The organism is Vibrio thalassae (genome assembly GCF_900089835.1).
GTDB classification, from domain to species: domain Bacteria; phylum Pseudomonadota; class Gammaproteobacteria; order Enterobacterales; family Vibrionaceae; genus Vibrio; species Vibrio thalassae.
The window spans coordinates 1-115,343 of record NZ_OANU01000002.1 but is presented as its reverse complement, the minus strand read 5'-3'; the positions used below and the strand labels follow the sequence as shown (position 1 = coordinate 115,343).

98 protein-coding genes and 1 pseudogene (1 of these 99 running past the window's edge) are annotated in these 115,343 nt (G+C 45.2%); 65 read left to right on the top strand and 34 right to left on the bottom strand.

The annotated features are described in order from the left end of the window. From VTH8203_RS00505 to traN, 8 genes are all read left to right on the top strand, one after another. On the top strand, positions 1-673 hold the 3' portion of the coding sequence (locus tag VTH8203_RS00505) for a nucleotidyl transferase AbiEii/AbiGii toxin family protein (RefSeq protein WP_008844785.1). The gene continues 266 nt to the left of window position 1, outside the view; only the last 673 of its 939 coding nucleotides appear in the window; its start codon lies off the left edge, out of view; the stop codon is at positions 671-673. Positions 674-804: 131 nt separating this feature from the next. Next, positions 805-1,497 (top strand): DsbC family protein, encoded by a 693-nt coding sequence (locus VTH8203_RS00500; RefSeq protein ID WP_001228924.1) that lies wholly within the window; start codon positions 805-807, stop codon positions 1,495-1,497. Further along, on the top strand, positions 1,497-3,896 hold the full coding sequence (gene traC, locus VTH8203_RS00495) for a type IV secretion system protein TraC (RefSeq protein ID WP_096991869.1): 2,400 nt from the start codon (positions 1,497-1,499) through the stop codon (positions 3,894-3,896). Before VTH8203_RS00500 ends, traC begins: the two co-directional genes overlap by 1 nt. Next, positions 3,889-4,236 (top strand): plasmid-related protein, encoded by a 348-nt coding sequence (locus VTH8203_RS00490; protein ID WP_096991868.1) that lies wholly within the window; start codon positions 3,889-3,891, stop codon positions 4,234-4,236. The genes traC and VTH8203_RS00490 overlap by 8 nt, the downstream gene beginning before the upstream one ends. Then, complete coding sequence (locus VTH8203_RS00485) at positions 4,220-4,732, top strand: S26 family signal peptidase (RefSeq protein ID WP_014703130.1); 513 nt, start codon at positions 4,220-4,222, stop codon at positions 4,730-4,732. Before VTH8203_RS00490 ends, VTH8203_RS00485 begins: the two co-directional genes overlap by 17 nt. A 10-nt stretch (positions 4,733-4,742) precedes the next feature. Continuing rightward, positions 4,743-5,867: a TrbC family F-type conjugative pilus assembly protein gene (locus VTH8203_RS00480; RefSeq protein ID WP_014703129.1), complete on the top strand. Its 1,125-nt coding sequence runs from the start codon at positions 4,743-4,745 to the stop codon at positions 5,865-5,867. Continuing rightward, complete coding sequence (locus VTH8203_RS00475; RefSeq protein ID WP_012368375.1) at positions 5,851-6,879, top strand: TraU family protein; 1,029 nt, start codon at positions 5,851-5,853, stop codon at positions 6,877-6,879. Before VTH8203_RS00480 ends, VTH8203_RS00475 begins: the two co-directional genes overlap by 17 nt. Positions 6,880-6,881: 2 nt before the next feature. Continuing rightward, complete coding sequence (gene traN, locus VTH8203_RS00470; RefSeq protein WP_096991867.1) at positions 6,882-10,574, top strand: conjugal transfer protein TraN; 3,693 nt, start codon at positions 6,882-6,884, stop codon at positions 10,572-10,574. A 162-nt stretch (positions 10,575-10,736) separates the two neighbouring features. Here the strand turns inward: traN and VTH8203_RS00465 are convergent, their stop codons facing one another. Further along, a complete protein-coding gene (locus VTH8203_RS00465) occupies positions 10,737-11,264 on the bottom strand; it encodes a hypothetical protein (protein ID WP_007104998.1) in 528 nt (175 codons plus the stop codon). A gap of 9 nt (positions 11,265-11,273) precedes the next feature. Next, a complete protein-coding gene (locus VTH8203_RS00460; RefSeq protein ID WP_096991866.1) occupies positions 11,274-12,047 on the bottom strand; it encodes a hypothetical protein in 774 nt (257 codons plus the stop codon). A gap of 804 nt (positions 12,048-12,851) precedes the next feature. Here VTH8203_RS00460 and VTH8203_RS00455 point away from each other — a divergent pair. The 5 genes from VTH8203_RS00455 (at position 12,852) to VTH8203_RS00435 (ending at position 19,584) form a co-directional block, all read left to right on the top strand. Continuing rightward, on the top strand, positions 12,852-13,817 hold the full coding sequence (locus VTH8203_RS00455; protein ID WP_244181123.1) for a DNA-processing protein DprA: 966 nt from the start codon (positions 12,852-12,854) through the stop codon (positions 13,815-13,817). Continuing rightward, positions 13,814-14,350: an HAD family hydrolase gene (locus tag VTH8203_RS00450; protein ID WP_244181122.1), complete on the top strand. Its 537-nt coding sequence runs from the start codon at positions 13,814-13,816 to the stop codon at positions 14,348-14,350. The genes VTH8203_RS00455 and VTH8203_RS00450 overlap by 4 nt, the downstream gene beginning before the upstream one ends. A gap of 104 nt (positions 14,351-14,454) precedes the next feature. Further along, positions 14,455-14,889, top strand: a complete 435-nt coding sequence (gene tnpA, locus VTH8203_RS00445) for an IS200/IS605 family transposase (RefSeq protein ID WP_096991864.1) — start codon at positions 14,455-14,457, stop codon at positions 14,887-14,889. A 52-nt stretch (positions 14,890-14,941) separates the two neighbouring features. Continuing rightward, positions 14,942-19,099 (top strand): RecQ family ATP-dependent DNA helicase, encoded by a 4,158-nt coding sequence (locus VTH8203_RS00440; protein WP_244181121.1) that lies wholly within the window; start codon positions 14,942-14,944, stop codon positions 19,097-19,099. Then, positions 19,096-19,584, top strand: a complete 489-nt coding sequence (locus tag VTH8203_RS00435) for a hypothetical protein (RefSeq protein WP_096991863.1) — start codon at positions 19,096-19,098, stop codon at positions 19,582-19,584. Before VTH8203_RS00440 ends, VTH8203_RS00435 begins: the two co-directional genes overlap by 4 nt. Before the next feature lie 278 nt (positions 19,585-19,862). Here VTH8203_RS00435 and VTH8203_RS00430 read toward each other — a convergent pair whose 3' ends face one another. Beyond that, positions 19,863-20,540, bottom strand: coding sequence for an endonuclease (locus tag VTH8203_RS00430; protein ID WP_096991862.1), 678 nt, complete (start codon positions 20,538-20,540; stop codon positions 19,863-19,865). 108 nt (positions 20,541-20,648) lie between these two features. Continuing rightward, a complete protein-coding gene (locus VTH8203_RS00425) occupies positions 20,649-21,251 on the bottom strand; it encodes a hypothetical protein (RefSeq protein WP_007104996.1) in 603 nt (200 codons plus the stop codon). A gap of 367 nt (positions 21,252-21,618) precedes the next feature. Between VTH8203_RS00425 and VTH8203_RS00420 the strand changes: the two genes are divergently transcribed. From VTH8203_RS00420 to VTH8203_RS00340, 18 genes are all read left to right on the top strand, one after another. Next, entirely contained in the window at positions 21,619-21,945 is a 327-nt protein-coding gene (locus tag VTH8203_RS00420) for a hypothetical protein (RefSeq protein WP_000455722.1), read from the top strand. Between the two features lie 15 nt (positions 21,946-21,960). Then, complete coding sequence (locus VTH8203_RS00415) at positions 21,961-22,380, top strand: single-stranded DNA-binding protein (protein WP_000795984.1); 420 nt, start codon at positions 21,961-21,963, stop codon at positions 22,378-22,380. 79 nt (positions 22,381-22,459) lie between these two features. Further along, complete coding sequence (bet, locus tag VTH8203_RS00410; RefSeq protein ID WP_000414662.1) at positions 22,460-23,278, top strand: phage recombination protein Bet; 819 nt, start codon at positions 22,460-22,462, stop codon at positions 23,276-23,278. 81 nt (positions 23,279-23,359) lie between these two features. Continuing rightward, on the top strand, positions 23,360-23,503 hold the full coding sequence (locus tag VTH8203_RS24705) for a hypothetical protein (RefSeq protein WP_000167276.1): 144 nt from the start codon (positions 23,360-23,362) through the stop codon (positions 23,501-23,503). Between the two features lie 60 nt (positions 23,504-23,563). Further along, positions 23,564-24,580 (top strand): YqaJ viral recombinase family nuclease, encoded by a 1,017-nt coding sequence (locus VTH8203_RS00405; protein WP_000862954.1) that lies wholly within the window; start codon positions 23,564-23,566, stop codon positions 24,578-24,580. Between the two features lie 209 nt (positions 24,581-24,789). Then, complete coding sequence (locus VTH8203_RS00400) at positions 24,790-25,749, top strand: AAA family ATPase (protein ID WP_096991861.1); 960 nt, start codon at positions 24,790-24,792, stop codon at positions 25,747-25,749. After that, positions 25,749-26,516, top strand: a complete 768-nt coding sequence (locus tag VTH8203_RS00395; protein WP_096991860.1) for a hypothetical protein — start codon at positions 25,749-25,751, stop codon at positions 26,514-26,516. The genes VTH8203_RS00400 and VTH8203_RS00395 overlap by 1 nt, the downstream gene beginning before the upstream one ends. 98 nt (positions 26,517-26,614) lie before the next feature. After that, positions 26,615-27,568: a DUF3150 domain-containing protein gene (locus tag VTH8203_RS00390; protein ID WP_096991859.1), complete on the top strand. Its 954-nt coding sequence runs from the start codon at positions 26,615-26,617 to the stop codon at positions 27,566-27,568. A gap of 61 nt (positions 27,569-27,629) precedes the next feature. Beyond that, entirely contained in the window at positions 27,630-28,070 is a 441-nt protein-coding gene (locus VTH8203_RS00385; RefSeq protein WP_002156789.1) for a hypothetical protein, read from the top strand. 69 nt (positions 28,071-28,139) lie between these two features. After that, positions 28,140-29,795: a VWA domain-containing protein gene (locus VTH8203_RS00380; RefSeq protein WP_096991858.1), complete on the top strand. Its 1,656-nt coding sequence runs from the start codon at positions 28,140-28,142 to the stop codon at positions 29,793-29,795. A 49-nt stretch (positions 29,796-29,844) separates the two neighbouring features. Then, positions 29,845-30,375: a RadC family protein gene (radC, locus tag VTH8203_RS00375; protein ID WP_442478230.1), complete on the top strand. Its 531-nt coding sequence runs from the start codon at positions 29,845-29,847 to the stop codon at positions 30,373-30,375. Beyond that, positions 30,375-30,716: a plasmid-related protein gene (locus VTH8203_RS00370; protein WP_096991857.1), complete on the top strand. Its 342-nt coding sequence runs from the start codon at positions 30,375-30,377 to the stop codon at positions 30,714-30,716. The genes radC and VTH8203_RS00370 overlap by 1 nt, the downstream gene beginning before the upstream one ends. Before the next feature lie 90 nt (positions 30,717-30,806). Further along, the gene (locus VTH8203_RS00365; RefSeq protein ID WP_096991856.1) at positions 30,807-31,874 is read left to right on the top strand and encodes a DUF7146 domain-containing protein; all 1,068 of its coding nucleotides are present in this window, start codon (positions 30,807-30,809) and stop codon (positions 31,872-31,874) included. Between the two features lie 89 nt (positions 31,875-31,963). After that, complete coding sequence (locus tag VTH8203_RS00360) at positions 31,964-32,671, top strand: hypothetical protein (RefSeq protein WP_096991855.1); 708 nt, start codon at positions 31,964-31,966, stop codon at positions 32,669-32,671. Between the two features lie 362 nt (positions 32,672-33,033). Beyond that, a complete protein-coding gene (locus tag VTH8203_RS00355) occupies positions 33,034-34,098 on the top strand; it encodes a hypothetical protein (protein ID WP_096991854.1) in 1,065 nt (354 codons plus the stop codon). Positions 34,099-34,301: 203 nt separating this feature from the next. Continuing rightward, entirely contained in the window at positions 34,302-35,246 is a 945-nt protein-coding gene (locus VTH8203_RS00350) for a thioredoxin family protein (RefSeq protein ID WP_096991853.1), read from the top strand. A gap of 2 nt (positions 35,247-35,248) precedes the next feature. Beyond that, positions 35,249-36,637 carry a conjugal transfer protein TraH gene (locus VTH8203_RS00345; protein ID WP_025610843.1) on the top strand — a complete coding sequence of 463 codons (1,389 nt, stop codon included), beginning with the start codon at positions 35,249-35,251 and terminating at the stop codon, positions 36,635-36,637. A 3-nt stretch (positions 36,638-36,640) separates the two neighbouring features. Then, positions 36,641-40,210, top strand: coding sequence for a conjugal transfer protein TraG N-terminal domain-containing protein (locus VTH8203_RS00340; protein ID WP_096991852.1), 3,570 nt, complete (start codon positions 36,641-36,643; stop codon positions 40,208-40,210). A gap of 32 nt (positions 40,211-40,242) precedes the next feature. Here the strand turns inward: VTH8203_RS00340 and eexR are convergent, their stop codons facing one another. From eexR to VTH8203_RS00305, 7 genes are read right to left on the bottom strand one after another with little or no spacing between them, the layout of a single operon-like run. Next, positions 40,243-40,674, bottom strand: coding sequence for an entry exclusion protein EexR (eexR, locus tag VTH8203_RS00335; protein ID WP_096991851.1), 432 nt, complete (start codon positions 40,672-40,674; stop codon positions 40,243-40,245). Positions 40,675-40,728: 54 nt separating this feature from the next. Continuing rightward, the gene (locus VTH8203_RS00330) at positions 40,729-41,262 is read right to left on the bottom strand and encodes a FlhC family transcriptional regulator (RefSeq protein ID WP_000566753.1); all 534 of its coding nucleotides are present in this window, start codon (positions 41,260-41,262) and stop codon (positions 40,729-40,731) included. After that, positions 41,259-41,558, bottom strand: coding sequence for a flagellar transcriptional regulator FlhD (locus tag VTH8203_RS00325; protein ID WP_000210563.1), 300 nt, complete (start codon positions 41,556-41,558; stop codon positions 41,259-41,261). The genes VTH8203_RS00330 and VTH8203_RS00325 overlap by 4 nt, the downstream gene beginning before the upstream one ends. Further along, complete coding sequence (locus tag VTH8203_RS00320; protein WP_000848909.1) at positions 41,555-42,103, bottom strand: lytic transglycosylase domain-containing protein; 549 nt, start codon at positions 42,101-42,103, stop codon at positions 41,555-41,557. The genes VTH8203_RS00325 and VTH8203_RS00320 overlap by 4 nt, the downstream gene beginning before the upstream one ends. Next, entirely contained in the window at positions 42,090-42,752 is a 663-nt protein-coding gene (locus tag VTH8203_RS00315) for a DUF6475 domain-containing protein (RefSeq protein ID WP_001158521.1), read from the bottom strand. Before VTH8203_RS00315 ends, VTH8203_RS00320 begins: the two co-directional genes overlap by 14 nt. Further along, positions 42,739-43,608, bottom strand: coding sequence for a hypothetical protein (locus VTH8203_RS00310; protein WP_096991850.1), 870 nt, complete (start codon positions 43,606-43,608; stop codon positions 42,739-42,741). Before VTH8203_RS00310 ends, VTH8203_RS00315 begins: the two co-directional genes overlap by 14 nt. Before the next feature lie 55 nt (positions 43,609-43,663). Then, positions 43,664-43,915 (bottom strand): helix-turn-helix domain-containing protein, encoded by a 252-nt coding sequence (locus tag VTH8203_RS00305; protein WP_000451746.1) that lies wholly within the window; start codon positions 43,913-43,915, stop codon positions 43,664-43,666. A gap of 117 nt (positions 43,916-44,032) precedes the next feature. On the opposite strand from VTH8203_RS00305, the gene VTH8203_RS00300 reads away from it, so the two are divergent. After that, entirely contained in the window at positions 44,033-44,680 is a 648-nt protein-coding gene (locus tag VTH8203_RS00300; RefSeq protein WP_015066602.1) for a LexA family protein, read from the top strand. A gap of 256 nt (positions 44,681-44,936) precedes the next feature. Continuing rightward, a complete protein-coding gene (gene prfC, locus VTH8203_RS00295) occupies positions 44,937-46,526 on the top strand; it encodes a peptide chain release factor 3 (RefSeq protein WP_096991849.1) in 1,590 nt (529 codons plus the stop codon). A gap of 73 nt (positions 46,527-46,599) precedes the next feature. On the opposite strand, the gene VTH8203_RS00290 is transcribed toward prfC, so the two are convergent. The 4 genes from VTH8203_RS00290 to VTH8203_RS00275 form a co-directional block, all read right to left on the bottom strand. After that, complete coding sequence (locus tag VTH8203_RS00290; protein ID WP_096991848.1) at positions 46,600-47,565, bottom strand: ABC transporter permease; 966 nt, start codon at positions 47,563-47,565, stop codon at positions 46,600-46,602. Between the two features lie 2 nt (positions 47,566-47,567). Next, positions 47,568-48,698: an ABC transporter permease gene (locus VTH8203_RS00285; protein WP_096991847.1), complete on the bottom strand. Its 1,131-nt coding sequence runs from the start codon at positions 48,696-48,698 to the stop codon at positions 47,568-47,570. Next, the gene (locus VTH8203_RS00280) at positions 48,695-50,275 is read right to left on the bottom strand and encodes an ABC transporter ATP-binding protein (RefSeq protein WP_096991846.1); all 1,581 of its coding nucleotides are present in this window, start codon (positions 50,273-50,275) and stop codon (positions 48,695-48,697) included. The genes VTH8203_RS00285 and VTH8203_RS00280 overlap by 4 nt, the downstream gene beginning before the upstream one ends. A 118-nt stretch (positions 50,276-50,393) precedes the next feature. Further along, positions 50,394-51,389 carry a BMP family lipoprotein gene (locus VTH8203_RS00275; RefSeq protein WP_244181120.1) on the bottom strand — a complete coding sequence of 332 codons (996 nt, stop codon included), beginning with the start codon at positions 51,387-51,389 and terminating at the stop codon, positions 50,394-50,396. Between the two features lie 316 nt (positions 51,390-51,705). On the opposite strand from VTH8203_RS00275, the gene VTH8203_RS24395 reads away from it, so the two are divergent. From VTH8203_RS24395 to deoD, 7 genes are all read left to right on the top strand, one after another. Continuing rightward, positions 51,706-51,828, top strand: coding sequence for a DUF5363 family protein (locus VTH8203_RS24395; RefSeq protein WP_096991845.1), 123 nt, complete (start codon positions 51,706-51,708; stop codon positions 51,826-51,828). Beyond that, the gene (locus VTH8203_RS00265; RefSeq protein ID WP_096991844.1) at positions 51,818-52,597 is read left to right on the top strand and encodes a TatD family hydrolase; all 780 of its coding nucleotides are present in this window, start codon (positions 51,818-51,820) and stop codon (positions 52,595-52,597) included. Before VTH8203_RS24395 ends, VTH8203_RS00265 begins: the two co-directional genes overlap by 11 nt. A gap of 205 nt (positions 52,598-52,802) precedes the next feature. Further along, positions 52,803-54,068 carry a NupC/NupG family nucleoside CNT transporter gene (locus VTH8203_RS00260; RefSeq protein WP_096991843.1) on the top strand — a complete coding sequence of 422 codons (1,266 nt, stop codon included), beginning with the start codon at positions 52,803-52,805 and terminating at the stop codon, positions 54,066-54,068. 449 nt (positions 54,069-54,517) lie between these two features. Further along, on the top strand, positions 54,518-55,294 hold the full coding sequence (deoC, locus tag VTH8203_RS00255) for a deoxyribose-phosphate aldolase (protein ID WP_096991842.1): 777 nt from the start codon (positions 54,518-54,520) through the stop codon (positions 55,292-55,294). An 85-nt stretch (positions 55,295-55,379) separates the two neighbouring features. Continuing rightward, entirely contained in the window at positions 55,380-56,714 is a 1,335-nt protein-coding gene (gene deoA / locus VTH8203_RS00250; protein WP_096991841.1) for a thymidine phosphorylase, read from the top strand. A gap of 15 nt (positions 56,715-56,729) precedes the next feature. After that, complete coding sequence (locus tag VTH8203_RS00245; RefSeq protein ID WP_096991840.1) at positions 56,730-57,950, top strand: phosphopentomutase; 1,221 nt, start codon at positions 56,730-56,732, stop codon at positions 57,948-57,950. 103 nt (positions 57,951-58,053) lie between these two features. Then, positions 58,054-58,773 carry a purine-nucleoside phosphorylase gene (gene deoD, locus VTH8203_RS00240; protein ID WP_096991839.1) on the top strand — a complete coding sequence of 240 codons (720 nt, stop codon included), beginning with the start codon at positions 58,054-58,056 and terminating at the stop codon, positions 58,771-58,773. A gap of 83 nt (positions 58,774-58,856) precedes the next feature. Here the strand turns inward: deoD and VTH8203_RS00235 are convergent, their stop codons facing one another. Beyond that, positions 58,857-59,456 carry a YtjB family periplasmic protein gene (locus VTH8203_RS00235; RefSeq protein WP_096991838.1) on the bottom strand — a complete coding sequence of 200 codons (600 nt, stop codon included), beginning with the start codon at positions 59,454-59,456 and terminating at the stop codon, positions 58,857-58,859. 107 nt (positions 59,457-59,563) lie between these two features. On the opposite strand from VTH8203_RS00235, the gene serB reads away from it, so the two are divergent. After that, positions 59,564-60,532, top strand: coding sequence for a phosphoserine phosphatase (gene serB, locus VTH8203_RS00230; protein WP_096991837.1), 969 nt, complete (start codon positions 59,564-59,566; stop codon positions 60,530-60,532). Positions 60,533-60,571: 39 nt separating this feature from the next. On the opposite strand, the gene VTH8203_RS00225 is transcribed toward serB, so the two are convergent. Further along, the gene (locus VTH8203_RS00225) at positions 60,572-62,917 is read right to left on the bottom strand and encodes a PilZ domain-containing protein (RefSeq protein ID WP_096991836.1); all 2,346 of its coding nucleotides are present in this window, start codon (positions 62,915-62,917) and stop codon (positions 60,572-60,574) included. Between the two features lie 260 nt (positions 62,918-63,177). On the opposite strand from VTH8203_RS00225, the gene radA reads away from it, so the two are divergent. After that, on the top strand, positions 63,178-64,557 hold the full coding sequence (gene radA / locus VTH8203_RS00215) for a DNA repair protein RadA (protein WP_096991834.1): 1,380 nt from the start codon (positions 63,178-63,180) through the stop codon (positions 64,555-64,557). Positions 64,558-64,850: 293 nt separating this feature from the next. Beyond that, positions 64,851-66,932: an elongation factor G gene (fusA, locus tag VTH8203_RS00210; protein ID WP_096991833.1), complete on the top strand. Its 2,082-nt coding sequence runs from the start codon at positions 64,851-64,853 to the stop codon at positions 66,930-66,932. A 155-nt stretch (positions 66,933-67,087) separates the two neighbouring features. On the opposite strand, the gene VTH8203_RS00205 is transcribed toward fusA, so the two are convergent. The 3 genes from VTH8203_RS00205 to chrA all read right to left on the bottom strand — a co-directional run bounded on the left by VTH8203_RS00205 (position 67,088) and on the right by chrA (position 71,440). Then, a complete protein-coding gene (locus tag VTH8203_RS00205) occupies positions 67,088-68,773 on the bottom strand; it encodes an AMP-binding protein (RefSeq protein ID WP_096991832.1) in 1,686 nt (561 codons plus the stop codon). A gap of 204 nt (positions 68,774-68,977) precedes the next feature. After that, positions 68,978-70,090 carry an HD domain-containing phosphohydrolase gene (locus tag VTH8203_RS00200; RefSeq protein WP_158296033.1) on the bottom strand — a complete coding sequence of 371 codons (1,113 nt, stop codon included), beginning with the start codon at positions 70,088-70,090 and terminating at the stop codon, positions 68,978-68,980. Between the two features lie 192 nt (positions 70,091-70,282). Continuing rightward, on the bottom strand, positions 70,283-71,440 hold the full coding sequence (gene chrA / locus VTH8203_RS00195; protein ID WP_096992174.1) for a chromate efflux transporter: 1,158 nt from the start codon (positions 71,438-71,440) through the stop codon (positions 70,283-70,285). Between the two features lie 149 nt (positions 71,441-71,589). On the opposite strand from chrA, the gene VTH8203_RS00190 reads away from it, so the two are divergent. The 6 genes from VTH8203_RS00190 to VTH8203_RS00165 all read left to right on the top strand — a co-directional run bounded on the left by VTH8203_RS00190 (position 71,590) and on the right by VTH8203_RS00165 (position 80,136). After that, positions 71,590-72,534, top strand: a complete 945-nt coding sequence (locus tag VTH8203_RS00190; protein ID WP_096991830.1) for a LysR family transcriptional regulator — start codon at positions 71,590-71,592, stop codon at positions 72,532-72,534. Positions 72,535-72,788: 254 nt separating this feature from the next. Next, a complete protein-coding gene (locus VTH8203_RS00185) occupies positions 72,789-74,048 on the top strand; it encodes an ABC transporter substrate-binding protein (RefSeq protein ID WP_096991829.1) in 1,260 nt (419 codons plus the stop codon). Positions 74,049-74,120: 72 nt separating this feature from the next. Next, on the top strand, positions 74,121-75,038 hold the full coding sequence (locus VTH8203_RS00180) for a carbohydrate ABC transporter permease (protein ID WP_096991828.1): 918 nt from the start codon (positions 74,121-74,123) through the stop codon (positions 75,036-75,038). Continuing rightward, positions 75,038-75,853 (top strand): carbohydrate ABC transporter permease, encoded by an 816-nt coding sequence (locus VTH8203_RS00175; protein ID WP_096991827.1) that lies wholly within the window; start codon positions 75,038-75,040, stop codon positions 75,851-75,853. The genes VTH8203_RS00180 and VTH8203_RS00175 overlap by 1 nt, the downstream gene beginning before the upstream one ends. 13 nt (positions 75,854-75,866) lie before the next feature. Continuing rightward, a complete protein-coding gene (locus VTH8203_RS00170; protein WP_096991826.1) occupies positions 75,867-78,971 on the top strand; it encodes a beta-galactosidase in 3,105 nt (1,034 codons plus the stop codon). 79 nt (positions 78,972-79,050) lie between these two features. Then, positions 79,051-80,136: an ABC transporter ATP-binding protein gene (locus VTH8203_RS00165; RefSeq protein ID WP_096991825.1), complete on the top strand. Its 1,086-nt coding sequence runs from the start codon at positions 79,051-79,053 to the stop codon at positions 80,134-80,136. Positions 80,137-80,190: 54 nt separating this feature from the next. On the opposite strand, the gene VTH8203_RS00160 is transcribed toward VTH8203_RS00165, so the two are convergent. Continuing rightward, entirely contained in the window at positions 80,191-81,534 is a 1,344-nt protein-coding gene (locus VTH8203_RS00160; RefSeq protein WP_096991824.1) for an MATE family efflux transporter, read from the bottom strand. 379 nt (positions 81,535-81,913) lie between these two features. On the opposite strand from VTH8203_RS00160, the pseudogene VTH8203_RS00155 reads away from it, so the two are divergent. From VTH8203_RS00155 to galM, 6 genes and pseudogenes are all read left to right on the top strand, one after another. After that, positions 81,914-82,882: pseudogene (locus VTH8203_RS00155) on the top strand (ATP-binding cassette domain-containing protein); the annotation flags it as partial. Between the two features lie 10 nt (positions 82,883-82,892). Continuing rightward, positions 82,893-83,900, top strand: coding sequence for a galactose/methyl galactoside ABC transporter permease MglC (gene mglC, locus VTH8203_RS00150; protein WP_096991823.1), 1,008 nt, complete (start codon positions 82,893-82,895; stop codon positions 83,898-83,900). A 303-nt stretch (positions 83,901-84,203) separates the two neighbouring features. Then, positions 84,204-85,223 (top strand): UDP-glucose 4-epimerase GalE, encoded by a 1,020-nt coding sequence (gene galE / locus VTH8203_RS00145; RefSeq protein WP_096991822.1) that lies wholly within the window; start codon positions 84,204-84,206, stop codon positions 85,221-85,223. Between the two features lie 52 nt (positions 85,224-85,275). Then, a complete protein-coding gene (gene galT / locus VTH8203_RS00140; RefSeq protein WP_096991821.1) occupies positions 85,276-86,328 on the top strand; it encodes a galactose-1-phosphate uridylyltransferase in 1,053 nt (350 codons plus the stop codon). Positions 86,329-86,405: 77 nt separating this feature from the next. Further along, positions 86,406-87,563 (top strand): galactokinase, encoded by a 1,158-nt coding sequence (gene galK, locus VTH8203_RS00135; protein WP_096991820.1) that lies wholly within the window; start codon positions 86,406-86,408, stop codon positions 87,561-87,563. Next, the gene (gene galM, locus VTH8203_RS00130; protein WP_096991819.1) at positions 87,560-88,633 is read left to right on the top strand and encodes a galactose-1-epimerase; all 1,074 of its coding nucleotides are present in this window, start codon (positions 87,560-87,562) and stop codon (positions 88,631-88,633) included. Before galK ends, galM begins: the two co-directional genes overlap by 4 nt. Before the next feature lie 52 nt (positions 88,634-88,685). On the opposite strand, the gene VTH8203_RS00125 is transcribed toward galM, so the two are convergent. Next, entirely contained in the window at positions 88,686-89,702 is a 1,017-nt protein-coding gene (locus tag VTH8203_RS00125) for a LacI family DNA-binding transcriptional regulator (protein WP_096991818.1), read from the bottom strand. A gap of 218 nt (positions 89,703-89,920) precedes the next feature. Between VTH8203_RS00125 and VTH8203_RS00120 the strand changes: the two genes are divergently transcribed. Next, complete coding sequence (locus tag VTH8203_RS00120; protein WP_006071919.1) at positions 89,921-90,991, top strand: cellulase family glycosylhydrolase; 1,071 nt, start codon at positions 89,921-89,923, stop codon at positions 90,989-90,991. Positions 90,992-91,060: 69 nt separating this feature from the next. Then, positions 91,061-92,446: an MFS transporter gene (locus VTH8203_RS00115; protein WP_096991817.1), complete on the top strand. Its 1,386-nt coding sequence runs from the start codon at positions 91,061-91,063 to the stop codon at positions 92,444-92,446. A 62-nt stretch (positions 92,447-92,508) separates the two neighbouring features. On the opposite strand, the gene VTH8203_RS00110 is transcribed toward VTH8203_RS00115, so the two are convergent. Beyond that, positions 92,509-93,510 carry a substrate-binding domain-containing protein gene (locus VTH8203_RS00110; protein ID WP_096991816.1) on the bottom strand — a complete coding sequence of 334 codons (1,002 nt, stop codon included), beginning with the start codon at positions 93,508-93,510 and terminating at the stop codon, positions 92,509-92,511. 229 nt (positions 93,511-93,739) lie between these two features. Further along, positions 93,740-95,632, bottom strand: coding sequence for a PTS fructose transporter subunit IIABC (locus VTH8203_RS00105; protein ID WP_096991815.1), 1,893 nt, complete (start codon positions 95,630-95,632; stop codon positions 93,740-93,742). Between the two features lie 430 nt (positions 95,633-96,062). Here VTH8203_RS00105 and VTH8203_RS00100 point away from each other — a divergent pair, with 430 nt between their 5' ends. Further along, the gene (locus tag VTH8203_RS00100) at positions 96,063-96,893 is read left to right on the top strand and encodes a helix-turn-helix transcriptional regulator (protein ID WP_006071913.1); all 831 of its coding nucleotides are present in this window, start codon (positions 96,063-96,065) and stop codon (positions 96,891-96,893) included. On the opposite strand, the gene VTH8203_RS00095 is transcribed toward VTH8203_RS00100, so the two are convergent. Further along, positions 96,888-97,682, bottom strand: a complete 795-nt coding sequence (locus VTH8203_RS00095; protein WP_096991814.1) for a PTS sugar transporter subunit IIA — start codon at positions 97,680-97,682, stop codon at positions 96,888-96,890. The genes VTH8203_RS00100 and VTH8203_RS00095 overlap by 6 nt on opposite strands. A 2-nt stretch (positions 97,683-97,684) precedes the next feature. Further along, positions 97,685-97,996, bottom strand: coding sequence for a PTS fructose transporter subunit IIB (locus tag VTH8203_RS00090; protein WP_096991813.1), 312 nt, complete (start codon positions 97,994-97,996; stop codon positions 97,685-97,687). Positions 97,997-98,252: 256 nt separating this feature from the next. Here VTH8203_RS00090 and VTH8203_RS00085 point away from each other — a divergent pair, with 256 nt between their 5' ends. Next, on the top strand, positions 98,253-99,437 hold the full coding sequence (locus tag VTH8203_RS00085; RefSeq protein ID WP_096991812.1) for an NnrS family protein: 1,185 nt from the start codon (positions 98,253-98,255) through the stop codon (positions 99,435-99,437). A 69-nt stretch (positions 99,438-99,506) separates the two neighbouring features. Here the strand turns inward: VTH8203_RS00085 and asnB are convergent, their stop codons facing one another. From asnB to nagA, 4 genes are all read right to left on the bottom strand, one after another. Next, a complete protein-coding gene (gene asnB / locus VTH8203_RS00080; RefSeq protein WP_096991811.1) occupies positions 99,507-101,171 on the bottom strand; it encodes an asparagine synthase B in 1,665 nt (554 codons plus the stop codon). A gap of 227 nt (positions 101,172-101,398) precedes the next feature. After that, positions 101,399-102,979 (bottom strand): cation:proton antiporter domain-containing protein, encoded by a 1,581-nt coding sequence (locus VTH8203_RS00075; protein ID WP_096991810.1) that lies wholly within the window; start codon positions 102,977-102,979, stop codon positions 101,399-101,401. A gap of 101 nt (positions 102,980-103,080) precedes the next feature. Further along, on the bottom strand, positions 103,081-104,295 hold the full coding sequence (gene nagC, locus VTH8203_RS00070; protein WP_096991809.1) for a DNA-binding transcriptional regulator NagC: 1,215 nt from the start codon (positions 104,293-104,295) through the stop codon (positions 103,081-103,083). Positions 104,296-104,297: 2 nt separating this feature from the next. Continuing rightward, complete coding sequence (gene nagA, locus VTH8203_RS00065; RefSeq protein ID WP_096991808.1) at positions 104,298-105,434, bottom strand: N-acetylglucosamine-6-phosphate deacetylase; 1,137 nt, start codon at positions 105,432-105,434, stop codon at positions 104,298-104,300. Positions 105,435-105,900: 466 nt separating this feature from the next. Here nagA and nagE point away from each other — a divergent pair, with 466 nt between their 5' ends. Both nagE and glnS read left to right on the top strand, forming a co-directional pair. Then, positions 105,901-107,469, top strand: coding sequence for an N-acetylglucosamine-specific PTS transporter subunit IIBC (nagE, locus tag VTH8203_RS00060; RefSeq protein ID WP_096991807.1), 1,569 nt, complete (start codon positions 105,901-105,903; stop codon positions 107,467-107,469). Positions 107,470-107,673: 204 nt separating this feature from the next. Then, positions 107,674-109,341: a glutamine--tRNA ligase gene (gene glnS, locus VTH8203_RS00055; protein WP_096991806.1), complete on the top strand. Its 1,668-nt coding sequence runs from the start codon at positions 107,674-107,676 to the stop codon at positions 109,339-109,341. An 88-nt stretch (positions 109,342-109,429) separates the two neighbouring features. Here the strand turns inward: glnS and fcrX are convergent, their stop codons facing one another. Continuing rightward, positions 109,430-109,876, bottom strand: coding sequence for a ferric iron uptake transcriptional regulator FcrX (gene fcrX, locus VTH8203_RS00050; protein WP_096991805.1), 447 nt, complete (start codon positions 109,874-109,876; stop codon positions 109,430-109,432). A gap of 191 nt (positions 109,877-110,067) precedes the next feature. On the opposite strand from fcrX, the gene VTH8203_RS00045 reads away from it, so the two are divergent. Next, positions 110,068-110,577: a DUF4442 domain-containing protein gene (locus VTH8203_RS00045; protein WP_096991804.1), complete on the top strand. Its 510-nt coding sequence runs from the start codon at positions 110,068-110,070 to the stop codon at positions 110,575-110,577. Positions 110,578-110,649: 72 nt separating this feature from the next. Beyond that, entirely contained in the window at positions 110,650-111,057 is a 408-nt protein-coding gene (locus tag VTH8203_RS00040; protein WP_096991803.1) for a hypothetical protein, read from the top strand. A 50-nt stretch (positions 111,058-111,107) separates the two neighbouring features. Here the strand turns inward: VTH8203_RS00040 and fldA are convergent, their stop codons facing one another. The 3 genes from fldA to VTH8203_RS00025 form a co-directional block, all read right to left on the bottom strand. Beyond that, a complete protein-coding gene (fldA, locus tag VTH8203_RS00035) occupies positions 111,108-111,641 on the bottom strand; it encodes a flavodoxin FldA (RefSeq protein ID WP_096991802.1) in 534 nt (177 codons plus the stop codon). Between the two features lie 48 nt (positions 111,642-111,689). Next, the gene (locus VTH8203_RS00030) at positions 111,690-111,911 is read right to left on the bottom strand and encodes a DUF2788 domain-containing protein (RefSeq protein ID WP_096991801.1); all 222 of its coding nucleotides are present in this window, start codon (positions 111,909-111,911) and stop codon (positions 111,690-111,692) included. A 98-nt stretch (positions 111,912-112,009) separates the two neighbouring features. Beyond that, positions 112,010-112,768 carry an alpha/beta fold hydrolase gene (locus VTH8203_RS00025; protein WP_096992173.1) on the bottom strand — a complete coding sequence of 253 codons (759 nt, stop codon included), beginning with the start codon at positions 112,766-112,768 and terminating at the stop codon, positions 112,010-112,012. A 93-nt stretch (positions 112,769-112,861) separates the two neighbouring features. On the opposite strand from VTH8203_RS00025, the gene seqA reads away from it, so the two are divergent. Together seqA and pgm are read left to right on the top strand one after the other, a co-directional pair. Beyond that, complete coding sequence (gene seqA, locus VTH8203_RS00020; protein ID WP_038225436.1) at positions 112,862-113,392, top strand: replication initiation negative regulator SeqA; 531 nt, start codon at positions 112,862-112,864, stop codon at positions 113,390-113,392. A 92-nt stretch (positions 113,393-113,484) separates the two neighbouring features. Continuing rightward, entirely contained in the window at positions 113,485-115,131 is a 1,647-nt protein-coding gene (gene pgm / locus VTH8203_RS00015; protein WP_096991800.1) for a phosphoglucomutase (alpha-D-glucose-1,6-bisphosphate-dependent), read from the top strand. Positions 115,132-115,343: the final 212 nt, after the last annotated feature.

Below are 115,343 nucleotides of genomic sequence, written 5' to 3'. Positions count from 1 at the left end.
TAATAAAGCTGATGAACTGAGAATAGTTGTATCAAGTCCGGTTGCGACGATCAAAATTGAAGTGTCGCCCGTCGCCAGAGGTACATTGCATAGTGCAGAAATAATGGCAGTTCAAGAGTCTGTTGAATACGAGTTTGGTTATGCTGAGATTCAGGTAGTCAGTCTTCCCGATCTGTATGGTGGGAAATTGTGTGCTGCAATGGATCGCCAACATCCTCGCGACTTATTTGATGTGCGTATGTTACTTGGCAGTGAAGGGGTTTCGAGAGAGATTTTAGTGGGTTTTTTAACCTATACATTAAGTCATCCTCGGCCTATTAATGAAGTCATGTCGCCAAACTGGCAGCCGCTGAATGAGAAATTTCAGGCAGAATTTGATGGAATGACTTTTGAAAAAGTTGAATGCGAAGACTTAGCTTCTGTTAGGCCTATGATGTTAACTTCGCTGCAAAAACATTTCACAGAAAGGGATTATGCTTTCCTTATGTCATTCAAAAGAGGGCAACCTGACTGGGCATTGTTTGACTATCCTAATGCAGCAGACTTGCCAGCGATTCGTTGGAAGTTGCAGAACATAAACAAATTGGCAAAGAATCAAGCAAAACATCAAGAGCAATTAGATAAATTGAAGCAAGTGCTTGATGATTGGCTTGTTAACGCAAACGCCGAGTAATTCGTTTATAACAAACCTCAACGAGCTATAAGCCCCCTAGTTAGATTGCGATTTCTTCAATCTATCTAACCGAGTCCACATAGGACAACTGCATAGACTGGAGCCTCGATTTACATTAACGAGGACTCCTCATGCGAAAACTATCTCCAATTATTCTGGCGCTTGCGCTGTCTCCTTTGGTTCAAGCTGAACCTGTATCTGAAGTGTCGCCCGTTGGCAAAATTGACGGCATGGTTTCTTTACCTGTCACGGGTATGAAAGCGGTCGAAAGCAATGGCCGTATTGTTTTCATGTCAGACAGTGGCCGGTTCGTCATTGATGGCACGCTCTATGATGCCTGGTCCAAAAAGCCACTTACCAGCCTTGAAGAAATTCGAGAAGCGGGAAACACTCTGGATTTAAGTCGCCTTGGCTTAAAAATGGATGATTTGAACCCACTGACGCTGGGCGAAGGCAAAAAGAAAGTGGTGGTCTTTGTTGATCCACGATGCCCGCACTGCCATGAGCTTTTGAAACAAGCTTTACCGCTAACCAAAGAATACACCTTCCAAATACTCCCTGTGCCAGTGCTTGGTCCTGATTCAGAGCGTCAGGTTCGCCAGCTTGGCTGTGCGCGTGATAAAAAAGCAGCCACCGATGCATTGCTGAATGGCCGGATTGGTAACCTAGAACAGGATGATGCCTGCAACTTAGAACCAATGCAGCGTACTTTGGTGACGGCTCAAATCCTGGGCATTCAAGGTGTGCCTTTCATTGTCGCCAATGATGGTCGCATCAGCCGAGGCCGTCCTTATGATCTTTCTGCTTGGTTGGAGGGGCGTTAATGAAAGCCTCTCTGTATTCAGGGCAACGCGCTTCAGAGCTATTGCCTGTATTGGCCTATTCCGACGATGAGCAACTGTTTTTCATGGAAGACCAAAGTGTTGGCTTTGGTTTTCTATGTGACCCCTTGCCCGGTGGTGATGAGTCTGTTGCAGACAGGGTTAATGTTCTACTCAACAACGACTGGCCAAAAGACACTTTGCTGCAATTTGGCCTGTACGCCTCGCCTGATATTCAAACCGACCTTCAGCGCATGATGGGCTTACGGCATCGTCAATCCGATCCATTGCTCAGGGCGTCGATACGCAAACGTGCTGACTTCCTCGATGGGGGCACGGTTCAACCGATAGAAGAATCAACCCAGACTCAGGTACGCAACTTTCAACTGATCGTCACCTGCAAATTGCCTTTGGAAAGTCCTATACCGACGGAGCGTGAGTTGAGTCGAGCATCCGCGCTTCGGGCTTCTTTCTCGCAAGCGCTGGCAACGGTTGGTTTTCGCGTCACTGAGATGACTGACCGAAACTGGCTCGCGGCATTAAGTGCGCAGCTTAACTGGGGAAAAGATGCTTCCTGGCGCAATCCATCACCAATCCGCAGTGAGGCAGATAAACCACTTCGAGAGCAAGTGTTGGATTATGACCGAGCTATCAAGGTGGATAGCCAAGGTCTGATGCTGGGTGATTACCGAGTTAAAACCTTATCGTTTAAACGCTTGCCTGAGCGGATCTGGTTTGGTCATGCCGCAAGTTTTGCGGGCGATATGATGACGGGCAGTCGCGGTTTACGCGGCAGCTTTTTGCTGAATGTCACCATTCACTTTCCCTCAGCCGAGGCCATGCGATCTCGTTTAGAGACGAAGCGTCAATGGGCGGTCAATCAGGCCTATGGCCCGATGCTCAAGTTTGTGCCGGTGCTTGCAGCCAAGAAAAAGGGATTTGATGTTCTTTTTGAAGCCTTGCAAGAAGGTGATCGTCCTATTCGGGCAAATATGACCTTAACGCTGTTTTCACCAACAGAAGAAGCGTCGATCAGCTCTGTTTCAAATGCTCGAACCTATTTCAAAGAACTCGGATTTGAGCTGATGGAAGACAAGTACTTCTGTTTGCCCATTTTCCTGAATGCCTTGCCATTTGGTGCTGACCGCCAGGCGATGAACGACTTGTTTCGATTCAAGACCATGGCGACACGGCATATCATCCCTCTGTTGCCTTTGTTTGCGGATTGGAAAGGCACTGGCACGCCGGTGATTAACTTTGTTTCCCGCAATGGCCAGATCATGAGTGTGTCCCTTTATGACTCGGGCAGTAATTACAATTGTTGCATCGCGGCGCAATCGGGATCGGGTAAGTCATTCCTGGTGAACGAAATCATCTCTTCCTACTTATCTGAAGGCGGACAATGCTGGGTGATTGATGTTGGCCGCTCCTATGAAAAGTTGTGTGAAGTTTATGACGGTGAGTTCTTACAGTTCGGGCGAGACAGTGGCATTTGCTTGAATCCGTTTGAAATCGTTGAGGACTATGACGAAGAAGCGGATGTGTTGGTTGGGTTATTGGCAGCAATGGCCGCACCTACGCAGTCATTAACCGATTTTCAGATGGCCAATCTAAAGCGTCAGACCCGTGAACTGTGGGAGAAAAAAGGTCGTGCCATGTTGGTTGATGATGTGGCAGAGGCCTTGAAAAATCACGAAGACCGACGTGTGCAAGACGTGGGGGAGCAGCTCTATCCGTTTACGACACAGGGCGAATATGGCCGTTTCTTTAATGGTCACAACAATATTCGCTTCAAAAACCGTTTCACTGTTTTGGAGTTAGAAGAGCTCAAGGGGCGCAAGCACCTACAACAAGTGGTGTTGCTTCAGCTTATCTACCAAATCCAACAAGAGATGTACTTAGGTGAGCGGGATCGTCGCAAGATTGTGTTCATTGACGAAGCCTGGGATCTGCTGACTCAAGGTGATGTCGGTAAGTTCATCGAGACGGGTTACCGGCGATTTCGAAAATATGGCGGCAGTGCTGTAACGGTAACGCAGTCGGTCAACGATTTGTATGACAGCCCTACAGGTAAAGCTATCGCTGAAAACTCGGCCAATATGTACCTGCTTGGCCAAAAAGCTGAAACCATCAACGCGCTCAAAAAAGAAGGCCGCTTGCCACTAGGTGAAGGCGGTTATGAATACCTGAAAACCGTTCATACCGTCACTGGTGTCTATTCCGAAATTTTCTTTATTACCGAAATGGGCACCGGGATTGGCCGCCTCATCGTCGATCCGTTTCACAAGCTGTTGTACTCGTCCCGTGCAGAAGATGTAAATGCGATTAAGCAGTTAACGCGCAAAGGCCTTTCTGTTGCTGATGCCATCTCCCAGTTGTTGAAGGAGCGAGGCTATGAATAAGTCCACGCTTTGGCCATTTATGGCCTCTATTACTTTGTCTATTGCTGGTAGCGGTTTAATGACCAGCTGGCTCTTAATGAAAACACTCGAACCCATCCACAGCCAGTTGGTGTTAAGTACGCCCATTGCAGTCGTGGATTTTGGGGAGGCGGTGTTGTCACTGGGCCCCAATGCCAGCGAACAAGACATCGAATCCAGGTTGCTTCAGACCAATCAACAAATTGAAAAGCTAAAAGCAGCCGGTTTTATCGTGCTGGATGCCCAAGCGGTGGTGGGTGCTGATGATTCCGTATTTGTGCCAGTAGGCTCAAAGGAGGTATCTCATGCAGATACTCCGTAAAAGAATGCCTTGGCGGCCATATTTCATCCGTTTGACCGTTCTTGCGTTAATCATGGCCATGGTAGGCACCTACGCCATGATGCGCTACCGAATAGGTATTGATACCCAGCAAGAGCGCTGTCTGCCTGATACCACGGTGTATCTGATTGATCTATGGAATAAAGAGCCCGTTAAGGATGGTTTGTATGCCTTCCACTCAAAAGGACTCGCTCCGTTATATAACGACGGTACTCGGATGCTTAAACGCCTAACAGGGATGCCTGGGGATGAAGTCAAGGTGACTCCTGAGCATGTGCTGGTGAACGGTGCTGAAGTCTCTACCGGCATGGCATTAGCCCAGCGTCTTGGTGTGGCGGAATCACAATTTAGCCGCTCATTGACGCTACAAGAAAACGAGTATTGGTTTTCCGGTGAGGCCGAAACGAGTTTCGACTCCCGCTATTGGAATGCCGTTAAGCGCGAGCAGATTGTCGGTCGCGCTTGGCCGCTTTTGTAGGAGGTGGATGATGACAAGACTATGTCTCTTATTCTTGTTGGTTGCTCAATTGTCTTGGGTTCAAGTGTCCTGGGCACAAGAGCCTTTTCCGTTGTCTGACGAGGACAAAAAGATCGTCGAAATGAGCCGCAGCATTTTACAAAGTGCTGTGGATGGCTCATCTGAATTTATTGAGCCTTTTGCACCGGTTGAACAACCTGTGTCGCTCAAACACAGCGATGAATGGTTGATATTTGCGTCGTCCTCATTGGGTGATTCCTCACTGAAGCAGCTATTTAAAGAGGCCAGTGCTACCGGCGCTATTGTGTTGTTTCGGGGAATTCCTGAAGGAAAGACCTTGGGGGCGGCTATCCGTGATTGGCATACGCTGATGGTGGGACTTGATCCTGTTCCTCAGGTTCGAATCGATCCGAAAGCCTTTGTGCACTGGCGGGTGACTAGCGTGCCTGCCATTTTCCGCATAGAAGATGACAAGGTGACTGCAAGTGCACTAGGGGTTTACAGCAAGGACTGGTTGCAGCGTCAAATTGAAACAGGCAATACCGGTTCATTGGGTCAACGCGGTCCTATTCATTCGATTTTAGAACCGGATTTGATGCAAGTGGCGATGCAGCGTTTACAGTCGCTTGACCTGGGCGCGTTAAAGAAAAAAGCCATTGAGCGATTCTGGTCTCGCCAAACTTTCACTGACTTACCCAAAGCCACGCAGTATCGGATAAGAACGGTTGATCCAACCATCGTCATGCAGCGGCCACTATTGGATGCCAATGGCCGAACATTGATCCCAGCAGGAACGCGTATTAACCCGCTAAAAGCCTTGCCGTTTACTCAGCAGCTTGTGGTGTTTAATGCGTCGAACGCTGAAGAAGTGGACGCAGTTGCGCATTGGCTTGAGACGCAAGATAGGACACTGCGCCGCATTACGCTTATCACCACGCAGCTCGACCGTACTCAAGGTTGGAATAGCCTCAATGCGCTCGAAAAGACATTGGATAGTCCGGTTTACCTTCTCAATGCCTCGCTAAAGCAGCGCTTTGATTTGCAAGTCACCCCATCGTTTGTTCAAGCAAAGGGGCTCGCGTTTGAAATAGAAGAAATTCCAGCAAAGGAGCTTGTTCATGAAAAAGCTCAATAATACGTATCGTCTGATGCGGACTCTCGTTGTCATGCTTGTCCTGGGCGCATCTATTCCTGCAAAAGCCGAATTGACTTGCCCAGACGCGGGGTTATTGTCCGGCAAGTTGCTGACGGATGTTTGCTGGTCATGCATTTTTCCTATCCGGGTTGCCGGTCTTCCTCTTGGTTCTGGAAATGTCCCAAGCGGCGCATCAAACAAGTCATTTTGCTTGTGTGAAGACAACTTAGGCGTGCCAAGGCCAGGTATTGTTACCAGCATGTGGGAGCCAGCGCGTCTGATTGAACTGGTCAGAACGCCGGGTTGTTCGCCTTCCCTGGGAGGGATTCGTTTACCGTTAGGTGATAGACGACTGCAAGGTGGTCATGGTGAAGGTGAATACGATACCGGTGATCTTGCTTTCTACCATTACCATTATTACGCCTTTCCGCTTTTGGTCATGCTCGATTTGTTCATGGATGGCAATTGCAATGCCGATGGTTACATGGACTTTGACTTGATGTATTTGTCCGAATTGGACCCAACATGGCTGAACGATGAACTGGCCTTTTTTACTCAGCCTGAAGCTGCTGCCGTTGCCAATCCATTGGCTATTTCGGCTTGTACCGCTGACGCTGCTTCATCAACGCTTGGTAAACCCATCGACCAGTTGTTTTGGTGTGCTGGCAGTTGGGGCCATCTCTATCCCTTATCTGGCCACACCTTAGCCTTTGGCTCATTAGCAGAAAACACCAGCCATTTAGCGGCGCGTGCAATCGCGGCTCAACACAGGCGTGGTCTTGCTAGGCGAACAATGGGGAACAGTGCGCTATGCCGACCTGTTATCGAACCCATGCTGCCGAAATCCCAATACAAGATGAGTATGTTCTTCCCTGTACCGGAAACTGAAAGTGCACATGTCATCGGTGAAAGCACCATGAAATGGGGAGAGTGGCGAACGATCCCCGGTGCCGGTGAAGATGCGCTCTACATTTTGTGGCGCTGGCAAGACTGCTGTAACTCGGGAGGTTAACTATGAAACCAACACTTTTTACCCGAGTTTTAGCGGGTGTTTTATCAATCACTATGGCGTGCTTGCCCTTACATGGTGTGGCCGCTGATGTGCAGCGCCAATCCGGCCTAAGCGGACAACAAGAAGGTAAGCAATTGCTGCAAAACTGGACGATGCCCGCACTCAATGGCAATACATTGTCGGTGCCGAATGGCAGTGGTAATGAGTCCATTAACTTGCAAGAGCTTTTCCCTGGTATGGATCAGGGCTCATTGGATGTCTTAACGGGCGTTTATGGCTCTGATGCCAGCATGAATCAATTGGGGACACAGCGCCAAGAGAGCATGGCATCCGAAAGTGGCGCTACGGGTGAAGCATTTCGTTCGCTACAGCAAATCAAAGACAGGTCTCGGCCAGATATGGTCAATGATCCGCTTTGGGCATTAACTGATGCGGTTCAAACTGACCCCAATCTATTAACCCAAAGCTTCCCCGGCTGTGAGTCTCAAGGTGAAGGCAGCCCAAATTACCAGCAATGTGACAGGCTCAATACAGCGGTTAACAGCTGCACTATTACTCACGATTACACGGCAGGCATTATTGAGCATGTTTCTGGACCGATGAACCTTCGCTCTTGTGGTGAGGGGTGTCTTGAAGTTTGGATTGGACGAATTGGCGACAACTACTGGAGTGGCCGTTGTAAAGTGTTTGAACAGGCCATCACACTCAAAGTCGTGAACCCCGATGCGATTACCTCAGCCGTTCTTGAGTACGCTAAATGGGATGACTACATGCAAGTTTGGCTTGGCGATCAGAAAGTCTGGTCTGGGCCGAACAATAACTTTCCACCAGAAACGGCAGGTCGCTGCGAGCTCAGTACCAGTTGGGAGCGCAATCCAAATACCGATCTCACTGCCAAGCTAAAGGCGGTAGAGCCCGGTTTAGAAGTGCCGATAAAAATTCGCGTATCGGTTACGGGTAGTGGTGAGGGGTATGCACGCATCAAGGTGCGCTTTGATCCAACCAAGGTGGTGATGAATGATAGTTGGTCGCCACAATCCTGTATCGAACAAGCAGCGGATATCCCAGCTAAGTTTTCAGACTACAGCATTCAATGCACGGATCAGCCGTCTTCAACCAACGGATGTACGGTGGTTAATGGTGTTTCAGTTTGTGAATCCTACTTTGCCCCAAGCCCAGTGGCTGGCATATCGCCTTTGTGTCGGCGTGTTCAAGTGAGTGTGGATGATGAAAGCTATAAGGGGATTGAAAATCAGGCCTGCCAAGTGCTTGAAGCGAATCCTTCCTGTGGATTCATGTCGTCAGAATGTGCCGAGACCAATGATAAAGGTGAATGCATTCGCTTTACCGATACCTATGACTGTGGATTGCAAACCAGCGATCCAAAGTGTGTGGTATCCAATCTTATGCCGAGTAGTTTTGAGGCCTGTGAACCTACTCAGACGATCACGCCATTTACTGAAACCAAGCATGTACCCGATTACCAGGTGTGCGAGAAGATCAGCACGCTTACTCAGTGTCAGTTAGAGCGACGTGTATCCGCTGAAACCCATCAACAAAGCTGGTCCATTGAGCGCGCTTGCTTTAGCTCTGAAACGCTCAGCTTTGTTCCACAGCACAGCAGCACTATGCAAACTGGAAACGCGACGCTGAGAGTGTTTGATAATCAAAATACTGAGATAAAAATCACCGAGTTGCCATCCAAGGCAAATGGTTGGAAAACGACACTCTCACTGACGGGCAATAAGGAAACGGTGACTGAGACGAAACCGTCCATTAAGTACCCTGAAATGACCTGTCCAAAAGGAACCTTGGTTGGCTCATTGTGTAAGGTCGTTAATGGGTCGATTATTTCGTGGCATGAACCCCAGGAAATCATTCGTTCCAGATGTGAGTCCGGCTGGAACAAAGTCGATTTCGATACTTGCAGCCGAGAAGTCCAGAAGTGTTTGGTTCCTGCGAAACTGAGTGCTTCCTTGACCTTCTCTGGCAAGTACTTAGAGCAGGACGTTGTTCATCAATCAAGTGATCCGGGCATAGACCAATGCTTGATGCAAACGGATCAGTTCACTGCGGTGCAGTGGCAGTGTTTGGATACGGGCACAAAACGAATCGACGGGTTAACGGTTGGTAGTGGCGAGTTGGCCAATCTTGGAAACCTTTATCCGGCGGTTGTTTCGTCTCCTGCTCATTTAACCAGTCGCGGCAGTTCTGATGGACTGGGGCTCTCATGCTGGAGGGCAAGAGCGACCTACAATGCTTCGACTGCTCATCCAGAGTTTAACATGGGCAGCTCAGATAGCTGGGTAGATGCCAATGGTAATACACAAACCATCGTCAATAACGGACAAAACACGACTACCAATACGTGTGCCGCGCTAGAGCAAAACCCGGCCTGTCAGTATGTCAGAACCGAATGCACTGAAGGCGGGGCTGGTCATGAAGGCTTCTGCTATATCCAAAGTTTGGTGTATGACTGCGGACAAAGCGTTGAAGTGCAAAACGCTCGAATGGAAACTCAATACAACTGTGAGGGCCCAGTTCGCTGTATGGGCACAGATTGTTTAGAGCCAGAGTCAATCAAGCAGGCTAACTTTGCAGAGGCCGCTGCGATGCTCAATGCTGCGCAGTTTATGACCAATGATATGTCATGTACGGGCGCTGATGGCCAAGATAACGTCGAATGTACGGTCTTTAAAGGTAATGCTGGCCAGTGCAAAAAAGCCGTTGGTGGCATAGTGGATTGCTGTGAAAAGCCAAGTGGCGTGTCGTTATCGGACTACATCACGATGATAGTGGCGGTTAACAAGCTTGATACGGCAGTCATGGCCATGAATCCGTCTTCTGCAATCTATGGTTCGTGGAATACGCTTAGGGAACCGATCACGAGTACCTGGAGTGCGGTTAAAGAGCCTTTTGTGTCTGCATGGGACTCTCTCATGGGGGCTGGGCCATCAACGGCTGCTGGCGCGGGAGCGGAGCAAGCTGCGACTGGCTTTATGCAGGTGTTGACCAACAAAACGGCTGAGTGGGTAGGCTCTACCTTTGGTTCGGGGGCGCAATCGGCACTGTTTAGTAACGTTGGTGGCGCGGTTGGAGCCGATGGTGTTGTATCGGGTGGTAACTTTGCGCTGGGAGGCGCTGCGGGCGCGGTTCTGAGTACGGTTATGACGGCCTACATGATTTATTCAGTCACCATGATCCTCATTCAGCTTATCTGGAAATGTGAGCAGAGCGAGTTTGAAATGAACGCCAAGCGGGTATTGAAGAGTTGCCATTACGTGGGCTCTTACTGCAAGTCTAAGTTCTTAGGTGCCTGTGTTGAGAAACGGCAATCATATTGCTGCTTTACTTCGCCGCTTTCACGGATCATTCAAGAACAAGTGCGTCCGCAATTGGGCCTTGGCTGGGGCAGTGCGAAATCTCCCAACTGTGAAGGATTGACCGCGAGTCAGTTAAACCAGGTGGATTGGAGCCAAGTCAATCTGGATGAATGGATAGGTATCTTGTCGATCACGGGCAACTTACCCGAAGTACCGTCACTGGATCTGGAACGACTCACAGGCTCAGGAAGTACGCTAAACGTTGATGGAAACCGTCAAAGTGCCGCAGACAGAGCTATTGAAAGGCTAAACGGAATGGATGCTCAGAAATTACGCCAGGAGGCAACGGAAGAAATTTCGGGGAATAATTGAGCTCGTCCTTATAAAAAAGCTGCGCCAATAATGTTCCATATTGGTTACTTTAATGAGCAAAATGCGCCTTAAGGTAACCATTTTAGCGCTTTGTGGTTGCTATGATTTTTCTTCTAGGATGTTTCAATACTTGATGCGGATATGATTTTTTAAGTGCAAATATCAGCGACTAGAAACCCTAGCAAAATATTTATGTTGAGAAATGATGTTATTCTCACAATGCTCTAGATCTTTGATGTCTAAAACGGAAACTCCTAATGCTGCATCGTTAAGCTTTTTATAAATAAGTGAATCCGTTCGAACCATTCTTGCTAGTTGACTTGACCAGACTGTGCAAAGCTTCTTGTATAGCAAAGGATCACTTTTTGTAAATGTTAATACTAGACCAAGATACCCAAGCCAATCAGGAAATACGCAGTTTTTTGAAATCTTTACTAGGTCGGCAGTTATGCAGATATCAACTATTTTACGCTGTTGTTCTGGAGTAAAAGTATAGGGGAATTGCCCAATTTTAACTGAGTAATTTGTTTTTTGTTTTTTCACCAACCAATTATCTTCAAGAGGGTGTTTACCCCGAGTTAGTTCAACTAGACCAAATCGAAAATGAAGTTGACCACAGGTGGTACAGTTTAAATTCCAGCACCATTTTTCTTGTGAAGCTAGTTCACTCATTGCCTCAAACGCATTCATAAATTTCTCTTAACTTTTTACAATAAAACGAATTTGCTGATCCGTATAAGCTGGATTTAGTAAATTAAATTTTTTTAAGTAAGCTAGAAATTTCTCACCATGGTATTCAGACAATGTTTTAGTCCCTACTGCGTTATTGCCTCCAAACTGACTACAGAAACGGTATGATTGACCATTAATTGAATACTCTTTGACCCAATACCTTTCATGATAATTTTTGGACGCTTCCGTTGAAATCATGATCAATGGGAAAGATATACCAAAGTGTTCTTTGCACCAGTCAATGTTTTTCAATAACTCTAAATGCTCTGCTGTTTGGCTGCAAAAACCGATAATTGCATCAATGTGTTCTTTAATCAATTTTCCAACTCGTAGCTCCACCATATCCACATCCTCTGAATGTTTTAACAATCTAAAAGCTTCACCCTCAGGCTTTTCTGTCGTCAATGTTAATCTAACGATTCCTTTATTTTTCCAGCCTCTCAAGGCTCCAGACCAAATATTGGCTTTAAGGTTAGAATGCTCTCCAAATTGCTGAGCCGACCATTCTTCAGTTGAGACTCGGCCATCAGCATATTGAAAAACCTTCCAAGCTTGCTTTTGATTTATCAAGCATTGCCTAAATTCATCTTCACTTGGAATAAATACCAATTCTGGTTTTCCAGTCACCGTTCTGGATTCATAGAAATCAAGAAGCCTACAGATAACGTTATCCGGTGTCTCAAATCCTATTACGTGTTTACCAAGGCGAAGGTAAGTTTCTTGCGATAGTTCAATTTGCATTGCTGACACTCATAAGTAATGTTGATTACAATTATAGTAATGATCATTACATTTTAAGTCAACTGTAATTACACTTGAGAAGTAACAGAGAGTTTTGGGATACTATCTGAGTTAAAAAAGCCCCTTCGAGAGGGGCTGGTTGAGGGAGCCTAGTTGGCGGGGTTATCTGTTTCCTCTTCAGTGATATCGTCTTCGGTTGAAGGCACCGCGTGTTAAACTTCTGCAGCAACGACACTTTCATAATTTATTGCTAATTTTTCATACCGTGTAGTCACTTCTAGGTACAGGGCGAGCGCATGAGTTGAATTAATGTTAACTTTCACAAATTATTAACTGTGAGATAATTGTTTGAAGGTGTTTTTCTTTTATACCTGTTTGTTTCTTGACCACATAAATCTAGACTTACACAGCTCAACTCTTGGATATTTAACAAGAATGGTGGTTTTGATTTACAAATCATCTACTCATGCGGTTGCCCTGCTTCTAGGTATTTCTTAATTTTCAGGAGGGCATTTTCAACTAAATTGTGTATCGATATAAACACTAATTTATATCGCCATTGCCCCGACTGCTATTTTCTTTCCTTGGTCACAGCTGATACCAAATGCAGATTGTTTCAAAATACTCATTCCGACAATAAGAAACTGCCAGCCTTGATCGAGCTACTAGGTACTATTAGTTCAATTAAAGCACTTTTGCCGTCGGGTATATCTACTTATAGAGATTGGATTTATTGTGTTTTCGGTCGAATACAAGTAAATTTGTGGTCAATGGACTAGAATTTGTCGTGTTTTTGGAGTGGATGTGAACATTGTAGATGCTCTTGTTATCAAGAGGTTAATGCACGTTGGTGATGAAACTGTTCTGTACATCTTAAAATTTTCAGCGTATAGCGGAGTGGCAACACTCGAAGAACTGGCACACCACTCCTCCAATCTAAGAATATCAAACGGTAAATCTCGAGCAACTCTTGAAAGCTTCTTAGATACTGGGAACTTCCAAGCTCTCAGGGACGAAGTACAAGCTGAGATTGATTCGTTCAAGAATAAAGGTGTTGAGATTGTTCTCTTCGGTACGAAAACCTATCCAATTTCGTTATACGGTCTCCCGAAACCTCCACCCTTTCTCTACTGCAAAGGCAATCTGAATCTCTTAGATAATAGGCTGTCATTAGCCGTTGTAGGCACCCGTGAAAACACCCCCAAGGGGGAAACCATAACGATTAAAACTATTCAAAAGTTTGCGACTTATGGCTTCACGATAGTCAGTGGACTTGCACTGGGTATCGATACAATTGCTCATCGCGCGGCATTAGACGCCAAAGCACCAACAATTTCTGTTCTTGTCGATGTGGAGTCTATTTCTCCCGCAAGTAATCGGGAACTCGCTAAGGAAATTTTGGATAGGGGCGGACTTCTAGTTGCAGAGAATGCACCAGGGACCAAAGCAATACCTGCGTTCTTTGCTAAGCGAGACAGGATACAAGCAGGTTTATCTACAGCCGTCTTTGCTATTGAAACTTCGATAAATGGTGGGACGATGCACGCAATAAAATCTGCTATCTCTATGATGCGTCCTGTCTTCGTTCCTGACGCACATAAAGCCAAGTATCCAGATCTTACTATCAAGGCAATTTCTGGAACTCAACAGCTAGTTGACGAAGGAAGAGCGATACCCTACACGAGCGAATCTTATGAAGATATTCGACTTCAATTATTAGATATCGCGAGTTCATTTGGGTCGTTGAAAGAAAACGGTGGCCTGTTGTGATAAAGGTTATCGTCCTCGATCTTGATGACACGCTTATTGATACATCAAGCCTCGAACCACTTCGGTCAGCTGGCCGATGGAGAGACATACCCAGGTACTTTAATGGATGTGACATCTATCAGGACGTTGTCGGCCTTGTTACAACGGCTCGGTCGGTTGGAATCAAGGTTGCTATTTTCTCGAATGCGCCTTCGAACTACGTTCAGGGGCTACTCAAACACTTCAGTATCACTGTTGATTATGTAGTAGCTTACCATGATGTAACGCAACATAAGCCGAGCCCTGAAGGCGTTACTCGTATTCTCGATTACTTCGGTGTTAGCGCCGACGAGTCAATTTATTTAGGAGATAGCAACCTAGATCGAGACGCTGCTTCCAATGCAGGAGTTGAGTTTTTCTCAGTAGATTGGGGTTCAGCCTCGGAGATCGATTCGTCACATAAGGGAGTAATCAATCTCTCCGAGCTTATTGGAAAAAATTCGATGCTGAGCTCAGCAACAACCGAACGTTCTGAGTTAATTGAAACTTGGTAAACCACCGCCTCTGGCGGTGTGACTCGAAAAGGCTCTGCCGTAACAGCGTGCATCGATGGGAAAATGACCTCCTTTATAGAACCGGCAAGTTCAAAGGAGGTCATATGAGAGACTGGCAGAGCCAAGCTCACGTTAAACATTATTGCAAATATCACGTTGTGATTGTTCCAAAATATCGAAAGAAAGCGATTTATGGTTCATTGCGTAGAGATATCGGAAAAATCTTAAGAGAGTTATGTAGACAGCAAGGGGTAGTATTGGTTGAGGGTTATGCGATGAAAGATCACATCCATATGCTCTTGATGATTCCACCAAAGTATAGCGTGGCCAATACTGTTGGCTTTTTGAAAGGAAAATCAGCAATAAGAATTTTCCGCGACTATATGCAGGTAAAACGTAACTTTACTGGGAGAAAATTCTGGGCAAGAGGTTACTGTGTTAGCACAGTAGGACTCGATGAACAGATGATTCGTGAATACATACGTAATCAGGAGTCGGAAGAAAAACGCCAAGAGCAGTTGCGACTCTCGGGCTTATAAAACATAGCCCCTTCTAGGGGCTTTCATCATACTACCGGTTTCACCGGTAGTTTTGATTCAATCTGGAAATAAACTTCATCTGGGATTTTATTTAGATGGTATCAAACAGGAAGTTTGGTCTTTCAAAGATAACAAGAATCCTTCTGTACGCCGCTGGGTTAACAAGAGTGTTGAGCTAGCTCCTTCATTCCCAGCCATAGATATTGTTGTCCGAGCGTTAGGTCATGCTGAGCTTAGGGTTGAAGATGGCGAAAAAGCATTAGATACCTTGTGCAAATCGCTGGCTGTTGCTTTAGGGGCTTCTTACCAACCTAAGATATTAGAGAAAGATCACGTATTAGATAAATCGACTAATTGCACTGCAGCACAAAGACTCCAGCAGGTCAGAGGTGCTTATAAAGCCGATGTTGATTCAATAGAAGCTAATTCAAATCCGACATTTCTGATCGTTGACGACGTATTAACTTCGGGGGCTACAACTGATGAGATAACACGCTGTCTATCTCAAGATTTTCCGAATTCAAGTATTTACATTTTTACGTTGGTTAAAACTCTCTATAGATTGGAGCTAGGCACTGACAGCCGAGAACAACAACACAATAACCAACTGTTTTCAGATTTGTACAACCCAATCATCGACTCGCTGGCAGATGAAAATGAGCAATCTGGATATGGCAAGCTGAAGTCTAGTAGCAGGCTTGTAAGCAAGAAGTTTTCTGCTAACTACGCGAGAACCAACCATAACTTCATTTTCCATAATCTTCTCCAGTATTCGATCTTGTCTGAAGCAGCGTCTGGTCAGCTATTTGGCGCAATTCAAGTTCTTAAGAACATGCTCCAGAGAGGGAAGCCAACAATAGCATCGCGGAAGCTGAGGAAGGCATTTGGCATTGAACTGGATCATAACGTTCTTAATACATCAGCTCAGGCTCTTGTGTCAGATAAGCCGGTTTTTTGGAATAGATTGATTCGAGGCCACAAACAGTCAGGAAACTACCCAGCGAAAAGGTTTTTTGATGAGCTGATACCGAAGTATTTCGGTAAGTACATTTTTGTAAAACAACTAATGCTCCCTGAAGTCCAGATTTACGATATGACTCAGGTCTACGTTGAACAATTTCAGAACCGACAGGTAGATTTTTACATTCCTCAAGTTGGTTTAATTATTGAGATAGATGGTCAGCAGCACCAAAATTCTCAGCATTTAGATAAAATGAGGGATGCGTTTACCGAAAGCCTGGGACTGAAGACTGTTCGATTCACTGTTCAAGAACTGGCATCTGAGAACCAGTCATTTATCAGTAAGATAAATTCGATTATTTCTCAAATTCAGATCGTTGATGGTCTAGAGCGAAATGGTGTCCTAACGCCTCCTAATGGTATTTCTTTATTGAATTACCAAGAGGCTTACGAAAATGGAGTCGATGTTACTGACTCGCGATTGAGGCTGACCTCGGCGTTGCGTTTCCAGATACTGTTATTAGAGCTTCTTGAGCGCGGTCAGATCAGACTAGGGGAGTTGAAAAAACTATTCGTAGTCAATCGTGATGGAACTGATTTTGCTGAAGCGGCACTAGACGACCTGAACGATTTGTTATCGAATCTCTTTCGTCTCATCGGCATTGAAGAAAAGCGAATTGAGGTTGCGCTGATCGAATCAGATGAGCTTCCGAGCGAACGGTCAGGTGAAAATATATTCATCGACTTCAGCTCACTGGAGCGTTATGACGATTCCTTTCAAGTTAACCAAGACGTCATATATTCACGAACGGATTACTTCGATTTCTATCGATACTTCGAAGATTCTGATGCTGTTTCAATAGAAACCAGTCAATTGATTGACTATGACTTTTTTGAGCTTTCATGCAGAGATCCTATTGCCTATAAGCTAGACCTTAGCCCAGGCAGCGAGCAGCGAGAGTCTCTGAGATACTTCCTCAGCAACATGTTTCTACCATACCTAGAGGATGTAGATTTCAGGGAAGGTCAAGTTGGTATCATAGGATCTGCACTTTCGAGAAATGGCACAATAGGATTGTTGCCTACAGGTTCGGGTAAGTCGATTTGTTACCAGTTGTCTGCGATTCTGCAACCAGCCGTTAGCTTTGTTGTGTGTCCGATTAAGAGTTTGATGTATGACCAGAAAGCCGATTTGGATAGCATCGGCTTCACTCGAAGCAATTTTATTACCAGTGATTTGAAGGCAGGAGAGAAAGCCAAAGTTCAGAGAGATTTCGGACGTGGTAAGTACTTTTTCGTATTCATATCGCCTGAGCGATTCCAAACTCATGCGTTTAGAAAAGAGATGTCGGCTATAGGACTAGATCTCTCGTTTGCCTACGCGGTGATCGATGAAGCTCACTGTTTGTCTGAGTGGGGGCATGATTTCAGAACATCTTACCTGAACCTGGCAAATACAATCGAACGGTTTGCTCCCAGTGCAAGTTATATAGGCCTAACGGCAACAGCATCAGTTAACGTCTTAAAGGATATTCAAACAGAGTTTGATATCCCCGATGATTTTGTCCGTACCCCAATGGACTTCAGTCGCGAGGAACTCTCATTCCACGTTATCGACGATAAAGGCCGTAAAGGTGATGCAGTCGTCGATCTTGTTTCTGAAATGGAGGGTAAATGGAATTCCGATGGGGAAGACGGCAATAAGGCGGGGATCATATTCACACCTACCGTCAACGGAGCTAAGGGGTGTCATAGCTTAGCGGGCCGAATTTCAACACTCTTGAAGATGGATGTTAGATATTTTTCGGGGTCGGCTCCGAAAATGGGTGGATTGCAGGGAGAGGCTTTCGATAGGTATAAGCGCCAAGTTCAAGACGAATTTAAAGAAAATAAATACCGCCTACTTACTGCCACTAAGGCATTCGGAATGGGCGTGAATAAGGGGAATATTGCCTATACGGTTCACTTCGGAATACCTGGGTCGATGGAGGCCTTGTATCAGGAAGCAGGCAGGGCTGGGCGAGATAAAAAACTATTCAAGGAAGTACCCGCAGATTGCTATGTGCTTCTCACAAAAGAGCCCAATTCAGTTGTTCTCGACAAGATTTGGGACGCTAGCACGAATGTCAAAGATCTGAAGGAGTACGTGAAGTCATTGAGTCGCGATAGCGACCTGAACACAAATCTATTCCTGATGACAAACGGCTTGGACACAGTCAATGATGAGTTCAAGTTGATGGCAAACGTATACGAATTCTTTAAGTACAATCAGGAACACAACACGGTGACCATTACTGCCAGACAGTTTGGTACGGAAAAGTTTAAATTGGAAAAGGCTATCTACCGTCTTTCTCAATTAGGTATTGTCTCTGACTGGGTAATCGAAGATTTTTTTAATGGCACGCTCTATGTCGAGTTCCAGTGCCTATCAGAAGAAAGTTTGGAAAAGAAACTTGAGCATACCGTCAGAAAGTACGATCCTGAATTCAAGTTCGCGGATGTGTTTAGTAGTGATAACCAGTACTACAAAATTCTCTGCGACAAGCTGAGAAAAGGGTCTATCGATAAATCGCAATTTATCTTTCTAGTTCTTTTACTCTGGTCCTATGATCATTTTGTCTACAACCGTCGCCAGTCACAGAAGAACGTTTATGAACAATGTAGTTTATTCGCTGAAGGCAGAATGGATGACAAAGAATTTAAGGAGAAGCTAGAGGGTTATTTCAGGCACGACAAGTCGAGCCAACTTCTGCTCAATATGGCTGAGAATTCTGTGTCGGCGAATATGTGGCCATCAGTATTTTTTGAAACTGATGAAGATGATGGCACGGAACATCTAGTAGGCAGCGAGAAAATGACGATCCTACGAGGTCAGCTTTCTCGATTTCTAGAGTCATACAAAGATAATGCATTCTTGAACTACTTGAGTGGTGTGCTACGACTAGCTTCCGATGAGTTTGATGATGCAGATGGAGAGCGAAGAATGGCCGCGTCGTTTGAACGGTTGATTAGTGATAATAGAGATGAAGCACTAGATTTGGTCCGAAAAACTATGCAGCTAAAGCCAATGTTCTCTGAACATGCACGAAGCCGCTTTGCTCGTTTGGTCCATGAGAAATTTGAAGATTTGGATGTTCTTGGGGAGGTAAATGAAGAGCTAGGGGATCCGTACTCCTATCACACTTTGTTAGCTCCACTTGCAAATAGACTTGAAAAACTTACCAGCCAATACAAGGGGATTAATTGGTGAATGACATACAGAAACTACACCGAGTAATTGATTCACTCGAAGAGCAGTCGGCGCAAGTGGCCGAGTTTAATGGCCTGTTGAGAGCCGTCAACGATGCAAGAACTGAGATTGAGGAAGCAAAATCGACGCTCGCAAATCTAGTTACTGAACAAGGTGAATTGGTTACAAAGAACTCTAAGAAATTTGAAGAGTTTGACGGTTGTCTGACGTCACTTAATGATCTTCTAGGCCAGATTAAAGATGATCAGTTGAAACTAAGTCGTGAGGTGGAAGCCTTGAAGTTTGTTACACCTGAACAGTTTGAACAAGGTCGCGCAGCGATTGATAGCTGCATTGCTAAACAATTTGCGGAATTGAACAGCAAGTTAGAGGCTGACGCGGAGTCTCAGAAAAGATCGATAAGTGGGCTACGAACCATAGTTGTTTTAGCTATGTTGGTGTTGGCTGGAGGTATTGGATTCCTAGCTATGAAGATGGTTCTTTAGTTTTCAAATTGTCATTCATTTTTTAATTTTAATCAATAAGTTGGAATAAAGAATGGTGAGTCGAGGTGTAAGCCGTGAAATTTTAGTTGGTAATGGTGATGACCTGTCACGCCAACGCTCGCATTCCGTATCACTACTTCGCGCATCTACTCAGCGAATTCCACAAACTGACATCGTTTGATGATCTGTTAGTGATTTACTGACGTTGAATGTGGTGCTTAACGAGGCTGAATAAGGCCTCACTGGGTAACTTTGCGCTTACCAGACAGCTGCCTTTATTATTTTTGTATATGATAGTTTTTATTGCCTTGTAAGGCTTTAATTCGGTTGTCTCGTGTAATTTCCCATTCATCAACCGGGTCCATTCTTGACCAAGCTTCAAATAGCTGAGTTTGTTGCCTGCTTAGTCTTAGGCCGTATTGATCACGCATGTAGAAATAAATTCTAGCAATATCACCCTGACGGTTAGCTGGTGGCTCTGCACGGCGGTCTTTGAAATCAACTTCGAAATCACATTGACCGTAGGCTCTTGGTTCATTCGGAATCATGCCAAATCGAAAATTTGATCTATCCCCGTTGAGCTCTCCTACTGATGGTACGAGGTTATGGAGATCCGAAACCATTTTAGAAAACTCAGGATCATTCTTTTCACAGTTCCGACGTCCACCGTTTTGCCAGCATTGGCGTTGATGGCCAATTTCCCAGGCTGAGACAACGTGCTCCCACTCTAAGCGTTCTCCTCGTTTCGGTTGCTTCCTTGGTTCATATCCGCAAGATGCAGCATCAATCGCACCATCATTGTTATAGCTACATCCACAGTAAAACGTACTCTGGTTGTCTTGGTAAATTTCTCGGGCAAATCGTTTTGCCTGGCTGAACGATGTTGGGTGTTCTGCAAATGCAGGGATAGCGAACAACGCTATTAAGAAGGTAACGAGAAAATTAGTTCTATTCATGTAAATTGGCCAAAAATGACAGTTAAATTCATTTTAATGATTTTGATAGAAAATACAGCAAGATGAAGAGCCCCTTCGAGAGGGGCTGGTTGATGGGAGCCTAGTTGGCTAGTTGGCGGGGTTATCTGTTTCCTCTTCAGTGATATCGTCATCGGTAGAAGGCACCGCTTGCTCAACTTCAGCTTCTTTACCCTTAGCTTGGGCTGATTTTCGTGCTCGAATTTCGATATCAATAATGCGTCGTGCAAGTTTGATAATGCGCTGTTGCCATGCGTAGTTGCCATCAACACGTTGCTTGTTGCTAAGCACGCTAGATAACCAGAGTGTGTCCATTGAGATCATCAACGCATCGAGTTTGCGCACTAAGCCAACAAACTGACCAACCTGGGGCGAGCTTATTTTTGCGTTGAAGGTTATCGGGTCGGTGTAGTCAGGTACTTCATCGATGCCGTTGGACTCCATCAATTTGTCCAAACGAGCTTGTTCGTTGTCTACCGCCTTAGCGCAATCCTCGATCAGATGGCTAATGATCTGTTCCACTTCATCAATTTCGTTCTCATCGCCAATGATGCGTAGGATGACATCGATTCCGTAGAGCGCACTGACCGTCCGTCTAAAAACACGGTCAACGACACGTTGCGCCTGTAAGCTATTAATTGTGAATGATTGTTCAAAGATGGGTTTTGAGTAATTGGGTTTTGCTTGGGCCATAAGTTTGCTCCTGATATGACAATAATCAGTCCCTAGCCTAATCCTCTGTGAGGTAATGGCCTTTCAGCTAGGTGGAAGAATTGAGCATCTTTCTAACTATCCTGTCTGGATAAGACGGTTACACTGACTATCAAATATTGCTGATCTGTTTCAGTGATATCTGCGCCTAAGAGCATGAGCTCAAAGGAAGCCCGCCGCTGAGTTTTCTCAGTGGTACTAAGAGGTAGCTAGCCTCCTTAAACAAATAGCCTGCATGTTTTTACATGCTCAACCATGCGTTCCTTACGGTTCGCCTTTTCACCACCCAACTGGGGGAGTTCTCCCCAGTTGGGGGTGACTCCTTCACAACCAAATTAAGGAGTCACCAATGGAATATATCTTCGGATTTATTATCCAAATCGCGGGCATTATGTTGCTAGCAAAACTGAGCTGGTCGCTTTTGCGATTGCTTGCTCGTCAAAGCGTGCGTCCGTTTCGATTTGTACTTACTCAAATCAAGCGATTGCTCACACCAACACCAAAACGTCGTCCAATGGCAGTGCCTAAAGCTCCTGGTATGCCCCGTTTGACATCTGCGTTTTACAAAGAGCCACATCAGTACGACATGGCTTTACTCGAAATACCAACCTATCTGCGTCGTCAGTCTTCTTTGCCCAGCCGGGTAGAAGCGACTGTGTGCACAGAGTTCAACTAAGACGAGGAGAACATCATGAAAAACCAAGTAACACTCATAGGCTACGTTGGCGCTGAGCCAGAGACACGAGCCTATCCATCAGGTGATTTAGTGACCAGTATTTCACTGGCCACTTCTGAGAAATGGCGCGACCGTCAATCCAATGAGCTCAAAGAGCATACGGAATGGCATCGGGTCGTTTTTCGAGATCGTGGTGGATTTAAGTTAGGGCTAAGAGCAAAAGATTTAATCCAAAAAGGAGCGAAGCTTTTTGTTCAAGGGCCTCAGCGCACGCGTTCATGGGAGAAAGATGGCATTAAGCATCGATTGACCGAAGTGGACGCGGACGAGTTTCTGCTTCTTGATAGTGTGAACAAAGCATCTGAGCCATCACCGGCGGATGATGCGAGCTCCCAAGCTAATTGGGCACAAACTTATCCTGAACCAGATTTTTAACCGAGCAAAAACGCTTTAACCCAGCCGGGAGTACTTTCCCGTCAGGGGCAGACTCCCACTTTGATTGTCGGAGTCCATAATGGAAAAACCAAAGCTAATCCAACGCTTTGCTGAGCGCTTTAGTGTCGATCCAAACAAATTGTTCGATACCCTAAAAGCAACAGCATTCAAGCAACGTGACGGTAGTGCACCGACCAATGAGCAGATGATGGCGCTCTTGGTGGTTGCAGATCAGTACGGCTTGAACCCTTTCACCAAAGAGATTTTTGCGTTCCCTGATAAACAAGCTGGAATTATTCCAGTGGTAGGTGTCGATGGATGGTCTCGCATCATCAATCAACACGACCAGTTTGATGGCATGGAGTTTAAGACTTCAGAAAACAAAGTCTCACTGGATGGCGCGAAAGAATGCCCTGAATGGATGGAATGCATCATCTATCGGCGCGACCGTTCGCACCCAGTCAAAATCACTGAGTATCTGGATGAAGTCTATCGACCGCCTTTTGAAGGTAACGGCAAAAATGGCCCTTACCGGGTAGATGGTCCATGGCAGACGCACACTAAGCGAATGCTAAGACATAAATCCATGATCCAGTGTTCCCGCATTGCGTTTGGCTTTGTGGGAATTTTCGATCAAGACGAAGCGGAGCGAATTATCGAAGGCCAAGCAACACACGTTGTTGAGCCATCGGTGATTCCACCCGAGCAAGTTGATGATCGAACCCGAGGGCTTGTTTACAAGCTTATCGAGCGGGCGGAAGCTTCAAACGCTTGGAATAGTGCATTGGAATATGCCAATGAACATTTTCAAGGTGTTGAACTGACGTTTGCGAAACAAGAAATATTTAATGCACAGCAACAAGCAGCCAAAGCGCTCACACAGCCTTTAGCTTCTTAGAGCCACGCATTCATTTTACTAACCCTGGCGGGATTATTCTCCCGTCAGGGGGAAGGTCTCGTCTTTTTTTGGAGATCTTCCATGACTAAATCAGCCTCACTTTTTCGCTTGGTATTGGTTGTTGCCCTTGTCGTAGGTTCGATTCAAGCCGGTAAAACGGCAATTGATTCGCTTCAAGCAAGTGTTGTTCAGCACCAAACAGCGTTAGCACAAGCTGCAAAGTAACCACTTAACCCTGAAGGGGAGTTCTCTCCTTCGGGGGAGTCTCCCTTCAAAGGAGGCAATATGAAGGTTATCGACCTATCACAACGTACTCCTGCATGGCACCAGTGGCGCATTGCAGGGGTTACGGCATCTGAAGCCCCAATTATTATGGGGCGTTCACCCTACAAAACACCTTGGCGATTATGGGCAGAAAAAACTGGATTCGTATTACCGGAAGACCTGTCGAATAATCCAAATGTGCTTCGCGGTATACGGTTGGAGCCTCAAGCAAGGCGAGCATTTGAAAATGCGCATAATGACTTTCTTCTGCCGTTATGTGCAGAAGCCGATCATAACGCAATCTTTCGAGCCAGCTTTGATGGCATCAACGATGCGGGCGAGCCCGTTGAACTGAAATGTCCTTGCCAGTCAGTTTTTGAGGATGTGCAAGCTCATCGAGAACAAAGCGAGGCGTACCAGTTGTATTGGGTGCAAGTACAGCATCAAATACTGGTCGCCAATAGCACGCGTGGTTGGTTGGTATTCTATTTTGAGGATCAACTGATTGAGTTTGAAATACAACGAGACGCGGCGTTCTTAACTGAATTGCAAGAAACAGCGCTTCAGTTTTGGGAGTTAGTACAGACCAAAAAAGAACCGTCAAAATGCCCTGAGCAAGATTGTTTTGTTCCTAAGGGTGAAGCCCAATACCGTTGGACATCGCTGTCTCGACAGTATTGCTCAGCACATGCCGAAGTGGTCCGACTGGAAAATCACATTAAATCTTTGAAAGAGGAAATGCGAGACGCCCAGTCAAAATTGGTCGCCATGATGGGTAACTACGCTCATGCCGACTATGCTGGGGTCAAACTCAGCCGCTACATGATGGCGGGCACGGTGGACTATAAGCAATTGGCCACCGATAAGTTAGGCGAGCTGGATGAACAGGTTTTAGCCGCTTACCGAAAAGCGCCACAAGAGCGGTTGCGCATTAGCACCAATAAGCCAGAGCAGCCCGTTGAAACACCAATCAAAATCAGCCTTGAGCAAGAGAACTTGGTTCTGCCAGGTGACTCGCCGAGCTCATTTTATTTTTAACGTTCACTTGGAGCCGATTTCGGCTCCTTTCTAATGCGCTCATATGGAGTGCATCAGAAAGCAGTTTCACTCGTAGCCAATGCTGGGTACGAATGATAGAGCGAGCTGAACTCTTACATACACAGCCATACCACAATCAACATACCACCCGACGGGGACTTCATTCCCTGCTGGGGCATGGAGCCTCGTCAAAACTGATGAGGTTTACCATGACTGAACAATCCCCATTTTTGGTTCAAGTGAATCAAGCGTTTAATGTCCCGGCTCCTGATGCTTTCGTTCTGGAAGGATTTAGTGCCGACACTACCCATCCAAACATTCCCGTTCGCAAGGACGAGTATGTTTTTAGAAAAGAAGACTTACGTGACGTATTGGCGTTCTTGTCTAACCCAGACGGTGACGGTTTGTATATTACAGGCCCCACTGGATGCGGTAAGACCTCGCTAATTTGCCAAGTTGCTTCTCGATTGAATTGGCCTGTTCAGCAAATTACTGCGCACGGTCGATTGGAGTTGTCCGATCTTATCGGTCACCACACACTGGTTAATGGCAACATGACCTTTGTGTATGGGCCGCTGGCACTGGCTGTCAAGCATGGCCATTTGCTGATCATTAATGAAATGGATCTTGCTGAGCCTGCTGAACTGGCTGGGCTCAATGACATTTTGGAAGGTGCCCCGTTGGTCATCGCACAAAATGGCGGAGAGATCATCATGCCACATAACAAGTTTCGTTTTATCGCTACCGGCAACAGTGCGGGCAGCGGTGACCAGACGGGCTTGTATCAAGGTGTGCTTCAACAGAATTTGGCTTTCCTTGATCGCTTTAGAATCATTGAAGCGACCTATGCAGAGCCATTTGTAGAGGAAGCCATTCTGGAGAATGTTGCGCCGGGCTTGCCAGAAGTCTTTCGCCAAAAAATGGTGAAAGTAGCCGGTGACATTCGTCGTCTTTTTATTGGGGGCGCGGATGGCGGAGCAGAGCTTAGTATCACGATGTCCACTAGGACCTTGGTGCGCTGGGCAAAGTTAACACTTGCTTTTAAAGGCGCTCCTAACGCAGTGGAGTATGCACTGGTTCGGTCTTTGACGGCTCGTGCTGAGTTGGAGCAACGAGAAGCCATTCACCGTATTGCCGCTGATGTCTTCGGTGACCATTGGGAGGATTGATGATGGAAAAGTGCTTTGCTCTTTGCCGTTACAGTCATTCTGATGGGACAGCCAAAGAATGGGCCATTTACGTTGGATCAGATACCAAGGAGATTGAAGTTCGGTTTGGAAAAGCCGGTCAATTATCGCAGCAGCGATTGATTGATTCGACTGATCCTAACGCTGAAGCAGACCGACGAATCAATGAGAAAATCAACAAGGGTTATCGATTTGTTGGACACGTCGGTATTGATCATCAAGGGCGGCCATTTGAACTCTCAAATGCGCTAGATAGTGTCGCGTGCGCCAATAACGTCAGTTGGGAGTTTCGTACTCGCAAGGACGTCAATGGCCAAATATCGCTGGCGCAAAAAGCGTTGTTCGATATGGCAAAGCTGCTTGAAGCCTATGGCTTGGCTGTTATTGATGATAACCAGGTCAGGATTGGAGAATGGTCATTAGGGTTTTGCAAAAGCGGATTACCTAGTACCAATCAAATCAGCATGGTGTCAGGTGAAGGCGCTGGCATTGTTAACACTGATGATGGCCCGTGGCCATTGTTGCTGTTACTGGCCTTTAAGCGTCAATTACCACCACTGTGTTCGCTCACAGTAGCGAGTCCTGAAGGGATAGAAGTATCCGACAAACTGAAGTTGGAAAAAGATGTATTGAGGCTTTTAGGCAGTGATTTAGAGCGGGTTCGCCCGATAGCTGAAGCACTGGACTTAATGCCTGCGAAAATCGATCTCAACCAATCGTCGCCTGATTCGCAAAATTACTATTTCTGATAGTGATGTTGCCATTAGCGCGTCAACTACTACCACCCAAATGGGGGCCATTGCTCCTGTTGGGAGTGGTGCGTCCCCATCTCGCATGAGGATGCACTATGAGTATTCAAACCCTCGACAAACTTTTGATTTGTCACATCGACTGTTCCATCTGGAGCGGTAGAAAAAAACTAAGGCCTGAAGATTTCAGATTAGCCAATGGTAGCCAACTTCCACCGAAGGATGTTGCCAGCTTAGGGAGTAAAAAAATTTGCGACCCAGAGGCATTGGCGAACTTTGAAAGGCTTAAGAAAGAAGCGCAGCGCTTGTGTGAGCAAGTCGGTGTGCGGTTTTTAGGTGGCTATGCCATCCCTGAGGACCGAATTGATCAGATTGTTCCAGAGCTTGACCGGATCGGTCAGGAGTTTGCGCAGTGCAAGCAGTTGTTCTTGGACAACTATGATCAGGTGACGTTTGACTGGGTTGCAAAACACCCGGAATTTGCAGATGCAATCCGGCGTGCATTATCACCCATCGAAGACGTGGAACAACGGCTTCAGTTCGATTATGCCATCTATCGAATGCAACCGGCTGAACAAGCTGGTGGCCTAGATGACAAGGTCAATGGTATGGGACACACCCTCTTTAGGGAGGTGGCTCGTGATGCCAATGAGCTGTTTGAGCGTTCCGTTGCAGGCAAGAATCAAATCAGCCAGCGAGCCCTTAATCCTCTGAAGCGGTTAAGAGACAAGTTGGATGGTTTGTCATTCCTAGATCACCGAGTTCAGCCGATGGTTGAAGCGATGGACAATTTATTTGTTCGTCTGCCGAAGACCGGCCCTGTGACAGGCAATCTCTATCACGAACTGATGGCGACCATTTTAATTTTGTCTGATCCAGACAAGATGAGAATGCACGGTGAAGGCCAATTGGATATCAGGCAACTGATGCCCAAACCAGAACCTAAACCCGCACAGCCAGTATCTGCTCAGGCAGATAACTTGCGTGCAATACCTCAACCAACCGTCAGACCAAACCTTGGTTCGACTGTACCAAACTCATTTTATTTTTAACGTCCTTGAGGGCATGTTGCCCTGAAGGGCGCATGTCCTCTGAACTATGTAAGAGGAAATTATGCAATCAACCATCCATAACCCCAGCCAACTGAATCAGTTTGAAGCACATTTTCGTGGTGTGACTGATGCTGTTGAAAGTGAATCGATACCAGAAGTGGCGTGTTGTCGAACGTTAGTACAACGGTCGTACTCAACACATAGTGTCGTGATCCCCAAGAACCCTGTGCTGATCGCAGATGCGGACGCACAAGGAGCTTGGGTAACGGCCATGGTATTTGTTCCAAACATTGCATTGCAGCAAACCGCTTTTGAGCGGGCCTGGCTGCAATATCAACACGAGGTGTCTACTCAGTTACAAGACCAGTACGGTCTGACATTGAATGACATCCTGAGTTTAGACCAGCTTAAAACGTCATTTGAACAGCACGAGAGTCCAGCTCAATTGGTGGCTTGGTTAGGTCAAAAATACGACCTGGATAAGCTAAAAGTACAGGTTTAAACATTCACATTCCCAGCGGGGAAACGCTCCCGCTGAGGGAGTATTCCCCCTAATGATTAGGAGACTCCCATGAATCATCCATTAAAAAACGCACTGCCAATCGTTGCTGCCGCTTATGGCGAAAAGTTTGGTGTGAAGGTGCTTATTCAAGGACAAGATGCGTTTACCGATGGTGAGCGGATTGTGATCCCAACAGCAAACCCAGACGACCCACACTATCAACAGATAGCATGGGGTTATCTGGCTCATGAAGCGGCGCATATTCGGCATACTAATTTTGACATGGTGCAGAAGGCGTCGTCCAAGCCGATCCGTAAGGCACTTCTCAATATCATTGAGGACGTTCGCATTGAAAACGAATTGGCAAAGGATTACCCCGGAACCCGGCGTAGTATTTCGCAAGTGATTGAGTACATGGTGGACACACAGCAAATGAGTGTACCTGAACAGCTTGAGCCTGCATCTAACTTGCAAGCCTGGTTGTTGTTCCGCTTGAGATGCCATTTTCTGGGTCAGAAATCGCTGACGCCTTTGTATCAAGCGGTTGATGAAAGAGTAAGACAACTCTTTCCTGCCGCAGCGATGAGCCGGTTAAGCGCCATGCTTACAGCAGTGCCTAGCTTAGGGTCTACAGGTGAAGTGCTAAAACTTGTCGATGCCATCGTTGCCATGTTGGAAGAAGAATCTCGTCCACCACAGGATGAGTCTGATGCTGATAGCGGTAATGACATTGGACAAGATGCGAGTAATGACAGCAATAACAGTAGTGACAGTCAAAGCCCAGAAACAGACTCGTCTGCAACGGGGGATGTTGCTGAAACAGGTGATTCAGATAACTCTGATCAAGCTGACAATTTGCGACAAGCCTTAGAGGCCAGTGCCGCTCAGTTTGAACCCGATACCTTTGCACAAGTGGCAGAAGTGTTGTCGGAACAAGCTGAAGGACATCAGGGCGTCACTCCACTCAGTTTGCCCCAAGCAGAGCAAGCTATGTTGGGTGATGAGGCCATCTTGACCTTATCGGCGTCTGAGTCCGCTCAAATTCGAGCCCGACTTAGGGGCATGGTTCAGTCCAGTCAGGACAATCGGAATCATGCCAAACGGCACGGTATTCGAGTTGCAACCCATCGTCTTGCCGCTTCACAAGCAGGTGAGTCGAGATTGTTTATTCAAAGGCAACCTCGCATTGCGCCAAATGCTGCTGTGCACTTGCTGGTCGATATATCGGGTTCAATGGGTAAGCCCATAGGCGAGGGGAATCGCAAGTACTTTCATGTTGCCAATGAAGCCGCTTTGGCTTTGGCCATGGCACTGGAAGGCATACCGGGTGTTGTACCTGCGGTCAGTTATTTTCCTGGTATTCATCAGGAAGTTTCTATCGCGTTGTTGCCCAAGCAATCGGTTCGACATCGGGCCGCCTGTTTTGACCAAAAACCACGAGGTTGTACGCCTATGGCACAAGCGATGTGGTTTGCGGCAAACAGTTTGTTAGCGCAAAAACAGAAGCGAAAGCTAATGATAGTGCTAACCGATGGTGACCCAGATGATTGGGCTGCCACGCATGACATTGTTGACCGGTGCAGACGCAGTGGCTTTGAGCTACTGGGGATCGGGATTCAAACACGCAGTGTTGAGAGATTCTTTCCACAAAGCATCGTGATTAACGACGTCAAAGATCTAAAGCGTGAGTTATTCGAAGTAACACAACAACTGTTAATTCAGTAACCACATCCATTTTACCACCCTGCGGGGACGATTCCGTCCCCGTCTGGGCATGGGTTCGTCTCCGTTTTTTTTGGAGACTCCTATGAAAAACAAAAAATTCTTAGCTGGCGAAGAAGCCGGTACTTACATCGTTCCTGAGCAGGTGACCGAAGCGGATATATTAGATATGGCGCTCAAGCTTGCTCGTGGTCGATTGAGTAAAGGTCGCAAAATTGAACAGCCATCGTCGGCGTTCTCATACCTGCAAACACTGATGCACGAGTATGAGCACGAAGTCTTTGGAGTGCTGTTTCTTGATACAAAGCATCGCGTTATTCGATTTGAAGAGCTGTTCAAAGGCACTTTAGATGCGGCGAGCGTGTATCCAAGGGAAGTAACAAAGCGTGCGCTAGAGCTTAATGCGGCAGCAGTGATACTGGTTCATAACCATCCATCGGGTGATCCTGAACCTAGTGAAGCTGATAAACGCATCACTCATCGACTCCGTGACGCCTTGTCACTTGTTGATATTCGAACGCTTGACCATGTTGTGGTCGCATCCGAGGGCTGCGTTTCGCTTGCCGAACGCGGTTATCTTTAATGAATGGGCGCATTGCCCATTCTCCTACATCACAAAAGCAGTCCCATCAACACACATCATCACAGCTCGAATTTCTATTTGAGTTTGATGATGCCCCAGTCACTTGGTCTGACACGGAAATCTGGCAGTTACGCGAAGGCATTCTATTGGATGCGATCCGAGTATTGCTGGATGGCCGTGTCAGTACTCGGTTGCGAAAGGATGTGTTGTCGTGGATTAAAAATGACGAATTAACGCCATTTTGCTTTCGTGTTTGCGCAATGGCTGCGGTTGTCGATCCTGATGTGCTTCGTGAGTCCATCATGTGGCTATTAAGACGACATGGTATCCAGCTTGACTAACGCTCTTGTATTAACCGAACGGCTAATGCAGGACCTAAGCTGACTTTTACCACCTGTGGTAGGAGTCGGCATTTTACTTAAGGAGGATATATGGCGTTACCATTACAAATTGACACAGTAAGGCCATATCTTAATGGCCAATGGCTTCAAGTATTAGCGGCATTGGTGCCAGAACTTGATGCCGCCATTGCTCGAAAAGGCCGTCATGTGGCTTGTCCTGTTCATGGCGGTCGTGATGGCTTTAGGCTGTTCAAAGATGCTGAATATACCGGTGGTGGCGTTTGTAACACCTGCGGGATCTTTCATGATGGCTTTGAACTGTTGTCTTGGATTAATGGATGGAACTTTGCTCAGTCTATTGAAGCAATCGGTCAAGCTCTAGGTATTCAACCCGGACAAGTACCAACTCGGGTAATACCGAGTAACGCTGTTGACTGGAAGACTAAAAAGCAGGAAGAGGACAAAGCGATTATCCATCGCTTGAATCAAACGTGGGGAGAAACGTTATCTCTTGCAGATACTCGTGCGCAACCTGTTTGGAACTACTTGCATCGTCGTGGCATTGTGACGCGGTTTCGTCCTGAATGGGATTCGGTGCTGAGGTTTCATCCAAGCTTGCCTTACCATAATGAAGATGGTCTGTTTATCGATAGCTACCCAGCGCTGCTAGGTAAAATCGTTACTCAGCAAGGGCGTTCGACCACGTTTCATCGGATCTACCTAAGTGAAGATGGATTCAAAGCGCCGGTTGAAAAGCCTAAAAAGATGATGCCGATACCAAGTGACAGAACAATCACTGGTGGTGCTATTCCGATAGGTGAGCCTGGTGAGGTATTAGGTGTTTCTGAAGGCATCGAAACAGCTCTAGCGGTTACCAGAGCTACGGGACAAACATGTTGGTCGGTTGTGAATGCAACGCTACTGGCTAGGTTTGAACCACCAAGTAATGTGAAAATGCTGTACATCTGGGCAGATCACGATCTCTCTGAGACCGGCCTGAATGCAGCGAATGAACTCAAGAAAAAAGCCTGGCAGAAAGGCATTCTGACACAAGTCCTGATCCCTCCGATACCAACGTCACTTGGCGTGAAAAGTTGGGATTGGAATGATGTGCTGAATGTTTACGGTGCCATGGGCTTTCCTAAAGTTCATACCTGATCCAAGGGGCTTCGGCCCCTTTTTTTGCGCCTTGCATATTTGAAAAAACATGGAGAATGAAAAATAGATAACCAATAGGAGAAAAAAACATGATGGTATTAACCCTGTTAACAAAGCAGATTGATGGCAAGTATACGGTGTACTGGAAGACCGGCCTTCGAAGAGGTGGTGAGCTAAAGGTCAATTTAGGTGAGCAATACGACAAGCTACCTGAGCAGCAAAAGCCAATTGCAGCTGAGCTTTATGCTATTCATCACCTACTGTCAGTGAAAGAGGTGATGGGGAGTAACCGAAGCGGCAATGGGCTTCAAATCCGAGTCAGTAAAGGTGCCATCAAAAAGTTACAGAAACAACGCTCAACTCAGCATTCACTTTACAGCCTGACTAGGTTTTTGCTCACCCGTTACCAGGAAGCACAGATCTCGGTAGAAAAGAGTGACGATTGGCTCTCATATCTCTTCGAGGAATACAGTGTGGATAATGTTACGGTGAGAGGCATCGATGAGGTAATAAATGTTCCGAACATTGGACCTGTCGTGGTGACTCATCATGCACTGGATCGGTTTGTGGAACGGCTTTCAGACGGCGTACCTAAGCATCCTTGGAAGGCTTTGTGCTCAAAGCTGCTATGTTCGGGGCTAACTAAAACTCAGTTGCCAGAAAACGTCGCTATCCAAAAAGCAAAAAAATATGCCCAAGAGGCCGAGTTCTGGCAGCATGTGGGGAGCAAAATGTACTTTGTCATGGTTCCAAGTTGCTCAATTAAAATTTTGGTTACGGTTATTGCAGTAAAGTGAGCTAACGTAGTATTCGAAGTTTCTGAATATTGCTTTATGTGCCAGAAGTAGACGTTAGAGGTCTACCTTGAGCACTGATCTGGTCGATTCATCTTTTCCTTTTTTGAACTGCACGATCCATACGTTTTCAGTTTTTCTTTGTGATGGTTGCCTGAATTTCAAAAATCCTATATATTTTTTAGTGGCGCTAGCCACACTTGCACACGAGTGAAAAACAGCAAATTGACCTGAAAAGGCGTATAGAGAACCCAATATTTACTTAAATTTTAATTATACATACATGGCTTGAGAGATCATGTTGTAATCGTGTGTAGCAATGATTGATAACGGTTAATAACTGTCTCAAGCATATGGATATGTATATGAAAAGTTTAAAACCCATCATTTTTACGGCTCATTCTGAGTTAAAAACAGCAATTCCATCAATAAAGAAAAGCCATTTATACGAAGCGTTCGCAGCATTTTGCGGCTTTAAAAGCTACGCGGCATTTCAAGTTGCCTCTGAATATAGAGTTGAAAACCTTGAGATCGCAAATAGACAGTGCTTTGAGCGCTTGCAAGCTTTGGATTTTGATGCAGGTGTTACGCTTCAAGTATGCCAGCGAATCCAGCAAGCTTGGGAGCAATTTAACATTATCTCTTTAGATGATGTTTATGCATTTTATGCTGAGGCTTCTTTTGAAAAAGCATTAGGTGAAACACGAATGCTAGGTGTTTTAACCTCATTCATAGATGCAAATGACTCAGAAGCGATATTGGTTGGTCTTGTTGTAGCTGCGACATTATTGGCTGAATATGAAGACAATCCGGATAACAGAAGTGGCGAGTTCTGGTATAACAAAAAACTAGCTGGTCATTCGCTTAATGTAATTCAGTCTGACGTTGCTGAGCAATACCAGAAAATCGTCCCTTATCGAGAGCTTTTAACGCTGGTATTAAAGAAATTTGAAAACAGTAATGATGCGGTATTTCCAATTCCTTCATCGTTGAAACCAATCTATGATCAATGTGGTGACGGCCATAGCCACTGCTGGAGTGGCTATTTTTATGATGATCCTTATGTTGTGATTGAGGCTATTGGATATGCTTTGCATTGTCAGGACGAAGATGAGCCAGTAATCCCAATTAGTTTTTATCTTGATTGGCTAAAAGCTGAAATGATTGTTGCTCCGTCACGCGAAGGGTTGATTGAAATAATCGAAGCTACGATTAGTGAAACTGAAAAGTGGTTTTGGTATTACGTTGGTCTACAGGATGATGTCGACGTAACCAAAGATTGTTACAGGGCAATCAATGCTGACACTGGTGAAGATTATGATGATTATGGGCCAGCAGTAGCTGTTGGCGATGACGGTGTAGCGCTTCCAATTATTTCTGACGACTTAAAACTTAAACTAAAAACTGTTGCTCAAAAGCTTATCTCTTAATCTTTGAGATAAAAGTGATGGCTATGCTGAGGCTTAGCCTTTCGCTCAAAGCGTAAAATCATATCTTTTGTTCATTAACGTTAGCTGTTGTTACTAGTTACAACAGCTAGTCAGAAACACTCACAATTCCTTCATCTATCTGGCCAATCGCTCTAGCGGGGATCTTTAGCATGTTAGCTCTATGAAATGTTCTGGAGTTGACAATGAGAACGCCTTTGTTACCTTGGTTCATCCTATGGGTGACCATCCCAATCATTATTTTCTTTCTATTCATTTTACCCGCCTATGCCAGTGACGAGCCATTCTATCAGCGTGGCCAGGAAGGCTGGTTTTGGTATCAGGTCATTCCTGAGCCAGCGGAGGCTGAAGAGCTTATTAAGCCGGAATCTGGTGCGGCAGAGTCGAGTCAGAGCGAGCTAAAGCCCTTCAGTGCTGCCTGGTTTCGAGAGCATATGCAGTCGTTCATGGACAAGGCAATTGATGAGCCGACGAATGAGAACGTCCGAGCCTATCTGTATCTACAGCGCGTCATGATGGATAAGGGCTCACTATTTGCTGATGTTAGTCAGCAGGTGGTCATGGGCGATCCAGTTTTGGATGAAATCAGTCGCAGACCCTTGGCTACCTATGCTGCCAATCGGATGGATCGAGAAGCTGGCGCTCAACGAGATATTGCTTTAGGTGAAGTAGCAAAACGGGCTGGCTTATTCTTCTTCTATCGCTCTGATTGCCCTTACTGCCATGCTCAAGCGCCTATTATCGAATCAATGGCTTTGAACTATGGTTTCGAGGTGTTTGCTATTGCAGTCGATGGCTTGCCTTTACCTGGTGGAGAGTTTCCTAATTACAAAGTCGATTCAGGACAAGCTCAATCCTTGTCCGTTACGACTGTCCCTGCCGTGTTCTTAGTTGATCCGCCTAATGTCATCACTCCGATTGGCCAAGGCGCAATGAGCCTTGATGAGCTCAATAATCGAATCATTCTTGCAGCCCATCAAGCCGGTTGGATTGACGATCAAACTTACTATGCCACCAGACCTGTTCAACCCGGCGTGTCACTCGCGATGTCAGCCCAAGAGCTTAACGAAAAGATATTACAGGACCCTGAGTTCCTTGTTCGCTATCTGCGTGCACAAGGAGGGTTATAACAATGAAAAAAGTATTCCGAGTATCGCTAATCGCCTGTGCGATTGGTTTTTCGTCTATGAGCCAAGCAAGCTTGCAACAGGAGATGAATCAATTGTTTGGTTCAATGACCAACACCACTGCGCCTGGTGTATTCGAGAGTCAGCGGCGTGGCGTTATATCTGGTGGAAGCGTTGTTGTCCGTAACAGGATCATGAACGAGAACCTCGTCTCAATGGTGCCTCCGTCATTCCAAGCAGGTTGTGGCGGCATTGATATGTTCGCTGGAAGTTTGTCATTTGTTAATGCAGATCAGTTTGTTCAATTACTTCGCTCTGTAGCGGCAAATGCCAAGGGGTACGCATTCCAATTGGCGCTCAGTGCTATGTGTGAGAAATGCTCTCAGCACATGGAGACACTGCAAAAGAAAATCCAGCAGTTGAACGAGTATTTTGGCAATTCCTGTCAAATGGCTCAGGGAGTCGTGAACGATACCCTGGCTGCTTTTGGTAAAAAGGGGCAAACAGAAGCCAGCATGTTGAGCTCACTTAAAGGGGCTGGAGACATTTTTACCAGTTGGAGTGAGTCCAACGGTAAGAACCCTTATGAGAATGCTTCAAGTGTCGCGGCATCTGATGTGAATAAAACGATTAAAGGTAACTTGGTCTGGCGAGCACTGAAACGTCATTCGGCATCAAGCTGGTTTGCATCGGGGGATGACCGTTTTCTTGAAGCGGTTATGTCGGTGACGGGTTCGATCATCGTTGGTGATTTGGCTAATGCGGCTGATGGTCAAGGTAAAGCCCCAAAACTGACCAGATTGAATGGCAATAAAGTGACTATTGAGCATCTAATTCATGGCGGTAACGTCGCTATGTACCGATGTGACACAGTGACACAAGACGGCTGTCTGAATCCGACAATTACTAACGTGACTCTTACCGGGTTATCAACTCAGGTAGAAAATTTACTTCTTGGTACAGGTTCTAGTAACGGCATTATTTTTAAGTTTGCTCGAAATACAGGGGCTGCTAGCACCACCGAAAAGGCTTTTATGACCTCGGCTCCTGCGAGCATTGGCGGTATGATTCGAACACTTTCTGCATTAAATGAAGGGGCCGCTAGGTCGTTTGCTTCAAGAGCGGCACCATTTATTGCTGTTGAGATGGCCCGAGCATTGGTTGAAGACATGCTCAATGCAGCTAGAAGTACCTCCGGTGTGGAAGATCATGCCTATGCGAAGTTGTTAACCGAAGACCTTGAACGTGCACGTCGCCAAATCAATGAGGAGTACGCTGCGTTGCAGCGAAGATACGGCTCAGAGCAAGAATTGCTGGCGCATTTTAACCAGGTGATTCAGACCATTCGCAAACAGCGTTATTACACCGTTAAATCTACGGCGCTGGGGGAATAGGTCATGTGGGAAATCTATTCCATCGGGGATTCGGCTTTTTTAGAGCAGGTCCTGAACGCTGTCGCGATGATCACTGGTACAGGCGACTTTACTTCAATGGTTCGCATTGGCTTGCTCATTGGGGTATTGATGGTCTCTGTTCAGGCCTTAATGCAAGGTGGTCGTGGGATTAACTTTCAACATGTTTTAGTCTCATGGCTAGTCTTTGCAACCATGTTTGGGCCCAGTACCCGAGTGAGCATTGAGGATGCGTACACGGGACAAGTTCGAGTTGTTGATAATGTGCCCATCGGTGTTGCTGCCGCAGGCAGTACGATTTCGACTGTTGGCTTTCAAATCACGCGATTGTTTGAAACGGCGTTCTCAACTCCCGCCATGACGGAATACGGCTTTGCATCCAGTTTACAGTCACTGATTAAAGTGAGAAAACAGGTGATGGATCGCTCTGGGTTGGGTGATGCAAATCGTGTCGGTGGCTCAGATATCGAGCAATCGTGGTTTAACTATATCAAAGAATGCACCTTGATTGGCATCGACATCGGCCAAAAGAACCTAGATCAGGTGCTGAGTGATCCTAACCCGATGACTGCGATTAGGTTTGATTCGCGCATATATGGCACACGCATCATGCTCAGTGGTAGCAGTAGCGATCTGGACTGCACCGATGCCTATAGCCAACTGAAACTCATGACAGAATCAACCTTCATTCCAAGGCTTAAACAGGTTTTGTCAGCCTCATTGGGGACTTCGTCAGCAACGGATACTGATGACGTGATCCGAAATGCACTGAATAACCTTGGTTTGGCTTCGGTTAACACCCAAGAGTACATGACCGCGTCAGTGCTTTTGCCTATTTATGAGCAAAGCGTGACGGGCAAGTATATGGATGATCAAGCTTTCACCGCAGCCGTTATGGTTAACCAAGCAATTGAGCAGCGCAATACGCAATGGGCGGCGGAGCAGACCCTGTTCCAAAGCATCGTTCGTCCGATGATGACGTTTTTTGAGGGTTTCATTTACGCCATCACCCCATTGATGGCCTTTGTGATTGCCCTTGGCCAAATCGGGATGCGAATGGCTGGGAAGTACTTGTTAATCCTGCTTTGGATTCAACTTTGGATGCCTGTCATGGCCATCATTAACCTGTATATTCATTTAACCGTTGCAGGGAAAATGTCGGCTCTTGATGCCTTTGCAGGTACAGAAGTGCCATCTTTTGCTGGGATGATGCAGATGGATTCAGTGCTGCAAACCTGGATAGCTACTGGCGGCATGTTGGCGTCGAGTGTTCCGGCGATTTCGCTCATGCTCGTGTATGGCTCAGCAATAACCGCTACCCACTTGGCTGGACGTCTTCAAAACGGCGATGCCATTGATGAAAAGATGGCAAGTCCAGATGTCGCGAAAAATGCCCCGGTGATGCAATCACAGTCAATGTTCCAAAATTCAGCCCTCACTGGTTCTGCTATGACCGGCGCGTCAAACCTACTAAGCAGTTTCTCTGTTGGAAACGCAGTGGGTTCAATGGTCGGCTCTACAAAAGAATCCATGACTCAGGCAACTCAAGCCTTTAGCCGTCAGGTTGGCAATACCATGAGTCGAACCTTTGGTGAAAAGCTAAGTTACGACAACCTTTCTTCGGTTGGACGTCAGATCGGTTCTTCTAATTCCGCATCTAGCGCCGTTGTTAATCAGGTCACTGATGACCTGCAAACACGGTATGGTTTCGGAGACGATAAAAAAGACGCTGTACGTGGCTTGGTATCTGGCGTGTTATCGGGAGGCCTAAGGGTCGGTGGAGATGGAACCATTACAAATACCGATGATAAAGAAGTAGCAGATAAAGGGTTCTTGGGAAGATTACTTGGTACAGGGGGGAATGACTCCCGACAAGGTAACTTGCCTGGAGTCGATAAGCCCGAATCCTCAAGAGTGCCAAAAATATCACGGTTACGAGCAGGCTTGGATTTAGGTGGAAACTTTAGTGGCCAAGTTGAGTCGTCAGAAGGCAGTTCTCGGTCTACGACCGCAAATACGCTCACTGGGGAGATGCAAAGCTTGGCATCGAGTGATTCACGACGTGCTGAGTTTCGCGATGCCATGGTTAAGGACCTTTCAGATTCAAGACGTTCTGGCGTTGAAATGTCGTTGTCTAACCAAGACTATCAGTCACTTCAGAGTTCAGCACAAGACGTTATCACGGCATCAAACCGCTTTAGTGAGCTTGATCAGGCCAGCTACAGTCTATCAGGACAAAGGAACACGGATGGTGCGACGTTAACTCGATTAGCAGCGGATAATCCTGAAGTCATGGATTATTTAGGTCGCTATATGAACCAGCATGTTGAAGCAGGTAACCGATTACGTGAAAACCTTCCAATGTATCAGCGCTTGCTACCTGATGATAATCAGGCGTATGTGGCCGCAGCTATGGAGTCTTTAACCTATAGCAACTCATCGACGCCCGCTGAACGAGACAATGATTATCAAGCAGCAATGACTGTTATGGCCATGGCTACCGGAGCCGATTTACGATCAATTCAACCGCGCTCTAATGAAGGCTTGTCATCAGCTGCACCTACTTTTGGTGGCACTCAAAGCCAAGTGGAATCGGGTGTATTGGGCGGCTACGACGATGCTGCAACTGTTCAAACTCAGTTCAACGCAGCTCAATCAGCTTACCAAACTAATTTGTCTGGTGTTGATGGACAACTAAATGCGCATCAACAACAAGCCCAACAGGCCGTAGTTTCTGACACAAGTACCTATCAATCTGGACTAAACAGTGAAGCTGGGTCTCAGTGGCGAGCACGCATTATGGCTGATGATAGCGGAGTTTCTGGTGCTGAAATGTTCTTCAACAGCGCCAGTGCTATTGGTGATTTCAGTGGCAAGCATACTGATGCAGCACTGCATACCTTGAATCACTTTGGCGAAGACTATGAGAGTTACAAAGAACAAGCGCTTGAAGATCCTGGCTCACGAGGTTTCTTGCACAATGCAACGGTGGCCAGTAAATCAACCTGGGATGGCTTAAAAGCAGCCGTTGACGCCGGAACCTCTTTGGAAAACCCATTGACGGCGTTTAATGATGCATACAGTGGATCGAGTTCGCAGTATGCCTCCGAAGTAAACTGGGGTACTAAGTCTGAAGCCATGTTGGCTGGGGCATTCGGTGCGGCAGTTAACAATCGATATGGTGAGTTCTTAGAACAGTATGCCGATGATTTTAAACAGGAAGCATACAGCGAAGGGCAGAGAATGGGATTGACCCCGATTCAAAGTCAAGTGTTCGCTCAAGCTTTCAATGAAGGTTTGGCGGGTCGCGTTTTCAACTCTGAAGACTCATCGAGTTGGTCACCTGAAATGCTTGGCCTAAGGGAACAAATGCTAAATGAGTATCGTCAAAAGGATGAGAGTGGCTCTTACATCCCCGACAGTGTGTCCGAAAAAGATAAAGCATTTGTGGATAAGCAGATTGCAGTGATCTCAAATGCATCCCTTGCGGGAGATTATGCTCAGAACAATTTGATCGATATTAGGGCCTATAACCAGGCATCAGGAAGGAACTAAAAACAGAAGGTAGCCAGCTTGTGATGGGCTGGCTATTTTTTTGGCCTTTTGGGGAGGATAGATGAGCGACCATCTGCAAATTCGTTTACCCAGTACCAATATTTTTTTTCGCCCAGGCTTAGTTCTCGACCGGTATCTTTCAGTTGCCTTTGAAACAAACGGATTAGACCGCTTAAGCCTAAGAAAGCTAAGCCGACACAGAAAATTGTCCAACTCACTTGCCAATATGCGATTGCTAAAAACATAGTGGTGATGGCTATAAGGCCGATGGGGTTGCAGGTCGCTTTGAATCCCAAGTAGCTGAAAAAAACGACGGTGCAGAACAGAAATGGCAGAGCCGCTAACTTGGCAGATGCCGTTAATATTTCTGATGGAAAAAAATGAGCCGCAGCCAAAGTCGCCAGAAAAAGCCCCAGTGATATAACCCAGCAGCGTGCTGGTAAAGATTTAAGTAAGTTTGTCATCTTAGTACTCTCAAAGTGCACGGGCGGTGCACAATCAAATCATGTATCAGCATGTTAGTTCTCAAAAAGTGCTCTAGTGGTTTGCTCGGCCATAATTTCGCACACAGGACATTTAAGCTGAATGCGCTGTTGAGATACCGTCAAATACAGACTACCGCATCGACACCGGTGTAAGGATGCAAGCTGTGATCTTAAATCACGAGCTAGAACCCAACCTTCATTGATGGTTAGTTTTTTCCAGGGGATCTCAGCTGGAAGATCTGCTTCTTCTCTTGCAACCAAGTACGCATCGTAAGCCTTCATCAAAGCATCAATATTTAATTGCTTGTAGACATTGTCACCACCAATATTGACATAAAGCGCCATCAGCAGGGAGCCTTCAACCAAGGCTCTTCTACTTTTAACGATGGCATCAGATTCTGGCAATTGACCAGGACAAGGTGACTTGCCAGTCACTTCTTTGTGGAGCCTTCTGATAATGTGGATTGGCAAACCTGTATCGAGCGCGATAATGGTTGTTCGAAATCCGTATTTAATAAGCAGCGAGGCTCGGGTAAACAGCTCACTTTTGGACAGGTTATCAATCATGCATCCCCCTTGTTGTTTAAGGTTGATAATAAATAAGCGATTCTTGGGATACCTGTGCCTTTGCTCTTCACCATCTCAATCAGTTGGCTCTGGTTTCCCCTTGGTTGAAACAGCATGAATGATGAGGTCGCCACTCGTTGCAGGTCGTCAACACCAGCATTAATCAGTGCATCAACCACATCGCGTGTAAGTCCAAAGCGCAAGACAGCCTCTTGCGGATCAATTCGCGCTAATTCTCGTGCTGCGTGTAGGTACGCCAAATTTAATTGATAGAAGTCTTGTTGATTGGTTGTCATTGACGGACCTCCAGTTCATGTAAAATATTGCGATAAATAGAAAGCACTCTTTGCCCATACCAGCGTGCACGCTCTTCGTTCCAACTGTGATAGCGGCCTATGCCAAGCTCTAAATCGTTTGGTGAAGACTTGATTGCTTCGGCCAAAATACTGGAGCCGACAGTAAGGTTGGTGATGGGGTCTAGCAGTTCAGCTGCTGAGCTCACTCGATGCCCATGCCAATGCAAATTGATTTGCATAAGGCCAATATCGAGCTGGTATTTTTCACTCTCTTGAAGTGCCTGGTTTAACAGTTGCTCCGCTTCTGTCTTAGATTTGGCGTAGGTTGCGTTTGAACCATTGCGAATTGCGTATGGCCATGGACTGGTCATGTTAAGACCTCGATGTGAGGCTGACTCAGCCAAGGCAACGGCGTAGAGCATGACTGGATCAATACCAACACTTTGTGCTGCTTTTTCCCACTGATAGCCCGGAAACGCATAGACTGAAGTGCTTGCGGACATGGCTATCACTAGGGCAACGGTTTTTGCTTTAATCGTTTTCATTTTTGTCCTCTAATTGATTTCCGAGAAGCGCCTGAATGGCTTTCGGGCTTATTCTTTTCAAAGGCACTGCGCTAAAATTGGCGATGCCTCTCGTGTAAACTTGTGCCGCTTTTGACCAGTCACCCACGGCAACAGGCGCTTGCATATCAAATCCTTTTTGCTGGTTCTGATGGTCTGCAATACCCTGTAATAGCCTTGGGTATTCACCCACTTCGTCCCGCAGCAAGTAAGCCTGGTAGCGTGTTAAAAACTCTTTTTGCTTAAAGGGGTATTCCCTGTCATCAACTTTGCAGAGTTCAACCCATCCCCCCATGTCTGAAATCACGCGGTGGATAAGTGCATCGTCAAACATCACGGATGTCCAAGCACCAACCTGACGAACAGCCTTGTCAACTTTGTTCCAAGCAACCATGGCTCTTGAACCCGAGTTGCCATCGATATGCTTGATGACGTCAGCGGGCTTTGGAAAAAATTGCCCAGTATCCGGTGATTGAATATGCCGAGTCAGACCGATTCGCACTTCTTCAATGCTATAAGCACGAAGGGCTTCAAATGCGATGGATAGCAATTGCGGTGATACGCTTTTGCCATACATGGCCCAAGCTGCTCCCCAAACTTCAGCAAACTCGCGTTTATCAACCTCCTGCACTTGAACGAACCTCCCGAATACCTGGTCCGGCCCAGCTTTCAGCGATGCGACGATTGCTTTCTTCAATATTCAATTGGTGATTGCTGCCCTTTAGGCTCGTCGATGATTGCTGTACTTCATCAATGCGAACGTACTCGTCTTCCCATTGCCGGTTTAAAAGCCAGTTATGTGGCATAGGGGTCTTAGTCCGATCTTGATACTGCAATCGGTTGTCTCGTTGCTCTTTCCAGCGTGTTAGCACTTCCAAGGCGAGTTCATGGTCTTCATTGAGGCCCATGCGTAGCCATTCTTCTTTGGCTTTAGCTTTTTTTTCTTTGCGTATTTGTACATCCCAGAAGTCTTCAAACTGTATGTGATAAACAGTTTTAACTGTTGGTTTATTGCTTCTCTCAGAGTCATCCGACCGTTGAGAGTCCCTTACCGGGTTGCCAACAGGCATAAACAATGATGAAAATTCTTCTGGAAGCCGAGCTTGAAAAGCGGCAAGAGATTTCAAAAGCGATGCCATACCAACGAAGTCGGCAGGTACATCTTTAAGCAACCGAAAGGCTGCCTTACCTTGGTTTGGGTTTTCGATTGGGTTGTGCTTCAGAAAGCTTCGAATCAAAGTCCAACCAGATTCCTCGCAACGAATCAGGAACTGATCTTGTTCTAACTCACTTAACGCCTTGGCAACCTGTTGCTCATCCCAGTTCAAGTCAGAAGCAACGTAACCAATCGGCAGTCGAAAGCAGCCAAGCAAATTACAATGCGGGCATGTAAGCAAATACAGTCCTAGCAACTTCGCTGAGTCACTCCAGGACAAAACATTTTGCTTTAGCCAAAAGCGGGTATAGACCTTGCCATAATCACGCATGGAGGTACTCGCTTTTGTGTTTACGTAAAATGCTGACCATTACTTGCCCTTAATCCTACTGGTTACTGGCTTTCAGCTCGCTTGGGCATTCGGGGTAGATGTCCGGTCTTAACTGAGATCGGGTTACCTGTCCTTGCGTAGCTTGTTCGATGGGTAAAACGAATTCAGCGGGAACACGCCCTGATTTATTCAACCAAAACCAGACGTTTTGCTGTTTTGAGTTGATGGCTCGTGCTAATGCTGATTGCCCGCCGACCAAGTCAATGGCACGGCGGAGATGTTTTTGTGTCGTGTTGAACACTTCCATACCGTCTCCTGTTACAATAATAACTGTTACAAGATTGAATGTTACAGTTTAAACTGTAGGCAAGTCAACAGTTAAAATTGTTGAAAGGCTACAGTTTTATTTGTAGAATACGGGCTTATGAAAACTTTATCCGAACGACTAAACCATGCCTTGCAGCTTACTGGGGTGACTCAGTCTGAGTTGGCTCGTCGCATTGGTATCAAACAGCAGTCGATCAGCCAGATTTGCTCTGGTAAATCGGCTAGGTCTCGTTACACCATGCAGATCGCGGAGGCGCTTCGCGTGAATGCTCATTGGCTCGCCACAGGTGATGGCGAGATTGGCTTGGGGGTCGGTAATGTAGAAGTAGGGCCTGACATTAAAGGGAGTATTCCTCTTATTAATTGGGTTCAGGCTGGGGATTGGACTGAAATAGCGGAGGGATTTGCCTTTGAAGATGCAGAGGAGTGGCGTGAAGTCACTGGGAAAGCACATGAAGGTTGTTTCGCGCTTCGCGTAAAAGGCGACAGTATGGAAAATCCAAGCGGCAAAAAATCAATACCAGAAGGTGCTGTTATAGTTGTAGATCCTGATGCTCCTTACTCATCTGGTTCATTGGTTGTAGCGCGGCTTGATGATTCAAGAGAAGCAACCTTTAAACAATTAGTCTTGGATGGTGAGCAAAAATATTTGAAGCCTCTCAATCCACAATATCCAGCAATACCGATCAACGGCAATTGCTCAATTATTGGCGTTGTTAAACAAGCTATCATCGATTTTTGGTAGCGAAGGAATTTGTGGTTTAGCCACAGTTGTTCATGAGCTGAAGAAGCAACGATTGCAAACAGCTACAACTGAGCATTGGCGCACGCTGAGAGTAAATGGTAACCGATTAGATAACCATTGATTGTTTATAAAGTCAAGATCAGCGAAAATAGCGACCAATTACGATTAACACGACGGATTTGACAAGCGAAGAACTGAAAAGAGAGTACTTCCAAAAGTGTGTACAAATCCGTGTACAAACTAAAAGAATTTATACATGGCAAACCAAGATTTTCTCAATGAAATCAATAAGCGAAGGACCTTTGCTATCATCTCTCACCCGGATGCGGGTAAAACCACCATCACTGAAAAAGTCTTGTTATTCGGAAACGCGATCCAAAAAGCAGGGACAGTAAAAGGCCGTGGCAGCGCTCAACATGCGAAGTCTGACTGGATGGAAATGGAAAAAGAACGTGGTATCTCGGTAACAACTTCCGTGATGCAGTTTCCTTACAACGATTGTTTGGTAAACCTGCTTGATACTCCAGGACACGAAGACTTCTCGGAAGATACTTATCGTACGCTGACGGCTGTTGACTCATGCTTGATGGTGATTGACGCAGCGAAAGGTGTCGAAGATCGTACTCGTAAATTGATGGAAGTTACTCGCCTTCGTGACACACCAATCGTGACTTTCATGAACAAATTGGACCGTGATGTACGTGACCCAATGGAAGTGCTGGACGAAGTAGAAAGCGAACTGGGTATGATGTGTGCACCTATCTCTTGGCCAATTGGTTGTGGTAAAGAGTTTAAAGGCGTCTATCACATCCACCGTGATGAGACGATTCTGTATGAATCTGGTCATGGTCATGAAATTCAAGAAGTTCGTATCATCAAAGGACTAGATAACCCAGATCTTGATGAGGCGGTGGGCGCAGATTTAGCAGAAAATGTTCGTGAAGAGTTAGAGTTAGTAATGGGTGCATGCCCTGAGTTTGACCTTGATTCTTTCTTAAAAGGCGAGCTAACACCCGTTTACTTTGGTACTGCACTGGGTAACTTTGGTGTTGACCACATGCTAGATGGCTTAACTAAGTGGGCACCAGCACCGCAAACTCGCCAAGCGAATGAGCGTGATGTGGAAGCGACAGAAGAGAAGTTCTCTGGTTTCGTGTTTAAGATTCAAGCTAATATGGATCCAAAACACCGCGACCGTATCGCCTTTATGCGTATTGTATCGGGTACTTACTCTCAAGGTATGAAGATGAGTCATGTACGCACGGGCAAAACGGTCAGCATTTCTGATGCGGTTACGTTTATGGCGGGCGACCGCTCACGCGCCGAGAATGCGTATGCTGGCGATATTATTGGCCTTCATAACCACGGCACCATTCAAATTGGTGATACTTTTACTCAAGGTGAAGCACTGAAGTTCTCTGGTATTCCAAACTTTGCTCCGGAGCTGTTCCGCCGTATTCGTCTTAAAGATCCATTGAAGCAGAAGCAACTATTAAAAGGTTTGGTTCAGCTTTCTGAAGAAGGCGCGGTTCAGGTATTCCGTCCACTGCAAAACAATGATTTGATTGTTGGTGCGGTTGGTGTACTTCAGTTTGACGTGGTAGTGGCTCGTCTTAAATCTGAATACAACGTTGAAGCAATCTATGAGAGTGTGAATGTCGCGACAGCGCGTTGGGTAGAATGCAGTGACGCTAAGAAGCTTGAAGACTTCAAACGCAAGAACCAGCAAAACCTTGCGCTCGATGGTGGAGACAACTTGAGCTACGTCGCGCCAACGATGGTTAACTTAAACCTAGCGCAAGAGCGTTTCCCGGATATTACATTCCGTGCAACACGTGAGCACTAATTTGTAGGTGTTCATTCGAGATAATAAAAAACCGCTCAATTGAGCGGTTTTTTTGTCTGCCTATCGCATTCGGTTATTCGCGTTCTTTAGTGTAAGGTACGCCGATGGCTTTTGGTGCGACCGCCTTACCAATAAAGCCTGCTAGCAGGAATACGGTTAACACGTAAGGTACTGCTTCAATCGCTTGGACCGGAATAGGGAAGTCACCAATAGAGACGCCCTGCATACGAATGGCGAGTGCATCCAAGAAACCAAAGAGCAAACATGCACCCATTGCGGTAAACGGACGCCACTTACCAAAAATAAGCGCAGCCAAAGCCATATAACCTTTACCTGCACTCATGTTTGGAATGAACTGAGCCGTTTGCGCCACCGACAAGTAGACGCCACCAATACCCACTAATACCCCACAGATTGCAACGGCGGCGTAACGCATACGCACTACTGAAATACCCGCAGTATCCACTGCTGACGGTGACTCACCTACAGCACGTAAACGCAATCCGAAGCGGGTGCGGAACAGCAAATACCAGCAAGCAGGGACAATAAACACCACAAGATAGACTAAAATAGAATGGCCACTGATAAGTTCAGAGTAGATAGCGCCTAAAATGGGCACATCAGCAACGGCGTCTGCACCTGGGAAGGTAATCGGCGCAAAACGCGCGTCACCAGATAGGGCAGGAGTTTGACCACCTTGTTGGAACCAGTGGCGGCCGAGCGTAATGGTTAAGCCTGCGGCAAGAATGTTAATTGCCATACCACTGACAACTTGGTCACCTTTGTGGGTGATACAAGCGAAGCCGTGAAGCAAGGCAAGAAGCACCGAGATACCAATACCAGCAAGTAAACCCAACCACGCTGAACCTGTGATATGAGCGGTAGCGGCGCCAGCAAACGCTGCGGCTAACAGCTTACCTTCTAGTGCAATGTTCACTATCCCTGAACGTTCACAAAACATGCCCGCTAATGAGGCGAGGATCAGCGGTGTTGCCACTCGTAAGGTGGCATCAAGCATGAGAATAATCGTTTCAAACATAATCAAGCGACTCCTTTCTCTGCTTGTTGCTCATCGTTTTTGCTACCAAAAAGCTTGAGATAAGTACGTTCTAGTGAAGGACGGAACATGTGTTCTAGTGCGCCTGAGAATAGAATCACTAGGCCTTGCAAGACCACAACGATATTTCGGTCAACGCCGTACTCGAAACTTAACTCAGCGCCACCTTGATACAAGAAACCGAACAGCAAACTTGCTAAAAGAACACCAATAGGGTGGTTACGTCCCATTAGCGCCACGGCAATACCAGTAAAACCAAAACCTTCAACGAAGTTAAGTTTGATTTGATGCAGTTCACCTTGCAGTACGTTCAAACCAAAGAAGCCTGCTAACATGCCAGAGATAAGCATGGTGAGGACGATGATTTTTACATATTTAATACCGGCATAGCTTGCGGCGGAAGGATTTGAACCAACAGAACGGATTTCATACCCCCAACGTGAGTGCCACATAAATAGCCAGACAAACACACAGCACAACAGCGCAAAAATGAAGCTTAAGTTCATTGGGCTAGGTGCCATGTCAATGCCAACCACAGCGAGCATTTCATGCATTTTAGGTAGCCAGCTCGAGACTGCGAACACACGGCTTTCCGTGGCCATCGTGTTCTCAGGCTTCAAAATATCAACCAGTAGATACGCCATTAACGAAGAGGCGATAAAGTTGAACATAATGGTCGTGATTACGATGTGAGAGCCACGTTTTGCTTGAAGATAAGCAGGAATGAACGCCCACGCTGCACCAAATAGACCACCGGCAACAATGGCAACTGGAAAGACGATATACCAAGGTGCGTATTCGCCGAGTGTCAAACAGACCAAACCAACGCCTAAGCCACCGATGTACGCTTGTCCTTCACCACCGATGTTGAATAGACCAGCATGAAAGGCAACGGCAACAGCAAGACCAGTAAAGATAAAGCCTGTCGCGTAGTACATGGTGTACCCAAAGCCTTCTGCGTAGCCAAAGGCTCCCGTCCACATGACTTTCGCGGCGTCAATGGGGTTTATATCAATGTAAATAAACAGCAAGGCCGAGACCAAAAACGCCACCAATACGTTGATCGTTGGCAGCAGTGCCACGGTTACCCAAGCGGGTACTTTTGCTTGGCTCATACGAATTCTCCTCGTGGCTCTGCGTGTTCCTCAGGTTTTTTGAGATGCTCAGGCATGATATTCGCCATCATTAAACCTAACGTTTTTTCATCGGCATCTTCGATAGAGACTTCACCCACAATGGAACCATCAAAGACCACGAGAATGCGATCCGATAGGCTTAGGATTTCATCCAGTTCAACCGAGACCAGTAATACCGCTTTGTCCTCGTCACGTGCTGCGATGATTTGCTGGTGGATGTATTCGATAGCACCGATATCCACACCACGAGTTGGCTGACCGACTAAAAGCACATCGGGGTTTTGTTCCATTTCGCGTGCGATGACCAGCTTCTGCTGGTTACCACCGGAAAAGTTTGCCGTCTTTAATGTGGTGTCGTTAGGACGAACGTCCCACTTATCCATGCTTTGCTGACAACAGTCTTTAATGGCTTGTTTATCTTGTAATAAGCCTTTGTTGTACTTTGGCAAATGATGGTAGCCAAGAATATACGCTTCTTGAGCTTCAAACTTGTTGATAAGGCCTTGCTTATGACGGTCTTCAGGAATATGGCCTACACCAATGGCTCGTACCTGTTGAGGGTCGAGGGGGTGGTGTTTGTCGATGTGGCTACCATTAATGTCAATGCTGCCAGAGTAAGGTTTGATAATGCCTGACAATAGACCAAGAATTTCCGATTGACCGTTACCAGAGACACCAGCAATACCAACGACTTCGCCCTGCCTGACACCAAAGCTGATGCTTTTGACTCGCTCAACACCCGCGTCATCAAAAAATTGCAACTTATCGACTTTGATAAGCTCTTTTTTCGGATTCGCTGCTGACTTGTCCACTTTCAGGCGTACTTTACGTCCCACCATAAGTTCAGCCAGTTGCTCTTTATTTGTTTGGGAGGTCACGACGTGTTCAACCATTGTGCCCTGACGCATCACCGAAATATTATCGGTAATCGCCAGCACTTCACGCAGTTTGTGCGTGATGATCATGATGGTCGTGCCTTGAGCGCGTAGCTTGTCTAAGATGCGAAATAAGTGATCGGCTTCTTGTGGGGTGAGCACCCCGGTAGGTTCATCAAGAATCAGGATTTTTGCACCACGATATAGTGCTTTTAGAATTTCGACGCGCTGCTGAAGTCCAACTGGTAGTTCACCAACGACGGCATCAAGAGGTACTTCAAGTCCATAATCTTGTGCTAGAGCTTTGAGCTTCTTACGCGCTTTGCTCAAGCTTTCATTTAACTGCCATCCATCTTCGGCACCGAGAACAATGTTCTCTAATACGGTAAAGGTTTCCACTAACATAAAATGTTGGTGAACCATGCCAATTCCTGCTTTGATTGCTTCCTGAGAGTTAGCGGGCTTGTAGGGCGCGCCGTTCACTGTCATTTCACCCGCATCGGCATGATAAAATCCGTAAATAATACTCATAAGAGTGGACTTGCCAGCACCATTCTCACCAATGATACCATGAATCGTGCCTTCAGGAACCCGTAGATCGATAGCTCGGTTAGCGTGAACAGCTCCAAAGCGTTTATCTATTTGTTTCAGTTCGATGGCAATAGATTGTCCATTTGTCACTAGATACTGCCTTATAATTATACGCCGCTGTTTTTAGGCAGCGGCGTTGTTATATTTACTTAGCTTATTGATAATGAAGAAAAAATAAGCTAAGTGTTTTCATTCTGTTTCAGTGTGTTTAGTAGTTACACGTGTTATCTGACATGTAGTCGTGAACTTTGATCTTGCCAGCGATGATGTCCGCTTGCAGCGTATCTAAGTACGACTTCATCTCTGGAGTGATCATGTCTTTATTGTACTCGTCGTAAGCCCACTCAACTGCGCCATCTTTTAGACCAAGTACTTTGATGCCAGCTTCCCAAGTACCGTTTTCAGCTTCGTCCCAAGTGTTGTAGGCCGCAACACCTACTTTTTTTACCATAGACGTTAGCATAGTGCCTGGTTGAAGGTGGTTTTGGTTTGAGTCAACACCGATTGCGTAGTTACCCGCATCTTTCGCGGCTTGGTAAACGCCCATGCCTGTACCGCCCGCTGCTGCGTAGATAACGTCAACGCCCTTAGAGAATTGAGATTTGGCAAGCTCTGAACCTTTCGCAGGGTCAGCGAAAGCTGCAGGAGTCGAGCCTGTCATGTTTTGGAATGTTTCGATTTTTGGATTCGCATATTGTGCACCTTGACGGTAACCACACTCGAACTTACGAATCAACGGGATGTCCATACCACCGACAAAGCCTACCTTGCCTGTTTTAGACGCTTTTGCTGCCAATGCCCCAACAAGGAAAGAGCCTTCGTGCTCTTTAAACACGATAGATTGAACGTTTGGCTTATCAACAACCATATCGATGATAGTGAATTGAATATCAGGGAATTCTGTGGCAACTTTCTCTACAGCAGATGCCATGTTGAAACCAACAGCAACGATAGGTGTGAAGCCACGGCTTGCAAGACGACGAAGACCCTGCTCACGTTGTGCTTCGTTTTGCGGTTCAAATTCACGAACTTTAATGCCTTTGTCTGCATTAAAGACTTTTACACCGTTTTGAAAAACAGCTTCGTTGAATGATTTGTCAAATTTACCGGCTGTATCGTATACCACTGCTGGTTTTGCTGCGAACGCACCAAATGAAGCTACTGCCACTGCAAGCGCAGACATTTTTAGAATAGTTTTTTTCACGATCAATTCCCTTGTAGTGTCTAATGATGGGGTATCATTGACGATTCGATAGGCTAGGCTTGGTCCAGGTTAGGCGCCTAGAAAATGGCCGTATGTAAACGACACAGAAATGACAATAGAGACAATTTGTGTGGTTTACAAACAATAGGCTCCATTTTATCGTTTGCGTATATGAAAAAAAACCGCTTCTATCACAGCATTGAGGGATAAGTCACAACTTAGTGATAAAACTCTAACTATTGCGCTATCCTTTGTAAGGCAAGGATTGGGCATAGTATAAATTGCAATCGATTACATTTATTTAGGTAAATTTATCATGATTGAATTACTCAAAAAATGGCTTAAAAAATACGATGATTGGTGTGCCTCATTAGGACTCACACCAGAGAACAAACGCAGTTGCGTGCCCTACCGAAAAGAGTCAAAAGATGGTGATTGATAGCCATTGCCATCTCGATCTATTGGCAGAGAAAAAAGACATAAACCAAGTACTATTAGAGGCAGCAGAGGCTCAAGTGGCCGCTATCGTTGTGCCTGGTATTAATGAGCAAAATTGGATGGCCGTAAATCAGTTAGCCAACGAACATGCAATGGTGTCTTTCGCACTCGGGTTTCATCCGATGTTTCTCGATAAGGTTGGTGCTGGCAGTATTGGTCGTTTAGAGCAGCGTATTGCCGAATCTATAAGTAACAGTAAATTGGTGGCCGTAGGAGAATGTGGTCTCGACCTGTATCAAGGTAGAGAAAACGAACGGCAACAAAAATCACTGCTGATAGAGCAAATCCGCATTGCCAACCAGCATCAATTGCCTGTTATTCTTCATTGCCGAAAAGCGCATCAAGATCTTATTGCGTTGTTAAAGCAGAACCCACCTTTAAACGGTGGCGTTATTCATGGATTCAGTGGCAGTTATCAGCAAGCAATGGACTATGTCAATCTTGGCTTAAAAATCGGTGTTGGTGGTGTGATTACCTACCAAAGAGCACAAAAAACACGCTCGACCATCGCCACTCTCCCGCTAGAAAGTTTGCTATTAGAAACGGACGCACCTGATATGCCATTGTGTGGATATCAAGGTCGGCCGAACGAGCCTAAAATGGTGAAGATGGTGCTATCGTCGCTAATTATGTTGAGAAGTGAAAACAAGCAAACGGTTACGTCGCAGCTACTAAAAAATAGCAAATCGACGTTTAAATTTTGTGACTAAAAATGCTGTTAGTTGTGAATTCGAAAACGTTTGCAGAGGCTAAGTGTGATCAATGTCTCAAAATTGCGTGTATGTTTTATGTGTTCAAGACGAAAGTGTGAGGGGGGTACTACTTTCTTTTCTGTGGGTTTGTATAATCGCCCCCGCTTTTGAGCTTCAAATTTTGTTACACGCCAAATTATTAATTATAAGGAAGTCATAAACTATGAGCCTGTTTATGAGCCTGGTTGGTATGGTCGCACTTATTGCAATCGCAGTACTGCTTTCAGAAAACCGCAAAGCTATTAATATCAGAACTGTGGGTGGCGCATTTGCTATCCAATTTGCACTAGGTGCATTCGTTCTTTACGTTCCTTGGGGACAAGAAGTACTACGCAGCTTCTCTGACGCTGTATCTAACGTGATCAACTACGGTAATGACGGTACGTCATTCCTATTTGGTGGCCTAGTATCAGGTAAAATGTTTGAAGTATTCGGCGGCGGCGGTTTCATCTTCGCTTTCCGTGTACTACCGACACTAATCTTTTTCTCAGCACTTATCTCGGTACTTTACTACCTAGGTGTTATGCAGTGGGTTATCAAGATTCTTGGTGGCGGCCTGCAAAAAGCACTAGGTACTTCTCGTGCGGAATCTATGTCAGCAGCAGCTAACATTTTCGTAGGTCAAACAGAAGCACCTCTAGTTGTGCGTCCTTTCGTACCTAAGATGACACAATCTGAACTATTTGCAGTAATGTGTGGTGGTCTAGCTTCTATCGCCGGTGGTGTACTAGCAGGTTACGCATCAATGGGCGTGCCAATCGAGTACCTAGTTGCAGCATCATTCATGGCAGCACCAGGCGGTCTTCTATTCGCTAAGATCATCAAGCCAGAAACTGAAGAGCCAATCGAGCAGCTACACGACATGAGCGCAGAAGGCGACGACAAGCCAGCTAACGTTATCGACGCAGCAGCGGGCGGTGCATCAGCAGGTCTTCAATTGGCGCTTAACGTAGGCGCGATGCTAATCGCATTCATCGGTCTTATCGCTCTAGTTAACGGTATGCTTGGTGGCATCGGTGGCTGGATTGGTATGCCTGAACTACGTCTAGAAATGATTCTAGGTTGGATTTTCTCTCCACTAGCATTCTTACTAGGTGTGCCATGGTCTGAAGCTACTATCGCGGGTGAGTTCATCGGAATGAAGACCGTTGCGAACGAATTCGTAGCATACTCTCAGTTTGCCCCTTACCTAAGCGAAGCAGCACCAGTTGTTCTTTCTGAGAAAACTAAGGCAATCATCTCATTCGCTCTATGTGGTTTTGCGAACCTTTCTTCTATCGCAATCCTACTCGGTGGTCTGGGTAGCCTTGCGCCTAAGCGTCGCGGTGATATCGCTCGCATGGGTGTGAAAGCGGTAATCGCTGGTACGCTATCTAACTTGATGGCTGCAACGATTGCAGGCTTCTGTCTAACTCTAGCTGGCATGTAATTGCTCGCGTAAAGGTTATTAGTATATAGACGCCATATTAAATCGCCCCGTAGCAAGAAATTGCTGCGGGGCTTTTTGAATTTTAGGAGCCAGATAATTCCTAATGAATCGTTACTGGATAAGCGGTTCAACGACTGAATGGAAGTTTTTTGAGAAGCAAACCGTTTGCGTTTTAATCAGCTCTACCGTTTTGAACGAGAGTCCTATACTGTATAGGCTACTAAGTAATTCTTTCGTGTTTTTACGAAGCTTTATGTAGCCAGAGCCAGTTCTCACCAAGATAGGAATCAGGTGATTTTAACGAGCAGGTACTGTGCGGTGACAAGGATAGCAATTGGTATTCAGCTTTAACCTAATCGCTGAACCGAGTCTTCAAGGAACCAAGTCCGTTCATTTATTGCTGACGAGTTTGTCAGGTAATTAATTGAATATATTGACCGGAGATAGAAATGAGCGATTTAAAAGCAGCAGCTCTACGTGCACTAAAACTTATGGATCTAACGACGCTAAATGATGATGACACTAATGAAAAAGTGATCGCGCTTTGTCATGACGCAAAATCGCCTGTGGGTAACACGGCGGCGATCTGTATTTACCCTCGCTTTATTCCTATTGCTAAGAAAACGCTACGCGAACAAGGTACACCAGAAGTACGTATTGCGACTGTGACAAACTTCCCACACGGTAACGATGACATTGAGATTGCCGTCGCTGAAACTAAAGCTGCTGTCGCTTACGGCGCAGATGAAGTGGACGTGGTATTCCCATACCGTGCTCTAATGGCTGGCAACGAAGAAGTCGGTTTTGAACTTGTTAAGCAGTGTAAGCAAGCGTGTGGTGATATCCTGCTAAAAGTGATCATCGAAACGGGTGAACTGAAAGAACAAGCACTCATCAAAAAAGCGTCAGAAATCTGTATCAAAGCAGGCGCAGACTTCATTAAAACTTCTACAGGTAAAGTGCCAGTAAACGCAACTCCAGAGTATGCGCGCATGATGCTAGAAGTGATTCGTGATATGGGCGTTGCTGAGAAAGTGGGTTTCAAACCAGCTGGCGGCGTACGTACAGCCGAAGATGCAGCAGCGTACCTAGCAATGGCTGATGACATTCTGGGTGCCGATTGGGCGGACAACATGCACTACCGCTTTGGTGCGTCAAGCCTACTGACTAATCTATTAAATACATTAGAAGTCACAGACGAAACAGCAGATCCATCTGCTTATTAATCTGAGTCCTTTGGATGGTGGCTGAGTTGCAGCCACCATTATTCCCTCTATCCCTATAATCCAAGCTTAGACTGGGGAGGTGCTAATGTATTTACCACAAGAAATTATTCGTAAAAAACGCGATGGCCAAGAACTAACTGCAGAAGAAATTAACTTCTTCATTCAAGGTGTGGCAAACGACAGCGTATCTGAAGGTCAAATTGCGGCCTTCGCGATGACTATCTTTTTTAATGAAATGACTATGCCAGAGCGTATTGCTCTGACTTGTGCAATGCGTGACTCTGGCATGGTTATCGATTGGAGTCATATGAACTTCGGCGGCCCGATTGTTGATAAACATTCAACCGGCGGTGTCGGTGATGTGACGTCACTAATGCTTGGCCCAATGATTGCAGCGTGCGGCGGATTTGTTCCAATGATCTCAGGCCGTGGCCTAGGTCATACAGGTGGTACGTTGGATAAGCTGGAATCTATTCCTGGCTATAACATTACGCCAAGCAATGACGTTTTTGGTGAAGTGACGAAACAGGCGGGCGTTGCCATTATTGGCCAAACCGGTGATCTTGCACCTGCGGATAAACGTGTTTATGCCACTCGTGATATTACGGCAACGGTGGACAATATCTCCTTGATCACCGCGTCTATCTTATCTAAGAAGCTAGCCGCAGGTCTTGAATCACTTGTCATGGATGTCAAAGTTGGCTCTGGTGCATTCATGCCAACTTACGAAGCGTCGGAAGAGTTGGCAAAATCTATTGTAGCGGTAGCTAACGGTGCTGGTACTAAGACTACGGCAATCCTTACCGATATGAATCAGGTACTTGCTTCTTCTGCGGGTAATGCAGTAGAGGTTCGCGAGGCGGTTCAATTCCTAACTGGTGAATACCGTAACCCTCGTTTGTATGAAGTGACGATGGCGCTTTGTAGTGAAATGCTGGTGTTAGCGAAACTGGCTGAGAATACAGAGCAAGCAGAGGCGAAACTCAATGAAGTGCTGGATAACGGTAAAGCAGCAGAGTGCTTTGGTAAGATGGTTAAAGGGCTAGGTGGCCCAGCTGATTTTGTTGAACACTATGATAATTACCTAGAGAAAGCGGACATTATCAAACCAGTATACGCTGACAATGAAGGTATTGTTTCAGCGATGGATACTCGAGCGATCGGTATGGCTGTGGTTGGCATGGGCGGTGGTCGCCGAGTGGCAACGGATACGATCGACTACGCGGTAGGTTTTGACCAATTTATTCGATTAGGTGAACAAGCCAGCGCAAATAAGCCTCTAGCGGTTATCCATGCGCGCAACGAAGCGCAATGGCAAGTGGCGGCGAATGCATTGAAAGCGGCAATAACCATTGGTGAACAAGCTTATATTGAAACCCCTTGTGTATACCGCCAAATTAGAGCGGAAGATCTCGCATAAGGGTGAGGAGACATTATGAAACGCGCATTTATTTTAGTATTAGATTCATTTGGCATTGGCGCAGCTGCCGATGCTGAGCAATTTGGTGATGTCGGGTCAGATACACTGGGTCATATTGCAGAGCAGTGTGCAAAAGGGTTAGCTGATAACGATCAGCGTAGCGGTGAACTAGCACTTCCGAATTTAAGCAAGCTCGGCCTAGCGATGGCGCATAAAGAGTCTACAGGCGCTTTGGCGCAAGGGCTTCGTGATGATACCGAGATTATCGGCGCTTACGGTCACGCAGCAGAGCTGTCGTCTGGTAAAGATACCCCGTCTGGGCACTGGGAAATTGCAGGTGTTCCTGTTTTGTTTGATTGGGGTTACTTTACGGATAAACAAAACAGTTTTCCGAAAGAGCTGACGGACCGAATTCTAGAGCGAGCGGGTTTAGATGGTTTTCTAGGAAACTGTCATGCATCAGGAACTCAAGTGCTTGATGACTTGGGTGAAGAGCATATGAAGACGGGAAAACCTATCTTCTACACCTCAGCGGATTCTGTTTTCCAAATTGCATGTCATGAGGAAACTTATGGCTTAGATCGCTTGCTTGAGCTTTGCCAAATCGCTCGTGAAGAGCTTGAGGATTACAATATTGGTCGTGTTATCGCGCGTCCATTTATTGGTCCTGGTAAAGGGCAATTTGAGCGCACTGGTAACCGTCGTGATCTTTCCGTTGAGCCACCAGCACCGACGGTGTTGTCTAAGCTGGTTGAAGAAAAGCAAGGACAAGTAGTGTCTATCGGTAAGATTGCCGATATTTACGCGAATTGTGGTATTACTAAGAAAGTGAAAGCCACAGGCATACCGGCGCTATTTGAAGCAACCAAAGAACAAATCAAAGAAGCGGGTGATAACACTATCGTCTTTACTAACTTCGTTGATTTTGATTCAGCATTTGGACATCGTCGTGACGTTGCTGGTTATGCCGCTGCGCTTGAATATTTCGATTCGCGCATTGATGAAGTGATTGCACTGATGAAAGAAGACGACGTTCTTATTCTAACCGCTGATCATGGCTGTGATCCTACTTGGCCTGGTACGGACCATACACGTGAACATATTCCTGTTCTTGTTTATGGTCATAAGGTTCCGGCAGGTTCTTTAGGTCTTCGTGATAGCTTTGCTGATATTGGTCAAAGTCTTGCAAGTTACTTTGGTACATCTTCAATGGATTACGGAAAGAACTTCCTATAATTATTGACGAACAACGCTCAAGTTTCGCTTGAGCGTTGTACATTTTACTGACTTCTAGGATCTGATTCCTAGAAATGAAAACTGAGAATAAAGGGAAACAGTCATGGCTACTCCTCACATTAATGCGGAAATGGGTGATTTTGCAGACGTAGTGTTAATGCCGGGTGATCCAATCCGTGCAAAATACATTGCAGACACATTTTTAGATGATGCGGTACAAGTGTGTGACGTACGTAATATGTACGGTTATACAGGTACTTACAAAGGTCGTCGTATCTCTGTAATGGGTCACGGTATGGGTATTCCATCTTGCTCTATTTACGTGACTGAACTTATCAAGGACTTCGGTGTTAAGAAAATTATCCGTGTTGGTAGCTGTGGTGCAGTTAACGAAGATATTAAAGTACGCGATGTTGTGATCGGTATGGGTGCATGTACGGACTCTAAAGTAAACCGTATTCGCTTTAAGAATCACGACTTTGCGGCGATTGCTGACTACCACATGGTAAAAAATGCGGAAGAAGCTGCGAAAGCTCGTGGCATCAACGTTAAAGTTGGTAACCTGTTCTCTGCTGAATTGTTCTACACTCCAGATCCAGAGATGTTTGATGTCATGGATAAATACGGCATTGTTGGTGTTGAAATGGAAGCGGCGGGTATCTATGGTGTAGCGGCAGAGTACGGTGCAAAAGCGTTAGCAATTTGTACTGTGTCTGACCACATTAAGACCGGTGAGCAAACCACATCAGAAGAGCGTGCAACGACATTCAATGAAATGATGGAAATTGCCCTAGACTCGGTACTATTAGGTGATGCGGAATAAGCATAATCTGGTACTAACAACATTAAAGCCTCGCATTTGCGAGGCTTTAATGTTTATAGACGAAGAGCAAGTGCTATAGCGAGTTACTGCTTCAGCAGTAAATTTTCCCCTTTGGTCTTTGGCTGTTTTCGGATAATGACCATAAGTAACACACCAGAGATAAAGCTCATTAAGATCATCATGTACATGAAGCGATCACTTTTACGGTAATGGTGATCGGAAATGGCGGTAACTTTCCCGGTTTCAAACGTAATTCTCACAAAACCAATGATGGTATGATCGTTAATAATGGGCTCTACCAACTGTTGGCGGCCAATACTGGCAGTGGAGAGCGGTGTATCAAGTCCTAATACCTCACGTACACTTTTGGCGTCTGTGCTTGCGGCTACTTTTACCCCTTCTGAATCGTAAACAGTGGCGTCTAAAACAAGTCGTTCTTGTGCTAGTTGGTTAGTGAGGGCGCCCAGACGTTCTTGGTCTTGATCGATGAGCATTTGCCTTGCTGAAAGCGAAGCTTGAGAGATCAAGATCTTAGAAAGCACTTCTAGCTGGTTGGCTTGAATGCGTTCATTACCTTTACTGATAACCACGCTATTCGTTGTGATGAAAAACACCATAGCAGCGATCAAGCATAATGCTACTAGCCTTAAAAAGTTGCGAAATGAAAACAACGAGCCGTCCATATAAGTTTAAAAGTACTATGAAATTACCGATTGGTTCATATTGATACTTGCACAACCAAATTGCAATAGGTTAACGTTTCAGGAGCTTTTTAAAGGAAGGATTAGCCATGGACGCTGTAAGGCCGTTAGTGATTACCAAACGTATTCCGTTGAAGGAACGTTTTCCTGAGACACTTTTGTCTCATCAACTGGAAAAGAACAAGGCCAGTTGGATTATGTATTCGCCCTATTTATCGCCAGATGTTTTCAATGATATGGATTTTTATATTGGTGAAACTGGTCGCATTTTGGATATTTGGCAGGTAGGGGCATACGAAGTTGCGCTGATGGATGGCAAGTTGACCGCCGAGCATAAAGTGATTCTTAATGAGTTAAAAGTGGACTGTGCGGCACTGTGTGATGTGCCTGATCTTAACAAACCTGGGGTCATTGTCTTAGATATGGACTCAACGGCCATTCAAATCGAGTGTATTGATGAGATTGCTAAGTTAGCGGGTGTCGGTGAGCAAGTCGCAGAAGTGACGGAACGTGCTATGCAAGGGGAGTTGGACTTTGAGGCAAGCCTGCGCCAACGCGTAGCGACGCTAAAAGGAGCAGATCAAGCGATTCTTGAACAGGTTCGTTCGCAGTTACCGTTGATGCCTGAATTGGAAGAGATGCTTAAAACGCTTCAGTCTTACGGTTGGAAAACAGCCATTGCGTCAGGCGGATTTACCTATTTCTCAGATTTTTTAAAACAGAAACTGAATTTGGATTTTGCCCAGTCGAATACTCTGGCGATTGAAAATGGCAAACTAACCGGTGAAGTGTTAGGCGAAGTGGTCTCTGCGCAAACCAAGGCCGATATTTTGCTGGAGTTAGCCGAGGAATACGATGTAGAACCACACAATACGATTGCCGTTGGTGATGGTGCTAATGATTTAGTGATGATGTCAGCCGCAGGATTAGGCATTGCCTACCATGCTAAGCCTAAGGTAGAAGCTCAAGCCCAAGTAGCGATTAATCATGCGGGTTTAGGTGGGGTGGTGTGTGTGCTGTCAGGACTGCTGGCGAGACAAAAGCGTATTCATTGGTAACCACAATACAGTAAAGGGCGCAGTGAGCGCCCTTTATTTCTAATGATTTAACTCTAACCGAATCAATACTTCTTCAGTAATATCAATAAGCTCACAGTAGCCACATATTGACGTCATTTCATTTTCTAAGTTGCGTGCATGACTCAAACTTAACGACAAGAGCTCATTGATGTCTTTTTTCATTAAGGTTGTGAGGGCGTCATAGACGGGGCCTGAAGAGATTCTTAACACATACAGCTCGCCCATGCTCAATGCATCTTTAATGAACGCAATACGCTTCTGAGTCGATTCAAAGTCCTCTCGCAATTTGGTATGAATCGACTGGATGCGATCTCCTAGCTTCAATACACCAATATACAGTTCATGGTAGACCGGTTTCGCGCCTGGCTTTTTCTTCATTGGCTCGGCGATTAAGGTATTGCTGCGTCCTTTGAAAATAGGTTCTAGTGCAAATTTTTGATTGTGTCCAATGCGCTCTAAAAACTGCATATAGCTTGGAAGCGGGAAGTTAACCCCAACGGTACGACTCTTAATTGAAGGACCACGCTTATCAATGTAGATAGGTGTAGAAACCATTTTAGCCAATAAAACATTGTGCAAAGACTCAAGCAGCGCTGAGCTTGGCAGCAATTCTTGTTTAGCAATCAACTTATCTTGATTGTTTTCAATCATGCCATTGAAAAAGGCAATGGTTTTGATGGTTTTTCCAGACTCAACGATAGAGAGATGCACGGTTTTATGATCGGGAGATAGGCGCACTACTTCGTAAGGGACGCGATTTAATGGCAATCGTTCGTTGTAGCGTTTGAGTTCTAGATAATCGATTGAGATTACCGCACCGGTTTTTACTGGTATCGGTTCCACGAGCTCTACACTTGCCCCTCGCTTGGAGAGATCAAGTGTCTTTCCACGAATCGTCGTCTTGTCTTCACATTCCACTAGCAAAGGGGTGCTGAATTGATATCTTAGTTCTTTACGTCTTGATTGGGCATCGAAGTATAAGCCTCTTGGCTGGCTTTCTACTTTTCTAGGATGTCGAAATCGGTTTAGACTGTTTGCTGAAAGGCGAGGCTTTTCAGTAAACAAGTAATCAGACGCTGAGCTTACATCACTGATCTCCTGAAGAATACCAAAGTGAGTGAGCTTTTCACTGCCGTTGACCAATTCACTGTAGTTATGTGAGATGGTCGTGACATCTTCTTCTGATAGCTCAAAGACCGATAAGCGGAACGCTTTCCAACTGCTACGACGTCCGCCAATATGCCAGAATAACTGGCGTTCTTGGCGATCAGCTTCAGGCATCATCATGGAATAAAATAAGGTCATTCCTTGATGCTCATGAGTAAAGGTATACAGCACATTACTGCATCCTTTAATCCCCGCTTTGACCAATAACTCCATTCTTTCTTTGGAAAATAACGCACTCAATGATTGTTGATTGCGCTCATCGTGCCAATAGCGCCAGATATCTTGATTATTCTCAGTAAGTAATGCCACTTTTAGTTCATTACCACTAAAAAATAGCGGTAGGTTACAGGCATGCTTTAGATAGCTATGTTCGAAACCTCGAGTGCGAGCTCGAATGATTCTATCTTGATTATCGTGACGGATTTTTTTCGATTCGGTATTTAGCAGTTTCTCAACCACCATTTCGACCGCATTGGTCCGAGATAGTCGAAGCGTTCTAAGATATTTTACCGGAGAGACACCGTGCAGGCCGTCGACACCAAGTACTCGATATTCAATCGGTTTGGTGATTTCTTTAACCTGACTGGTTTGTGCTAACTCATCAAAACTGATGCTGATGACTTGACCCAAGTCGTAATCAAAAGTGCCTGGAACTTTGAATTTAGCGCCTGAACTGGAGAGATCAACGCTAAGACCCGTCACTGTGTCGCCATTTTCCAATTGAATCGACACTTGAGACTCAAATTTGAGGCGGTTCTCTTTACGCTTCAAGTCATAGCCTAGATTTATCGCATCCGCTAAATATGGGCTTTGTGAGTCGGTGAGCTCGCCTTCACGAGCAGCACGTTGTTCATCACCCAAGTTGCTTAAGGTCTTTTTGTTAACTAAAGATTCCCAAACACCCTCAGTATAACCGCCAAACTTTTTCGTGAGCTGGTGATAGCTATCAAACGCACGGTCATCGAGCCAATGAGCCAGTCCATTGAGTTGATATTCGTGACAATTGCTGGTCACTCGTCCTCGAAGATCGATTCTCTTATGACAAGGTGCCATCAGACGGTTGAGTTCCATTTTTACCAGTAGTTTTGTTGAGGGAGATTCCCCCTCGGTGACCTGACTAAGAACATATTCAAAGTCTTCGGCGTGATAGGCTGAGATTAAGCGCTCTGCGATGGAAAGTATTTCAGGTTGCTGCATGAGTTTTGTTAAAGTGTCCCTTAAAGATGATGAGTGTCATCAAGAAATAGTACAGCGTGAAACTGTTATATCGGCTACCATGCCGAAAATCTTAATATTATCTACTGATAAATATAAGGTAATTCTAGGGTCTATTTTTAGATTTCTGTCGATTCTTGACAAATTATCGTCGAACACTTTCGAAAATTAATACATTTCTCAATAAAAAGTGCAATGGATTGCATTTGGTTGAGTATTTATCGTGACGGGTTGAGTGAAAAATGGCAAAAGCGAAAAGAGCTTATGTATGTAATGACTGTGGTGCAGATTTCCCACGCTGGCAGGGGCAATGTAACGCCTGTGGAAGTTGGAATACCATCAGCGAAGTGCGCTTAGCCGCATCGCCTCAAGTCGCGCGTAATGAACGGTTGACGGGGTACGCTGGGAGTTCGACGGAGTCTACTGTGCAAACTCTGTCTGAGATTGATTTGCAAGAGGTGCCTCGTTTTACCAGTGGCTTTAAAGAGTTAGACCGTGTTCTTGGTGGTGGTGTGGTTCCTGGTGCCGCTATTCTTATTGGTGGCAACCCTGGGGCAGGTAAGTCGACATTGCTTTTACAGGCAATGTGCTGGTTATCATCGCAAATGCCAACGCTTTATGTCACTGGTGAAGAGTCCTTGCAGCAAGTCGCCATGCGCGCGTCTCGTTTGGGGTTGCCTAAAGAGCACTTAAAGATGCTATCTGAAACCAACGTCGATCGCATTTGCCAAGTCGCTGAGAAAGAGCGACCAAAACTCATGGTCATTGACTCGATTCAAGTGATGCATGTGGCCGATGTTCAGTCGTCGCCAGGTAGTGTTGCTCAGGTACGAGAATCAGCCACGGCTCTCACCCGATATGCCAAGCAGAACAACGTTGCAATCTTTATCGTTGGTCACGTGACCAAAGATGGTACATTGGCTGGACCTAAAGTGTTAGAGCACATTATTGATTGCTCTGTGTTACTCGATGGTGGGACGGATAGCCGATTTAGAACTCTGCGTAGCCACAAAAACCGTTTTGGTGCGGTCAATGAGCTTGGTGTGTTTGCTATGACAGGGCAAGGATTGAAGGAAGTCAGTAATCCTTCTGCGATTTTCCTTTCTCGTGGAGAAGAAGAAACCTCGGGCAGTTCTGTGATGGTGGTGTGGGAAGGGACGCGTCCATTATTGGTCGAAATTCAGGCATTGGTCGATTACAGTCAACTAGCGAACCCACGCCGTGTTGCCGTCGGTCTTGAACAAAACCGTTTGTCTTTGCTGTTAGCGGTGCTACATAAACACGGCGGATTACAAATGGCTGATCAAGACGTGTTTGTAAACGTGGTTGGTGGGGTCAAAGTAACAGAGACCAGTGCTGATCTTGCGTTGGTCATGGCACTACTGTCCAGCTTTAGAGATCGTCCATTACCTAAAGATGTGGTGGTGTTTGGTGAGGTGGGTCTAGCTGGTGAAATTCGCCCTGTTCCGAGCGGACAGGAGCGGTTAATGGAAGCGTTTAAGCACGGTTTTAAAAAAGCGATTGTTCCCGCTGCAAACATGCCAAAAGGTGGTATTGAAGGGATGCAAATTCACGGCGTCAAGAAGCTATCCGAAGCGATTTCTGCTTTCGATGAACTTTAATGATGGTTTTTGCGAAAAATTAGGTAGAATATCGCCAACAAAATGTATGATTTTTCAAAATAACATCGAAAAATCACGAAGAGCAGCTAAAATTAACTGCGAACTAACAACAGCCGCCAACACGGATGAAGCTAGGTGTAACAAGCGTTTAGAGGCGTTTTAGCTCTATTTGATACCCGAGTACGCCGAGAAGGCATAACTTTTTTTTAATACGAATGCACGCAAAGCTATCCGTCTTGACAGATTGTGATATACTCTGCGCGCATTTTATATCCTATTAACAGAGTAAAACGATGACTGATTTATCAAAATACAGAAATATTGGTATTTTCGCGCACGTTGATGCGGGTAAAACCACAACAACTGAGCGTATCCTAAAACTGACTGGCCAAATCCATAAGACTGGTGAAGTTCATGATGGTGAATCAACTACTGACTTCATGGAACAGGAAGCTGAGCGTGGTATTACTATCCAATCAGCGGCAGTTAGCTGTTTCTGGAACGATCACCGTCTAAACGTTATCGATACTCCTGGACACGTTGACTTTACAGTTGAAGTATATCGTTCTCTGAAAGTACTAGACGGTGGTATCGGTGTATTCTGTGGTTCTGGTGGTGTTGAGCCTCAGTCAGAAACTAACTGGCGCTATGCTAACGAATCAGAAGTATCTCGTATCATCTTCGTTAACAAACTAGACCGTATGGGTGCAGACTTCTTCAACGTAGTTGACCAAGTTAAGAACGTACTAGCTGCTAACCCACTAGTAATGGTTCTTCCAATCGGTCGTGAAGAAGAGTTCGTAGGTGTTGTTGACCTACTAAGCCGTAAAGCATACGTGTGGGATGACTCTGGTCTTCCAGAAAACTACGAAATTCAAGACGTTCCAGCTGACATGGTTGACGAAGTTGAACAGTACCGTGAAGAGCTTATCGAAACTGCAGTTGAGCAAGACGATGACCTAATGGAAGCGTACATGGAAGGTGAAGAGCCTTCAATCGACGACATCAAACGTTGTATCCGTAAAGGTACTCGTGACCTAGCATTCTTCCCAACATTCTGTGGTTCTGCATTTAAGAACAAGGGTGTTCAGCTAGTTCTTGACGCAGTTGTTGACTATCTACCAGCTCCAACTGAAGTAGATCCTCAGCCTCTAACTGATCCAGAAACTGGTGAACCAACTGGCGAAGTTGCAACTGTATCTGCTGATGAGCCACTACGTGCTCTAGCATTTAAGATCATGGACGACCGTTTCGGTGCTCTAACGTTTATCCGTATCTACTCAGGTGTAATGAACAAGGGTGACACAATCCTTAACTCTGCAACTGGTAAAACTGAGCGTATCGGCCGTATGGTTGAGATGCAAGCAGATGAGCGTAACGAACTAACTACTGCACAAGCTGGTGACATCATCGCTGTTGTTGGTATGAAGAACGTTCAAACTGGTCACACTCTATGTGATCCTAAGCACGAGTGTACTCTTGAGCCAATGATCTTCCCTGAACCAGTAATCTCTATTGCTGTTTCTCCTAAGGACAAAGGTTCTACAGAGAAAATGGGTATCGCGATCGGTAAGATGGTTGCAGAAGATCCATCATTCCAGGTTGAGACTGACGAAGATTCAGGTGAAACTATCCTGAAAGGTATGGGTGAACTTCACCTAGACATCAAAGTAGACATCCTGAAGCGTACTTACGGCGTTGAGCTTGAAGTAGGTCAACCACAGGTTGCTTACCGTGAAACTATCACTCAAGCAGTTGAAGATAGCTACACGCACAAGAAACAGTCTGGTGGTTCTGGTCAGTTCGGTAAGATTGACTACCGTATCAAACCAGGTGAGCCAAACTCTGGCTTCACGTTCTCTTCAACAGTTGTTGGTGGTAACGTACCTAAAGAATTCTGGCCTGCAGTTGAGAAAGGTTTCGCATCTATGATGGAAACTGGTGTTCTAGCTGGCTTCCCAACGCTAGACGTTGAAGTCGAACTATACGACGGTGGTTTCCACGCAGTTGACTCGTCTGCAATCGCATTCGAAATCGCAGCGAAAGGTGCATTCCGTCAATCTATGCCAAAAGCTGGTGCTCAACTTCTAGAGCCAATCATGCACGTTGACGTGTTCTCTCCAGAAGACAACGTTGGTGATGTAATCGGTGACCTTAACCGTCGTCGTGGTATGATCAAAGACCAACAAGCTGGTGCTACTGGTGTTCGTATTAAAGCTGACGTTCCTCTATCTGAGATGTTCGGCTACATCGGTCACCTACGTACAATCACTTCTGGTCGTGGTCAGTTCTCTATGGAGTTCTCACACTACAGCGCTTGTCCTGCAAACGTTGCTGAAGAAGTTATTGCTAAAGCAAAAGAAGAGAAGAAGTAATTCGTCTTTTCCTTTGACTGATAAAACCCGCCTTATGGCGGGTTTTTTATTGCCTTGATCAGCGCCTATCGATGCCAAGCGAGAACTTCAAAGGTCATTTTGGTAATACCAATAAAAAAGCGACTGTCGTCGCCTTTATCTAATACGCAATGGGGTTATTGTTCCCAAACGACGAGTTTGTCTTTAGGCCAGCTATGACCAACTTCATGGTACTTCTGCTCAAGCAAGTGGCGTTTGATTTTCAGTGTTGGTGTTAGCAAGCCATTCTCAATACTCCACGGGTCTTTAACCATAAGCACACCTTTGATTTGCTCATGAGACTCAAGCTCTTGGTTCATACGCTTAACGACACGTTCGGCGGTACGCTCATAGCGAGCCTTGTCAAAGTTAGGGAAGTCGTGAGGTACAACAAGAAGTATAGGCGCAGGCAAACCTAAACCAATCAAGCACATCATCTCGACTCGGCTGTATTCCGCTAACTTTTTCTCAATCGGTACTGGGGCAACAAACTTACCTTTCGCCGTTTTGAATGTATCTTTTTTGCGGCCTTGAATGGTGAGATAGCCCTCGCTATCAATAGCACCGATGTCTCCAGTATGCAGCCAACCTTCACTATCAAATGCTTCTTGCGTTGCAATATCATTTTTGTAGTAGCCAGAGAACAGACCTTGGCCTCGAACCATAATTTCGTCATCATCAGCAATCATCAGCTCGATACCTGGACCTGCATTCCCCACCGTACCTATTTTATCGGCTCTGAATGGGTAGTTAATGGTGCTGTAAGCGAATGATTCTGTCATGCCCCAAGCTTCGGTGATGTTCAGCCCAACACTGTGATACCAATCTAGTAAAGCAGGTGGTACCGGTGCTGAACCACAACCAAGAACCCGTGCTTGGTCAAGGCCCAAGCCATCAGCCAATTTTTTCTTAATTAACGAATTGACGAACGGTATCTTGAGGAGAATATTGAGCTTCTTTTGTGGCAGTTTATCTTGAATACGCTGCTGGAACAGTGTCCATAATCGAGGCACTGAAATAAACAGTGTGGGACGCTGCATCTTCACATCTTCAATGAAGGTATCTAAAGATTCTGGGAAGGCTGTTTGTACACCACCCATCACTGACGAGCCAAAGATGTATACTCGCTCAGTAATGTGAGCCAGTGGTAAATATGAGAACAGACGGTCGTTAGGCTCAATACCAATGTGGTCAATTAACCTTTGTACCGACCAGCTAAATGCGCCGTAGGTCAACATTGCTCCTTTTGGCAACCCAGAGGTACCAGAGGTATAAACCAAGGACATAAGTTTGTCATCATAATGTACCGGTCGCTCTTCACTTGGTTTATTGTTAGCCACTAATTGATTGAAGGTGTGCTGGCAATCAGGTGCGGTATCATACGGGAGCGAGATTGTGATTAAGTCGCTTAAAGACTCGATAACTGAACTGGTTGCTTTAGGATCATCAAGTTTCCCTGCAATCAACGCCTTACTTTCACTATGAGTCAAGCAGTACTCAATGGTGTCGGCTCCTGCAGTCGGAAAAATAGGTACACTGATGTAATCACCCAGCATCATTGCTAAATCACAAATAAACCACTCGGCGCAGTTTTTTGAAATAAGTGCGACCTTTTCACCTGGCTGAATACCAAGACCACGCAGCGCAGAAACTAGGCGTAAGGCTTTGTCTGCGACATCTGCATAGGTGTATTCGACAAACTCACGATTGATAATTTGTTTTAAGTAAACTTCATTCGGTCTTTCTTGCGCCCACTTTAGTATCATCTCGTTGGGCGGCGGTAGGGTACAACTCGAGAGAGTGCTTTCATTAGGCAGTATCATTCCTGAACTCCGTTTTCGTATAGAACGATAATTTATAGTTATTGTAATGTTAATATGTTGTTAACATTACAATACTAGTCACAATGGATGTCTACCGCAAGATGCTAGCGGTGGATTATTGTGGTCTCAAGCACATTATTGGAGTTTTTACTCCAACGATGCGCTTGAGTCGCAAAAGACTATCGGATCGAGTGATGCCTTTTTTTACTGCCAAGGAACATGGGTGGAATACATGATAAGCTTGATGGCGTCTTGCTGGCAGCGCAAAGCGTGCACACAATTACTATCAATTTTGCCTAATGCCACCATCTTTTCTAGCTCTAACAAGGCATGGATCAAAGACCAAGATTCACTGTAATAGCGATGACTGGTGAGCGCATCAAAAATGTTAGCAACGGTAACAATACGAGCCGCAATTGGAATTTCTGCGTGGCTCAGTCCATTTGGTGCACCAGAACCGTCTAAATATTCGTGATGATATCGGATAATATCTTGCAGCAACGACATACAAGCATGTTGCTTTTCATGTATCTGTTTCGCTAGTTGGTTGACGAGGTTTAAGCCTTGCTGAATTTGCCCTTGCATCACGACATTACTATGCCAAGTTTCTTGCCATGGAGAACTTTGTCTTGAACTAAGCGAAGAGTACTTACCAATGTCGTGCAATTCAGCAGAATGCACAATATGGTCAATCGTCTCATCATCGAGTTCATACAAATCAGCCACATGCTGAGCGATTAGTCTTGCGTACTGACCGACTCGATAAGCATGATCGAGGCTTTCATCTAGGTGATCAAAGTTTGTACTGCGAACGGTGTACCCCATATCTGTCATCGCATCAATATAGTGACGCTGTTCATTGATGGCGTTAGCAAGGTTGCTAGTGTATGACGTTAACTGATCGACCGTTGTATTATCGAAAAAATGCGGCTTATTAGCGTCTAGGAATAGCAAACCGGTAAAGTGGCCATCATTGAGGACTGGCAGTGTTAATGAGGCGGAGTAAGGTTGTTTAAGCAACCAGCGTGAATGCTGAGATGTCTCAGTTAGAGTGGATGGAATATCATTGATAACACGATGTTTGTGTCTACAGGCTAGCTGTCCAAGCGTAGAGTGAGCATTAATAGGCGCACTATAGCGAACTAATGGCTCACCTTCCAATGTGCTGTGGGCAAACGTATTCAATCTGACGTGCTGAGCGTCAAAAAGAGACACTGAGATTCTGACGATTTCGGGAGCGTGGGGACTAATCGCATGGTGCGCACGCTTTAGTTCATCGTTAATCGAACCTCGGCTTAGATTCCGACGATGGCTCATGTTAGAGCTTTCCTTTCTCATAACTCACCCCCTAATCTGTGTAGGCGTGCCGCTGCCTAATCACTGTCCGTCGATATAAAGCCCTTTTATTGCTTTGAAACTATATTAAGGGGAATTCCCCTCAATAATTAGTGTATGACTAAGCTGTGATTCTGACGAGGAAAATCACCCAAAATCGGATTGATAATTGATTTAGATTAAACTTACGAGTGCTGGACTCAATAAGCCTGCTAATGCGAAGAACACCACCATCCAAACAATAGGCAATTTAAACGGTTTCATTAGCAGTGCCCCTAAAAGTACCCAAGCAAGATCGTGTGCACTAAATATCGCACTGGTAAAAACAGGCTGATAAAGAGCGGAGAGCAGCAGACCTACCACGGCCGCGTTTACGCCCACTAAAGCACCAGACACCGCTGGTATTTTGGCGAGCTGTTGCCAGTTTTTTAAAACACCAACAAGTAATAAAAAGCCAGGCATAAACACACCGAGTGTGGCTACGATCGCCCCCCAAATAGGAGAGGAAGGCATAAGCTCATAGCCGATATAGGTGGCAAAGGTGAACATCGGGCCAGGAACAGCTTGCGCAGCCGCATAACCAGTCAAGAAACTGTCTTGGGTCAGTTGGTCACCAACGATGTTTTGCAGCAATGGAAGCACTACGTGCCCTCCACCAAATACTAGGCTGCCAGCTTGGTAAAAATCAGAGAAGAGTGCGATTGATGGTGACCATTGACCGATAAATGGTAAGACGACAAGTAGCGCAACAAAACAGGCGATAGGTAAGACTGACAATGACAGCTTGCTAGAGGGGCGGGGGGAATCAGTGGTCGCTAGATAGCGCATACCTAATAAAGCGGCAACCAGCAAAACCACAATTTGAGCGGTAATATTTTGCAACAGCAACAGTGCTATTGCCGTTGCAATACAAATAGACACCGTAAGTTTGGAGCGGCAAAAATTCTTGTACATACCCCACGTCGCATCAGCAACAACTAATACCGCGAGCAGTTTTAATCCGTGTACCACATTTTGGAAATAGTGAGACTCTGTGAGTTGACTACTTAGTATCGCAAGAGCCAGCATCAATATAACAGAGGGGAGAGTGAAACCCAGAAAAGCCATCATGCCGCCACCAATTCCAGCTCGCTGATAGCCAACCGCGAAACCTACTTGGCTCGAACCTGGCCCAGGAAGAAATTGGCTCAACGCAACAATTTGCGCGTACTCTTCATCACTTAGCCAATTCAGTTTTGCAACGAAGGTATTGCGAAAGTAGCCAATGTGCGCGGCTGGACCGCCAAAGCTCACCCAACCTAGCGCAAAAAATATCTTGAATATGACAAACAACGATTCTTTGCTGTTTGAGTGATTGTTTGAAGATTCATTACTTAATGTGGACACCTGCGCACCTATTATGCGGAAAAGGACAAGTTCGATTGACTCTGATGCTACTGATTGTTCTATAATGATTCAAATTAATAGTTTTGATACGTACTATGAATAAAATGGGACGAGAGAAAATAGATTGGAAACGCATTGACCTAAACCTGTTAATAGTGTTTTTCCATCTCTATCAAACACGAAGTGTATCGGTGGCCGCCGAGAAATGTTTTGTAAGCCAATCGGCAATGAGTCATAGTTTATCGAAATTGAGGACCTTGTGTGATGATCGCTTGTTTGAGCGTAAAAATCATCAAATGGTACCAACAGAGCGAGCATCGGAGCTCTATCCAACGATTGAACAAATACTGAATCTAGTACAATTTAACGTTTTGCCGGCAGAGCAATTCCTCGCAAAGCACTATCGAGGAATTTGTAAGATAGGGCTAACGGATTATGCGGAGTTCATTTTTGCCCCCACTATCTATGATGCTGTTGTTTCACAAGCTCCTGAGGCCAAAATCAGTTTTATTAATGTTAACCGTCACAATTATCGATCGGTCAGTGAGCAGGAAAACCTAGATATTTTGATAGGTAGCATCCCGGATTTAGACCCACAATTTCGCGCACAAAAACTCTACACTGAGAAGCATGTATGTATCTACGATAGTGCCTTAGTTAAAGTCGATAAATTGGATACGGAGACGTTTGCTTCTCTGCCACATTGTTTAGTCAGCCCAGAAGGTAATTTCAGCAGTAATGTAGATAAGCATTTGGAATCCATTGGTCTAAAACGTGAGGTCACCGCTGTTTCCCGTAATTTTCTCACCATAGGCCGACTGGTTACTGGTCGAGCGATGTTTGCTATCGTTCCTGAAAAAATGGCTAAAATTAATCTCATTCAAAGCAACCTGACAGCCTCCCCACCACCGGTTCCTGTTGCCGACTTCGATATTTCGATGATTTGGAAAAAACAGTCGCATCTGAACGAAAAAATTCACTGGTTGAAAGACAGCATTTATGAAGCCATCTTGTCATCACTGCACGAAAATAGATTGTAGTGGTAAGGATTACACTAAATCGTGATGTAATAATTGTTAACGTATCCAAATATAGCAGTCAGTTGCATATTGTGATTAATTGCTAATAATTCTATTAAGAAAGTGATCAGCCCCACAACGTACGCAATTTCTAGCGGTAATAGATCAAAAATCCCATCTTCGCCCCTTTATTTCTCAAAAATAAATGCTAATTTCCCTGTGTAAACGTTTCCAAGCGGAAGCAAAAATCCCTACAAAAAATGAGAATAACAGTTATGAAGAAGCAAATGATTAAAGGATTAGTGGCCTCTGCAGTAGGTCTAGCTTGTTTCAGTCAAACCGCACTCGCGAAAGACATCACTGTCTGGGCATGGGATCCAAACTTTAATGTTGCCATCATGCAAGAAGCTGCTGAGAAATATGAAGCAAGCCATGAAGATGTAAACATCAAAGTGGTCGATTTTGCGAAAGCTGACATCGAGCAGAAGTTGCATACCATGCTTGCGTCAGGTATTACATCGGCGTTACCAGATGTGGTGTTGATTGAAGATTACAACGCTCAGAAATATTTGCAGTCGTACCCAGGATCATTTGCCCCTATGACCAATGAGGTCGATTATTCTCAGTTCGCTCCGTACAAAGTCAATGTGATGACTATCGGTGATGACGTGTACGGCTTGCCGTTTGACACGGGTGTTACTGGTCTTTACTACCGCACAGATATTCTAGAAAAAGCAGGGTTCAGTGCTAAAGATATGGAAGACATCACTTGGGACCGTTTCATTGAAATCGGTAAGCAAGTGAAGGAGAAAACAGGCGTATCTATGTTGGGGAATAACCCATCAGATCTTGGCTTGTTGCGTATCATGATTCAGGGTGCGGGCAGTTGGTACTTTAATCAAGACGGTAGCCTTAACATTGCTAACAACAAAGCACTTGCTGAAGGTATCAAGATCTTCCGCGACCTTCATACCACTGACATCGCTCGTCCAACCATCGGTTGGTCTGAATGGGTAGGCTCAGTAAATAGCGGTACGGTTGCTTCTATTACGACAGGCGTTTGGATTACCGCGTCAGTGAAAGCTGGTGAAGGGCAAGAAGGTCAGTGGGCCGTTGCGCCAACACCTCGTCTGAATGTAGAAGGCGCAGTAAACAGCTCTAACCTTGGTGGTTCAAGCTGGTATGTACTGAATGCTTCAAAAGAGAAAGATACGGCTATCGACTTCTTGAGCAAAACGTTTGGTTCCGATAAAGAATTCTACAATGAAATTCTTAAGAAGCAGGGTGCGGTAGGTTCATACTTGCCAGCAGGTAATACACAAGCTTACCAATACGAAGACAGCTACTTTAACAAGCAAAAGATTTACTCAGATTTCAACAAGTGGGCTGCCGAAATTCCAGCTGTGAACTATGGTATGTATACCTATGAAGTCGATGCTGCAATTGCTGCTCAAATGCCTTCCATTATGCAGGGTGCACCAATCGATAAAGTATTAGAAAGCGTTGAGCAACAACTGAAATATCAGATTCAATAATCGTTTTTCCTTTGCCCCCATTTCTGCTGCGAGTCAGTGTGGGGGCCTTTTCTTCTCTTTATTGGTGTCATTATGAGTGAATTAGTCAAGACGATTAAGTCTAGCTCCAAAAATAATAAAAATAGCTTTCAGCGTTTTTATGATATTAATGGCTGGGGTTTTGTATTACCTGCCGTCATATTAGTGTCCTTATTCATGATCTATCCTATTGTGAATTCATTATGGATGGCTATGCATTCTGGGCGTGGTGTTATTATGGAGTTCGTTGGTTTTGGCAACGTAACTCGGTTATTTAACGATCCAGTGTTTTTAAAAGCACTTTCTAACACTTTTATTTTCTTAATTATTCAAGTGCCTATTATGATTTTGCTTTCGTTAGCATTATCGTCTTGTTTAAATTCGCCTAATCTTAAATTTAGAAGCTTATTCCGCTTAGCGATTTTCTTACCTTGTGTTACATCACTAGTTGCTTACTCAATCCTTTTTAAGAGTATGTTTGCGTATGAAGGTATTGTGAACTCATTCCTGATGTGGACAGGCATTGTCAACGACCCTATTCCTTGGATGGCAGATCCATTCTGGGCTAAGGTGACCATCATTATTGCGATCACATGGCGTTGGACAGGCTATAACATGATCTTCTTTTTATCTGCGATGCAGAACATTGATAAATCAATTTATGAAGCAGCGCGTATTGAAGGTGTAAGCCCAATTAAACAGTTCTTCTTTATTACTGTTCCTTTACTTAAACCGGTTATCTTATTTACTACGGTTATGTCGACTATCGGTACATTGCAGCTGTTTGATGAAGTAGTGAATATTACTGCTGGTGGACCAGCAAATGAAACCTTGACTCTGTCGATGTATATTTATGATTTGTCATTTAAGTTTGTTCCAAACTTTGGTTATGCAGCAACGGTATCATACGTCATCGTATTCTTTGCAGCGATTCTAGCAATGCTTCAATTTAGAATTGCGAGGGATAAATAATGAATAATAAAAACAAAGCAATGCGTGGACTAATGTATGCATTCTTATCGATATTCTCGTTAGTATCTTTATTCCCATTTTATTGGATGATGGTATCCAGTACTAACACTACAACTCAGGTTAATACGGGTAAATTTACTTTTGGTGATCAATTATTCATTAACCTAGCCAAATTGACTGAGCAAATTGATCTTTGGCTGATTTTCTATAATACCTCGAAGATTGCCATTATCAGTACCTTGTTTACGTTGCTTATCTCATCGATGGCTGGTTATGGTTTTGAAGTCTATAAGAGCAAAGTCCGTGACCGAGTTTACAGTGCTATGTTGCTGACAATGATGATTCCGTTTGCGGCGCTGATGATCCCTCTGTTCACATTAATGGCTAAGGCGGGTCTACTGGATACTCACCTTGCTGTGATGCTACCAACTATTGCTTCGGTATTTATTGTGTTCTATTTCCGCCAATGTACTAAAGCGTTTCCGTCAGAGCTTATCGATGCGGCGCGAGTGGATGGTGTGAAAGATTGGAAAATCTATCTGTTTGTATACATGCCAGTGATGAAAACTACCTATGCGGCAGCCTTTATTATCGTATTTATGTCGTCGTGGAACGCATTCCTATGGCCGCTGATTGTATTGCAATCCGCCGATCTTAAAACAATTAACTTAGTGCTGTCCTCTTTGTCGTCAGCCTACTTCCCTGATTTTGGCATCATTATGGTGGGGACTGTGGTAGCAACCATTCCAACCCTAGCCGTATTCTTTTTGATGCAGAAGCAATTTGTGGCCGGTATGACTGGCTCTGTGAAATAGTGAGATGTTTAGAATGAGAACTTTCGATCAAGTAATTTCCGCGAGAGAGTGGGAAAACCAGCATGTAACGCACCATAACGTTCTGGACGCACATGCGCCGCTTAATGCGTTTCACAGTGAACTGGCAGCAAAAGACAACCTACCGTCTGAGAATATGCGCTCACTAAACGGTGAATGGAAATTTAAGCTGTTCTCTCAGCCAGAGCAAGTAGACGCGTCGTGTGTTGAAACAACGTTTGACGACAGTCAGTGGGATGCGATTCAAGTACCAAGCAACTGGCAATTACAAGGCTTTGATAAGCCCATCTATACCAATGTGAAGTATCCTTTTGCTGATACGCCACCTTTTGTGCCTCAAGAAAACCCAACGGGTTTATACCGAGTGTCATTTACGGTTGACAGCATTAAAGCGGATGAGCGTCATTCTGTGACGTTTGATGGCGTTAACTCAGCATTCCACCTCTGGTGTAATGGTGTTTGGATTGGTTACTCCCAAGACAGTCGACTAGCGGCAGAATTTGATTTGACTGATGTACTGGTGGCAGGCGAGAACCAGTTGTCAGTCATGGTATTGCGTTGGTCTGATGGTTCTTATTTAGAAGACCAAGATATGTGGTGGTTGAGTGGCATTTTCCGCAACGTCACTCTACGTACGAAGCCAACGATGGCTATTGCTGATGTACAGATCAATACCGAGCTTGATGCGTGCTATCGCGATGCAGTACTGAAAGTGACAACCAAACTTACTGAGAAGCCTTCGCCATATAGCGTCAATATTGAACTATTTGATGACTTGGGTAACAGCGTTTTTGGACGTAAGTCTGCCTTGTGTGGTCAGCGTATTATCGATGAGAAAGGCCCATGGCAAGAAATCGCAGAACATCAGGTTACTATTGAGAATCCGAAAAAGTGGAGCGCGGAAGAGCCAAATCTCTACCGTCTAGTCGTTTCTCTCAATGATCAAGACGGTCAACTGGTGGATTGCGAAGCCTACAATGTTGGTTTCCGCACGGTTGAGATCACAGATGGTCAGTTGAAAGTAAACGGTAAAGCACTGTTAGTCCGTGGTGTTAACCGTCACGAGCATCATCCAGAAATGGGTCATACCATGACTCGTGAGTGCATGATTGAAGACATTAAGTTGCTAAAACAGTACAACTTCAACGCAGTTCGCACGGCGCATTATCCTAATGATCCTCTGTGGTATGAATTGTGTGACGAATATGGCTTGTATCTTGTTGATGAAGCAAACATTGAAACTCACGGCCAATTCCCTATGTGTCGTCTATCCGACGATGTAACTTGGATGAACGCCTACATGCGTCGCATGACTCGTTTAGTTGAGCGCGACAAGAACCATCCATCTATCATTATTTGGTCTTTAGGTAATGAGTCTGGAATTGGCAACAACCACCATGCCATGTATCAATGGACCAAGCTTCGTGACCCGTCACGTCCAGTACAGTATGAAGGTGGCGGCTCTGATACCGCTGCAACCGATATTATTGTGCCAATGTATGCGCGTGTCGATAGTGATCAGCGTCATCACATTGATCCAACAGTAACGCCAAAACTTGCCATCAAAAAATGGCTTGGAATGCCAGGCGAAGAGCGTCCACTTATCCTTTGTGAATACGCCCACGCAATGGGTAACAGCTTAGGCAGCTTTGATAAATATTGGGACACCTTCCGTGAGTACCCTCGTTTACAAGGCGGTTTCATATGGGATTGGGTTGACCAAGGTCTGACGAAAACAGATGAAAATGGCACTCAGTATTGGGCCTATGGTGGTGATTTTGGGGATGACATTAATGACAGACAGTTCTGTATTAACGGTTTAATTTTCCCTGACCGTACTGTGCATCCAACGTCGTTTGAAGCGAAGAAAGCCCAGCAGTTCCACCAAATTACTCTACGCTCGACTGAACCTGTCGTGATTAGAGTGGAAAGTGAGTACTTATTTACCTCACCAAGTGATGAGAAACTTAACTGGACCATCACTGAAGATGGTATCACGGTTGGACAAGGGTCAACCGAGTTGGCTATTGCTCCAGAAGGGCACCTAGATATTCAGTTAGCAGAGGCATTGCCAGAAGCGAAACTGGGTTGCGATTATCATCTAAATATTGAGATCGTGAAAACATCGGCAACGCCATGGTCTGATGTTGGCCACCTAGTGTCGGCTGAGCAAATTACGTTACCAGCGAAGTTTGGCCTAGCGCCAAAACTAAGCAACGACTCGGGCCTGCCAAATGTGGCTGTCAATGGTGACGCGCTGGTATTGACAGCGAGCGAACAAACCATGGCATTTGATAGCGCTACAGGTTACCTCACCTCGTGGTTAGTTGATGGGCAAGAGTCGCTGTTGCAAGCACCAAAAGATAACTTCTATCGTGCTCCTTTGGATAATGATATTGGCACCAGCGAATCTGACCGAGTCGATCCAACCACATGGTTAGCACGCTGGGATGCAGCGGGTCTGCCATCACTGACGGCTGAATGCATTGGCTTTGAACACTTTTCACGAGGCAAATTCTACGAAGTGGAATCTCACTACGCGCATACGTTCGAAGGTCAATTGGTGTTCGAAACATTATGGACTTACCAAATTTTCAATGATGGTGAAGTCAATATTGATGTGAAGGTCAACGCCGCGAAAGGCTTGCCATCCTTACCTCGTGTAGGTATGGAGTTAGCGCTTGCTAACAATATTGATTCTGTGAGTTGGTATGGCCGTGGTCCTTTTGAGAACTACAGTGATAGAAAGCTAGCGGCACACGTAGGTCGTTATCAAGTGTCTATTGAAGAGATGCACACACCCTATATCTTCCCAACGGATTGTGGTTTGCGTTCGGATGTTAAGCAGAGCCAAATCGGTGCACTTTCGATTAATGGTGAGCATCATCTGTCTGTTAGTCGTTACAGCACGGCAGTGATGAAAGCGGCGAAGCACACTAACGAGTTGGTCGACAGCGGTAAACTGTTCGTTCGTATCGATGGTTTCCATATGGGCGTTGGTGGTGATGATTCATGGACACCAAGTGTTCACGAAGAATTCAAATTGCTGGCAGAGCAATACCGTTATCAAGTGACACTGCGCATGACGGCGCAAGCATAACGTTTCATTACTCAAAAGATTGAATGTCGCTTGCTCGGCGTGTGCTTAGCAAGCGAACCTGAAGAATTAAGGATACAACATGGCAGATATTAAACTTTCCAACGTAGTGAAACGCTATGGTAATTCAACCGTGATCCACGGTGTGGATCTTGATATCAAAAAAGGTGAGTTCGTTGTTTTTGTCGGCCCGTCTGGTTGCGGTAAATCGACGCTGCTTCGTTTGATTGCAGGTCTAGAAGAGATTACTGACGGTGTCCTAGAAATTGATAATACAGTGGTTAACCATGTCGATCCTGCAGAGCGCGGTATCGCGATGGTATTCCAGTCTTATGCTCTATATCCACACCTAACGGTTGAGGAGAATATGGGCTTTGGGATGAAGATGAATGGCTTCCCTAAAGACGAAATTAAAATGCGAGTGGACCGAGCAGCAAAAGCGTTGCAACTTGACCATCTAATGGATCGTAAACCAAAAGATATGTCAGGAGGTCAGCGTCAGCGTGTGGCTATTGGGCGTGCGATTGTTCGTGATCCAAAAGTATTCTTGTTTGACGAGCCTCTATCAAACCTTGATGCCGAACTGCGTGTAGACATGCGCTTGCAAATTGCCAGTTTGCACCGCGAGCTTGATACCACGATGATCTACGTTACCCACGATCAGGTAGAGGCGATGACCCTAGCTGATAAGATTGTCGTATTACGTGATGGTCAAGTAGAGCAAGTGGGTTCTCCGCTTGAGCTCTACAACAGTCCAGCTAACGAGTTTGTAGCTGGTTTTATCGGTTCGCCAAAGATGAACATGCTACCTGCACACGTTACGAGTGTTGGTGATGATAGCATTACCATTTCATTACCAGATGAGCAGTCTATTAAGGTCAAGGTGGATACGTCTAAAGTAAAAGTAGGCGATAAGGTGAGCTTTGGTCTGCGTCCTGAGCATATTGCTTTGGATAACTCTGGTGAGCAGAAGCTTCATTTCTCAACACAAGCAGTAGAGCGCTTGGGGAACAGCACATACCTGTTTGGTATGGTAGCGGGCTTTGATAACTATCGAGTGCACGTTTCAGGTGACTTTGAAGTTGTTCGTGGTGATGAGTTGGATCTGAGTTTCAATGTAGAAGATTGCCATATCTTCTTAGATTCACTTTGTATTTCGAACATCTAACTAAAATGGGCTAGCAATCGCTAGCCCATTTTTCTATCTGCTACTTTTTATCTGCTACGTCAAGGCGAAGCGTGTCCATACTTTAGAGCGCCAGCGTCGAATCATTACGATACCGCGAACCCACTCATCCATACCGATAGCAATCCAAGCGCCTATTACGCCATAGCCCCAATGAATGCCAAGCAGATAGGCAAACAGAACCGCAATACCCCACATGCTCAAGATCCCCATTTTTACAGGGAACTTGATATCGCCAGCGCCTTTGAGTGCGGCGATGAATATTAAGTTGGATACGCGTCCAGACTCGACAAATATTGATCCGCCAATAAGCAGTGCCACTAAAACAACAATTTCGCTATCTTGTGTGAACAGATCAATCAATGGATAACGGAACAGAAACAGCAGTACAACAATACCAGTCGATGCGATTAGGCCAACTAAGTAGTATTTTTGAACTCGGCCTAAGATGTCATCGATCCAGCCTTTACCGATAAAGTAGCTGGCCTGAATTTGTCCGGCTTGCCCAAGAGCTAATGCAAAAGCAAACGACACGCGAGTGATGTTCTGTGCGTAAGTGTAAGCGGCAAGGGAAGAGGTTCCCATCTGCACCACGAAATATACGATGGTCATTTGCGCCATGTTGTAAGAGAGAATTTCTCCGGCGTTCATGGCACCGATCTTCATAATCTTTTTGTACAGTGCTTTAGGGATCTCGCGCCATTGGTTAAATGGCAGCTCAATGTGTTTTTTACGAACGACCCAGATCATCAATAAGGTACCGATCACTTGGCTGACAACTGTCGCAGTTGCAACGCCACTAACGCCAAAGACTGGCAACCCAAATGGTTGGTACAGCGCGACATAGTTACCGGCAATATTAATCACCCCAGCGATGAGGTTGATGACCATAGGGGAGCGTGAGTAACCATGACTACGCAATATTGTAGTAAGCACTATGCCTATGGTGACATTGAACGTCATGGAGCCGCTGATGATCAGGTATTCGTAACCAAAGGCTGCTACTTGATCTTCAAGACCAAATAGCGCGATAAAATGTTCCGCCCCTAAAAACAGTGACAGACTGAGAACGCCACCGACCACTACCGCTAACAGGATACTGGCAACACCAGTTTGTGCAGACTCGCTGAATTTGGATGCGCCGTTGTATTGAGCGATAAGTATTCCTGTACCACTGCTTACCATCATGGAAATAACAATCAAGAAGAAAGTAATTTGGGTAATAACACCAACAGCGGATACCGCTAAGTCGGAGTACCCACTGAGCATAAACACATCCGTGGTATTAAGTGCGGTTCTTAGCAAAACTTCGATAAAGATAGGCCAAGTCAACGCTACGATATTCATTCGTTTGTTGAGCGCTGAAGCGTTTTCAGACATTCGATTTACGCCTAATTAAATAGAGGAGCTGATTAAAGGGGCGGCAAGTGTACTCTCAAATAGAGTAAACGCAATACCACTAGTAAAGGTAGGGGATAGTTTGACATATTTTGAACTATTGTAAACGTTCTCATAGATGATCGAGAATGCGTAAGAATTACAGTAGCAAAATTCGGTAAAAAAGGAGACCAAGATCTCGATGTTATACTATGAAACGTTTAGAGAGCTTGTTTTTACATGATGCGTTAGCCATTTCAAACGAATTAAACAACTCGTTACAGATATTGTTACGTTTGTAAATTCTTTTAACTTCCTCACATTAATTGTTCATTTTATCACTACACTCTGGGTTAAACGTTTTCACTCTGAATGCAATTTAGTCAACCACCTTTTCACCATCATTAAGAAGCTCAAAGACAAAGGGTGTGGCGTTGTTTATATTTCTCACAAAATGGAAGAGATCTTCGCGATTTGCGATGACATCACCATTCTTCGTGATGGGCAATGGGTCGACACACGTCCACTTGAGGGTCTTACTATGGACTCGATCATTTCTATGATGGTGGGTCGTGAACTGACGCAGCGATTCCCAGAAAAAAGCAATGTACCGAAAGAAACCATTCTTGAGGTTCAACATCTCACAGCACTTAATCAACCATCGATACAAGATGTTTCATTTGAACTTAAAGCCGGTGAAATCCTAGGGGTTGCGGGCTTGGTGGGGTCAAAACGGACCGATATTGTTGAAACGATTTTTGGTGTTCGAGAGCGTAGTGAAGGCAAAATTTTGCTAAATGGCAAAGAGATGCGTAACCGCGATGCACACGAGGCTATCAACAATGGCTTTGCTTTGGTTACCGAAGAACGTCGCTCGACAGGTATCTACGGAAACCTTGATATTACCTTTAACTCTCTAGTGGCGAATGTTGAGGAATACAAAACCAAGTCTGGTTTGCTTAGCAATAAGAAAATGAAGAGTGATACTCAGTGGGTGATTGATTCCATGAGCGTGAAAACGCCGGGTCATGAAACTGCCATTGGGTCGCTGTCTGGTGGTAACCAACAAAAGGTCATCATTGGTCGTTGGTTGTTAACTCAGCCGGAAATTCTCATGCTTGATGAACCAACTCGTGGTATCGATGTGGGTGCGAAGTTCGAAATCTATCAACTTATTTTAGAGTTAGCGAAGAAGAACAAAGGCATCATCATTATCTCTTCAGAAATGCCGGAGCTATTGGGTATCACCGACCGAATTCTTGTGATGAGTAACGGTCGTGCTGCTGGTGTCGTCGAGACGAAGAATACTACTCAGACTGAAATTTTAGAGCTGGCCTCTCGTTACCTCTAGGAAAAATACTATGGACTCAGTAAAAACATTTGCACTAAAGCACCTCAAAGAAGGGGCTATTTATGCGGTTCTTTTTATCTTGTTAGCGGTAATCGTGATTCAAGAGCCGTCTTTCTTAAGTTTACGTAACTTCAGTAACATCCTGACGCAATCGTCAGTGCGTGTCATTATTGCTCTTGGCGTAGCCGGTTTGATTGTGACTCAGGGTACGGACCTTTCTGCGGGCCGTCAGGTTGGTTTAGCAGCGGTGGTCTCCGCGACGTTACTGCAATCCGTTGATAATGTGAACAAGGTTTTCCCAAGCATTGGTGAAGTGCCGATTCTAGCGGTTATCCTTGTTGTCTGTGCTATCGGTGCCATCATTGGTTTAGTGAACGGTATCATCGTTGCTTACCTCAAAGTAACACCATTTATCGCTACTCTAGGTACGATGATCATCGTTTATGGTATTAACTCTCTTTACTACGATTCTGTAGGTGCATCACCGATTGCAGGCTTCGATGAGCGCTTTTCTGTGTTCACGCAAGGCTTTATACGGATGGGCGATTTTAGGTTCTCCTATATAACCTTCTACGCCATTATTGCTATCGTCTTTATGTGGGTTCTATGGAATAAGACCGTATTTGGTAAAAATATCTTCGCAGTGGGTGGTAACCCAGAAGCGGCTAAGGTATCGGGTGTTAACGTGCCAATGACACTCTTGAAGGTGTACGCGCTATCGGGTGTTTTCTATGCCTTCGGCGGTATGCTAGAAGCGGGGCGTATCGGTAGTGCAACCAACAACCTTGGTTTCCTATACGAACTTGACGCCATTGCTGCCTGTGTGGTTGGTGGTGTCTCGTTTGCGGGTGGTGTTGGTAGTATTGCAGGGGTTGTGACCGGTGTTCTTATCTTCACTGTTATCAACTATGGTATGACCTACATTGGTGTCAGCCCCTACTGGCAGTACATCATCAAAGGTTCCATCATTATCTTCGCTGTTGCGCTCGACTCAATGAAATACGCGAACAAGAAGTAACTCTAACAAGGCGTCCAACATGGACGCCTTTTTTCTTTTCTATCCGTCATTGTTGGTTATGTTTTGTGTAATCGTTTAACCAACACGCTACCTCTCCTTGATCCTATTTAAAGGTGCAATAACGCGATGCTGGTCATTTAAAATGCTATATTTTTATGGAGCTTGTGTAAGCGTTTACACTTTTTTGCGCTTGATCACAGAACGATAGGAGTGGCTATTGCTACAATTCCCTCAGTTTGAAAATAACGAGCGTATTCACGTAATAACTCGCTCAATGTTCAGAGTTAAATCTAGGAGTGCAATGTGAAAGTACTAGTGACGGGCGGAATGGGCTACATCGGCAGCCATACCTGCGTTCAAATGTTGGAAAGTGGTATCGAACCTATCATCATCGATAATTTGTGTAACGCTAATCAAGCAGTGCTAGCACGTATTGAAGCATTGACTGGTCAAGCTCCGACTTTCTATCAGGGCGACATCCGCGATGAAGCGTTACTTGACCGCATTTTCGAGGAGAATGAGATCCAGTCGGTGATTCACTTTGCAGGTTTAAAAGCAGTAGGCGAATCAGTGGCTAAGCCTATCGAGTATTACGACAATAATGTGAATGGCACCTTGGTACTGGCTCGTGCAATGAAAACAGCGGGTGTTAAGAGCATTATTTTCAGCTCCTCTGCAACAGTGTATGGCGATCCAGAAGTGGTACCCATCACGGAAACCTCTCCTGTTGGTAATACGACGAATCCATACGGAACCAGTAAGTTCATGGTTGAGCGCTGCTTAAGTGATGTTTTCACATCCGATAATGAGTGGAGCATTACCTTACTGCGTTATTTCAATCCTGTCGGCGCGCATCCATCAGGCACGATGGGTGAAGATCCTAAAGGCATTCCTAACAATCTAATGCCATTTATTGCTCAAGTCGCAGTTGGCCGACGCGATAAGTTAGCTGTGTTTGGTAATGATTACCCTACGCCAGACGGTACGGGCGTTCGCGACTATATCCACGTTATGGATTTGGCAGATGGTCACATTGCCGCGTTAAAAGCGGTCGGTCTTAAGTCTGGATTGCATATCTACAACCTTGGCACAGGAAAAGGCAGCAGTGTTCTTGAAATGGTGGATGCATTTGCAACGGCTTGTGGTAAGCCAATTCCTTATGAACTGCAACCGCGCCGTCCAGGTGATATTGCAGAGTGTTGGGCAAGCACAGCAAAAGCCGAAGCAGATTTAAACTGGAAAGCGACACGTACATTGCAAGACATGACCGCTGATTCATGGCATTGGCAGTCAAATAACCCGAATGGTTACGACAGCGAATAAATCGCGTCGTTCTTCCAACAGATGATAACAATTTAACTATTGAGTAAGCACTATGTCGAGCATTGAATTTAACCCAGTCGACCATCCACATCGCCGTTATAACCCACTTACCGGACAGTGGATTTTGGTATCACCACACCGTGCAAAGCGCCCTTGGAGTGGTCAAAACGAAGAAGTGTCTCACGTCCAATTACCAACGTATGACGAGAAGTGCTTTTTATGTCCGACCAATGAGCGCATTTCTGGTGATGTAAACCCAGATTATCAAGGCACATACGTGTTCAGTAACGACTTTGCGGCTTTGATGCCTGATTCTCCGGATGCGCCTGAGTCTGACAATCCGTTATTTAAAACTCAAGGGGTACGTGGCTTAAGTCGCGTGATCTGCTTCTCTCCTGATCACAGCAAAACACTTCCAGAGCTTAGCCCTCAAGAGCTGCGTTGCGTTGTGGATACGTGGAATGAGCAAATTGAAGAATTAGGGAAAGACTATCTTTGGGTTCAAGCGTTTGAAAACAAAGGTGAAGCAATGGGCTGTTCACAGCCACATCCACATGGCCAAATCTGGGCCAACAGCTTCCTACCAAATGAAATTGAGCGAAAAGATCGCTTGATGCGTGAGTACTATCAGCAGCAAGGCTCTAATCTGCTGGTGGATTATGTCAGCGCAGAAATGAAAGATGGCGCACGTACAGTGGTAGAAACAGAACACTGGCTTGCGGTGGTTCCATATTGGGCTGCGTGGCCATTCGAAACGATGTTGCTTCCAAAAACACACGTTCGCCGTATGAGCGAACTCTCTGAAGCGCAAAAAGACGACTTGGCGGTTGCAATTAAGAAACTAACGTCTCGTTACGACAACTTATTTGAGTGCTCATTCCCTTACTCAATGGGATGGCATTATGCACCCTTCTTTGATGAAGGTGAAAGCACAGAGCATTGGCAGCTGCACGCCATTTTCTATCCACCACTACTACGCTCAGCAACGATTCGTAAGTTTATGGTGGGTTATGAAATGTTGGCCGAATCACAACGTGATCTAACCGCAGAACAAGCCGCAGAACGTCTAAGAGCATTAAGTGACGTTCATTACAAACAACAATAATTTAAGAATTTGATGTGGTTGCGTGCTGTGAATATAAGCGGTACGTACAGAAACATCAGGTATTGAGAGACCAAAATATGAAAGACCTAATCCAAAGCGTAGCAAACTCTTTTGAACGTGTACTTGGTTACCAACCAACACATTTCATTCAGGCACCAGGGCGTGTAAACCTTATTGGTGAGCATACCGACTATAATGATGGTTTTGTCCTACCATGTGCTATTAACTATCAAACCGTTGTCGCAGCCGCTAAGCGTGACGATAACCTCATTCGAGTGGTGTCTGTCGATTACCAAGACGCGACTGACGAGTTTGATATCACTCAAGAGATTACGTTCCAACAAGATAAAATGTGGGCCAACTACATTCGTGGTGTCGTTAAGTTCTTAATGGCTCGCGGTTATCAAATTGGTGGTGCAGACATTTCTGTTTCTGGCAACGTACCACAAGGTGCTGGCCTGAGCTCTTCAGCCGCACTAGAAGTGGTCATCGGTCAAACATTTAAAACACTTTATGAGTTAGAGATTTCACAAGCGGAAATTGCGCTCGATGGTCAGCAAGCGGAAAATGAGTTTGTTGGTTGTAATTGCGGCATTATGGACCAGCTGATTTCGGCTGAAGGTCAAGCGAACCATGCGCTACTTATTGATTGCCGCAGCCTAGAAACTCAAGCGGTTTCGATGCCAGAAGATATGGCGGTTGTCATTATCAACTCCAACAAAAAACGTGGTCTAGTTGACAGTGAATACAACACTCGCCGCGAGCAGTGTGAAGAAGCGGCGCGTATTTTTGGTGTCAAAGCGCTACGTGACGTAACTATTGAGCAGTTCAACGCGCGAGTTTCTGAGTTGGATGAAGTGGTTGCTAAACGTGCTCGTCACGTTATCACTGAGAACGACCGTACTGTCGAAGCAGCGAAAGCACTCCGCACTGGCGATATGAAACGTTTAGGTGAACTTATGGCACAGTCTCATGCATCAATGCGTGATGACTTTGAAATCACAGTGAAAGAGATCGATACCATTGTAGATATCGTCAAAGCGGTCATTGGTGACCAAGGCGGTGTGCGTATGACGGGTGGTGGATTTGGTGGTTGTATCGTTGCGTTGATTCCACCAACGCTAGTGGAAGCGGTCACCAATGCAATTGCAGAACAATACGAAGCTGCGACAGGTCTAAAAGAATCGATCTATGTATGCCAAGCAAAAGATGGCGCAGGGGCGGTCTCACAATGATCAGTACTAATGAGCGCTTGAGCGCTATGAATGATGCTATGACAGAAGTAGCATCATTCGATGGAGAGCCAGCTAAGGTACTACACCTTAAAAATGCCTCAGGCATGACGGCCTCTTTTATGGATATAGGAGCAACGTGGTTGAGTTGCTCACTCCCTTTGTCATACGAACAGCGCGAAGTGTTATTGCGTTCACCTAATATGGCAGAACACATGCGACAAGGGGCTTATTTTGGTTCAGTGGTGGGGAGGTACGCCAATCGGATTGATAAAGGGCAATTCGAGATAGGTGGCACGTCGTATCAAGTCACTTGTAATAATGGCGAAAACGCTTTGCATGGGGGTGTAGAGGGTTTTGATAAGCGTCGTTGGAGTATCGACTCGCACACTGAATCAACTCTTGTTATGTCATTACTGTCGGAAGATGGTGATCAAGGTTTCCCTGGTACGGCTAAGGTTCAAGTTGAATACCAGCTAACTGACGATAATGCGTTGATGATTACTTATCAGGCGTCTTGCGATAAGACAACGCCGATGAACTTGACCAATCATGCGTATTTCAACCTAGCTGGCGAATCTAGCACGGCGAAGAGCACGGATCACAAACTGCAAATGTTTGCTGATGCCTATCTACCTACTAGAGAGGATTTGATCCCTCTTGGTGAGCTAAAACCGGTAGAGGGAACCAGCTTTGACTTCACAGTGCTGAAGCAAGTGGGTCGAGATTTTTTGTCGGAGCAGGACCAAATCACAGCAGGTGGTTACGATCATGCGTTTGTGTTTGACGCCAAGCTCACCGATGGCTGCGCTGTGGTAGCGATATTGGAATCCCCTGGGCAAGATGTCTTGATGGAAGTCCTGACCACCAAGCCTGCAGTACAATTCTATTCGGGTAATTTCCTTGATGGCACACCTGGCTTAAGCCGCACTTACGATAAACTTGATGGTTTAGCTCTCGAGACCCAGTTCTTCCCTGATGGGCCAAATCGCCCAGAGTGGGGGAGCAGCAATGGTGTACTTGAAGTAGGAGAAAACTACCAACATCAAACCACCTATCGTTTCAAGTTTTAATGTATTGGTGAAGTAACTTGCCTAGTAAAAAGTGAGCAGCTGCTCACTTTTTTTATGCCTTGGTGGAAGAGGCACGAACAATCAGTTCGCCTTCGACTTTTCGTATTTGCGACAGCAACGGCTGTTCTTGGATTTGTGCAAGGATATTATCTACAGCCAGCCTACCCATGTCAGCGTAAGGCAGTTCAATAGAAGAAAGTGCAGGGAAGCTCTCTGAGGCAATTTGTTGGTTGTCATAACCAACAACGGCAATGTCTTTAGGGATTTTTAATTGACGTTCAGCAATCGCTTGGTAACAGCCCATCGCCATATAATCACTACTACAAAATATAGCTTCGGGCGGAATAGCCAAATCCAGTAAACGATTTGTTTGCTCGTAAGCTTCTTTGAGGGACCAGTTGGCCTCTAAGACGTAATCCTCGTTAGGAATAATATCCGCATCAATAAGCGCTTGTCTGTAGCCATCAATACGTTGTGTCGATGCATACATCCAACTCTCTCCAGCTAACATAGCAATTCGTCTGTAGCCTTGATTCGTTAGGTGCTTGATGGCTTTATAAGCTCCGATCATATCTGCTGGTAGGATGGATGGCGTGTTTTGCTGATCGCTCATGATGCAATTGAGCAAAACCGTCGGTAGGTGAGTTTGTACTCTTTGCGTTGAAAGCTCACGTGTCATGCTCGATGCATAAATAAGTCCCGCATAATCACCGTTATTGATCTCTGTTTCTATTTTATTGGCGAGTATTTCATCGTGATTGTAGCTAAAGGTAATCAGTAGATAGTCGTTGTTCCACGCTTCTTCTCTCGCCGTATTGACAGCGTCTATGAAAGGATCGTAACTGGTTAGCCCATTGACGACCATAGCAATTTTCTTCGATCTTCCTAACGCGTGAGCGACCTTCTTGCTTTGATAGCCCAATTCTTTCGCAGTATCGAGAACTTTGCGCTTCGTTGCTTCTGAGATCTTTACCGTTTGAGAGCCATTGAGAACTAACGACACGGTAGGTTGTGATACGCCCGCTGCTGCAGCAATGTCACTCATAGTGATCTTTTTACTTTTCGTCATTTTGTCTCTGCCAATATTTTTATTAGCTATATATTAGCGAATTGCCTACTTAAATGCATCTTCGAAAGATCGCGATCACAGAATGCTTTAATGATCCTCTAGTAGATGTGACGCATAACACGTATTCATTGCTTTTGTCTTTAATTGCAATTATTAGTAAATATATTAGATAATAATATTAGTTAAGTTATTAATCTTATTAATTCAAGGTGAGTAAGATGCAAAGATGGTCTGAAGAGAAAGCGTGGCAATGGCAAGAGACCCATGGTTGGTTGCGTGGCTTTAATTATTTACCTCGTACTGCTGTGAACTGGACGGAAATGTGGCAGGCAAACACTTTTGACCCTGAGATCATGGAGCAAGAACTCGAGTGGGCGGCAAGCGTGGGGTATAACACGCTAAGGACCAATCTGCCGTTTATTGTGTGGCAAGTCGATCGTGAAGGTTTACATCAAAGGATTGACCGTTTCCTTGATATTTGTGAGCGAAACAAAATCAAAGTAATGATGACTCCAATGGATGATTGCGGTTTCTCTGGTGACCATCCATATCTTGGAGAGCAGAAGTTACCTGTACCAGAGCTTCACAATAGCCAAGCAGCAGCAAGTCCAGGCCGTAATGTTGTTATGGACAAGTCTCAATGGGGAGAGGTTGAAGCGTATATTCGTGACATTATCTCAACTTACAATACCGATGAACGCATCGTTATTTGGGATCTATATAACGAGCCAACTAACCGAATGATTTTTACCACCTCTGGTGAGCTTGCTTTCGATGAAGAGATGGAGCGTTATAGTCATGAATTGATGGAAAAAGCATTCCAGTGGGCGCGTGAAGAACAACCCGTACAACCTTTGACGGTTGGTGCTTGGCACGCTCCAAGTATTCTTGACCTATCTTTGCCTCTCTATGAACACCCAACAGACCTTAAAGCGATGGAGCTATCTGACATCATCACTTTCCATGCCTATTTGCCTCTTGAACAGTTCAAACAAGCTGTCGAAATCGTTAAACAACATAACCGACCAATGATGTGTACCGAATGGTTAGCGCGTCACGCTGAGTCACATCTTCTTGAACAGCTGCCAGTGTTTCAGGCGGAACAAATTGGTTGCTATCAATGGGGGCTAGTTAAGGGCAAAACACAAACCCACTTACCATGGCCTGAGATTAAGCGTAGTGATGAGAACTATGCGCAACGCTGGTTCCATGATCTGCTTAATGATGATGGCACACCCTATGACCCAAAGGAAGTTCACCTAATTCAATCGCTAGCAACATTGGACTGAGGCTAGTGTTCGCCAGTGGCTTAAAGAAGCAACTGGCTTTACTATAATAATTCTGGATGAGTACACATTATGACTACCCTACAAAACAAACTCTCGAATAAGGAACTGATGTCCTATTTTGGATATGGCGTAGGCCAATGCTTTAGCTTTGGTCTCGTGGGTTCCTTTATCCTCTACTTTTATACTGATATTTTGGGCATTTCTCCCATCGCGGCGAGTACCATATTTCTAATTGCTCGAGTGTGGGATGCGGTGAATGACCCTATCATCGCCGGATACATGGATACCTTAGAGTCTCGCTTTGGTAAATTCAGACCCTATATGTTGTTTACGCCAATACTTATCGTATTGGTGACTATTGCGTCGTTCTACAATATAGATGCCGATACATCTACAAAAGTAATGTACGCCGGTATCACCTATATTCTTTGGGGCACGTTATACACTATTTCGGATGTTCCATTTTGGTCGATGTCTTCTGTTATGACAGATGAACCACAAGAGCGTGCAAAAGCAGCAACATGCGCAATGCTAGGTGTTAATGCAGGTATTGGCGCAACACTGGTGCTATTTCCTAAACTGAGCGCTTGCTTTGCTGACGGCCGCGCGGACCAAGGTTATTTACCTGCAGTTATTGTCCTGATGGTGGCGGGTTTGCTGTTCATGTGGAATGGCTTCTATAACACCAAGGAACGAATTTCTACGGCGAGTGAGAAGGTTACACTTAAACAGACATTCCAAGCAGTGCGCAAGAATAAACCGTTGTTTTTTATTCTTGCTGCGTTCTTTATGAATGTGTTCTTTAACTTAGTTAATGGTCTGTATATTTTCTTCTTCACTTACAACATGGGTGATGCTGGACTAGTCTCACTGACCGGTATGATTACTTTAGTCAGTGCGATTGCTTGCTTAGCGACGCCAGTGTTAACGAAGCGCTTTAAGAAACGTGACATTTTTATCACGCTATGTGTATTAGAAATTATTGCACGTGTTGGTTTCTACATGACCGGTTACGATAACCCGACGGTTGTGATGTCATGGTTAGCCGTGATTACCGCTATCTTTATGATGACTAACCCCCTGATTTCAGCAATGATCGCTGACACCGTAGAGTATTCGTACTATCACAGTGGTAAGCGTACAGCGGCAATTACTTTCTCTGGTCAAACGTTTACTGGCAAATTATCTGTAGCGGTTGCTGGTGGGTTAACTGGCCTTATTTTAGCTTCGATAGGGTATGTACCTAATGCAGAGCAGACTGAGACTGCGCTTGATGGTATGTTCTTCTGTATTGCGTTATTGCCTGCACTAGGGGCGCTGATTCGAATCTTTATTATGTCGAAATACACGTTTACGGAAGATCAACATGCGATTCTTCGTGAAAAATTACAGCGTGGTGAGTTTGCTGAAGGCGTTAATGTTGAAACGGTTAAAGCACAGCAAGTAACAAACTAACGGATTGATAAACAAAAAACACGGCAAAAGCCGTGTTTTTTGTTTTTGTGATTGAGACCAAACTAGTTCTTACGTCCTACAGATGCTCGCTGTACTAATGTTGGTGAGTAAATCATTGGATCGGTTTCAACCGATTCACTTTTTGATAATGCCAAAGCGATTTGCGCTGCTTTTTCCGCCATCATTTGAATAGGGTAGCGGATCGTGGTGAGTTTTGGGTGAAGGTATTTGGCAATCAAACCATCATCAAAGCCGATAATGGACATTTGATTTGGCAAGGCATATTGGTTTTCTTCAAGCACTGATAGAGAACCCGCTGCCATATTATCGTTGTACGCCACCACAGCAGTAATTGGGAGTGATTTGGTTAGTAGGTTGGTCATGGCGATTTCGCCGCCATCACTGTCTGGAGAGCCGTATTCAATATAGCTGGCGGACAGCTTTATATTATTGGCTTTAAGGGCATCTCGATAGCCTTCTAGTCGCTGATCGACGTCTTCGATATTGTGTGAAGATGCTACACAAGCAATGTTGGTATGTCCGTTACGAATGAGATGCTCGGTCGCGATATAGGCTCCTTTATAGTTATCTAGCGAGATACAACGGCCAGGGAGTTGGGGAATGTCGCGATTAATGTAGACCAAGCCTTTTACTTCTTCAGCGTATTGAATGAGTTCTTCATCAGACAAGGCTTTGGAATGTATAACTAAGGCATCACAGCGGCTGTTGATGAGCAGTTCAATTGCTTTACGCTCTTCTTCAGCATCGTGATAGCCATTGCCCACTAAGATATGTTTTCCATGTTGGTGTGCAACTTTGTCTACGGCTTTCACCATAGTGCCAAAGAATGGGTCAGACACATCACTTACTAAAACACCTACAGTATTGGTACTTTGACTGACTAAAGCTCTCGCGTTTGCATTTGGGCGGTAGCCTAACTTTTTCATTGCGCTGGTGACGGATTCTATTGATGCCGCGCTTGCTTTTGGGGATTTGTTGATTACCCGGGAAACCGTTGCTACTGAAACGCCAGCTTCCTTTGCTACGTCTTTAATCGTTGCCATTTGAAACCTCTCATTCGATATGACTTTATTAGACTCCTATCGTGTAAATATCGCAATGTAAGTTTCACAAAGTTAGACATTTTGTGATGTGTAACGCCTTGTAGATATTGAACTTGATGCCGATGTAAACGTTTCGCACTTTGAGGGGGTTATATATCGTTCTAGAACAAAAAAAGCCCCGAGTCGGGGCTTCAAAGATAGGCGCAGGGGGCACCTTTAGGAGCTCGGGTTATGCAACAGCCATTTCTACTTTTGCTGCACGCATTTTCTTCAAGCTGATACAAACTAGTGCTGTCACAACCGTACCTGCTGCCATACAAACTAGAGCAAGCAGAGGTTTGTTCATTGCGCCAAGTAGAGCCACAACTGGACCACCGTGTGCCACGCTGTTAGTGATACCGAATGAGAACGCCATGACTGCCGCAACCATTGAACCAACGACGTTTGCAGGAATTACTGACATTGGGTCTTGTGCGGCAAATGGGATAGCACCTTCGGAGATACCAACTAGACCCATTGCACCTGCAGCTTTACCAGCTTCAAGTTCAGACTCTTCGAACAGGTTGAACTTACGGCCTAGCACTGTCGCTAGTCCCATACCGAGTGGCGCAACTGGGATAGCACATGCCATAGCACCCATGAATTGAGTTTGACCACTTGCAATCATGCCAACAGAGAATAGGAACGCTACTTTGTTGAATGGACCACCCATATCAAAGCCAGCCATGCCACCAAGTACGATACCGAGAAGAATAACACTACCTGTACTCATGCTGATAAGCATCGCATTCAAGCTGTCCATAAGGCTTGCAATTGGCGCGCCGATTACGAAGATGAACAGTGCTGAGATGAAGAGAGAGCCAGTAATAGGTGCAATCATAATCGGCACAAGTGGTTGAATAAACTTGTGATAGTTACGAGTTACAACCCATTTGACGAAGTAACCGACAAGTAGACCAGCAACGATAGCGCCGATAAAGCCTGTACCTGCCTCAGCACCATAGAATGAACCATTGTTTGCAATCCAGCCACCAATCAAGCCAGGGGCAAGTCCAGGGCGGTCGGCAATAGCGTAAGCAATATAACCGGATAGAACAGGAATCATTAGAGTGAACGCGACGACACCAACATCCAGTACTTTCTGCCACATGCTGCCTTCAGGGATAGCCATGCCAGCTTCGCTAGGTTGACCACCCACCGCAAGAGCCAAAGCAATCAAGAGACCACCAGTTACAACAAACGGGATCATGTGTGATACGCCGTTCATCAAGTAACGGTATAAGTCAGAACGCTTCGAAGAGTTGTCTTCCGACTTAGCGGCTTTAGCATCAGCAACAAACTCAGGCGCTTCAAGCGCTTGGTTGATAACAGCTTTTGCATCGCTGATAGGGGCTTTAACGCCAGTTTCGATCAGTTTTTTACCCGCGAAGCGATTCATATCCACTTGCTTGTCTGATGCGACGATGATGGCATCAGCGCGAGCAATTTCATCAGCACTTGGTGAATTTTTCACGCCGATTGAGCCATTAGTTTCTACCTTGATTTGATAACCAAGCTCGGCTGCGCCTTTTTCTAATGCTTCTGCTGCAAGGTAAGTATGTGCGACGCCTGTTGGGCAGCCTGTTACGCCGATGAGAAAGCCTTTGTTTGCTTCCAGCTGATTAGCTGGTGCTTCAGATTTAGCCAGCAGCAACTCTAACGCTTGCTGCTCCGTTTCTGCCTTTAGGAAATTCTCAATAAAACCACCTTCAATTAGTTTGGAAGATAATTCAGCAAGCACTTCAATATGATGATCAGAGCCGCCATCTGGAGAGGCGATCATGAAAAAGAGTTTTGACGGTTGACCATCTTCAGCGCCGTAGTCGATCCCAGATTGACTAACACCAATCGCAACGGCTGGTTCAACAACCGCCTTACTTTTCGCGTGCGGTAGCGCAACACCATCTTCAAATCCGGTATTGCCAATTTCTTCACGAGCATAGATATCGGTTAGGAATTGTGCTTTATCGCTAATTCTGCCTTGAGCATGGAGCAACTGCGCCATTTCTGCGAATACTTCGTCCTTGCTCGTTGCTTTTAGATTTAAGCAGATCAGTTTTTCATTAATGAGATCCGTAATCATAATGATTGTCCTATTGACCATTGTAGGTGGAGGTTGGACTACACGATTTCTCATTTACAACATACTGGCATCCCAGTAGTGGGGTGACCGATTCGCTGAGAAGTGATGTAGTCATTCGATAGGATAATTATCGGTGGGTTTGGCAAGAAATTTTAGAGCACCATAAAGGCTTTTACTGGATTATTGTACCTATGAAATTTTAATGTGAACTGGCTCAATATTTAATATAACCCATTTCTGGTAAGTGAAATGTATTAAACTTTTTATTTATCATGAGCTTATTTATTTGTTTCTACTTGTTATTATTGTCGCAATTGTCATTATGTTAGACTTGGCTAGAGCTTTGTAACCTCATGAGTGTCGCAGAAATGCATGACGCAGCTCACGAAAAGAGCTCATATTTCTATTTGGTCGCTGGAGAAATTCGCCAATGTTCCACAATTTAATTGAAACGTTAATTGCCGAAAGGGAGCATTTCAACCGAATCTGGTTTGCTGCCGATCAGCTCACGCCACCACCGTTTAGCTATCAAGTTAATTTCCCAAGGCTTGAGTTGGTAATTAGTGGAGAGTATGAGAATGAACTTGAAGATCCTGAACAGGGTATATCCTCAATCAAGGTATTATCGGGTGATGCGTTGTACATTCCTCCGAACTGCTGGAACAAACCAAATTGGCAAGGGGACTGCTCAGTATTAAGTTTGCTGTTTGGGAAGCGCCAACTAGGCTTTAGCTTGGTGAGTAAGAGACAGGGTGAAACTGGGTTTTACGATATCCAAAAGCACAGTGTGCAAACACGTACGGGTCATGCCATTGACCATATTCTCGAGGCGCTCAATGCGATAGCAAGAGAGCCGAAGAAGTCCCCAATGGATGAGCACTTGCTGATGGCGCTACTTTCCTATAGTCAGTCTATGGTGTCAGAACCATCAGATAATTTACGAAGTGGCGACCTGTATCAGGGTATCTGTATTTACATTCAGGAGAATTTCCACCGCACTATTACTCGCAGTAGTATTGCGAAGCGATTTCATATTAGTCCTAATCACCTATCGAGGCTGTTCCGTCAGCAAGGACACATGACTTTAGCGGACTACATCACGTGGGTGAGAATGGAACGCGCGAAGTTTATGCTGAAAAAATACGACTTTAAGCTACAGGAAGTGGCAACACGCTGTGGGTATCAAGATGTGAATTACTTTTTTAGAGTATTTAAGTCAAGAACGGGGCAAACGCCAAGCGAGTACCGGCAGGTATTATAAGGCATTTGCCCGTTGACCTTTGACCAGCTGATGAATCAATATCGCTTTTATTGCTTCTGGCTCTCTACTGGTGGTCAGCAGGTGACAAAACTCCTCATCCAATAGCGATTTGGTGAGATGAGTAAAACTCACTAATAGCGAGCGCTCCGGAGGGGAGGGGAGTATTAGGGCGATAACCAAGGTTACTGGTCCTAGTTTAGGCGCCTGCCAATCGACAGGCTTCTCGCACTTAATGACGGCCAACGATGCTTTATCTACATCGCTAGTGAGTATATGTGGCAAGGCGATCATTTTACCCGTTGCAGTTGACGAATACTGTTCTCGTTTCAGCAAGTTCTGTGTCATCTCTGTGGTGTTAACTTGGGTAGTCAGTTGAGCGACTTGCTCAAGAATGGCGGTTTTATCGTTGCTGCTGTCACGAGCAAAATGGTAGTCGATTTCAAATGGTAACCGGAAGGTGCTTAATCCTCTCAATAACGATAGATTAGCGCGCTTATTGGAGCGATGAGCCGTATTCACCAACATAAAGTGTTCAGCAATAAAGTCCATCAAGACCATACACGCAAGCTCAGCATCTGAGCCTTCAATGTGCAGCTGGCAGAGGTCATCTTGTTTGCCTGCTAATGAAAGAATACGCAGTGGATGCTCTATATTAGCACTATCCCAGCAGGTTAAATTATGCAGAATCACCACTGAGCGAAACATGTTACTCAGTGTTTTTAATCGATTGATTTTCCATCCAGAAAACCCGTCTTCCGGTAGGACAAAGGTGATTCTACGTTCTATCAAGGTTAACCTCTAACAAGCCCCATGCAACGCTGTACAACCGAATCAACATCAGTTAGAACCTCTTCGATTGTGACGCAGTGTATTTTACTACCCGTAAATCGAGCTCGGTGCTCAACTTCAATATCGGAAGCAATGAGGACAAGATCGGCGTTAGCGATATCTTGGGTGCTCAGTTGTCCTTCAATACCCATTGCACCTTGGGTCTCTACTTTGATGCCGATATTTTCTTTTTGAGCCGCTTTTCGAATAGCGTCAGCTGCCATATACGTATGAGCAATACCAGTTGGGCAAGCCGTGACCGCAACCATTTTCATTGTCTATTCTCTATATTATCAACCAGAATAAAGTGAGCGTTAGAGTACTAATTTGTCATTGATTCGTATAGCAAAGAGATCAAATTTCGGATGATTTAAATTGAACCTATATGAGTCATAATGACTTGTATTTTATCTATGTCCATTTGACTTTATTTTAAGTGATTTGGACTCGTGGTGCCCGAAATATGGGGCCTTTGTTACTTGGTATGATTTGTGCACTTACACAAATGTATGTCATTTTAAGTGAGTCGTTATGCTAAATATTACTGATAAAAAGGTTGAAGAGAAGATACCAGCTTGGCTTCGTCTTGGTTTTCGTCCTTTTTTCTTACTCGGAAGCGTTTATGCCATCTTTGCGGTGTTGGCCTGGGTCATCATGTTCCAAAAAGGTCAGCCTGAAGCGTTGCAAGTCCCCGCGTTATGGTGGCATGCCCATGAAATGATATTCGGTTTTGCGATGGCAATCGTGGTCGGTTTTGTCCTAACAGCAGTGCAGACATGGACCGGAGTTAACGGAACTAAGCATTATCGCCTATTATTGCTCGTTACACTGTGGGGGCTAACACGTGTTTTGTTTTGGACACCAGCACCGTTGTGGTTGACGTCTAGTATTGAGTCTCTGTTCATCTTGCTAGCCGCATACGAAGTAGGTTTTAGGGTTTACCAGTCAAAAGGCTGGAAGAACTTGTTTTTTGTGCCTTTGTTTTTGTTAGCTATTTTTGCCAACTTTGCCAGTTATGCCACCGTTAAAGGAATGCCTCCATTTAGTTCAAGTGCGGTATGGGGCGCGATGATCTGGTGGTTCACTATCCTGATCTCAGTAATGGGCGGTAGAGTGATTCCGTTTTTCTCTTCGCGCCGATTCCAGTTTGATAAACCCCAGCCATTATTTTGGCTGGAGTGGCCAGCGACGCTGCCTCTGATGGGGTTATTCGTGTTGAGTTTCTTCCCATTATCATTTGCTGTACTGGGTAAACCGCTTATGCTGATTGCAGGGCTGTTTCAGTTGGTACGTTGGTTGCGTTGGAAGCCTTGGCTGACATTCTCTGAACCTTTAGTTTGGTCATTAATGCTGACTTATTTATGTCTGCCATTAAGCTTGTTGTACCGAGGAATGCTGAATGATGATTTTGCATCACACGCTATGCTGCACTTGTTTGCGGTAGGCGCGTTAGGTGGTGTGGTTTTATCTATGATCAGTCGCGTAACGATGGGGCATACTGGTCGTGCTATCTATAAGGGCCCTAATATAACATGGGCATTTGTTGCTATTATCGTTGCTGCGGTCATTCGTAGTATTGGGGTGGCGGTCTGGCCACAGCACATGTTCCTGATGATTGATATTAGTGCGGGGCTTTGGGCCTTTGCGTTCGGTATGTACGTATACCACTTTGGCAAAATGCTACTCACTCCAAGAGTGGATGGTCACCCGGGCTAACGCCAATTTAGTGTTAAAATAAAAAACCAGCCTTGAGGCTGGTTTTTTTGGACTAGGCTAACGATGACGTTAGTAAGAGTCGTTGTGAACTGCTTGTACCGCTCGACCTGAAGGGTCAACACAGTTTTGGAAAGACTCATCCCATTCGATTGCTTTTGCAGAAGAGCACGCTACCGAAGGACCACCAGGAACACATTGGGCCGCAGACTCAAGTGGGAATAGCTCTTCGAAGATTTCACGGTATGCGTAACCTTCTTTCGTTGTTGGCGTGTTATATGGGAAGCGGAATGCTGCGGTTTCCATTTGTTGATCGGTAACTTTCGCTTCAGCCACTTCTTTTAGCGTATCAATCCAGCTGTAACCTACACCGTCAGAGAACTGCTCTTTTTGACGCCATGCGATTGACTCTGGGAGGTAGTGTTCAAAACACTCACGCAGGATGTGTTTTTCCATCTTACCGTTGCCGCACATCTTGTCTTCAGGGTTTAAGCGCATTGCCACATCGATAAACTCTTTATCTAAGAAAGGTACACGGCCTTCAACGCCCCATGCTGCAAGTGATTTGTTGGCGCGTGCACAGTCGAACATGTTCAATGCAAGCAGCTTACGAACCGTTTCTTCGTGGAACTCTTTCGCGTTTGGCGCTTTGTGGAAATACAGGTAGCCACCAAAGATTTCGTCAGCCCCTTCACCAGAAAGAACCATCTTAATACCCATTGCTTTGATCTTACGTCCCATTAGGAACATAGGCGTTGAAGCACGGATTGTGGTGACGTCATACGTTTCGATGTGGTAGATAACATCGCGAATCGCATCCAAACCTTCTTGAATGGTATAGGTCATCTCGTGGTGAACGGTACCGATTTGGTCGGCCACTTCACGAGCGGCTTTGAGATCTGGAGCGCCTTCGAGGCCAACCGCAAATGAGTGAAGTTGAGGCCACCATGCCGCTGACTTTTCATCGTCTTCAATACGCATCGCTGCGAAACGTTTTGCAACGGCAGAAGTGATAGAGGAGTCAAGACCACCTGAAAGTAGTACGCCATAAGGTACGTCTGTCATTAGCTGACGTTTTACCGCCGCTTCTAGTGCTTCAGTCAGATCTTCTTTGCTTGTACTGTTGCCTTGTACTGCTGCGTATTCATTCCAGTCACGAATATAGTAACGCTGAGGCTCTACATCTTTAGAGCCATAGTAACTGCCAGGAGGGAACTCACTTATGGTCTTACATACAGGAACCAGTGCTTTCATTTCTGACGCAACATAGTAGTTACCGTGTTCGTCGTAGCCTTGGTATAGCGGAATGATACCAATATGGTCTCGGCCAATAAGATACTCATCTTTCTCTTCATCATAAAGGACGAAAGCGAAAATGCCGTTTAGTTCTTCTAGTAGGTCTGCGCCCATGTCTTGGTATAGCGCTAGAATGACTTCGCAATCTGAGTCAGTTTGGAACTCATATTTGCCTTCATAGCGAGCACGAATTTCTTTGTGGTTGTAGATTTCACCATTAACAGCAAGGATGTGTTTTTTATCTTGGCTGTAAAGTGGTTGAGCACCACTATTAAGGCCAACGATAGCTAAGCGCTCATGCGCAAGAATTGCTTTGTCTGAAGCATAGATACCAGACCAATCTGGTCCACGATGACGGAGCTTTTTAGACATCTCTAATGCGACCGAACGCAGCGCGGCTGCATCACTTTTTATGTCTAAAATGCCAAATACTGAACACATACAACTTCCTTTTAGATGAAATTTAACGCTGTTGAGTTCAATTTGCCATCTGCTCAAAAAAAAGCAACCGTGATGAACGAAAAAGATGATAAAAGTGATGTTTGATTAAATATTTTTTAATTAAATTATCAATTTGATATATGGCGTTTAAATGTTGGTGCTTTGATGGTCAATTAACTACAAAAAAAGCCGGTCAATCCGGCTTTTAAATATGTTTGTAGACGTTGTTATTTGAGATTTGGCTGCAGCTGATCGCACACATGACGTGCGAAACCACTACCCGCTTCGCTGTAGATGTTAAATGCTGCATTGACACCCATCTGCTCCAGTTCATCCAATTGATCTGGATAAGCGGCAATAGCAGCTATCTGCCCTTTAAACTGCTTTTGGTGAAGTAGGTCTAACGCAGTTTGGTTACCTTGATGGTGAGGCATTGCCAGCAATACTAACTTTACATGAGCCGTGTCGAGAATACGTTCCCAGAAATCAGGGTCAGTGGCATCGCCTGCAATGACATTTCTGCCTTCCTCGCGATGTTGTTTAGCGGCTTCTTCTCGCACCTCTACACCTAGGCTAACTTTTCCATATCGTTGGTAGAGCTCGTCATAAGCACCAGTGCCGATTCGTCCCATGCCAAGAATCAGAACCTGAGCTTCGCCTGGATTGATGAATTGGTCGCGGGTATTAATTTTCTCTGCTGCTTGTTCTTTTAGCCATTTCGCACTACGCAAGTAAATGCTGTGTCCAATTCGGTTTAGAGGGGCAGAAATGATAAAGGACAAGGATACGGCAATGGCTAACGCGACTAAGATGTCACCGGATATCCAACCTAGTTTGTAAGCCAAGCCACCGACAATGAGACCGAACTCACTGAAGTTAAACAGAGTGAGTGTAGTCAGAAGGCACGTACGGACTCGGAATTTAAATGCATTGATGACCACAAAGTAAAGGATGCCTTTCAGTGGCAGTAACAAGAGGAGCAATGCACCGAGCACAAAACCTTCGATTGTCGGCTGATCAGCAAGACCGATATTAAGGAAAAAGCAGACTAAGAACAGCTCTTTTAAATTGAAAAGTGATTTTGATAGCTCAGAAGCTTTAGAGTGCGAAGCTAACAGCATACCCAAGATAAGCGCACCCAAATCCGGCTTCATTCCAACTAATTCAAATAACCCTGCGCCCATGACGAGTGCGAAGAAGATGCCACTTAATACGAGCATTTCGCCATGTCCGGCTTTATTTAAAAGCTTAAACATGATGGGACGAAGTAGAGGAAGAGCAAATAGTCCGATGGCATACCATTCTGGGAACTTGCCTGTCGACGCTGTTAAAAAGATGACCGCGAAGATATCCTGCATAACCAGAATACCAATGGCGAGCGTGCCATAGGTAGCATTCATTTCACCTTTTTCTTGCAAGGTTTTTACTGCAAATACAGTACTTGAGAAGGAGAGAGCAAAGCCCAGCAGAATAAGTTGCTCAATGTCGAGCGTAGCAAGACTAGAAACGCCCAGAATTTTCAAACCTAGTAACAAAACGGCGAACAAAAGTGTCGAAAGCAGATTGTGAATGGTTGCGCCGACCCAAATTTCTTTGGACAACAAAGTTTTTATGTCGAGCTTTAAGCCAATAGTAAACAGTAGAAGTGTCACGCCGAGGTCGGCAAGGGTGGTAATGGTATCGGTCGATTCAAAACCAAAGTGATGCAAAATAAACCCAGCAAGTAGAAAACCTACTAAGGGTGGCAGTTGACATTTCAATGCGAGGAAGCCCGCGATGAAGGCGACGGTTATAAGGATCAGTTCCATAGTATTTTTTATTATCTGAAGACAAAAAGACCACACCGAAGTGTGGTCACATATTCTACATAATTTATGTAAGGGTTTGTTTGTTATTCCAAAACATTTTCTCAATCTTCGAGTAGTTTTTGTAACAAAACCCCATTTAGCATGGCGCGTTTGATCATAGCGAAGGCACCCATTGTAGGTTGCTTATCGATTTCTGAAGCAACAATTGGTAGCTCTGTGTGGAATGTTGTTAACGACTGGTTTTCGACATTACGACGAATCGCTGGGAATACAATCTCTTTTGCCATGGTAATGTCACCAGCAATAATGACTTTCTGCGGGTTGAACAGGTTAACAGTGATTGCGATGGCTTTGCCGAGCTGGTTACCCACTCGAACTAAGCTCTGTTTGGCTAACTCGTCGCCATTTAATGCGTGTGAGCAAACATCTTCAATAGTGATGTGCTCTTTTAAAGCAAGTGTTGACTCATACCCTTGTTCAATGAGCTTTTTAACACGTTTGACAATTGCTGGGTTAGCCGCAACCGTTTCTAAACAGCCAAAGTTGCCACATTGGCATTGTTCACCTAGCGGATCGATTTGGATGTGGCCGATTTCACCCACATTACGGTTGTGTCCTAAGAACACTTGGCCATTGACGATAATACCAGCACCAGTACCACGGTGAACACTGACCAATATGGAATCTTGGCAGTCGCGGCTTGCACCAAAATAATGCTCAGCCAGAGCTAAACCGCGAATATCGTTGCCTACAAAACACTCCACTTTGAATTGAGCACGAACCAAGTCAGCGAGCTCAAGTTTGTCAATGTCGGTATTTGGCATGTATTCAACAACACCCGTAGTCGGGTTAACCAGACCGGGTAGGGTAATGCCAATAGCAATAAGCTGTTCGATTTTAGGGCTATGTTCTTTTAGAAATTCGCGAAGCGATGTCACCAAGCCTTCGCTAAGTTCACTTTGATTGGTGTAGTAAAAATCATTATGGGAGAAGGCCATTTCACGGCCACCCAAATCGTAAAGAGAGAATTGGACGTAGTCTCGTCCAAGACGCACAGCGACGGAGTGGAAAGGTTCGACGGCGGTGGTTAGGGAGATCGCTCTGCGTCCCCCGGTTGAAGCTTGTTGGGCGACCTCTTTAATGAGGCCGCGTTCCAATAATTGGCGGGTAATCTTGGTAACGCTCGCTGGAGCCAATTGGCTTACATCAGCAACTTGAATGCGAGAAATAGGCCCTTGTTGGTCTATTAAGCGGTACACCGCTGCACTGTTAAGTTGTTTTACTAAATCTACGTTACCTATTTGTCCGCCATTCATGCTTAATTTTGCTCGTATTGTCCGTTAACAATTGTGCCTTGGACATTATAATCTCTATCGAATACGGTCAAGTTAGCAATCATGCCTTTCTTAATGCGACCTAGCTTGTCTTCAATACCCATTGCTTTTGCTGGGTAAAGTGTTGCCATTCGTAGAGCTTCATCCAAAGCAATACCAGCGTGCTCAACTGTGTTTTGAACCGCTTCAATCATCGTAAGTGCGCTACCGCCCAATGTGCCGTTCTCATCCACACACTTACCATCCCTGTAATATACTTTCTTACCGACAAAAATAAAGTAATCCATGTCAGCGCCCGCCGGAGCTGTGGCGTCCGTCACTAATACTAACTTTTCACCTTTCACTTTGTGCGCGATGCGAATGTTTGCGTAGTCCACATGGAACCCGTCAGCAATGATACCCGCGTAGACATCAGGTGTATCGTAGATAGCACCCACAACGCCTGGCTCGCGACCTGTCATTGGTGTCATGGCATTGAATAAATGCGTTGCAAACGTAATACCAGATTCAAAACCTTTGCGGGCTTCTTCGTAAGTCGCGTTTGTATGTCCAATAGACACTACAATACCCGCTTTACGTAGCTTTTCGATATGCTCTGGTGTGTTTTGTTCCGGAGCGAGCGTTACTTTTGCGACGAGGTCGCGATTTTCACAGATAAGGTCAATCATTGCATCGTCAGATTGACGGATATAGTCAGGGCTATGAATGCCTTTTTTTGCAACGTTTAAATAAGGGCCTTCCAAGTGCAAACCAAGCGAGTGGTTCTGGTACTGGTTGTGATAGTCACGAGCCGCAGCTAATGCTTGACGCATGTTGTCATCAGAGGAAGTAATGAGCGTAGGTAAGAAGCTTGTACAACCTGACTTGAGATTGGCCTTATGCATCGTATGAATAGTCTCAGCGGTGATTTCATCGTTAAACATCACACCGCCACAGCCGTTTAGCTGTAAATCGATAAAGCCAGGGCTAAGGTTCGCGCCGTTCAAATCAACCGACTCTATGTCGCTTGGAAGCTCTGCGATTGGCAGAACTGATTCGATTTGGTCACCGTTGATAAGCACTGCGTGATTGGTTAGAACGTCACTACCCGTGAAGATCTTACAGTTAGTTAATGCATACATAGTTAGCGAATCCTTGTGTTGTATTCTCTTTAGCTCATTGCCGTTATCGAAATAAGGTAGATTCGACTTAGTTTTCTGCCTGTAGCAATGAGGCGGATTTAGTAGTCAGCAAGTTTCAATTAGATAAAATAATCAAAGTAACTTAATGATAATGAGAGGGTTATTGTTATTTTTGGTGTAATTGCTGTGTTGGAAAAGTTGATTCCCATCGCAAAATAATCGCTACTTCTTGCAACTCTCTCAGGCAAAATCCTACTTAGATTTTGCTATTTTTTCGTATGATAAAATAAGTTTTATGATCCCGCTAGCAAAAAGCCTCTTTTTTGACGAAAACTGGTGATTAGGATCACAAATAGTAAGGTTTTAATTTGCGGGTCAAAATTAATTTCATAAACTGAATATGACTAAATTGAACGGCTAAAATAAGTCGTCCAACAAAATTCAAATCCTACAGGGGGAACTTAAGGTGAATATTCTAGGATATGCACAGAAGCTAGGTAAAGCATTGATGCTACCTATCGCAACGCTTCCGATTGCGGCGCTTCTACTACGTTTGGGTCAAGGCGACCTTTTAGATATTCCATTTATGGCGCAAGCTGGTGGAGCGATTTTCAATCAACTACCTTTGCTATTCGGTCTAGGTATTGCGATTGGTCTTTCTAAAGATGGCAACGGTGCTGCAGGTCTTGCAGGTGCTGTTGCTTACTTCGTTCTAACGGCGACAGCAACAACAATCAATGCTGACGTTAACATGTCATTCTTCGGTGGTATCTTCGCAGGTATCATTGCTGGTCACTCTTACAATGCATTCCATGCGACTCGTCTTCCAGAATGGTTGGCGTTCTTCGCAGGTAAGCGTTTAGTACCTATCATGGCTGGTCTATTTGCTCTAGTAGCAGGTGCGATCTCAGGCGTGGTTTGGCCTAGCATCCAAGGTGGTCTTGACGCTCTAGCACACGCAGTATCAACGTCTGGCGCAATCGGTCAGTTCGTTTACGGTACGCTTAACCGTGCACTTATCCCTGTAGGTCTTCACCACGTTCTTAACTCGTACTTCTGGTTCGGTATGGGTACGTGTCAAGAAGTTCTAGTTACTGGTGCACAAGCGGCTGGTCAAGCGCTTCCTGCTCTACAACAGCTTTGTGTAGACCCAGCTCTTGCGAAAACTCTAGTTGCTGGTCAAACTCACACATTCGAGTTTGCTAACGCTGTTACTCCAGAAATCACAGCAACAGTGAAAGAAGTGACTGAAGTTGTGAAAAGTGGTGACCTTCACCGTTTCTTCGGTGGCGATAAGAGCGCTGGTGTATTCATGAACGGTTTCTACCCTATCATGATGTTTGGTCTACCAGGTGCGGCATTTGCAATGTACCTAGCGGCACCAGTTGAAAAACGCAGCCAAGTTGGTGGTGCACTATTCTCTGTTGCATTCTGTTCATTCCTAACTGGTATCACAGAGCCACTAGAGTTCATGTTCGTGTTCCTTGCACCTGCGCTATATGCAATGCACGCAGTATTTACTGGTCTAGCACTGGTTGTTGCTAACATGTTCGGTACGCTACACGGCTTCGGCTTCTCTGCAGGTCTAATCGACTTCGTACTAAACTGGGGTCTAGCGACAAAACCATTCACGCTACTACTAATCGGCCTATGTTTCAGTGCTCTATACTTCTTCACGTTCAGCTTCGCAATCCGCGCGTTCAACTTGAAGTCGCCAGGTCGTGAAGATGACGATGTAGAAGTAGAAGTTGATGCAGACGTGAAAAATGGTGACCTAGCTCGCCAATACCTAAAAGCACTAGGCGGTCACGATAACCTGACGTCAATCGATGCTTGTATTACTCGTCTACGTTTGACTCTAAAAGACCGCTCTGTTGCTGATGAAGCAGTACTTAAAAAGCTAGGTGCTAAGGGTGTGGTGAAACTAGGTGAAAACAACCTACAAGTAATCCTTGGTCCTCTAGCAGAAATCATCGCTGGTGAAATGAAGTCTATCGGTGCTGGTGAAGACCTCTCTGGAGTGAAACTTCCATAATTTAGTCACTCATTGATTTCTATAGTAAAGCCTCTCTGTCGAGAGGCTTTTTTTTGCGTTTAGTGTTCGACGCTTTTTCACAGTTCAGGTTTGGGTACTAAAATAATCATGTGAAAATGCGAGTTCTTGTTGAGGTTTCGCAAGGAATTGTGGATCATTAGCGTTTATATATCTGACAATACTTAAAACATAGAGGTGTTATAGATGAGTGAAGCTGAGGCTCGTCCATCGAACTTTATTCGCCAAATCATTGATAAAGATTTAGCGGATGGCAAGCATACTAGCGTGCATACTCGTTTTCCGCCGGAGCCAAATGGTTACCTGCATATCGGTCACGCTAAATCTATTTGTTTAAACTTCGGTATTGCTCAGGACTATCAGGGACAATGTAACCTTCGTTTTGATGATACAAACCCTGAAAAAGAAGACGTTGAATACGTTGAGTCGATTAAGAATGATGTAAGCTGGTTAGGCTTTGAATGGTCGGGTGACGTTTGTTACTCATCTAACTATTTCGATAAGCTTTACGAGTATGCGGTTGAATTAATTAATAAAGGCTTAGCGTATGTTGACGAGCTAAGTCCAGAGCAGATTCGCGAGTATCGCGGAACGCTGACCGCACCAGGTCAACCGAGTCCTTATCGTGACCGTCCAGTTGAAGAAAACTTGGCGCTGTTCGAAAAAATGCGTGACGGCGGGTTTGAAGAAGGCAAAGCGTGCCTTCGTGCTAAAATTGACATGAGTTCGTCTTTCATTGTGATGCGCGATCCAGTGCTTTACCGTGTTCGTTTTGCTCATCACCACCAGACTGGTGACAAGTGGTGCATTTACCCAATGTACGACTTTACTCACTGTATCTCGGATGCACTTGAGGGAATTACTCATTCTCTATGTACGCTTGAATTCCAAGATAACCGTCGCTTATATGATTGGGTTCTTGAAAACATTACCATCGATTGCCAACCGCATCAGTACGAGTTCAGTCGCCTGAATCTTGAGTACACGGTAATGTCAAAGCGTAAGCTTAACCAATTAGTGACAGAGAAGTTGGTGAATGGCTGGGACGACCCACGTATGCCTACTATTTCTGGTCTGCGTCGTCGCGGCTTTACACCGGCATCTATTCGTGAATTCTGTAAGCGTATTGGTGTGACTAAGCAAGAGAATATGATTGAGTTTAGTTCTCTCGAGTCGTGTATTCGTGATGACTTGAATGAAAACGCTCCTCGCGCAATGGCAGTGCTAGATCCGGTGAAGATCGTGATTGAAAACTACCAAGGTGAAGGTGAAACGTTATCGATTGCAAATCATCCGAATAAGCCGGAAATGGGGACGCGTGACGTACCATTTACTCGCGAAGTATGGATTGAGCGTGAAGACTTCCGTGAAGAAGCGAACAAGAAATACAAGCGTCTGGTCTTAGGAAAAGAAGTGCGTTTACGCGGTGCTTATATCATTAAAGCGGAGCGCATCGAGAAAGACGAAGTTGGCAATATTACAACGATTTTCTGTAGCTACGATGCGGATACGTTGGGTAAAAACCCAGCTGATGGTCGTAAAGTGAAAGGTGTTATTCACTGGGTTTCAGCGGATAAAGGCCTACCAGCTGAGATTCGTTTGTATGATCGTCTGTTCACGGTTGCTAACCCGGCGGCCGCAGATAATTTTGCTGAAACGATCAACCCAGAATCATTGCTTGTATCAAAGGGCTTTGTAGAGCCTAGCTTGGCAGCAGCAGATGCTTCTCAAGGTTACCAGTTCGAGCGTATGGGATACTTCTGTGCGGACATCAAAGACTCTAGTGCTGAATCTTTAGTTTTCAACCGTACCGTTGGTCTGCGTGATACTTGGGCTAAAGTAGAAGCGAACTAATCAGTCTAAGCCTCTCTTCTATAAGAGGGGCTCTAGATACTAAAAACCAGCCTAACGGCTGGTTTTTTTGATTCAATTATCTTAGAAATTAGCTAGGTTCGTGTGCTTTAGGATTGTCTTTGCACGCGCCACCAATGCATTTACCATAGAGGTAAAGGCTGTGATTGGTGAGTTCGATATTGTAGCGCGCAGCAATTTCTGTTTGACGGGTTTCAATCACCTCATCAGAGAACTCGATAACTTCACCGCAATCTAGACATACTATATGGTCATGGTGGTGCTGGGTCGAAAGCTCAAATACCGATTTACCACCTTCGAAGTGGTGACGAGTCACAATACCCGCATCATCAAATTGGTTAAGTACGCGATATACCGTAGCCAAACCAATCTCCTCACCAAGGTCGATAAGTTTCTTGTACAGGTCTTCTGCACTGATATGTTGGTACTCTGGCTTCTGCAGTACTTCTAAAATTTTTAGTCGCGGCAGCGTGACTTTAAGCCCCGCGTCTTTAAGTGCCTTGTTATTGTCTGACATAAACTTTCCTGTAATGATCTGCAGCAATCGACAGATTTCAGTAATCTATTCATTATAGGGTACTACGGCACAACAATAAACCTCGAACTTCAAAGGGTTACTAAGTATTAACATAGAAGGCGAACTGTATCACTTTACAAACACATCTGACCAGTTACAATTTGTTTACATGTTGTATTGGATTTCGTGTTATGGATAGACGATTAGCAAAGATATATAAGCCTAAGTATGTAAAATTTGCCTTAAATATCTGGCCACCATTTTGGGGAGCTGGAATTAAAATTACTGAAATTAGTGATGATTTTCGTTCGGTAAAGGTTCGGCTTAAACTAAAGTGGTGGAACAAGAATGCCAACCGTTCGCAGTTTGGAGGCAGCATCTTTGCGATGACGGACCCGATTTACTCGCTAATGTTGATGGGTATTCTTCGCGAACAGTATTTTGTATGGGACAAAGAGGCGAGTATCGACTTTATCAAACCAGGTTTTTCTGACTTAAATGCAGAGTTTATTGTCAGTCAGGATATGCTAGACAGTATCTTGAACAGCACGGCGACCGGGGACAAGTGTTTTCCTGAATTCATCACCCATATTCACAACAAACATGGTGAGGTTGTCGCTACCATTCAACGTAAGCTCTACATACGCAAGAAACCCAAATACCGCGCAGAGACTGAAAACAACACATCGTTACAAGTTTAGTTTTTGACTCTTGAGGCTCTGAGTGTGACGATATGGTTTATGATGTGATGAATTGAGTGTAGGGAGAGAGTTGTGAAGCGTTTAATGATTTTAAGTTTAACGGCGGTCATGAGCAGCGCAGCGTTGTCTGAAACATTAACACCAGAGATTTTGAGTCAACTCAACCGTGATTTAGTGCACACTCAGTTCCGACAGATTGATCCTAAAATCACGATTTCGGATATGCATCTAGCTTTAAACGACGGAATCTTATTTCGAACGACAACCTATCAGTATGCAGGTAAACCAGAGACCGACTCGATGACGACATGGATGTTAGAAGCCATGACTCAACAGGTTTGCCAACAACTTATGCCTATTCTTGCTGGGCGATTTAGTAATGTTAGTCAAATCGCGGCAACAGAATCTGTTGAGTTTGAAACGGGTCAAATCGCATCGAAAACCAGAATCTGTAGCGCTTCCGATAGCGATTCAAAATAAAAAAACCTCCGACTGGAGGTTTTTCGTTTTCACTATGATAAGTGAATTAATTAATCTTCTAGCTCAGCTAAGCACATTTCTTCGTAAAGCTGCTTAGTCCAGTTAGATACACGTTCGTCAGTGAGTTCTGGTTGACGATCTTCGTCGATGCACAGACCAACGAATTGCGAGTCATCACCTTCAACAAGTGCTTTAGATGCTTCAAACTCGTAGCCTTCTGTTGGTGTGTAACCAATGATAGTGCCGCCTTTAGCTTCAACGATGTCACGTACTGTACCCATAGCGTCGCAGAAGTATTCGGCGTAGTCTTCTTGATCACCACAGCCAAAAATAGCCACAAGCTTAGTTGAGAAGTCAATGCCTTCTAGCTCTGGGAAGAAGTCATCCCAATCTGCTTGAGCTTCGCCGTAATACCAAGTTGGGATACCTAAAAGCAGTAGATCGAAGTTATCGATATCTTCTTTGCTACTTTTTGCAATGTCTTGAACGTGAACGAGCTGTTTACCCAATTGTTTTTGGATCATCTTTGCAATAGCTTCTGTGTTGCCAGTATCGCTACCAAAGAATAGACCTACACTTGCCATAGATTCAGTACCTTTTCATTGTCTGTGTTGGATTAAGGAACCGGGACATTAGCCGAGTCCTGAGCCTTCCCAGCTGAGCTGAATAATGCCTTTTGCGACAAAACCAGCGCACCCTAAGAACAGCACAAGCCATACAATACGTCGACCAAAAACAGGAACATTACCTTGGTTGAGAACATCTTTGATTGCCATGCCGATCAAAAAGAAGATCGCTGCAAACAGTAGATCTAACCCGATAGATTCCAGTTTGTTTATGTAGTCGTAAAGCATGGTATTCCTTTATGCCAATATGCTTGCGCGGAACTATACCACTGTTGTGGGATAAAGTTAATGCGTGCTCGACGTCCAGTATTGGTTTGACGTCAAATTTAAATGAATTTGCGTATTGCTCTTAACACTTCAGCAGGTTTTTCGGCATGAAGCCAGTGTCCGGTATTGGCGATAACGTGCGCTTTTGCCTGTGAAAATTGAGCTTGTATTAAAGGTTGGTGCTCTGCTGTAAGGTAATCAGAATCGCCACCTTTAATAAATAATACCGGAACATTACTTTTCTCAATTGGTTGCCAGCCCAAAATGGATAAGTAGTTGCGTTTTAAGCTCTCAACGTTGAAGCGCCAATCAAGATAGTCACCATGTTTATATAGCGATTTACCAAGGAATTGTCGCACTCCCTCCATTTCGATATGTTGGCTCATCAGTGCCATAGCGTCGGCGCGTGACGTTGGTTTTTGGGCAATTACTGCCTCTAATCCCGCTAATACATTGTCATGCCTGTGCACGGTGTATTCGACTGGAGACATGTCCATTACAATGAGTTTTGAAACCGGGTATTCAAAATCACACAAACGCATAGCCACTTTGCCGCCCATCGAGTGACCAATAACGATAGGCGAGGTGATATCTAAAGATTCAAGCAGTTGCACTACATCTTGAGCCATCAAGGTGTAGTTATGATCATCGCTATGGAAAGAGCGACCATGGTTACGCAGGTCGATGCTGATAACGTCGAAGTCCTGTTTTAGGTCTCTGGCTAAGACGCCAAGGTTGTTCAAGTCTCCGAACAGGCCATGGATAAGGACGACAGGTAAGCCTTTACCTTCTCTTTTGTAGTTCAATAAAGCTGACATTTTTCTGTTATTCGTGATGTGTTTAACGTAGAGGTTCATCGCGGAACTCGTTATAATCACCCAGAGTTTAAACATAGAGACTGTGAAAAGCGAATGAAAACAATTGAGGTTGATGAGGATCTATACCGTTATATTGCAAGCCAGACCCACCACATTGGCGAAAGTGCTTCAGATATCTTACGACGTTTATTAAAGGTAGATGCAGCCGAAACGGAACAGAAACCAGCTGCCGCGAAAACTATCGTCGTTAGTAAAGAGATCCCGCAAGTAGAGGCGGTAGACTCAGTAAAAGAAATGCGCTCGTTGCTGATTTCGGATGAGTTTGCTGGACTGAAAAAAGCTATCGATAGATTTATGCTAGTACTATCAACTCTGCATCGCTTAAATCCAGAAGGCTTCTCTGAAGCATCTCAGGTTAAAGGTCGTAAACGCGTTTATTTTGCTAATAACGAAGCTGCGCTATTAGAAAGCGGCAACACGACTAAGCCAAAAGCAATTCCCAACACCCCTTTCTGGGTTATTACTAACACCAATACCAGTCGCAAAAGGCAGATGGTGGAACAAGTGATGACCATGATGGATTATCCCGCTGAACTCATCGAAAAAGTGACGGCATCCATCTAAGATTTCGATTCAAACCTCATAATGTTCATATTGAAGCGAGTATTATGAGGTTTTTTGTATTTTCTAAGCTTAATTTTGAAAGGACGTCTGTTATGGCTATACACCCACGCGCGGGCCAGAAGGCTCAGCAAGAAGACCTGCATAATATTCCTGCGCTTGTTTCCAATTATTTTTTGATTCAACCCGAGGCGGGTAACCAAGCACAAAGTGTGCAATTTGGTACCTCTGGTCACCGCGGTTGTGCTGACAAAGCAACCTTCAACGAAAATCACATCTTAGCGATTGCGCAAGCTGTTGCTGAAGTGCGTGCAGAGAAGGGTACTACAGGACCACTTTTTGTGGGTAAAGATACTCACGCTTTGTCAGAGCCTGCATTCTCAACGGTTGTTGAGGTACTGGTGGCAAATGGCGTTACTGTGATCGCTCAAGAGAACAACGGCTATACCCCAACACCGGGCATTTCTCACGCTATTCTTACGCATAACTTAGCAAACGCGGATAAAGCGGATGGTATTGTTATCACACCATCGCATAACCCGCCGCAAGATGGCGGCATCAAGTACAATCCAACGCATGGTGGCCCAGCAGAAGCTGAACTTACTCAGGCGATTGAAGATCGTGCGAATGAAATCATTGCGAATGAAATGAAAGATGTAAAACGTCTTCCTATTGCCATCGCAAAATCACAAGCGCTATATCAAGAGCGTGATCTTGTGAAGCCGTACGTTGATGATTTGGTCAATGTCATTGATATGGAAGCGATTCAGAAATCAAACCTGAAAATCGGTGTTGATCCACTAGGTGGTTCGGGCATTGATTATTGGCGTCAAATTGCTAATGCCTACAACTTGAATCTGACGTTAGTCAGTGAAGCGGTTGACCCATCATTCCAGTTTATGTCTTTAGACAAAGATGGCGTGGTTCGTATGGACTGTTCATCACCGTATGCAATGGCGGGATTGCTGGCGCTTAAAGATGACTACGATTTAGCATTTGGTAACGACCCAGATTATGACCGTCACGGTATTGTGACGCCAAAAGGTCTGATGAACCCTAACCACTATCTCGCAGTATGTATCGATTACCTGTACCGTCATCGTAGTCAATGGCGTGATGATGTGGCAGTAGGTAAGACGCTAGTATCGAGTGCGTTGATTGACCGTGTGGTTGCCGACCTAGGCCGTACATTGTGCGAAGTGCCAGTTGGTTTTAAGTGGTTTGTCGATGGTCTTTATAATGGTGAATTCGGCTTCGGCGGTGAAGAGAGCGCTGGTGCATCCTTCCTACGCAAAGACGGCACGCCATGGTCAACGGATAAAGACGGCATCATTCTTTGTTTACTAGCGGCCGAGATTACCGCTGTAACAGGTAAGAACCCGCAAGAGTATTACGAAGAGCTTGCCGCTAAGCACGGCGAGTCTAAGTATAACCGTATTCAAGCGGTGGCTAATACCGAGCAAAAGAACGTATTGAAGAAACTGTCTCCAGAAATGGTGGCAGCAGAAACGTTAGCAGGTGATGCCATTACCGCTCGTTTGACGCATGCTCCGGGCAACGGTGCTGCAATCGGCGGTCTGAAAGTAACGACAGAGAATGGTTGGTTTGCAGCGCGCCCTTCAGGTACAGAAGACATCTACAAGATTTACTGTGAGAGTTTCAAAGGTGAAGAGCACTTGAAACTGATTGAAGCGGAAGCGCAAGAAATCGTCAATCAGGTGTTTGCTGCAGCAGGTCTGTAATCCGGCTCTTCTCCGCTTTGTTGAGTCATAACGCAATACTTATGACTTCTACCATACTGACTAATAACCCTTTTTTAGTCAGTATGGATGAATCCTATTTTGACCCAGTTACTTTCTCAGCTTTTACATATTCAGGGGCAGGCAATCCAGTCGATTAAGGTCGATGAATCCACTCAAACTGTTGACGTTTACTGTCGTCGAGACCGACGATT

Coding starts and splice junctions, on each gene's coding strand:
- VTH8203_RS00500 (WP_001228924.1), top strand. CDS start 805: ATGCGAAAACTATCTCCAATTATTCTGGCGCTTGCGCTGTCTCCTTTG.
- traC (WP_096991869.1), top strand. CDS start 1,497: ATGAAAGCCTCTCTGTATTCAGGGCAACGCGCTTCAGAGCTATTGCCT.
- VTH8203_RS00490 (WP_096991868.1), top strand. CDS start 3,889: ATGAATAAGTCCACGCTTTGGCCATTTATGGCCTCTATTACTTTGTCT.
- VTH8203_RS00485 (WP_014703130.1), top strand. CDS start 4,220: ATGCAGATACTCCGTAAAAGAATGCCTTGGCGGCCATATTTCATCCGT.
- VTH8203_RS00480 (WP_014703129.1), top strand. CDS start 4,743: ATGACAAGACTATGTCTCTTATTCTTGTTGGTTGCTCAATTGTCTTGG.
- VTH8203_RS00475 (WP_012368375.1), top strand. CDS start 5,851: ATGAAAAAGCTCAATAATACGTATCGTCTGATGCGGACTCTCGTTGTC.
- traN (WP_096991867.1), top strand. CDS start 6,882: ATGAAACCAACACTTTTTACCCGAGTTTTAGCGGGTGTTTTATCAATC.
- VTH8203_RS00465 (WP_007104998.1), bottom strand. CDS start 11,264: ATGAATGCGTTTGAGGCAATGAGTGAACTAGCTTCACAAGAAAAATGG.
- VTH8203_RS00460 (WP_096991866.1), bottom strand. CDS start 12,047: ATGCAAATTGAACTATCGCAAGAAACTTACCTTCGCCTTGGTAAACAC.
- tnpA (WP_096991864.1), top strand. CDS start 14,455: ATGAGAGACTGGCAGAGCCAAGCTCACGTTAAACATTATTGCAAATAT.
- VTH8203_RS00430 (WP_096991862.1), bottom strand. CDS start 20,540: ATGAATAGAACTAATTTTCTCGTTACCTTCTTAATAGCGTTGTTCGCT.
- VTH8203_RS00425 (WP_007104996.1), bottom strand. CDS start 21,251: ATGGCCCAAGCAAAACCCAATTACTCAAAACCCATCTTTGAACAATCA.
- VTH8203_RS00420 (WP_000455722.1), top strand. CDS start 21,619: ATGGAATATATCTTCGGATTTATTATCCAAATCGCGGGCATTATGTTG.
- VTH8203_RS00415 (WP_000795984.1), top strand. CDS start 21,961: ATGAAAAACCAAGTAACACTCATAGGCTACGTTGGCGCTGAGCCAGAG.
- bet (WP_000414662.1), top strand. CDS start 22,460: ATGGAAAAACCAAAGCTAATCCAACGCTTTGCTGAGCGCTTTAGTGTC.
- VTH8203_RS24705 (WP_000167276.1), top strand. CDS start 23,360: ATGACTAAATCAGCCTCACTTTTTCGCTTGGTATTGGTTGTTGCCCTT.
- VTH8203_RS00405 (WP_000862954.1), top strand. CDS start 23,564: ATGAAGGTTATCGACCTATCACAACGTACTCCTGCATGGCACCAGTGG.
- VTH8203_RS00400 (WP_096991861.1), top strand. CDS start 24,790: ATGACTGAACAATCCCCATTTTTGGTTCAAGTGAATCAAGCGTTTAAT.
- VTH8203_RS00395 (WP_096991860.1), top strand. CDS start 25,749: ATGATGGAAAAGTGCTTTGCTCTTTGCCGTTACAGTCATTCTGATGGG.
- VTH8203_RS00390 (WP_096991859.1), top strand. CDS start 26,615: ATGAGTATTCAAACCCTCGACAAACTTTTGATTTGTCACATCGACTGT.
- VTH8203_RS00385 (WP_002156789.1), top strand. CDS start 27,630: ATGCAATCAACCATCCATAACCCCAGCCAACTGAATCAGTTTGAAGCA.
- VTH8203_RS00380 (WP_096991858.1), top strand. CDS start 28,140: ATGAATCATCCATTAAAAAACGCACTGCCAATCGTTGCTGCCGCTTAT.
- radC (WP_442478230.1), top strand. CDS start 29,845: ATGGGTTCGTCTCCGTTTTTTTTGGAGACTCCTATGAAAAACAAAAAA.
- VTH8203_RS00370 (WP_096991857.1), top strand. CDS start 30,375: ATGAATGGGCGCATTGCCCATTCTCCTACATCACAAAAGCAGTCCCAT.
- VTH8203_RS00365 (WP_096991856.1), top strand. CDS start 30,807: ATGGCGTTACCATTACAAATTGACACAGTAAGGCCATATCTTAATGGC.
- VTH8203_RS00360 (WP_096991855.1), top strand. CDS start 31,964: ATGATGGTATTAACCCTGTTAACAAAGCAGATTGATGGCAAGTATACG.
- VTH8203_RS00355 (WP_096991854.1), top strand. CDS start 33,034: ATGAAAAGTTTAAAACCCATCATTTTTACGGCTCATTCTGAGTTAAAA.
- VTH8203_RS00350 (WP_096991853.1), top strand. CDS start 34,302: ATGAGAACGCCTTTGTTACCTTGGTTCATCCTATGGGTGACCATCCCA.
- VTH8203_RS00345 (WP_025610843.1), top strand. CDS start 35,249: ATGAAAAAAGTATTCCGAGTATCGCTAATCGCCTGTGCGATTGGTTTT.
- VTH8203_RS00340 (WP_096991852.1), top strand. CDS start 36,641: ATGTGGGAAATCTATTCCATCGGGGATTCGGCTTTTTTAGAGCAGGTC.
- eexR (WP_096991851.1), bottom strand. CDS start 40,674: ATGACAAACTTACTTAAATCTTTACCAGCACGCTGCTGGGTTATATCA.
- VTH8203_RS00330 (WP_000566753.1), bottom strand. CDS start 41,262: ATGATTGATAACCTGTCCAAAAGTGAGCTGTTTACCCGAGCCTCGCTG.
- VTH8203_RS00325 (WP_000210563.1), bottom strand. CDS start 41,558: ATGACAACCAATCAACAAGACTTCTATCAATTAAATTTGGCGTACCTA.
- VTH8203_RS00320 (WP_000848909.1), bottom strand. CDS start 42,103: ATGAAAACGATTAAAGCAAAAACCGTTGCCCTAGTGATAGCCATGTCC.
- VTH8203_RS00310 (WP_096991850.1), bottom strand. CDS start 43,608: ATGCGTGATTATGGCAAGGTCTATACCCGCTTTTGGCTAAAGCAAAAT.
- VTH8203_RS00305 (WP_000451746.1), bottom strand. CDS start 43,915: ATGGAAGTGTTCAACACGACACAAAAACATCTCCGCCGTGCCATTGAC.
- VTH8203_RS00300 (WP_015066602.1), top strand. CDS start 44,033: ATGAAAACTTTATCCGAACGACTAAACCATGCCTTGCAGCTTACTGGG.
- prfC (WP_096991849.1), top strand. CDS start 44,937: ATGGCAAACCAAGATTTTCTCAATGAAATCAATAAGCGAAGGACCTTT.
- VTH8203_RS00290 (WP_096991848.1), bottom strand. CDS start 47,565: ATGTTTGAAACGATTATTCTCATGCTTGATGCCACCTTACGAGTGGCA.
- VTH8203_RS00285 (WP_096991847.1), bottom strand. CDS start 48,698: ATGAGCCAAGCAAAAGTACCCGCTTGGGTAACCGTGGCACTGCTGCCA.
- VTH8203_RS24395 (WP_096991845.1), top strand. CDS start 51,706: ATGATTGAATTACTCAAAAAATGGCTTAAAAAATACGATGATTGGTGT.
- VTH8203_RS00265 (WP_096991844.1), top strand. CDS start 51,818: ATGGTGATTGATAGCCATTGCCATCTCGATCTATTGGCAGAGAAAAAA.
- VTH8203_RS00260 (WP_096991843.1), top strand. CDS start 52,803: ATGAGCCTGTTTATGAGCCTGGTTGGTATGGTCGCACTTATTGCAATC.
- deoC (WP_096991842.1), top strand. CDS start 54,518: ATGAGCGATTTAAAAGCAGCAGCTCTACGTGCACTAAAACTTATGGAT.
- deoA (WP_096991841.1), top strand. CDS start 55,380: ATGTATTTACCACAAGAAATTATTCGTAAAAAACGCGATGGCCAAGAA.
- VTH8203_RS00245 (WP_096991840.1), top strand. CDS start 56,730: ATGAAACGCGCATTTATTTTAGTATTAGATTCATTTGGCATTGGCGCA.
- deoD (WP_096991839.1), top strand. CDS start 58,054: ATGGCTACTCCTCACATTAATGCGGAAATGGGTGATTTTGCAGACGTA.
- VTH8203_RS00235 (WP_096991838.1), bottom strand. CDS start 59,456: ATGGACGGCTCGTTGTTTTCATTTCGCAACTTTTTAAGGCTAGTAGCA.
- serB (WP_096991837.1), top strand. CDS start 59,564: ATGGACGCTGTAAGGCCGTTAGTGATTACCAAACGTATTCCGTTGAAG.
- VTH8203_RS00225 (WP_096991836.1), bottom strand. CDS start 62,917: ATGCAGCAACCTGAAATACTTTCCATCGCAGAGCGCTTAATCTCAGCC.
- radA (WP_096991834.1), top strand. CDS start 63,178: ATGGCAAAAGCGAAAAGAGCTTATGTATGTAATGACTGTGGTGCAGAT.
- fusA (WP_096991833.1), top strand. CDS start 64,851: ATGACTGATTTATCAAAATACAGAAATATTGGTATTTTCGCGCACGTT.
- VTH8203_RS00205 (WP_096991832.1), bottom strand. CDS start 68,773: ATGATACTGCCTAATGAAAGCACTCTCTCGAGTTGTACCCTACCGCCG.
- VTH8203_RS00200 (WP_158296033.1), bottom strand. CDS start 70,090: ATGAGCCATCGTCGGAATCTAAGCCGAGGTTCGATTAACGATGAACTA.
- VTH8203_RS00190 (WP_096991830.1), top strand. CDS start 71,590: ATGAATAAAATGGGACGAGAGAAAATAGATTGGAAACGCATTGACCTA.
- VTH8203_RS00185 (WP_096991829.1), top strand. CDS start 72,789: ATGAAGAAGCAAATGATTAAAGGATTAGTGGCCTCTGCAGTAGGTCTA.
- VTH8203_RS00180 (WP_096991828.1), top strand. CDS start 74,121: ATGAGTGAATTAGTCAAGACGATTAAGTCTAGCTCCAAAAATAATAAA.
- VTH8203_RS00175 (WP_096991827.1), top strand. CDS start 75,038: ATGAATAATAAAAACAAAGCAATGCGTGGACTAATGTATGCATTCTTA.
- VTH8203_RS00170 (WP_096991826.1), top strand. CDS start 75,867: ATGAGAACTTTCGATCAAGTAATTTCCGCGAGAGAGTGGGAAAACCAG.
- VTH8203_RS00165 (WP_096991825.1), top strand. CDS start 79,051: ATGGCAGATATTAAACTTTCCAACGTAGTGAAACGCTATGGTAATTCA.
- VTH8203_RS00160 (WP_096991824.1), bottom strand. CDS start 81,534: ATGTCTGAAAACGCTTCAGCGCTCAACAAACGAATGAATATCGTAGCG.
- mglC (WP_096991823.1), top strand. CDS start 82,893: ATGGACTCAGTAAAAACATTTGCACTAAAGCACCTCAAAGAAGGGGCT.
- galT (WP_096991821.1), top strand. CDS start 85,276: ATGTCGAGCATTGAATTTAACCCAGTCGACCATCCACATCGCCGTTAT.
- galK (WP_096991820.1), top strand. CDS start 86,406: ATGAAAGACCTAATCCAAAGCGTAGCAAACTCTTTTGAACGTGTACTT.
- galM (WP_096991819.1), top strand. CDS start 87,560: ATGATCAGTACTAATGAGCGCTTGAGCGCTATGAATGATGCTATGACA.
- VTH8203_RS00125 (WP_096991818.1), bottom strand. CDS start 89,702: ATGACGAAAAGTAAAAAGATCACTATGAGTGACATTGCTGCAGCAGCG.
- VTH8203_RS00120 (WP_006071919.1), top strand. CDS start 89,921: ATGCAAAGATGGTCTGAAGAGAAAGCGTGGCAATGGCAAGAGACCCAT.
- VTH8203_RS00115 (WP_096991817.1), top strand. CDS start 91,061: ATGACTACCCTACAAAACAAACTCTCGAATAAGGAACTGATGTCCTAT.
- VTH8203_RS00110 (WP_096991816.1), bottom strand. CDS start 93,510: ATGGCAACGATTAAAGACGTAGCAAAGGAAGCTGGCGTTTCAGTAGCA.
- VTH8203_RS00105 (WP_096991815.1), bottom strand. CDS start 95,632: ATGATTACGGATCTCATTAATGAAAAACTGATCTGCTTAAATCTAAAA.
- VTH8203_RS00100 (WP_006071913.1), top strand. CDS start 96,063: ATGTTCCACAATTTAATTGAAACGTTAATTGCCGAAAGGGAGCATTTC.
- VTH8203_RS00090 (WP_096991813.1), bottom strand. CDS start 97,996: ATGAAAATGGTTGCGGTCACGGCTTGCCCAACTGGTATTGCTCATACG.
- VTH8203_RS00085 (WP_096991812.1), top strand. CDS start 98,253: ATGCTAAATATTACTGATAAAAAGGTTGAAGAGAAGATACCAGCTTGG.
- asnB (WP_096991811.1), bottom strand. CDS start 101,171: ATGTGTTCAGTATTTGGCATTTTAGACATAAAAAGTGATGCAGCCGCG.
- VTH8203_RS00075 (WP_096991810.1), bottom strand. CDS start 102,979: ATGGAACTGATCCTTATAACCGTCGCCTTCATCGCGGGCTTCCTCGCA.
- nagC (WP_096991809.1), bottom strand. CDS start 104,295: ATGAATGGCGGACAAATAGGTAACGTAGATTTAGTAAAACAACTTAAC.
- nagA (WP_096991808.1), bottom strand. CDS start 105,434: ATGTATGCATTAACTAACTGTAAGATCTTCACGGGTAGTGACGTTCTA.
- glnS (WP_096991806.1), top strand. CDS start 107,674: ATGAGTGAAGCTGAGGCTCGTCCATCGAACTTTATTCGCCAAATCATT.
- fcrX (WP_096991805.1), bottom strand. CDS start 109,876: ATGTCAGACAATAACAAGGCACTTAAAGACGCGGGGCTTAAAGTCACG.
- VTH8203_RS00045 (WP_096991804.1), top strand. CDS start 110,068: ATGGATAGACGATTAGCAAAGATATATAAGCCTAAGTATGTAAAATTT.
- fldA (WP_096991802.1), bottom strand. CDS start 111,641: ATGGCAAGTGTAGGTCTATTCTTTGGTAGCGATACTGGCAACACAGAA.
- VTH8203_RS00030 (WP_096991801.1), bottom strand. CDS start 111,911: ATGCTTTACGACTACATAAACAAACTGGAATCTATCGGGTTAGATCTA.
- VTH8203_RS00025 (WP_096992173.1), bottom strand. CDS start 112,768: ATGTCAGCTTTATTGAACTACAAAAGAGAAGGTAAAGGCTTACCTGTC.
- seqA (WP_038225436.1), top strand. CDS start 112,862: ATGAAAACAATTGAGGTTGATGAGGATCTATACCGTTATATTGCAAGC.
- pgm (WP_096991800.1), top strand. CDS start 113,485: ATGGCTATACACCCACGCGCGGGCCAGAAGGCTCAGCAAGAAGACCTG.